We start from the raw sequence: 114,903 nt of genomic DNA, 5'->3' as shown, positions 1-114,903 counted from the left end.
GCTTCCCGAACCAGGCCACGCGCGGCTGCGCGCGGGACCACGGCATCAGAGATTGCCAGGACACGCGAATTCCTCCATGGCCTTGAGACGGAACGGGTTGAGCACACTGCCCGTGGTGACCTCGAAGCGCAGCTTGCGCCCGCCGATGTCGAACGCGGCGACGAAGCGCTCGGGCGTGCTGCCCGGCAGGATCTGGGCCTTGTCGAAGAAACGATGCACGGCCCAGGGCCCCTCGGTCACCAGGCCGGTGTTCTCGGCTCCGCCCCCGGTGAGCTGCAGGCGGACCTGCCCCGTGCCCCGGGTACCGGGCCAGGTCATCGACTTCGGGATCTGCGGGCCGTGCTGGTAGCGCAGCACCTCGCCGTCGATGTCCAGCACCATCTGGGAAATGGAGGCGTCCATCTCCAGGGGCTTGATGTCCATGCGGATGGACGGGACCTTGCCGCCCGCCCGGAAATACACGTCGCGGATGGTCGCGGCGCGCTGGAACGACGCCAGCGCGGCCGACCCGCCGACCGGCGTTCCATCGACGCCCTGGCGGAAGCGCCAGGGCGTGGCGGAGATGTCCACCATCGGCTGCAGGGTGTTGCGGAAGAACTCGTCCATCATGCCGCCCGGCGAGAACAGGCTGGCGAAGTCATCGCTCGTCACGTCGCTGGACGATCCCTTGGTGAAGGGATAGCGCCCGCCGATCGCGCGGCGGCAGAACGTACCGATGGTGGCATTGAGGTTGCTGCCCACGGTCGCGCGCACATCGCGGCCGACCAGCGCCGACGTGGACGATGCCAGGTCCTCGTACATGGTGTTGAGCGGCGGCGGCACGCGCTTGGCCTCCATGCGCACGCGCTCCAGGGCCGGCGACAGCGATGCGGGCACGGTGCCGCCGGCACTGATCTGCTGGCGCGCGGACGAAATGACCGCAGCCGCTTCGTTGAGCACCTGCAGGCTGGCGGTGATGGGCGCGGGGCCCGATCCATTGGAGGCGGCGAGGCGGCGGTATTCGCGGAAACGGAAATCCACCAGGTCGGCTTCCAGGTTGCTGCTGGTGGCCGCGAGCCCGCCGACGTTCACCCGCTTGCCGGTCAGGCGGCTGAGCTGCTCCTGCTCCTCCTTGATGCGGTTGATCTTCTCGCCCAGCCAGCTGCTGGTGCTGCTGCCCCCCGCACCGGGCTTCTGCCCCAGCGTGGTTTCCTTGGCCACGGCACGGATGAACTGCTCCAGGCTGGAATTGGCAGACGAATACAGCCGCGCCTGCTCGCCGGCCTGGTCGAGCGACGCCATCTGCACAGGCCGCACATCGGCGAGGAAGTCCTCCCAGACCTTGGCATATTCCATGAGGTAGAGGCGCTTGACCTCCAGCGCGAGCTGGCCGGTCATGACCTCGTTGGCCACGCTGCGCTGCCCCTGCGCCTTGCCCAGGACCCAGGTCTCCTCCTGCGCCAGCAGCGCGGTCACCTTCGGCAGTTCGTGCGAGAAAACACCGTAGTAGCCGTCATAGGTGAAGAGACCCGAGATCCCCTGCGTGAGCGGCTTGCCGCTGCGCCGGGTGAAGACCTGCGGGGCCTCGGGGCCGGCCGCGCGCACCAGCGTGAAATCCGGCGGTAGCGCGGTGCCCGTGGTCAGCAGCTGCTTGAGCCGGCTGTACGCCCGCTGCGCGGGCGACAGCTGCGCCAGCCGCTGGCGCACCTCGTCCACCAGCGGCTGGTCGATCGGGATCGGCGACACCAGGGCGCGGTCTTCCATGAGCCGGTCGAGGTGGTGGGCCAACTGGTCCAGCATGCCCGACTGCACCAGCGCCGGAGGCAGCGTGGATTCCCACTCGTTGAGCATCCAGGCCTTGACCACGCGGGGGTTGAAGCGCTCCGGATCGTAGAGCATCAGGTAGACCTTGAGCGCTTCGTAGCTGGCCTCGGGATTGGCCGTCGAAGCCTGCTGCAGCGAATTGCGCAGGTGCCGGGCCAGGCGGGGCAGCCAGGCATCCTCCAGCAGGCGCATGTAGGTCGCATCGGCCGCGGTCTGCACCTTGGGCACCTGCAGCAGCCCGTAGCGCCAGCTGAGCGGCGGCGAGTCGCCGGTGTAGCGCTGGCTCGTCGCCAGGGATTCGGCATGGTTGAGCAACGGCAGCAGTGCCACCATGTTCTCCGGGTCCGCGTCGCGCGACTCCTCCACGGCCTGCTTGAGCGTGGGCACCTTCGCGGCCACCTCGTCCAGGTACTTCTGGTTGTTGCCGTGGCTGATCGTCCAGGCGATGGTGGCGCCCGCCAGCCCTGCAGCGAGGGCGAAGAAGCCGGCGGCCTGCAGTAGCCGGAGCTGTCGTTCCTTCTTGGCATTGCGCCCCGTCAGCCCGGCCTCGTTGAAGATGACCCCCTTGAGCAGGGTCTCGATGAAGTAGCTCTTGCCCGCGCGCCCTTCCCCGGCCAGGTTGGCCGGAGGCGACACCGAAAAGCGCCGCGACAGGGCCGACAGCACCCGGTCGAATGGCATGCCTTCCTGGGTGCCGCTGGTGAAATAGACGCCGCGGAACAGCGGCTTCTCCTTGAACCGCGAAGAGGCGAAGATCGTCGAGAGCGTCTGCTGGACCACGTCCCGCAGCCCGACGAACTGCTGCGGCAGGCCGTAAATCTGGCCGCGCCGCGCCAGGTCGGGCTCGGCCAGCAGCCGCTGCGGCAGCAGCCGGTTGATCTGGTCGGCCAGGCCGTCGAATTCCTTGCGGAACTGCACTCCCGGATCTTCCTGCGCCTGCCCTTCCACGTAGGGATTGGTGAAGCCCCAGACCTGGGCCCGCTCCTCGCGGGTCATGTTCCCGAAGAACTCATTGAAGCCCGCCAGCAGGTCGGTCTTGGTGACCAGCACGTACACCGGGAACTTGATGGACAGGCCCTCGCACAGCTCCGCCAGGCGCAGGCCGATCAACCGGGCCAGGCGCTCGCGCTCCGCATCGCCGCCGCTCAGCAGCTCCTGCACGCTGAGCGTCACCAGCACGCCGTTGATGGGCTGGCGTCCGCGGAAGCGCCGCAGCAGGTTCAGGAAACCCGACCATGCGGCACTGTCCTGTGCCGCGTCGCTTTCCTGCGTGGTGTAGCGGCCGGCGGTGTCCAGCAGGACGGCCTGGTCGGTGAACCACCAGTCGCAGTTGCGCGTGCCGCCGACGCCACGGATCGACGCCTTGCCGAACTGGGCGGCCAGCGGAAAGTCGAGGCCCGAGTTGACCAGTGCCGTGGTCTTGCCCGAGCCCGGCGAGCCGATGATGAGGTACCAGGGCAACTGGTAGACATAGCGCCGCGACAGGCGCCCGAACCACCCCTGCTCCGCTTGTCCGAAACGCGTCTTGCCCAGGACATCGACCGCCTCCTTGAAGCGCTTCTCGAGTTCGGCCACCTCTTCCTTGCCGGGGCCGGCCTCGGGAGTGGAGGCATCCGACGCCCCGATGCGGGCCAGCTGGCCCAGCAGGCGTGCGTTCATCTCCTTGGCACGCCACCAACGGATGAACAGGCGCAGGAACCAGATGCCGAACAGCGCGGCGATGATCCAGCCGCGCACCGCCTCGCTTTCGAGGGGCTGATAGGGCTTGATATAGACCAGCGGACCGACGAACCAGACTAGCAGGCTGAGCAGCACCAGGCCGCACAGCACCAGCGTGATCCGGTTGAAGAAGAAAGAAAAGATCTTGCGCAGCATGTTTTAGTTCTTCGGTGTGCCGGGAGCGGGCGTGCCGGCGGCAGCCGGGCCGGGGGTCAGCTGCAGCTCGGCATCGCGGGCCTGGGGCGGAACCAGCAGCACGATCTCCACCCGCCGGTTCAGCGCCCGGCCCTCCGGCGTGCTGTTGGGGGCGATCGGGTCGCTCTCGGCACGGCCTTCGGCCTTCACCCGGGAGCCGTCGGTGATGGTCCTCTGCAGCATCGCCGCGACGGCCTGGGCGCGCTCCTGCGACAGGTGCCAGTTCGAAGGGAAGCGTGCCGTGCGGATCGGCTGGTTGTCGGAGTACCCGTTCACCACCACCTTGCCGGACACTTCATTGAGCGCGGACGCGACACGCTGGATCACCGCGACATAGCGCGGCTTGACCTCGGTGGAGGCCGGCTCGAACAGGCCGTCCCCGCGCAGGGTTACGGTGCTGCGGTCCGCCTGGTCGTTCACCTCGACCAGGCCTTCGCGGATCTCGGGCTCCAGGAACTGGCGCAGGCGGGGCTTCGGCGGCGCCACGGCCACCACGGAAGGCATCTTCGGCAAGCGGATCGCATTGATCGCGGCGAACAGCTCGTCCGAGCGCGATGCCAGCCGGTAGTTGAACCAGAGGAAGATCAGGAAGGCGATGAGCAGGGTCAGCGCGGCCGCCACCCAGAACGGCACCAGGCTCCAGGGCGGCACCGCCGCGCGCTGCACGCCGCGCCAGTGCAGGGACAGTGCGCCGCTGCGGTCCCCGCGGGTGCTCTCGATCACCTGCAGCAGCCGGGCCTTCAGGCTCTCCAGCTGGCTGCGCCCGTTGTCGATGACGTGATAGCGCCCCTCGAAACCGAGCGTCAGGCAGAAGTACATGAGCTCGATGAGGTCGATGTGCTGGTGGGGCGTCTGCACCAGCTTGGACAGCAACTGGAAGAACTTCTCCCCGCCCCAGGTCTCGTTGTGCAGTGCCACGAGCAGGCTGTACTGCGGCCACACGCCCGAGCCGCCCCACGGGGTCTGGGCCGCCGCCTCGTCGATCGCGGTGCAGATGCAGTAGCGCGCGCCGATGATGGTTTCCATCGGCACGCCAGCGCCGCCCGCCCGGCTCTCGAAATGCCGGATGCATTCGAGCAGGTAGTGCTGGAATGCCGCGGGATCGGGATTGGTCGCCATGCGGCGGATCTGCGGAATGAGGTTCAGCAGGGTATTGGCCGCGGCCACGAGCGGATTGCCGCCGCTCACGACATCGGGCAGGCCCGACGGCTTGGCGCCGGACTCGGCACCGGTGCCGCCGGGCGGCGCGGACGCGGGGACGGCCCCGGCGGGCTGGCCCGGATGGCCGGAGGCGAAAACGTTGACGGAGTTCTGCATGGACATGTCCGCTTTCAGCGCCGTATGGCCCACATTTCGAGCTGCAGCTCAGGAAAGCCGCCCGAGACGTGCAGCGCCAGGCCGCCCGAGTTCTGCAGCTGGCGCCACAGGTCGTGCCCGGTGTCCAGCTCGAAGTAGGAGTAGCCCGCGTGATAGGGAATCTCCCGCGGCGCGACGGGCAGCGAACGCAGCGGCACGCCGGGCAGGTGCAGGTTCACGAGGTCGCGGATGCGTTCCACCGGTCCCATCTTGATCTGCGTGGGGAAGTGCGCCCGCAGGAACTCCACGGCGGTCTGTGCGTGCACCGCCAGCACGAAGTCGCAGCTGGTGAGCAGTTCCGTGCTGGGGATGAGCGCCACGTGCACGCCGTACTGGCGTTCCTGCAGCTCGATCTGGATCGCGTTCTGCTCCAGCACCGAGGACAACCCCCGGCGCAACTCGAGCATCAGCGGCAGGAAACAGCTGCGCAGATCGTCGTGGTCATAGGTCGGCATCGCCGCGGGCCGGCGCTGTTCGCGGGTGAAGGTCGCCAGTTCGCCGGCCATCTTCAGCAGATCGTCGAACAGCCGCTCGGGATGAATGGCCCGCACGCGGACCCAGTGCTCCACCGCCGGCTCCCAGCGGTTCAGGAACTGGAGCATCAGGAAATCGCCGACCTCGCCCACGCCGCCCCGGCCGGGCTGGCTCAGCCGCTCCTCCAGCGCCGCGCCCCGCTGCCGAAGCAGGCCGAAAAGCTCGCGGCAGAACGTGGCCAGGCCTGACATCTCGGAGTTGTTGACCACGGTGGGAATGAAGGACGGATCCAGCAGCAGGGATCCATCCGCCCGGCGCTCCACCACCTGGGCCACGGGCAGGCTCACCCACCCGTCGGTGACATCCTGCGCGGCACGCAGCGACAGCTGGATGTTCCCGATCTGCACCTCGGCCGCCTGCGCGCCCATGTCGTTGGCATCCTGGACCTCCGCCACCTCGGCCGCATAGCGCACCGACGCGCCGCCGGGCGCGCCCAGCGTCACTTCCGCGCCCGCCCGGCGCCGCATCGGCAGGGCCAGGTGGATGACCGTGTCCTTGACATCCTTGCCGATCGCCAGCGCAGCGGGAGCCTGGTCATGGTGCGGAAAGCTGAACGGCGTGCCGTCCGGAAGCACGCCCTCTGCGGACAGCAGGCCCAGCTTGCCCAGTCCCAGGAGCTCCGTGTCGAGCGCCAGCTTGGAAAACCCCCAGAAGAAGAACTGCGCCGGCAATGTGCGGGACTGCACGAGGAAATCGGTGTAGCGGTCCTGTTGCTGGAAATGCTGCGGGCGAAGGAACATCCCTTCGGCCCAGACGACCTTGCGCTGCCAAACCATGGTGGATTACGGGCTTTCTTTGTGTTGTCGTTCGTCGATGCCTGGACTCAACGAGCGGGGGCGGGAGCAGGGGCGGTCTGGATCTTCACCGCGTCCTTGCCCACCGTGATGCTGTACTGCACGGGCTTGAGCCGCTCGGTCTCGCCCAGGCCCCACCAGCGGCGGCGCATCTCCACGGAATTGGGAGCGCCCGCGGTCGCGCGCCAGGTGCTGCGCTCCAGGTCGCGGTAGCCTGCGAACACCGCGAAGGTACGGACATCCGCACTGCCCTTGCGCTCGATCGTGCGCCGCTCGCCCGGCTGCAGCAGGATTTCCTCGCGCCGCACGAAATCGGCCCCCAGCTGGGCCTCGTCCTTGTCCTGCAGGTCCAGGTAGCTGGCCCGGTCGAAGGCCGCCGCCGCGCGCAGTTCGTAGATCCTCAGCAGGATGGGCTTGGGCGTGCCGTGGATATCGGGGTTGACGCCAGGGTCCGCGACGATCTCGAAGACGGCCGGCGGCACCGCCGTGGGCGCCTCCTGGGGGCGGTTCAGGTTGCTGATCATGCCGCAGCCGCCCAGCAGCCATGCCGCCACCGCAGCCGCGAGCCCCGCCCTGATGAATCCCTTCCGTGCCATCGTTTCCCGATGCATATCCGACTCCTTAGGTTCCGGTGAAAACGCCACATCCGCCCTGTCAGGCGCCATCCTCGCTGTCCGCCACCCAGACCGCGAGGGCGCTGAAATTGTCCTGGTAGGACTTGGCCTGGGCCCGCACGGCCGCCTCCATCTGCTCCAGCCACTCCTGCGGCGACTGGCTGTGGCGCAGGGCGCTCTCCATCTGCTCCTCGTGCAGGCCCTCCCAGAGCCCGTCCGAACACAGCAGGAACGCATCGCCGGCCGCCAGCTCGATCGGCCGCGGGAGCACCGTGGGCGGGATCTGCGACTCCGCGCCGATGGCGCCCGCCAGCACGCTGCGGTTCGGCAGGCGGCGCGGGTCCTGGTTGCGGTACACGCCCGCGTGCAGCAGCTGCTGCACCACGCTGTGGTCCTCCGTGATCTGCCGCACCTTCTGGTCCCGGAACCAGTACAGCCTGGAGTCCCCCCAGTGTGCCCAGAGCGCGCGCCCGGTCTTGCGGTCGATGCACAGCAGCACCACCGTGGCGCTCATGTGCTTGCGCGAGACCGAGAGCGGCTGTGCGCCGGCCACCGCATGCTCCGCCAGCGAAATGAGCGAGGCCAGGCCCGCGGGCGCGAACAGCGGGTTGTGCCCGAACCCTTCGAGCACCGCATTCACGGTGATTCGTGCCGCCAGCCCGCCGTGCCCGTGCCCGCCCGCACCGTCGGCCAGCACGCAGCACAGGCCGCGGTGGCCCATGTCCACCAGGCCCAGGAAATCCTCGTTCACATCCCGGCCGCCCTTTTCCGACAGCGAAGCCGCCATCACCCGGAACCGGAACTCCTCGCCTGCGATATGGAAGATCACGTCCTGGCCTTCGCTGCCGCCTCGGCGTTTTCATAGGCCTCCAGGAAGGCCTGGCCGGAGAAGGCCGCCAGGTCGTCCTCGGCGCCGCGCCGGATCTCGGCGAAATTGCGCTTGTACTCGTCCCACAGCGCCGCCTTGCGGCTCGTGGCCGACAGCTTGCCGAACACCCCTCCGGTCACGTCGGTGCGCTGCTCCAGGGCCGCAGGATCGAAGCGCTCCAGCGCCTCGGCATAGGCCGCACGCAGCCCGGCCATCAGGGCCACCTGGTGGACACGCAGGTCGTCGTAGGCCTCCTGCATGGCGGGAATGGGCTTCATGAATCCCGGGAAGTTCTGCCCGATCATCTGCATGACCACGCCCTCGGGCGTCGGAAGGAACTTCAGCGGATTGTTCGCGCCGGAGGAAATCACCGTCACGCCCGCACGGAATTCGCGCTTGATCTCGGAGCGGGCTGCCAGCAGGTCGATGGTGCCCTGCACGGCCACGCGGAAGGCCTCCCCGAAGGACCGCATGAACTCGGGGCTGAGCTTCTGCGGCTCGACCTTCTTCTGCAGCACTCCCGCGCCATCCAGGAAGGCGGCGATCAGCGACTGCAGCTCCGCAGGCGAAGCGGCTTCCAGTTCCGGCAGCACCGGAACCAGGGGCGACTTCGCGGAGCCCTCCTCCCTTGCCGGGCCATGGGGCGCGGCGGGGGCAGGAGCAGTTGCCTGGATTGGAGCGGGCGCCATGGTCGGAGCAGGCGCAGGGACGGGAGCCGGCACGGCACCTGCCGCGGCAGGAACATGCGCCAGCGGCACCTCCTCGATGGCTACCGCCCTCGCATCGCCGGCAGCCAGCCCCGAAGGCATGGCCTGCAGCAGCGCATCGGCAGCCACGGGCGCGGGCGCGGGTGCGGCTACGGGCCCGCTTTCCACCGGCGGCCAGCCCAGTGGATCGGCCGAAGTGGCCCCGGAGCCGAAGGCCCCCAGGTCAAGGCCCTCCACGCGCTGCAACCCATCCAGCGGAGGGGCCGACGGCGCGGCGGAAGCCATGCCCGGGCCGGTACCCGCCCCCTGGGCGATCGGCACGGGGCCTCCCGGCGCCGGTGCTGCGCCGGGCAGCCCCTGGCCCACCGGTGCCTGCACGCCCCGGGGAAGGCTGAAAGACTGCGACAGGTCGGACCCCGAACCGAGCGCCATCGCCGACCGTTCGGGCACGAGTGCCGGCGTTGCATCCGAGTCGCCCGTGAAGAGACGCAGCGGATCGAGTTCGTCGCGCGGGTCCAGTGCCTTGGGCAGGCCGGCATGGGCCGGATTGTCCATGTCGTGCGCGAATTTCGCGCCGCTGGCCGGCAGCGACTGCAGGAGCTCGTCGTGCCGCATGTTGGCGATCTCGCTCAGGCTCTTCGCCTGCAAGCCGCTCCCCCAGGCGTCCTTCTTTTCTTCGCTCTTGCGGGGGTCCGCCGCGAAAAGATCGAAGTCTTCCGGAATGACCAGGGCCCGGGGTGCCGCGGCGGGCCTGTCCTGCGGCACCGCCGGTGGCCAGGCATTGCCCTGCCCACCAGGACCGGCAGGCACCGGGGCGGGAGACGTGGCGAAGCCATGGGCCTCGTCCGGGACTGGAACAGGCGCGGACCCGGCTGGCGGCGCGGGTGTGGCGGTGGGAACGGAGCTGAACGCAGGGGCCGATGCAGGTGCAGGTACGGACGAAGCCGTGGGCGAGGCGACCGGCGCCTGGGACGGGGCCACGGCTGCGATGGCCGGCCCCTCCACGCGACCGAGCATCGCAAATGGGTTGTCGTCGTCCTCGGCGGAGGACGCAACCGCCGCCAGGCCGTCGCCCATGCCGGTCACGGGCATCGCCACAGGCTGCGACGGCGCGACAGGAAGCCCTTCGCCCTGTGGCACGTTCGCCACCGGAGCAGCCACGGACACGGGCTCGCTGGCGGCGGCAACCGGAGGCGACGGAATCGCTACCGGAGAGGGTGCAGATACAGGTGCGGGAGCGGGGACTGCAGCAGGAGCAGGAGCAGCCGCCACGGGAACGAAGGGCGAGCCCGGCACGACGGAATGCAGGACATAGGGGCCGATGCGAACCTCGTCCCCCACGGACAGGCGCACCTCTTCGCCCGAGCGCACTTCGGCACCCGCCACGAAAATCGAGCGGCGCTCGCAGAGATTGGCGATGAAGGCGGCCTCCGACTCGATGCGCACCATTGCATGCACGCGGGCGACGCCGGCATCGCCGTCGGACAGCACGAGCTTGTTCTGCCCCCCGCGGCCAATCGTTCCTCCCGCCACGCCGAATACCGCCGTCCATAGGCGGTCCACCGCTTCGTCCGCATGGCGGATGACCCTGAGTTCGACTTTATCCATGTCCGGTACGGCCCGTCGGGGTCAAGGTGTCTTCTTGGCCGGGACGGCGCGCTTCGCACGCGCAGCGACTGCCGCACGCGCGGTGTTGAACTCCTTGCCCCAGACCGGATGGCCTTTCTCGACATCGCTCAGCTGGAAGTTGGGATCCTGCTGCAGTGCGGTTTCGAAATTCTGCCGGCACTGGCGCAGACGCCCCAGGGCGCAGTGGCTGAACGCAATGAACTTGTAGGCCTTGACCTGGGATGCGGAGGACAGTTCGGGGGCGGTGCTCAGTGGCGTGAGGGCGGCGATCGCCTCGTCATAGCGGCCATCGGCATAGATGTCGAGGGCCTGGGCGAGCGCCTCTTCCTTCAAGGCGGCGGGGTCCTTCGGCTTCGCGGCCTCCTTGGCGTCCGTGCCCGCAGCGGCGCCTTCCGTCTGTGCGGGGTTGCCACCCGCGCCCGCCTGGCCCGCGGGGGGCGTCTGGCAGCCGCTCAGCAAGATGCCCACCAGACACATTCCACCAATGAGCTTCGTCTTAGATGCCATGCTTTCCTCGTCAAAATGGCAGATGCCCCGGCGCCTGCCGGCCGCCGGACACCCTTCTCGTATTTCCCCGCCCCGCCGGCAGGACGACCTGCCAGCGGGACGACATCATTCGAATTTGTGCGTGAGCACCACGGATTCGCCCCGCCGCACCTGCACCATCCGGGTCACGGTTTGGGATGCAGGGTTCGATATCTCGATGCGGTGGAAGCCCTCCGACAGGGTCAACTGGGTCAGCGGCGGCGTAGTGCCGGCGGGAATCCGGTCCACGGTGACATTGCCCCACGGCATGACGCGCAGGATCACCCTGCCGGTGTTTTCCGCCTCACGGCCGGAGGTCCGCTGGGACCGCGCGGGGTCTTCCGCCGCAGGCACCGAAGCTGCAGGCGCCGGGCCCGCATGCACCGCCGACGCCGGAGGAAGGGCCGCCACGACCGGGGCGCTGGCCCGCGCCGCGGGTTCCACCGGGGGCGGCACGGTGGACGCCGCCACAATCGGCGCAGAAGCCGGCGCCTGCTCCGCGGCAGGAACAGCCGTGGCCTGCAGCGAACGCGCCGTCAGCTGAGTGAGCGCCTCCTCGGCCTGCATCCGGTGGGCGCCGTTCGGGAACGCGCTCAGATAGGCCTGCACGGATTCCACGGTATTGATGCGGGATGCCAGCTCCCACTGGCTGGCCTCCTGCACCGCCATCCTCTCGCGCGCGGCCGCCTCGCTGGAGGCCTGCACCGTCCACCACACTCCGCCGACCAGCAGCAATGCAAGAAACGCCAGCAGCGGAACGAGCCAAGCCGGCCGCTGGCGCTTCGAAGGTGCGGGAATGGATGCCGCCACGGTAGGCGCAGCGGCGGCGGCGCCGGCCGCCGCACGGGGGGAAGTCCGTTCGACCCGGTTGCCAGCCTCCGGATGCGCCACCGGCACGGCAGCGGCGGGCGGCGGCTCCAGCCCTGCGGGACGGGTATGCCGCAAAGGCATCGGCTGGGTGGTCTGCAGGTAGGCCGGCTCCTCGGCCATGTGGTGCTCAGCATTGCCCGCCTGGGCGCCGGCAGCAGCGAGGTGCGAGGGAATGATGGAGGCCACGGCCTCCACGGGGCGCAGCGTCGGGGCGGCAGCGGACGCTTCGGGCAACGGCTCCGAGGCGCGAACCGCCACTTCCGCGCCGGCAGCCGCGGCGGACGCGTGCGGCCAGGAAATAGTCACCGTCTTGAGGCCCAGCAACTGCCGCAATTCGGCAATGCTCTGCGGCCGCTCCTGCGGCTTGACGGCGAGCGCGTTCTGCACACCGTGCAGGAACCGCGCACTGAACCCCGGGCAGTTCTCCGGCGTGAGCCGGGCCAGCGGGTCGTTGATCATCCGGGCGACCGAGGTCGCGGGCGGACGGCCGGTGATCGCCTGGTAGAGCACCGCGCCCAGTTGGTAGATGTCCGTCCAGGCCCCCTGCGGCATCGCACCATCGTCCACGTACTGCTCGATGGGAGCGAAGCCGGGCTTGAGCACCATGGTCAGCGCCTGGGTCATGTCGCCGATGATGCGGCGCGCAGCGCCGAAATCCAGCAGCACCGGCATGCCGGACTCCTGCAGGAAGATGTTGTCCGGGGCGATGTCGCGGTGATAGCAGTCCGCCGCGTGGAGCATCTCCAGCACGTCGAGAATGGGAACCAGCACCGCCGACAGCCATGCCTCGTCCACCGTGTGCTGCTGCGTCAGGAAGGAGCGGAAGGTCTGCCCCTCGTAGTACTGCATGACCATGTAGGCCGTGCCGTTGGCTTCGAAGAACCGGTAAACGTGCACCAGCGCCGGATGGGAGAACTTGGCGAGGAGCCTCGCTTCGTTGATGAAGCTGCGCAGGCCCGCATCGAACGCGCCGCGGTGCTGCGACCGCACATGCACCTCGTTGCCGTCCTTGCGGCCCGCCAGGGTGGCAGGCATGTACTCCTTGATCGCCACGATGCGGTCAAGGCTCAGGTCGCGCGCCTTGTAAACGATGCCGAACCCGCCTTCTCCCACGACATCGTTCAGCCGGTATTCACCGACCTGCACACCGGGACCTAGGCAGTTCGCCGAGCCACTGAATTCCTTGTCCATGAGTTCACGCTTCCAAGCACCGCTGCCGACGGCGCGAGCGTCGCCCGCCGCCGGGCACTGCCCTGCCGCGAAATCCCGTCTCCTGCACGTCGAGCACCAAAGTCAAGGCATCACTCCCAGGCGGCTGTGTTTCTAATCTGTATGGAGATGGCGGAAAAGCGGTTCGCCGACCGCCGTCCCGCTGGCTCCCGCCGGCCTGCTGCGCAAGCGGCTCAACGGGGACCGGCAAGTGTAACGGGAACATGTGACACAGCCCTGTCATCCCACATCCCGTCGAGAAAAAAGACAAATTGTTTCCTTTGTTTCTCGCGGCTGAACAATGTTGAAAATTGGAGTATTTCCAAATGCATTGCCCCTCCCTATGATCGGCGGCGCAACTAGGCATCCGGAGAAGCCTGCCTGAGTGCTTTCGCGCAGCCCCTGGGAGGGGGGACGTCTGAAGGCGATTATGGTCAGGGCATCTCCTGGCGAAAGGCCCCGTTCGTGAGGAGCAGGCCCCGCACAGCAAGAGCGGACCGGTTCCATTTCTATCTCTCAAAAGCGCATCTGCGCAGTCCACCAAAAAGGAAGCATTCCATGTCCGTCGATATGTTCATGAAGGTTGAAGGTGCCAGCGGCGAATCTCAAGACGCCAACCACAAGAGCTGGACCGACATCCGTTCCTTCACCTGGGGCGCGACGCAGCCCAACTCGATGGCCACGGGCAGCGGCGCCGGCGCCGGCAAGGTCACCTTCCACGACCTGAACGTGGTGGCAAAGATCGACAAGGCTTATCCGGCCGTCCTCAAGCACTGCGCGACCGGCAAGCACCTGGGTCAGGTGGAGATCTCGATGTGCAAGGCGGGCGGCACGCAGATCGAGTTCGGCAAGATCACCCTCACCGACGTCCTCGTCACGAGCGTGACGGTGAGCGGCACCGATGGCAGCGACGCCGTGCTGGTGAATTACGCCTTCCAGGCAGCCAAAATCAAGACCCAATACTGGGAACAGACGAACCAGGGCGGCAAGGGCGCCGAAAGCCAGGCTGGCTACGACATCAAGGGCAACAAGGAAATGTAATTTCCTGCGCCCCAGCGCAAGCCGGATGCCTCATGAGGCTCCGGCTTTTTTATTGCCCAAATGTGGCTGGAGAGTCAATCTCGTCTTTTGCATGGGTCGATGCGCAAAATGGAACATCGATTCCATCGCGCCTGGATTTTGAGCAGCGTCCGGCAGTCACCAAAGGTAAACCGGCTGGGCATCGGCATCGTGGGAATTCAAAAAATACGCAAATACGATCAAATCGGCATGTACAAAAGCATCCGCAAAACAAGAAATCGATTGCACATTTTTGGTTCTCCCGGGAGGGCGCCTCGGATAAAGTGCCCTGCCCCTCCGGAGAAAATCCAGTGAGGCGGTGGATTGGCGTGGTGGCCGCCGCCCTGGGCTCCGTGGCCGCGCATGCCGCGGACGGTGCCGCGCATATCGCCAATGCGGAACTGATGGCGGCACTGCAGAACCCCAAGGCGCCGCTCACGGCGGCGCGCACGCCGCTCGCATTCGACAACGGCGCCTCGGCGAAGAACTGCCTTGACTACTCGGAACTTCTGGGCAAGGCCCAGCCCGTCGAGACCACCCGCAATTTCCAGATCCGGAGCGAATACCTGCTCTGCGACAGCATCCGGCAGGTAGGCGGAAGGCCATTCGTGGCGGCAGAGGCTTCGGCAACTGCACGGCAGGCCAAAGCGCTCTACCAGAGACTGGATCTGCGCTCCTTCCCGTCGTCCTTGCGCAATCGGGCCGAAGCTGGCAAGCACTCGCTGAAGGCGTTGCTGCCCGGTGTGCCCCGCTTCGATGGCAACGCCGTCCAGGTGGATACCCCTGACCAGTTCTTCCGCCTGGAGGTCGTGGGCCTCATCGACGATGGCAAGGCCGGCAAGCAGGACCTGCTCGTCTGGGTGACCGACGAATCGAAGACCGGCACCTACCGTGGGTATGCCAGCATGGTCGTCCACCCGCCGCGCATGGCGACGGGCCTCTATACCGCGGCAGCTCCGGCCCGATGATCCCGCAGGAGCAGGCCCGGTGCATGCCTGGCCCGCCCCACACCTACATCGCCACGGCGCGCACCGCCATGCGCAGCCAGTCTCCAGCCCCCAGGACAGGACGTCTCCACAGGCTGTCACCGCGCATGGCCTCCACCTTGTCGAGGATGCGCAGCCCTCCCTGGACGACCAGGCGCAGCTCCCACCCCACCCGTCCGGGCAACTGATGCACGAGCCCGGCCCCTTCGACCATGAGCTCCCGTGCCCAGAGCGCACAGTCGGCCACCAGGGCCCGGGCCTGCGGGGAGAGCGGCCGCCGCTGCAGCAGCGCGCGGTCGATACCGAAGCGGGCCAGGTCGGCATCCGTGACGTAATGCCGCCCTCGCGGAAGGTCCACGCTCAGGTCCTGCCAGAAATTGACGAGCTGCAAGGCCGTGCAGATCGCATCGCTGCGGCGCAGTGCCAGCGGATCCGTGATTCCGTAGAGGTGCAGGAGCAGGCGCCCCACGGGATCGGCCGACCGCCGGCAGTAATCCAGCAACAGGGTCCGGTCCGCGTAGGTCAACCCCTCCGACGTCCGGAGAACGTCCTGCGTGAAGGCACTCAGCAGGTCCTCCAGCAACGCGACGGGAAGGGAATGGGTGCGGATGGCACCCTGCAGGGGCCCGAACACCTCCGCCCATCGCGCCTGCGGCGGTTCACCTGCGGCAACGCGGTGCAACTCTTTGGCGTACCCGTCCAGCGCTTCCAGGCGCTCGGCCGCGGTGGCATCGCCTTCGTCGGCCAGGTCGTCCGCCGTGCGGGCGAACGCATAGATGGCGGCAATGGGCTCCCGCAGAGAGGGAGGGCAGAGCCACGAGGCCACAGGAAAATTCTCGTAATGCGTCACCGGCCGGGCATGCAGGGCGGCAGGCAGCCCAGGGGATCCGGGAGCACCATCCAGGCCGGCCGGCATGGAAAGCGGGGGCGGATCCTGGCGTCCCGAAGGAAGGTCGCGGAACTCGGGTTGCATCGTCGGGGATGGGGGCTTGGACACCCCACGATTGTCGCTTGACAGCCGGCGAGGCTTTCACCTAGATTACTAACCAGTCAGTCATTAACAAACTTTGGGATCGCCATGCCGCCTCTCGCGCCGCCCCGCATGCACCGCCTGCCCCCTCCAGCCCAGCCCCTCCGTGGGGCTTTTTCGTGGAAGCAGCTTCATGCAGGCCGGAAGCGGGCTGCGCTGGCGGTTATGGCCGCCACCTTTGCGCTCTTGGGCTGCTCCAAGCCTGCGCCCGCCCCTGAACCGGAGCGCTCCGTCAAGCTGCTGACCGTGGGCACGGCCCCGCTGCAGACCCGGCTCGAATACGCCGGAGAAGTACGGGCACGGGTGGAATCGCGCCTGGGCTTCCGCGTGGCAGGCAAGATCGTGCAGCGCCAGGCAGAGCTCGGCCAGCGGGTGCAGGCGGGGCAATTGCTGGCGCAACTCGACCCGCGCGACTACCAGCTGTCCTTGGAAGCTGCGCGCGCACAGGTGGCGTCGGCGCAGACCCAGCGGGATCTGGCAGCCGCCGACTACCAGCGCTTTTCCGCACTGAAATCCCAGAACTTCATCAGTGGGGCGGAACTGGACCGCCGCGCAGCCACGCTGAAGGCCGCCGAAGCATCGCTGGAGCAGGCGCGGGCACAGTCGGCCTCCCAGGGCAACCAGGCGGGCTACACGCGCCTGCTGGCCGACGCGGCCGGCGTGGTCACAGGCATCGAAGCCGAGCCGGGCCAGGTCGTGGCGGCGGGCACGCCCGTCGTCCGCATCGCGCAGGACGGGCCCCGGGACGTCGTGTTCTCCGTTCCGGAGGACCGGTTCGCCGGTGTGCGGCCAGGCCAGTCCGTGTCCGTGCGGCTGTGGTCGGGCGGTCCTTCCGTGCAGGGCCGCATCCGGGAGGTCGCTGCCAGCGCAGACCCCGTCACCCGCACCTTCCTCGCCAAGGTCGCCCTGGCGTCGGACAACCCGCCGCCTCTGGGTGCCACGGCCTACGTCACGCCGGACCTGCCTAACCAGGATGGCGCGCAAGCCATCAAGCTGCCGACCAGCGCGCTGCGGCAGGAGGGCGCGCAAACCGCCGTCTGGGTCTATGAACCGTCGAGCGGCACCGTGCGCTCGCAGGTGATCCAGGTCGCGCGGGCCGACGGCAACGAAGTGGTGGTCGGTGCCGGGCTCACGCCGGGCATGCAGGTCGTCGCCACGGGCGTGCACGTTCTCTCGCCGGGCCAGAAGGTACAGATCTACCGCCCCCGCGTTCCCTCCGCCGACACTCCCGCGCCTGCCGCCCTGCCCGCCTCCGCGGCCGAATCCCCCCGCTGAGAACACCCCATGGAACAAGCGACACCGCAACCGCAGCCATCCGGGGGCTTCAACCTGTCCAAATGGGCCCTGGACCATCCCGCGCTCACGCGCTATCTCATGGTGGTGCTCATGGTGCTGGGCATCGCCGCCTACTTCCAGCTCGGCCAGGACGAGGATCCGCCCTTCACGTTCCGCGCCATGGTGGTGCGCACCTACTGGCCCGGCGCCACGGCGCAGCAGGTGGCGGAGCAGGTCACCGACAAGCTCGAGCGCACCCTGCAGGAGGTGCCCTATGCGGATCGCATGCGCAGCTACTCCAAGCCGGGGGAGTCGCAGATCATCTTCGAGATCAAGGACTCGTCCCCGCCCGGCGAGGTGGCCGGCGTCTGGTACACCGTGCGCAAGAAGATCGGCGACATGCGCGCCACCCTGCCGCAAGGCGTGCAGGGGCCGTTCTTCAACGATGAGTTCGGCGACGTCTATGGCGTGATCTACGCGATCGAGGCGGAAGGGTTCAGCCCGGCGGAACTCAAGACTTTCGCCGACGACATCCGCCAGCAGCTGCTGCGCGTCAAGGACGTCGCCAAGGTCGAGCAGTTCGGCATCCAGGACGAGAAGATCTACATCGAGATCTCGCAGAAGCGGCTCGCCCAGCTCGGCCTGGACATGAACCAGGTCCTGAACCAGCTCGGCCAGCAGAACGCCGTCGAGAGCGCGGGCACCGTCCAGACCCCGCAGGACCAGGTACAGGTCCGAGTGGCCGGACAGTTCGGAGCCGTCGAGGAACTGCGCGCGATGCCGATCCGGGGCGCCTCGGGCGCACAGCTGCGGCTGGGCGACATCGCCGAGGTCCGCCGCGGCTACATCGATCCGCCCTCCATCAAGGTGCACCACCAGGGCCGGGATGTCGTCGCGCTGGGCGTGTCGATGGCCAAGGGCGGCGACATCATCCGCCTCGGCGAAGCACTGCACGCCGCCGCGCGCCGCATCGAGCAGACCCTGCCGGCAGGCGTGCGCCTCGTGAACGTGCAGGACCAGCCCCGCGCGGTGTCGTCGTCCGTGAACGAGTTCGTGAAGGTGCTCATCGAGGCCGTCGTGATCGTGCTTGCCGTGAGTTTCCTGAGCCTCGGCCTGCACACGCGTCCCGGCCGCCAGCCGCTGTGGCGCCGCTGGACGCTGGACATCCGCCCCGGCCTGGTGGTGGGCATCACGATCCCGCTGGTGCTAGCCGTGACCTTCCTGGCCATGTGGTACTGGAAGATCGGGTTGCACAAGATCTCCCTCGGCTCGCTCATCATCGCGCTCGGGCTGCTGGTGGACGATGCCATCATTGCCGTCGAGATGATGGTGCGGAAGATGGAAGAAGGCTACGACAAGGTCCGCGCTGCCACTTTCGCCTACGAGATCACGGCCATGCCGATGCTCACCGGCACCCTGATCACTGCGGCGGGCTTCCTGCCCATCGGCATCGCCAAGTCGGTCACCGGCGAATACACCTTCGCGATCTTCGCGGTCACCGTCATCGCGCTCGTGCTGTCGTGGTTCGTCTCGGTGTACTTCGTGCCGTACCTGGGCACGCTGCTGCTCAAGGTGCCCGAACACCCGAAGGCGGAAGACCATCCGGCCGGAACCGCCCCGGGGGCTGCGCAAGGGCCGCACGAGGTGTTCGACAGCGCCTTCTACAACACCTTCCGCCGCGCCGTGGATGCATGCGTGGAGCACCGCTGGATCACCATCGGCGTCACGCTGCTGCTCTTCGCGCTGGGCATCGTGGGCATGGGGCGCGTCCAGCAGCAATTCTTCCCCGACTCCAGCCGCCCGGAAATCCTGATTGACGCGTGGTTCCCGGAAGGCACCTCGTTCTCCGCGAACGAAGCCGTGCTCAAGCGCATGGAAAAGCGCCTCATCGAGGAGCCTGGCGTGAACTCGGTCAGCACCTGGATCGGCTCGGGCGTGCCGCGGTTCTACCTGCCGCTGGACCAGGTCTTCCCGCAATCCAACGTGTCGCAGATCATCCTGCTGCCCCAGGACCTGGCGCAGCGTGAAGCACTGCGGCACGCCCTGCCGGCGATGCTGGCCCGGGAATTCCCCGAAGTGCGCGCCCGCGTGAAGCTGCTGCCCAACGGCCCGCCGGTGGCCTATCCGGTGCAGTTCCGCGTGATCGGCAACGATCCGGCGCGGCTGCGCCAGCATGCGGACGAAGTGCGCAAGATCCTGCGCGAACACCCGCAGATGCTTGGCGTGAACGACAACTGGAACGAATCCGTGAAGACCATGCGCCTGGAGATCGACCAGGACAAGGCGCGCGCGCTCGGCGTCACCAGCCAGTCCATCGCCCAGGCCGCACGCACCGTGTTCACCGGCACCACCGTGGGCCAGTACCGCGAGAGCGACCGGCTGATCGACATCGTGTTCCGACAGCCGCCGGACGAGCGCCAGGCCATCACCGACATCGCGAACGCCTACCTTCCCACCGCGTCGGGCAAGGCCATTCCCCTGACCCAGATCGCGCGTCCCGTGTTCGCCTGGGAGCCCGGCGTCATGTGGCGGCAGAACCGCGAGTACGCCATCACCGTGCAGGGCGACGTGATCGAAGGCCTGCAGGGCGCCACCGTCACAGAGGCGCTGCTGCCCGGCCTGCGCCAGCTGGAAGGCCAATGGCATGCCTCGGGAGATACCGGCTACCGGATCGAGGTCGCCGGCTCCGTGGAGGAAAGCTCCAAGGGTTCCGCCTCCATCGCGGCAGGCGTGCCCATCATGCTGTTCATCACCTTCACGCTGCTCATGCTCCAGTTGCACAGCTTCAGCCGCGCCCTGCTGGTGTTCCTCACGGGCCCGCTCGGCATCGCAGGGGTTGCGGGTGCGCTGCTGCTGCTCGGCCGGCCGTTTGGCTTCGTGGCGCTGCTGGGCGTGATTGCGCTCATGGGCATGATCCAGCGCAACTCCGTCATCCTGATCGACCAGATCGAGAGCGACCGCGCGCGCGGCGTGCCGGCATGGGATGCCATCGTGGAATCCGCCGTGCGCCGGCTACGCCCGATCGTGCTCACCGCCGCTGCCGCCGTGCTGGCGATGATTCCCCTGTCGCGCAGTGTCTTCTGGGGGCCGATGGCCGTCGCCATCATGGGCGGGCTCATCGTCGCGACGGTGCTCACGCTGCTGGCGCTGCCTGCGATGTACGCCGCATGGTTCCGCGTGCGGCGGCCCGAAACGCGGCCGCCGCAACCCGCCTGAACGGGGACGCTTCGCCGACAGGGTAAAATCGAAGGTTGACCAATTTCACACAGCGGCGGTCCCCCGGGTCCGCCGCTTTTTGTCGGTAGCCCGCTGGGAACAGCAGGCGGAAAGCCAAGTGGGAAAAGCGCGGGTGGCGAAATTGGTAGACGCACCAGGTTTAGGTCCTGACGCCAGCAATGGTGTGGGGGTTCGAGTCCCCCCCCGCGCACCACGAACAACACGGTGAGGCGGTCCCGGCACGGGACGGCCGTCACGGTCCCATTACATAGAGGAAGAGCCATGGCCGTTACTGTTGAAACCCTTGAAAAGCTCGAGCGCAAGATCACGCTGAGCCTGCCCCTGACCGCCATCCAGTCGGAAGTGGACTCGCGCCTCAAGCGCCTGGCCCGCACGGTGAAGATGGACGGCTTCCGTCCCGGCAAGGTGCCGATGAACGTCGTGGCCCAGCGCTACGGCTACTCCGTGCAGTACGAAGTGCTGAACGACAAGGTCGGCGAAGCCTTCGCCCAGGCCGCCAACGAGGCCAACCTGCGCGTCGCCGGCCAGCCCCGCATCACCGAGAAGGAAGGCGCCCCTGAAGGCCAGGTGACCTTCGACGCCGTGTTCGAGGTGTTCCCCGAAGTGAAGATCGGCGACCTGTCCACGGCCGAGGTCGAGAAGATCTCCGCCGACGTCACCGACGCCGCCATCGACAAGACCATCGACATCCTGCGCAAGCAGCGCCGCACCTTCGCCCAGCGCGCCCAGGGCACACCCGCCGAAGACGGCGACCGCGTGACCGTGGACTTCGAAGGCAAGATCGACGGCGAGACGTTCTCCGGCGGCAAGGCCGAGGACTTCCAGTTCTTGGTCGGCGAAGGCCAGATGCTCAAGGAATTCGAGGACGCCGTGCGCGGCATGAAGGCCGGCGAGAGCAAGACCTTCCCGCTGGCGTTCCCCGAGGACTACCACGGCAAGGACGTGGCCGGCAAGACCGCCGACTTCCTCGTCACCGTGAAGAAGATCGAAGCCGCCCACCTGCCCGAAGTCAACGAGCAACTGGCGAAGTCCCTGGGCATCGCCGACGGCACCGTGGAAGGCCTGCGCGCCGACATCAAGAAAAACCTCGAGCGCGAAGTCAAGTTCCGCCTGCTGGCCCGCAACAAGCAGGCCGTGATGGAAGCCCTGGTGTCCAAGGCCGAGCTGGACCTGCCCAACGCCAGCGTGCAGGCCGAGATCGCCCGCCTGCTGGAAGGCGCCCGCGCCGACCTCAAGCAGCGCGGCATCAAGGATGCCGACAAGGCCGAAATCCCCGAGGACGTGTTCCGCCCGCAGGCCGAGCGCCGCGTGCGCCTGGGCCTGGTCGTGGCCGAACTGGTGCGCGCCAACGACCTGCACGCCACCCCCGAGCAACTGAAGGCGCATGTGGACGAGCTCGCCGCCAGCTACGAGAAGCCCGAGGACGTGGTCCGCTGGTACTTCGGCGACCGCCAGCGCCTGGCCGAAGTCGAGGCCGTGGTCATCGAGAACAACGTCACGGCCTTCGTGCTGGACAAGGCCAAGGTCACCGACAAGGCCATCTCCTTCGACGAACTGATGGGCCAGGGCTGAAGCCGCGGCGCTGGCGCATGCATCCGCAGCGCGCCGGCTCCTGCCTGCCATCCGGGGCTTGTGCTGGCGAGCACAGGCCCCAATTCATTTCTCGGTACAGTATCTGCATGACTGGAGAAAACATGAGCGCACTGGAAACACAGGCCCTGGGCATGATCCCCATGGTGATCGAGCAGTCGGGACGCGGCGAGCGGTCCTACGACATCTATTCGCGCCTGCTCAAGGAGCGGATCGTCTTCCTGATCGGCGAGGTGAACGACCAGACCGCCAACCTGGTCGTGGCACAGCTGCTGTTCCTGGAGAGCGAGAACCCCGACAAGGACATCTCCTTCTACATCAACTCCCCCGGCGGCAGCGTGACGGCCGGCATGGCCATCTACGACACGATGCAGTTCATCAAGCCGGACGTGTCCACCATGTGCCTGGGCTTCGCGGCCAGCATGGGCGCCTTCCTGCTGGCGGCCGGCGCCAAGGGCAAGCGCTTCTCGCTGCCCAATTCGAAGATCATGATCCACCAGGTGCTCGGCGGTGCCCGCGGCCAGGCCACGGACATCGAGATCCATGCACGGGACATCCTGCGTACCAAGGACCAGATGAACCGCATCCTGGCCGAACGCACCGGACAGCCCCTGGAAAAGGTCAAGGCCGACACCGAACGCGACTATTTCCTCACGGCCGACGAGGCCAAGGAATACGGCCTGGTCGACCAGGTGGTGACCCAGCGTCCCTGACCGGCGGCGTTGCCTCCGGCGGCGCTTTTCTCCCCGGGAAAGCGTCCGCCGCCATTTCGTTATCATTCCGCCAACAGTTCCCGCAACACGAGGCAATGCCCCCATGGCCGAGAAAAAAGGCTCTTCCAGCGAAAAAACCCTTTATTGCTCCTTCTGCGGCAAGAGCCAGCACGAGGTGAAGAAACTCATCGCTGGCCCGTCGGTTTTCATTTGCGACGAGTGCATCGACCTGTGCAATGAGATCATCCGCGACGAGCTGCCGTCCACCGAAGGCGCACGGGATTCCCGCGGCGACCTGCCGACTCCGTCGGAGATCAAGGCCAACCTCGACAACTACGTGATCGGCCAGGAAATCGCCAAGCGCACCCTGGCCGTGGCCGTGTACAACCACTACAAGCGCCTGCGCCACAAGGACAAGGCCGGCAAGGACGAGGTCGAGCTCGCGAAAAGCAACATCCTGCTGATCGGGCCCACCGGCTCGGGCAAGACCCTGCTGGCCCAGACCCTCGCTCGCATGCTCGACGTGCCCTTCGTGATGGCCGACGCCACCACCCTGACCGAGGCCGGCTACGTCGGCGAGGACGTCGAGAACATCGTCCAGAAGCTGCTGCAGAGCTGCAATTACGAAGTGGAGCGGGCCCAGCGCGGCATCGTCTACATCGACGAGATCGACAAGATCTCCCGCAAGTCCGACAACCCTTCCATCACGCGCGACGTCTCCGGAGAAGGCGTGCAACAGGCGCTACTCAAGCTGATCGAGGGCACCATGGCCAGCGTCCCCCCCCAGGGCGGCCGCAAGCACCCCAACCAGGATTTCCTGCAGATCGACACGACCAACATCCTGTTCATCTGCGGCGGCGCGTTCGCCGGCCTGGAGAAGGTCATCGAGAACCGCACGGAGGCCTCGGGCATCGGTTTCGGCGCTGCCGTCAAGAGCAAGAAGCAGCGCTCGCTCACCGAGGTATTCACCGAGATCGAGCCGGAAGATCTCATCAAGTTCGGCCTCATCCCCGAACTGGTGGGCCGCATGCCTGTGGTCACGGCGCTGGCGGAACTCAGCGAGGACGCCCTGGTGCAGATCCTCACGGAGCCCAAGAATGCCCTGGTCAAGCAGTACAGCAAGCTGCTGGCCATGGAGGGGGTGGAGCTGGAGATCCGTCCTGCCGCCCTGAAGGCCATCGCCCGCAAGGCCCTGGCCCGCAAGACCGGCGCCCGCGGCCTGCGCTCCATCCTCGAGCAGTCCCTGATCGGGACCATGTTCGATCTTCCCAATACCAGCAACGTGGAGAAGGTCGTGGTGGACGAATCCACCATCGAGGAGAACAAGGCCCCGCTGCTCGTCTACCGGGAAGCGGCCAAGAAGGCCTGAGCCGCCCTCCCCTGCGGGGGAGGTGTGCGCCCGCGGCCGGACACCCCTGCCGCGGCCCCGGTCATCCAGGATGGTGCCGCGGGTTGAAAATACCGGCTGGTGGACCATATTCCACTCAGTTTCACAAGGATTCCCATGTCCGGACATACCCCCCTGCCAGCCACCCCCATCGACCTCCCATTGCTGCCCCTGCGCGATGTGGTGGTCTTCCCCCACATGGTGATTCCGCTGTTCGTGGGCCGGCCCAAGAGCATCAAGGCCCTCGAGCTGGCCATGGACGCCGACCGGCGCATCATGCTGGTGGCCCAGAAAACGGCGGCCAAGGACGAGCCGCTGGTTTCCGACATGTTCGACGTCGGCTGCGTTTCCACCATCCTGCAGATGCTCAAGCTGCCCGACGGCACCGTCAAGGTGCTGGTGGAAGGCCAGCAGCGCGCCCAGGTCGCCTCCATCGAGGACCATGAGAGCCATTTCACCTCCACCGTGACGCCGGTGCCCGCCAGCGACGGCGACCACAAGCCCAGCGAGATCGAAGCGCTGCGCCGCGCGGTGATGCAGCAGTTCGACCAGTACGTCAAGCTGAACAAGAAGATCCCGCCCGAGATCCTCACCTCCATCGCGAGCATCGACGATCCAGGCCGCCTGGCCGACACCATCGCAGCCCACCTGCCCCTCAAGCTGGAGAACAAGCAGGCCGTGCTGGACCTGGCCGACGTGAAGGAACGGCTCGAGAACCTGTTCGAGCAACTCGACCGCGAGGTGGACATCCTCAACGTGGACAAGCGCATCCGCGGCCGCGTCAAGCGCCAGATGGAGAAGAACCAGCGCGACTTCTACCTGAACGAGCAGGTCAAGGCCATCCAGAAGGAACTCGGCGAAGGCGAGGAAGGCGCGGACATCGAGGAGATAGAGAAGAAGATCAAGGCCGCGAAGATGCCCGCGGACGCGCGCAAGAAGGCCGAGAGCGAACTCAAGAAGCTCAAGCTGATGTCGCCCATGTCGGCGGAAGCCACGGTCGTGCGCAACTACATCGAGGTCCTGACCGGCCTGCCCTGGAGCAAGCGCACGAAGATCAAGCACGACCTCGCCAATGCGGAAGAAGTGCTCAACGAGGACCACTACGGCCTGGACAAGGTCAAGGACCGCATCCTCGAGTACCTCGCGGTGCAGCAGCGCGTGGACAAGGTCAAGGCCCCCATCCTCTGCCTGGTGGGCCCTCCCGGGGTCGGCAAGACCTCGCTCGGCCAGTCCATCGCCAAGGCGACGGGCCGCAAGTACGTGCGCATGGCGCTCGGTGGCATGCGCGACGAGGCGGAGATCCGCGGCCACCGCCGCACCTACATCGGCGCCATGCCCGGCAAGGTGCTGCAGAGCCTGAACAAGGTCGGCACGCGCAATCCGCTCTTCCTGCTCGACGAGATCGACAAGCTGGGCACGGACTTCCGCGGTGACCCGTCCAGCGCGCTGCTCGAGGTGCTGGACCCGGAGCAGAACCACAAGTTCGGAGACCACTACGTGGAGGTCGATTTCGACCTGAGCGACGTGATGTTCGTGGCCACGTCGAACTCCATGAACATCCCGCCCGCCCTGCTGGACCGGATGGAGGTCATCCGCCTCTCGGGCTACACGGAAGACGAGAAGGCGAACATCGCCATCAAGTACCTGCTGCCCAAGCAGATGGTGAACAACGGCGTCAAGGACGAGGAACTGCGGGTCGAGGAAAGCGCGGTGCGCGACGTCATCCGCTACTACACCCGCGAGGCGGGCGTGCGCTCGCTCGAGCGCGAACTCTCCAAGATCTGCCGCAAGGTGGTCAAGGGCCTGCAGCTCAAGAAGCTCGAGCCCCAGGTGGTGGTCACGGCGGACAACCTGGCCGACTACCTCGGCGTGCGCAAGCACACCTACGGCCGTGCCGAGCAGCAGAACCAGGTGGGCCAGGTGGTCGGCCTCGCGTGGACCGAGGTCGGAGGCGACCTGCTCACCATCGAAGCCGCGACCATGCCCGGCAAGGGAACCATCACGCGCACGGGTTCGCTCGGCGACGTGATGAAGGAATCCGTGGAAGCGGCCCGCACGGTGGTGCGCAGCCGCGCCCACCGCCTGGGCATCAAGGACGAGGTGTTCGAGAAGCGCGACATGCACATCCACGTGCCGGACGGTGCCACGCCCAAGGACGGCCCGAGTGCCGGTGCGGCCATGACCACGGCCTTCGTGTCCGCCCTCACGGGCATCCCCGTGCGCAGCGACGTCGCCATGACCGGCGAGATCACCCTGCGCGGCGAGGTCACGGCCATCGGGGGCCTGAAGGAAAAGCTGCTCGCGGCACTGCGCGGCGGCATCAAGACGGTGCTGATCCCCGAGGAAAACGTCAAGGACCTGCAGGAGATCCCGGACAACGTGAAGAGCGGTCTCGAGATCATTCCGGTCAAATGGATCGACAAGGTGCTGGAAGTCGCCCTCGAGCGCAAGCCGATCGCACTGACGGAAGAAGAGATCGCCGCGTCCATCACCGCCCGGGAAAACCGGCAGGCGCAGGGCTCGACGGACTCCGTGAAGCACTGAAAGCGAAATTTTTCCGGAACCACCCAAAAAGTGCGCTACAATTCACTTCATCGACGCCAAACATTGTAGAATGCAAGGCTTCGGTAAATGCGGGAATAGCTCAGTTGGTAGAGCGCAACCTTGCCAAGGTTGAGGTCGAGAGTTCGAGACTCTTTTCCCGCTCCAGACTCCAAAAAAGGGGAAGCCAAAGCTTCCCCTTTTTGCCAAGGGAAGCATCTTCGGCGCGGTAGCAAAGCGGTTATGCACCGGATTGCAAATCCGTGTAGGTCGGTTCGACTCCGGCCCGCGCCTCCAGATACGGACAGTGGCTTGTACATCGATCGGTGTCCAAGCCCACTTGGCAAGGCACTAGAAAATGGTGCTAAAATTCAAGGCTTGTTGACGAGGCAACGAATCAACAGCAAATGCGGGAATAGCTCAGTTGGTAGAGCGCAACCTTGCCAAGGTTGAGGTCGAGAGTTCGAGACTCTTTTCCCGCTCCATACATGGAACATGCGCAATGCGGGTGTCCAGCAAACAAGGCCCTTCGGGGCCTTTTTTGTTTTTCACCTGGCCGGTATGCCCCCTCTTCCGGCATCCGCGGTCCATGCCCCTTTCGGCGCACGGACGGTCTCGGGATGTCGTTTCTGCATGGGACAATCTTCCTTCATGACACCGGAACAGTACGTCCAACAAAAAGCCGCGGCGTCCGGCAGCAGCTTCTATTACGCATTCCTGTTCCTCCCGCCCGCCAGGCGGGCCGCCATCACCGCCTTCTATGCGTTCTGCCGTGAGGTGGATGACGTGGTGGACGAGGTGTCGGACGCCGGCGTCGCCCGGACCAAACTGGCCTGGTGGCAGGCCGAGGTCGCCCGCTCGTTCGCAGGCCAGCCTCCGACGCATCCCGTGATGCAGGCCTTGATGCCCCACACCGGCACCTACGGCATCGAAGAGCGCCACTTGCAGGCCGTGATCGAGGGCTGCCAGATGGACCTCGAGCAGACCCGTTACCTGGACTTCCAGGGCCTCTCGCGATATTGCCACCTGGTGGCCGGCATCGTCGGCGAGGTGGCGGCGCGCATCTTCGGCCCTTCCGACGAGCGCACCGTTGAATATGCCCATACGCTGGGCCTCGCTTTCCAGCTGACGAACATCATCCGGGACGTCGGGGAAGACGCGATGATGGGCCGCATCTACCTTCCCGTGGCAGAGTTGCAGCAGTTCGACGTCAAGGCCCACGAAATCCTGAAGCGGCAGTATTCCGACCGTTTCACGGCGCTGATGCGCTTCCAGGCCGACCGCGCCCATGGCCTCTATGACAAGGCCCTGTCCCTGCTCCCGGACGAACAGCGGCGGGCACAGAAACCCGGCTTGATGATGGCCAGCATCTACCGGACCCTGCTGCGGGAAATCGAGAGAGACCAGTTCCAGGTGCTGCACCAGCGGATCGCGCTCACGCCCCTGCGCAAGCTGTGGCTGGCGTGGAAGATGCAGGCGCTGGGCCGGATGTGATGGCGATGCGCCGTTCCTTCCGGGCACATCCGCTACTGGCTGCCTACCGTGGCAGCAGGGCGGCCCCCTGCCATCGCACTGTCGGCTGACGCCATGCAGGTGGCCATCATCGGTGCGGGCTGGGCGGGGCTGGCTGCGGCCATCGCTGCCGCGCAGGCAGGCCACGCCGTCTCCGTCTTCGAGGCGGCCCGCATGCTGGGAGGCCGGGCCCGCGCCCTGGCGCCTGCGGAAGGCGCGGACACACAGGCCTCTTGCCGCCTGGACAACGGCCAGCACATCCTGATCGGCGCCTACTCCGAATGCCTGCGGCTGATGCGGCTGGTGGGTATCGATCCCGAAGCCGCGCTGCTGCGCACCCCGCTCGCCCTCGTGTTCCCGGATGGCAACGGACTGCGCTTTCCCGATGCGGCGCCGCCCTGGGATGCGATCCGGGGCATCGCGGGCGCCCGCGGCTGGTCCCTGGCGGACCGCATGGCCCTGCTGCGCCGTGCAGTGCGCTGGCGGCTTTCCGGCTTTCGCTGCGCGCCACACGCCACCGTAGAGCAGCTCTGCCAGGGACTTCCAGAGCGGCTCCTGCGCGAATTCATCGATCCCCTGTGCGTTTCCGCGCTCAACACGCCGATCGGCGCCGCCAGCGGCACCGTGTTCCTGCGCGTGCTGCGCGACAGCCTGTTCAGTGGACGCGGTGGTTCCCACCTGCTGCTGCCGCGCCGGGACCTGAGCGCGCTGTGGCCCGAGGCCGCGGCTGCATGGCTGCGGAACCACGGGCATGCCGTGCATGCCGGCCGGCGCATCCCGTCCATCGAGACCGCCCACGACAGCGAGGGGCAGGCCTGGCGCGTGGATGGCATGCACTTCGACGCCGTCGTCATGGCCACCACGAGCACCGAGGCCGCCCGGCTGGTGGCAGCGGCCGCGGATACCGCCCCGCCCCGGCCCGCCGCAGCCATGCGGGCATGGGCGGCCACTGCATCGGCACTGCGCTTCACCGCCATCGCCACCGTGTACGCGAAGGCGCCCGGGCCTCTACCGACCGCGCTGACAGGAAGTGTCCCCATGCTGGCCCTGCACAGCGGCCCCGGGGCTCCGGCCCAGTTCGTGTTCGACCGCGGTGGCCTGGGCGGTGAGCCAGGGCTGCTCGCGTTCGTGGTCAGCGCCTTCGAAGGCGAGCGGGCGGTGCTCGAGCAGGCCGTCCTCCGGCAGGCGCGGGAGCAATTGGGCCTGGAGGGGCTGGCGGTGCTGCGAACGGTGATCGAGAAGCGCGCCACGTTCGCCTGCGTGCCTGCACTGGATCGCCCTCCGCAGGACATCATCGCCGGCCTGGTGGCCTGCGGCGACTATGTCGCGGGCCCTTATCCCGCCACCCTCGAAGGCGCCGTGCTGTCAGGCACAGCGGCCGGCCGCCGCCTCTGAGGGCGGTTCAGGATGGCGCAGAGGCGCCGGGCCGGGGAAGCACGTCGGCGAGCTTGAGCACGGCCATGCCGGTGTTGCCCCAGAAGCGCTCCAGGCTCTCTCCGCGCTCGATGAGCAGCCGCTGCACCAGCGGCTCCAGGAAAGTGGTGGCGGGTTCCGCCAGCAGCACATACCGCGGAGCCTCGTCGTCGGCCGCCCCATGGGCCGCCTCGTTGACCTGCACGATCCAGTCCAGCCCCGTCAGCGCTTCCAGCACGGGCTCGAGCTGCAGTACATCCACGCGCAGCGCCTGGGCCAGCCCGCCGGCATCCAGCCCGCGCTGTGGTGTGCTGCGGGCCGCATGCAACTGCTGCAGCACCTCGACCGCCAGATGGAAGCTCCACCCCTGCTCGGTGGCCGTTCGCTCAACCCCCGTCAGCAGGCTGGGCAGGTAGGCCGCCACCACCGCGCCGAGCAGCACGATCACCCACGCCACATAGATCCAGACCAGCAGGATGGGCAGGGTCGCGAAAGCGCCGTAGAGTACCGAATAGGTGGGCACGGACGCGATGTAGAGCCCCAGCACTTTCTTGGCCACCTCGATGCCCACCGACACGAACACCCCGCCGGACCAGGCATGCCGCCAGCGCACCTGCGTGTTGGGCACATAGCGGTACAGCGCCGCCGTGCCTCCGGCCAGCAGCAGGAATTCGATGGAGTCGAACAGCAGCCGGGCGCTGTCAGGCAGCGCACCTTCGAGGCCACGCGATGCGCTGGACGCGACCGACGTGGTCAGTGCCAGGCTCGCGGCGAGCACCAGCGGGCCGAGCGTGATGACGGCCCAGTAGATCAGCACCCGCTGTCCCAGCGGGCGCAGGCGGGGCACGCGCCAGATGTTGTTGAGTGTGCGGTCGATCGTGAGGATGAGCGCAAGGGCCGTGGCCAGCAGGATGGAGAAACCCGCCACCCCCAGTCCGCTCGCCTTGGCGGCGAACTGGGTCAGGTAACCGAGCACCTGCCGTGAAATGCTGTCCGGCACGAGGCTGTCCACCAGCCAGCGCTGCAACCCCGTCTGCAGCGTGCGGAAGATCGGGAAGGCCGTGAAGATGGCCAGCGCCACCGTGAAGAAAGGCACCAGGGCCAGCAGCGTGGTGAACGTCAGGCTGCTGGCCGTGAGGCCCAGGCGATCTTCCCGGAAGCGCTCGCGCAGTGTGTGCGCGGTCGTCCGCCAGGGAAAGCGCGACAGATCCGACAGCACGGCTTCGAAGCGCTGCGCGAGGTGGGCAAGGGACATGGCCGATATGATGCCATCCCGATGCCTGCATCCTCCGCGTCCATCCCCGCCCCATCGGTTCCCACCGTCGCATTCACCCGCTGGCTCGCCGTGGGCAGCCTGCTGGGCCTCATCGTGCTTTGCCTGGCCTGGGAGCTCTGGCTGGCTCCGCTGCGCCCTGGCGGCTCCTGGCTGGCGCTCAAAGCCCTGCCGCTCGCCCTGCCGCTGGCGGGCCTGCTCAAGCGCCGCATGTACACCTACCGCTGGGTCAGCCTGGTGGTGTGGCTGTACTTCACCGAAGGGGTGGTCCGCGCGTGGAGCGATGCTCCCCCGGGACGCTGGCTGGCGTGCGCGGAGATCGTGCTCTGCCTGGGCCTGTTCACGGCATGCGCCCTGCACGTGCGGCTCCGGCAGCGCCATGCAGGCGTCCGTACGGCGCGGCAGCGCCCTGCGACGCCTCCAGGCTGATCCCGGCCTGCTGCTGCTCCCTTCATTCCTGTTCCGTTTCGTTGCTGCGAGAAGACTTCCATGACCGCCTCCCTGATCGACACCCTGCGCCAGATCGTCGGCGCCCACCATGTCCTGGTCGATGGCGACCTCACGGCCTGGGAGCAGGACTGGCGCCGGCGCGCCCGTGGCAAGGCCCTGGCCGTGGTCCGCCCCGCCAGCACCGCCGAGGTGGCCGCCGTGGTGAAAGCCTGCGCCGCCCACGGCACCGCGCTGGTACCCCAGGGCGGCAATACCGGCCTGGCAGTGGGCTCCATTCCCGATGCATCGGGCAGGCAGGTGGTGCTGAGCCTCACGCGCATGAATGCGGTGCGCAGCGTCGATGCCGACAACCTCACCATGACGGTGGAGGCCGGCTGCATCCTGCAGAACCTGCAGGACACGGCCGAAAAGGCCGGCCTGCTCTTCCCGCTGAGCCTGGCGGCCGAAGGCAGTTGCACCATCGGAGGCAACCTCGCCACCAATGCCGGCGGAACGCAGGTGGTGCGCTACGGCAACACGCGCGACCTGTGCCTGGGGTTGGAAGTGGTCACGCCGCAGGGCGAGGTCTGGAGCGGGCTGAAGGGCCTGCGCAAAGACAACACAGGCTACGACCTGCGGGACCTGTTCATCGGCAGCGAGGGCACGCTGGGCATCATCACCGCCGCCACCATGAAGCTCTACCCGCGCCCGGCAGCCAGCCTCACGGCCTGGGCCGCGGTACCGTCCATGGCGCACGCGGTGCAGCTGCTCGCGCTGGCCCACGGCCACCTGGGTGCCTGCCTGACGGGCTTCGAGGTCATGGGCCGCTTCGCGCTCAGCCTCGTGAACAAACACATGCCGCAGTTGCGCGTGCCCTTCATCGACCAGGAGGAAGTGCCCTACGGCGTGCTGCTGGAAAACAGCGACAGTGAATCCGAGGAACATGCCCGCGCCCGCTTCGAGGCACTGCTGGAGACCGCCTTCGAGGCTGGCTGCGTGGTGGATGCCGTGGTGGCGGAGAATCTCGCCCAGGCGCACCAGCTGTGGCACATCCGCGAGAACATCCCGCTCGCACAGGCCGAGGAAGGGCTGAACATCAAGCACGACATCTCCGTGCCCATCTCGCGCATCCCTGCCTTCGTGGAGCATGCGGATGCACTGCTGCAGCGCGAGATCCCGGGCGTGCGCCTGGTCAATTTCGGCCACCTGGGCGACGGCAACCTGCACTACAACGTGCAGGCGCCGGCAGAGGGCGATGCCAAGGCCTTCCTGCGCGAACAGGAGGACCGCGTGAACCACCTCGTCTACGAGGCCGTGGCCGCGTTCGGCGGTTCGTTCTCCGCCGAGCACGGCGTGGGCGCCCTCAAGGTGGACAAGCTGCAGCAGTACCAGTCCCCCGTGGCGCTGGCGATGATGCGGGCCATCAAGGGGGCGCTCGACCCCCAGGGCCTGATGAACCCGCACTGCATGCTGCCAGTACGGGCAGACCAGGCAACCATCTGACGGCAGCGGCTCAGCGCCGCGCGTTCTCCATCATCGTGCGCACTTCGGCCGGCATCTGCACGCCGCGCCCATAGTCCTGCACGTCCCACTCCTCACCGTCCGTCTGCAGCCAGACGCGCATCGCATCGCGGGCGGGATCGAGCACCACCGCAGCGGACTCCGACCCACCCTGGTGCGGCCGGTTGCCGGTGATGTAGAGCAGATTTCCTTCCTTGCGCAGCGGGCCGCTGGTGCCCATGTTCTGCAGGAGCACGGGATAGTTCACAGGGCCCAGCAGGCCCTTCAGGCGTTCGGCCATGGGCCCGGTGCGCAGGAAATCCACACCGTCCGAGGGATAGCGCCCTACCAGTGCCTGCATGCCGGCCCAGCGGTCGGCCGCCGGAGGAGCGGCAGTAGCAGGAGCCGCCGCGGCGGGGGCGGGCGGTGGGGTGGTGGACGGCGGCGCCGGTGACAGAGGCACGTGGCTGGCGCAACCCGCCAGCGACAGCAGGGCAGCCAGCGACCATCTTGCAAGGGAAGGGAAGGAAAATCGCGATGATATATGGGGCATGTTGGCAAAGCCGGCCCGGCGGGCCTGGGGGAATGGTGCAACGCCAGAGCTTAGCGCCTTCACGGGCTCCAGGCCCGGCTCCGGCAGCCCGCCGGCCCACGCCCTAGAATCCACGGCTCCATAGTTGCGAAAGCGCCTGCGCCTGCTGCCCATGAATGCCCCCGCCCGCCCCGTGCGCTCCCAGTACGAAGACTTCATGCGCCACGTCTATACCCATGGCATTGCCAAGGGCGACCGCACTGGCACCGGCACCCGCAGCGTGTTCGGCCACCAGATGCGGTTCGACCTGAACGAGGGCTTTCCGCTGGTCACCACCAAGAAGGTCCATCTCAAGTCCATCATCACGGAACTGCTCTGGTTCCTCACCGGCTCCAGCAGCAACCACTGGCTGAAGGAGCGCGGCGTCACCATCTGGGACGAATGGGCCCGCGAGGATGGCGACCTGGGCCCGGTCTATGGCGTGCAGTGGCGCAGCTGGCCCACGCCGGACGGCGGCCATATCGACCAGATCAGCCAAGTGGTCGAAACGCTCAGGACCAACCCCGACTCGCGCCGCATCATCGTGAGCGCCTGGAACGTGGCCGACCTGGACAAGATGGCCCTCATGCCCTGCCACGCGTTCTTCCAGTTCTACGTGGCACCGCCGCAGGCCGCCGGAGAGCGGGGCCGGCTGAGCTGCCAGCTGTACCAGCGCAGCGCAGACATCTTCCTGGGCGTGCCCTTCAACATCGCCAGCTACGCGCTGCTGACCCACATGATGGCGCAGCAGTGCAACCTGGACGTGGGCGACTTCATCTGGACCGGCGGTGACTGCCACATCTACAGCAACCACTTCGAGCAGGTGGAACTGCAGCTCGCGCGCGCTCCCCACCCCTACCCCACGCTGCACATCCTGCGCCGCCCGGACAGCCTCTTCGACTACCGTTTCGAGGACTTCGAGGTGCGCGACTATGCGCACCACCCCGCCATCAAGGCGCCGGTCGCGGTCTGATCTCCCGTTTTTTCCAACGCTTCCAGCCCCGCCCTCATGTCCTCCCACGGCTTCCACGTCCATGGGCCGCACGACCACGCCGTCGAGCATGCCGCCCAGCACGCCCATCCCGATGCCGACCATGGCGCCATGACCAACCGCATCGCCATGGCGACGGCCATCATTGCCACGGTGGGCGCCATCTTCTCGTACATGGGCGGCGCCACGCAGGCCAATGCAGGCCTGATCAAGAACGATGCTGCCATCAAGAAGACCGAGGCAGCCAACCAGTGGGCCTACTACCAGTCCAAGAGCACCAAGCAGTCGGTCACCGAACTGGCACGCGACCTGGCGCCGGACAACCGCAAGCCCGAACTGCAGACCCGGCTGGATCGATACGAGCAGGAGAAAAACGACATCAAGCACAAGGCGGAGGCATTGGAAGCCCAGTCCATGGCGCTGGATGAGCAGAGCGAGCAGCAGATGCACCAGCACCACCGATGGGCCCAGGCCACCACGGTGCTGCAGGTGGCCATTGCGCTGGCCGCCATCGCCCTGCTCACGCGCCGCAAGTGGCTGCAGTGGGGCATGTACGGCGTCGCGGGCCTGGGCATAGCCATCGGCGCCCTCGCGGCCCTCCACCTTTGAATCGAGCCATGGCACTGCGACTCATCTACGCCCGGGCCGCAAATGGCGGTATAGGCCTGCACAACGCCATGCCCTGGCACCTGCCCGAAGACCTGGCGCATTTCAAGCAGCTCACGCTGGGTGCCACGGTGGTCATGGGGCGCAAGACCTGGGACTCCCTGCCGGCCCGCTTCCGCCCCCTGCCCGGCCGCACGAACATCGTGGTCACGCGCCAGGCCGGCTGGCACGCGGACGGAGCCCTGCCCGCCTCCAGTCTGGAGCAGGCGCTCGAACTGGCCCGGCCGCATGGCGATACGGTATGGGTGATGGGCGGTGCGCAGATCTACGCCCAGGCCCTTCCGATGGCGGACGGCGTGGAGGTCACCGAAATCCACCGGGATTTCGAAGCAGACGCCTTCGCGCCCGTGCTGGGCCCCGAATGGCAGGAAACCGCGCGCACCCCCGTGCAGACATCCGCGGGCAGTGCAGCCCTCCCCTTTTCCTTCGTCAGCTACCGGCGCCGCTGAAGCTGGACCTCACTCTCTTTGCCCATTCCCATGAAGCTGGCCACCTGGAACGTCAACTCCCTCTCCGTACGGCTGCCCCAGGTGCTGGCCTGGCTGGCCGACAACCCCGTGGATGCCATCGGCCTGCAGGAACTCAAGCTGGTGGACGAGAAATTCCCCCACGATGCTTTCGAGGCTGCCGGCTACCACGCGGTGACCTTCGGGCAGAAGACCTATAACGGCGTCGCCATCCTGAGCCGCGCACCCGTGCGCGACGTGGTGCGCAACATCCCCGGCCATGAAGACGCCCAGGCACGCGTGATCGCAGCGACGCTGGACACGCCCCAAGGCCCGCTCCGGTTCATCAACTGCTACTTCGTGAACGGCCAGGCCCCGGGCACGGAGAAGTTCGCATACAAGATGCTCTGGCTTGACGCGCTGCACCGATGGGTCAGGGAAGAACTGCTCGCCCACCCCCGGCTGGTGCTCGTGGGCGACTTCAACGTGGCGCCTGAAGACCGCGACTCCTTCGATCCAGTGGGCTTGAAAGACACCATCCACCACACCGTGGAAGAGCGCACCCACTTCCAGAGCCTCCTGCAACTGGGTCTCACCGATGCCTATCGCATGTTCGACCAGCCCGAGAAGAGCTTTTCGTGGTGGGACTACCGCATGCTGGGCTTCCAGAAAAACCGTGGCCTGCGCATCGACCACATCCTGGTGAGCGAAGCCCTGCGCGGCCAGGTCACCGCCTGCACGATCGACAGGCAGCCTCGGAAGAACCCGCAGCCCAGCGACCACGCACCCGTCGTTGCCACGCTCGGCTGACACGGCCCGCAGACACCGAGCGTGAAAACGCCTCAGCCCGCAGCAGGAATCCCGCTGCGGGCTGCCGCCTGTCGCGTGCCCGCAGGCAGGCGATGCGCATCAACAAAACTCAGGGCGCAGCCTTGTAACGGTCCCGCAGGTCGCGCACTTCGTCGTGGTTGCGCTGTGCACCCTCCGCCTGGCGTTCGACCAGGCTGCGCACGGAAGCGGGCAGCGAGGCCTTCAGCGCCTTGCGGTAGCGCGCAACGGCGGCGTCCTCACCCCGCTCGCATTCCTCCAGGACAGCCTTGTCGTCACGGGTGCTCAGGGCAGTCTTCACGGACACCCAGCCCCGGTGAAGCGCGCCGGACATGGAACCACCGCTCGACGGTTCGCCGCCATGGTTGCGGATCTCGCGCTCCAGCTCCGCAGCCGCTGAGGCGCACTCGCTGGCATGGCGCAGCAGGATGCCCTTGAGCTCCGGGGATTCGGCATGCTCGGCGGACGCGCGGAAACCGTACTCGCCATCGCGGCAGGATTCCAGCAGATCATCCAGCACGTCCACCACGTCGTCGTTGTCCACCAGCGCGGTATCACCCGTCGTGGATTGCGTCATGCCGCCCACGGCAGCACCTACGCCGGCTCCGCCCGCGGCGGCCCTGCCACTGCCGGCGCGCTCCCAGGCGGCGCGGGTGGCCGGACGGGCCTCGTCCCACTCCATGCCGCTGGTGCCCCGCGCCTGGCCCCAGTCACGCGCCAGATGGGGCTCCACCGTATCGAAGTCGCCTTCGTAGCGCCCAACGGAACTCCAGCCCAGTTCATAGGCAGGGCGGTACTCGTCGTACGTGCGACCGTTGCGGTAGTACGGCTCGCGCTGATAGCTTTCGCGCCAGTAGGCGTCTTCCACCGTGGGGTTCACGGACTCCGCAGCGGCCTTGCCTGCCAGGCCACCGACCACGGCGCCTGCGACGCCACCCACGGCCGCGCCGATCGGCCCGCCGAAGGAGCCCGCCGCCGCACCGGCCACCGCACCACCCGCGGCACCCACGCCGGTACCCACGGGATGGGCGCCAGGCTCATTGGTCAAAGGGTCGCGGTTTGCATCGTTGAAATCCGACATGAATTCGCTCCGGTTGGTTGAACAGTGCCTTCATTCTCGAAGGCGCCGCTTGCCCGGAGGGTCGGCGTGTGCGTGGCTGCGCTGTAGGATATACGCCAGCGCAACGGATGAGCAAACACCCGTGCAATCTCATCCTTTTGCTACAAAAATGAGAGCTTCGCTTTCATGGAGGAAACACCGTCGAATGTCAGCCCGCGGGGTCGTCGGAGGGGCCAAGCCCCAGTTCCTGGATCTTGCGGGTGATGGTGTTGCGGCCGATGCCCAGGCGCTGCGCGGCCTCCATGCGACGCCCATGGGTGGTGGACAACGCCGTGCGGATCAGGCGCGATTCGAACCGGCGCGTGAGCACGTCCCACACTTCCGGCTGCCCCGTGGCCAGCAGCTTCTGGGCTTCCGCCTCCAGCGCATGCTCCCACCCGGAGGGATCGCCCGCCGCGGCATGCGGCACCCGCGCCTGCACGACAGGGGCGGAGCCAGGCAGGGACACGCCCGCCCCCGTGGCGATTGAACCGCCCGCCAGGCCTGCGGGCCACCCGGCACTGCGGTCATCGCGCAGCGCCGTGCCTGACGGCATGCCGGGGCCGGACACATCGGCTATCCCCGCCGACTGCGCCGGTGCATCCGGACGCGCCGCCTCGGCCACCGGAAGCGACGCATCGGCAGACGCAGGACCGTCGAGCACCTCAGGAGGCAGGTCCTGCAGCGAAATGACCTGCGCTGGCGCCATCACGGTCAGCCAATGGCAGATGTTCTCCAGTTGCCGCACGTTGCCGGGGAACGAGAACTGCCCCAGCCGGGCCAGTGCGGCATCGGAAATGCGCTTCGGCTCCACGCCCAGCTGGCGCGCGCTCTGCTGCAGGAAGTGCCGCGTCAGCATCGGCACATCCTCGTGCCGCTCGCGCAATGCGGGCAACCGCAGCCGGATCACGTTGAGGCGGTGGAAAAGATCCTCGCGGAACACCCCGTCCTTGACGCGCATTTCCAGGTTCTGGTGCGTTGCGGCAATGACGCGGACATGCGCCTTGACTGCCGCATGCCCCCCCACCCGGTAGAACTGCCCGTCCGACAGCACCCGCAGCAGGCGCGTCTGCAGATCGAAAGGCATGTCACCGATTTCATCGAGGAACAGAGTCCCCCCTTCCGCCTGCTCGAACCGGCCGCGGCGCTGGGTCTGGGCACCGGTGAATGCGCCCCGCTCATGGCCGAACAGCTCGCTCTCCAGCAGGTCCTTGGGGATCGCTGCCGTGTTGATCGCAACGAAGGGCCCTTCGGCCACCGGCGAATGCTTGTGCAGCGCGCGGGCCACGAGCTCCTTGCCGGAGCCGGACTCACCGGTGATCAGCACCGTCACCTGGCTCTGGCTCAAGCGTCCGATCGCACGGAATACGTCCTGCATGGCGGGGGCCTGGCCCAGCATCTCGGGCGTGGCGGTCTGGCGCTCCTCCGTGACCTCCTCCCGCTGGCTTTCCTCCACCGCTCGCCGGATCAGCTCCACAGCCTTGGGCAGGTCGAACGGCTTGGGCAGGTACTCGAACGCGCCACGCTGGAATGCAGACACGGCGCTGTCGAGATCGGAATACGCGGTCATGATGATGACCGGCAGGCCAGGTTGCTGCTGCCGCACCTGTTCCAGCAACTGCAGGCCCGAGCCCCCCGGCATGCGGATGTCGCTGACCAGCACCTGCGGTCCCTGCCGTGCCGGGTCTCCAGCCGTTACGTCGGCCAGCGCATCGAGAACCTCGCGTGGGTGGGTGAAGCTGCGCGTCGGCAGGTTCTCTCGGGCCAGCGCCTTTTCCAGGACGAAGCGGATCGAGGGGTCGTCATCTACTATCCAGATCGGCTTCATGTGTGAGTTCTACCTTGTCTCGAAGTGAATGTCTCCGGACCTCAGGGCAAGGGAATGAGGATGCGGAAATCGGTGCGACCCGGAACGCTGTCGCATTCGATCAAGCCGTGGTGGCGCTGCACGAAAGTCTGTGCAAGCGTCAGCCCCAGCCCCGACCCTCCATCGCGCCCCGTCACCAGCGGATAGAAGATCCGCTCCTTGATCGCTTCGGGTACGCCCGGTCCGTTGTCGATGACATGCAATTCCAGTGCCAAGCGATACCGCTGTCGCCCGAAAGTCACCTGGCGGGCGACGCGCGTGCGCAGCGTGATCACGGCATCTCCGGTGGCTATGCGCTCCGTCAGGACCTGTGCCGCGTTCTGGACGATGTTCAACACCGCCTGGATGAGCTGTGCCCGGTCACCCCGGAATTCCGGGATCGAGGTGTCATAGTCGCGCTGCACGCGCAGGCCGTGGGGATACTCCACCAGGACCAGAGAGCGCACGCGCTCGCACACCTCATGGATATTCACGTCGCCCACGAGGTGCGGATGCCGGTGCGGCGCCAGCAGCCGGTCCACCAGGCTCTGCAGGCGGTCGGCCTCATGGATGATGACCTGGGTGTATTCGGTGAGCTCCGGATTGTCGAGTTCCATCTCGAGCAACTGGGCCGCGCCACGGATGCCCCCGAGCGGATTCTTGATCTCGTGCGCCAGGTTGCGGATCAGTTCCTTGTTGGCCAGAGCCTGCTCCCGAAGGCGTTCCTCCCGGTCCTGCCGCGCCTGGGCCTCCAGCGGCCACATCTCCACCAGGATCTCACCCGTCTGCTCTGCCACCGCCACGTTCACGTGGACGGGTATCTGCTCCTGAAGAGGCCCGCGCCGCAGCCCTGCCTCGAAACGCAATGCTGCGAAATCCTGCCCGCGGGCGCCGGCCAGGGCCGTCTGCAACAACGCCGGATCCGTGAAGAAGGAACAGAAGTCGGCGCTTTCCAGCGTGCGACGCGACAAGCCCAGCATGTTTTCCAGCGATGCGTTCGCGAACATCACGGAGCCGTCCTGATGCAGCACGGCCACCAGCGTGGACACGAGATCCAGGGCGACGTAGCGCGCGGCCGGGCGCGCAGAAGAGCTCGACACCACGCTCAGCGGCCTGCTGGCGCGGGCAGGCGTGCCAGCTCGCGCTTGATGCCGGCCACGTCGCTCTCCGCACGGGACACGGCAGCCTTGAGCTCGGCAGTCCGCTCGATATAGACCTGCGGGTTGCGCAGCTCCAGCGCCGTGCGCTGGGGTTCGCCGTTGTTGTACTCGCGGGACACATCCGCCAGCCGGGCCTCGGCCTTGCGCAGTTCCGCCTCCAGGATGGCCCGTGCGTCGGAATCGCGGGCGCGTTGGTCATTGGCATCCACGCGCGGGGCGTTGGAAGGCGATGCGGCGGCATTGCCGCCTGCCGGTGCTGAGGAATGCGCAGCACCACCGCCCCCTGAAGGCCGGGATCCCTGCACCACGGTCACATTGCCGCCCTCCACGAGCTTGCAGCCCTTTTCCCGGGCCTGGCTCACATTGTTGGTGTATTCGTTGCCGCAGCGGTAGATGCGGTCCTGCGACCAGGCGGCCGGTGCCAGGGCCGCCAGGGCCATGAGCGCAGAGACAATTTTTTTCATTCAAGTCCTCGCGATGCGTGCGAGCGGCACGCGGAAGCTGACCGGAAGTATCCCCCAATCATCCCCGTGCCGCCATGCATGGCCCTGCGGCGCAGGGTCTTGGGCAGCCCTGACACGCGATCGACACGGCCATGAAAAAAGGCGGCCGAAGCCGCCTTGCGTTCCTGGATCGGGGTCCCCGGCAACGCCGGAGACCGCACGATCACAGCGAATAGTACATGTCGTATTCCACGGGGTGCGGAGCCATGCGGAAACGCGTGACTTCCTGCATCTTCAGCTCGATGTAGGCGTCCAGCATCGAGTCCGTGAACACGCCCCCCTTGGTCAGGAAGGCACGGTCCTTGTCGAGATACTCCAGAGCCTGGTCGAGGCTGTGGCACACGGTCGGCACCAGCTTGTCCTCTTCCGGCGGCAGGTGGTAGAGGTCCTTCGTGGCGGCTTCGCCCGGATGGATCTTGTTTTCCACGCCGTCCAGGCCGGCCATCATCAGTGCCGAGAAGCACAGGTACGGGTTGGCCGAAGGATCGGGGAAGCGCGCTTCGATGCGGCGGCCCTTCGGGTTGGCCACGTAGGGGATGCGGATCGATGCCGAACGGTTGCGTGCGGAGTACGCCAGCTTCACCGGAGCCTCGAAGCCGGGCACCAGGCGCTTGTAGCTGTTGGTGCCGGGGTTCGTGATCGCGTTCAGCGCACGTGCGTGCTTGATCACGCCGCCGATGTAGTACAGCGCGAAATCGGACAGGCCGGCGTAGCCGTCGCCTGCGAACAGGTTCTTGCCATCCTTCCAGATGGACTGGTGCACGTGCATGCCGGAGCCGTTGTCGCCGGCATAGGGCTTGGGCATGAAGGTCGCCGTCTTGCCATAGGCATTGGCAACGTTCCACACCACATATTTGAGCACCTGGGTCCAGTCGGCGCGCTCGACCAGCGTGCTGAACTTGGTACCGATCTCGTTCTGGCCGGCGCCGGCCACTTCATGGTGGAACACCTCGACCGGAATGCCCAGGGATTCGAGGATCAGGGACATCTCGGCGCGCATGTCCTGCGTGCTGTCCACCGGAGGCACGGGGAAGTAGCCGCCCTTGACCGTGGGGCGGTGGCCGCGGTTGCCGCCTTCCAGCTTCGCGCCGGAGTTCCAGGGCGCTTCGTACTCTTCGATCTCGAACATGACCTTGCCGGGCTCGTTGCTCCAGCGCACACCATCGAAGATGAAGAATTCGGGTTCCGGACCGAAGAAGGCCGTGTCGCCCAGGCCGGAGGCCTTCAGGTAGGCTTCGGCGCGCTTGGCGATGGAGCGCGGATCGCGGTCATAGGCCTTGCCGTCGCCCGGCTCGATGACGTCGCACTGCAGGAACAGCGTGGTTTCCTCGAAGAACGGATCGATGTTGGCGGTGTTGGGGTCGGGCATGAGCTGCATGTCCGAAGCCTCGATGCCTTTCCAGCCCGCCACCGAAGAACCGTCGAAAGCGTGGCCCGACGAGAACTTGTCTTCATCGAAATGGGACACCGGCACGGTGACGTGCTGCTCCTTGCCGCGGGTGTCGGTGAAGCGGAAGTCAACAAACTTGACTTCGTTCTCCTTCACCATCTTCATCACGTCTGCAACGGTCTTTGCCATCAGGATCTCCAGGATTTAGCGTTTGTTGAAAAAAACACGGCCTACAAAAAGCAGATAACGTGCCAGCATGCACTAACGCGGAGCATGCACGTCTTCCGCAACAGCCCGCCGCCCGGCATGCACCAGAAACGGGCTTCACTCTCTCCAGGGCCTTGCGTCAGGTGCTGCGCACCAATTCAGGGCCAATGTTTGCACCAAAATCGTGCAGTCCCTGGAGCAAATCACTCCACGCCGGCGGAACCAGGGCCGAGTCGCCCTTGACCCCCAGTTCGATGTGCCGGCCATGGACCGGATGGTCCACGCTGGGAAGGCTGAACACCTTCACGCCGGCATGGCCCGTCTCAACTTTCTCCATCAGCGGCGTGAGCGCGGCCTCCATGGCTCCGTACACGACCACCGACCGTTCGGTCTGCGGCCGGCGGTTGAACCACTGCCGGCAGTGCTCGTCGAGCACCCACTCCATCATGGGCCAGGCCATCACCGGAAAACCCGGAAGGAAATGCACCGTACCACCCCCCTGACCATCGCACGAGAAGCCAGGAATCTTGTTGTAAGGGTTGGGGACGATCCGGGCGCCTCGGGGGAACACGCCCATGTTCAGCCGATGCACGTTGTCTGCACGGTCTGGCTCGTAAGGCACGCCCTGCTCCTGGGCGACATCCCGCATCCTCTCACGGATCAGCTCTGCAGCCTCGGGGTGCAGTTCCAGCTCCGTGCCGAGCGCGCTCGCGGCACACTGGCGGGTGTGGTCATCGGGCGTGGCACCGATGCCGCCGCAGGAGAAGACGACATCGCCGGACCCGAACGCCCTTCGCAGCGTGGCGGTTATGCGCGCGGGGTCGTCTCCGACATAGTCCGCATAGGCCAGCGGAATGCCGCGAGCCCCCAGCAATTCGATGGCTTTCGCCAGATGCTTGTCGGCACGCTTTCCGGAAAGGATCTCGTCGCCGACGATGATGAGACCGAACGATGGAACCATGGTCATGGCTGTTGCCCAGGAGGGGAAGTCGGAGAAACGACAGGTAGCGGCGAGCTGCCCGGCACACCCGGTGCAGCGGCTGCCACCCGGCCACTGGCGCCAGAGGTCCGCAATTGGTCCAGCGCGGCCAGGCAGTAGTGCGCGAACCACAGGGAAGAAAAGGCGAAAACCAGTGTGTAGATCCAGACGGCCACGGGGATCAGCACCACGAAAGCGGCAGCGAACACGACACTCGAGGCCCAGACGATACCGGGAGCGGCGCCCAGGTAGCCCGTGACCACGCCGATGCCGAGCAATTGCATCCGGTACTGCCGCATGATCAGCTCGCGCTCCGCCTTGTCGGCATGTTCTCCGAGTGCATCGAAAGCCATCACACGGTAGGTCAGCCACCCCCAGATCAGCGGCGGAAGCACCAGCACCAACGGCGGAATGAACCACAGCGGAATGGAAAGGGTCAGCGCCACCAGCGCTGCCACGGTCGAGCCCAGCGACCAGGCCGCGCTGGCCAGAAAAGAAGCGCTGCCCCGGCGTTCGAGCGACGGAAACCGGCGCTGCGCTACCAGGGACACCAGCGCGGGCGCCATCAGTATCGCCACCGCGAGCACCGACAGCACGACGATGGCGGGGGTGACCAAAACCACCAGCAGCACGGGCGCCAGCAACGCCGGCCCCTCCACCCCGAAAGCCTGCAGCCACCCCCAGAGGAACGACAGCCAACCGGAACCCGCAAGCAGGGCATTGATGGAAGCCACGGCGCCGTCCCACCACAGGTACCAGAACAACCCGGTCAGCAGGGCGATCACCAGCAGCGGCAGCAACGAGAGGGCGACCACCCTGGGAAGCAGGCAGTACCCCACGGCGCGCCAGAACGAATCGATGAGCAGCCTCATGGTTGCAAGCATAGCGCCGAAGGATGAAACCCCTTCAGTCCTTGCCGGCCAGCCTCATCAATCCACGCCACTGCTGCCGCCAGAAGCCTCTGCCATAGTCGCGCACGCGGCCTTCCGAGTCTGCCTCGACCTGGTCACGGATACCGGTGGGGTCGTACCGGAGTTCGAAGTTGGCGGTCCGGAACAGCATGTCCCACCAGGGCAGAAGCACACCGAAATTGTGCCCTCCCAGTACCGGCGTCCGTTCCCCTTTTCTGGCGGGCCCCTCATGGCCCAGGCCGATGGAATGGTGCAGGCGATGGAAGCGTGGACTCACCCACAGGCGTTCGCCCCACCGCCCGAACCACACCCGCAGATTGGCATGGTGGAAGTTCTCGCTCAACTGGGTCACCGCCACGATGGCGACGAACTGTCCTGGCGGCACCCCGATCAACTGCGCCACGATCACGACGATGGCATCCGTCAGCACGTCGTCCAGCAGGTGGTTGCGGTTGTCGCTCCACATGGTCATCTGCCTCTGCGAGTGGTGCAGCGCATGCAGCTTCCACCACCATTCGAAATGGTGCTGCCCCCGATGGATCCAGTAATTCAGGAAGTCGAAAACCACGAGGTAGATCAGCAGGCTGACCCAGGGCACATCGGTGACGCCAGGCCACACCTCATCCAGGTGGAAGGTGCTGAAGCCCTCGACCCGCAGGGTGCCGAACAGCGAATCCCACAGCGGATCCACGCTGAAAAACAGCGCGAGCCGGAAAAGCCCCAGCCGGTGGATCAGCGTGTAGAGCACATCGGTGCGGATGGACGCACGGTCGGTCACGGGCTCCACGGGCCTCCACCGCTGCAAAGGCGCTATGAGGCACAGCATGACGCCCAGTTGCAGGATGCCCACCAGCAACCAGCCGGTGGCCGCGTAGCCGTCCTCCAGCAGGTTCGCCATTCCAAGCGAAAACATCGCCGGCTGCACGATGGTCTCGAACAGCCATTGCTGCGCCATATCGAATACTTGACTGAGCCCGTCCATAGCCCTCGCTCCGATCCGCCCTGATCGCCCAGGTTCCCGTCACCGCACGGGATGAGCGGCAATCCAGCCTTGGTACTCCGGATGGTCACGGAGCGTGCGGAAGCAGAAACCGCGGGACTTGAGTCCCTCGATCAGAGGCTCGAGCACTGCGGGAGCCCACGGATCCTTGCGAGACCAGATGCCCAGGTGGGCCAGCAGGATGTCGCCCGGCCGGATGTGTTCCAGCGCCTGCTGGAGCAGCGCCGCGTTGCTGTAGCGCTCGCTTGGGAGCTCATCGCCCAGGAAGCCCGCGGGAGACCATCCCACATGGGCATAGCCACAGCGCTTCGCTGCTTGCAGCAGACGAGCGGATGTCTTGCCACCGGGAGCCCGGAACAACGGCAAAGGCGCCTGGCCCGTGATTTCCTTCAGGCGGGCTTCCGACAGGGCGATCTCCTCGCAGTACTGCTGTGCCGTGACAGTGAACTCCCTGCCCGTCTGCGGCCCGGCCGATGGGCGCACCCTGAAGCTCGGGGATTGCGCCGACCCGGCATCCGCACGCCAATAGACATGGTCGTAGGTATGGGATGCAAATGCATGGCCCTCGGCCGCGCGCGCCTTCCACCAGCCCGCCCAGAAATTGCCCAGGCTGCCATCGCCTTCCTGGGTCTTTTCATTGGCGGCAAAAAAAGTCACGAGCACATGCTGGCGCTTCAACACATCGGCGATGAGGGGCGCAACGCCCATGTGGCCCGTGTCCAGCGTCAGATAGACCGGCTTGTCACATGCCGCTCGCGCCGCACCGGCAGGCAGCACCAGGGACGCGGCCAACGTACAGATGAAGCCTGCGCGCAGCACTTGGGCTCCTCGCGGCCTCCAGGCCTTACCGGGGCGCATGCTGCAGCGTCCACACACCGTGCGGGGACTTGCCTACATTGATGCGCTGCACCACCTTGCGCTCCACAGTGTCGATGACCAGCATCTTCTTCGCCCAACGGGCGCTGACGTAGATCCACCGTCCATCCGGGGAGACATCCATGCAGTCCGGCCCGCCGGGAGCGGGGTACACATCCACCACCTTCTGGGTGTTCATGTCGATCTTGCTGATGGTGTTGGCCACGCGATTGCTGACGAAGATATGGCGCTTGTCGCCGGCCCCGCGGAACGCATGCGCTCCGCTGCCGGTCTTGATGCGCTGGACCAGCTTGGGCTCGGCACCCGAGACATCGAACACCTCGACGCCATCACCGCCGGTGAGCCCCACGAAGAGGAACTTGTCATCCGCGGATCCATAGATGTCCGCTGGCATGGGCCCCGTCTTGGTGCGCCAGCGGATCTTCTGCGTGGCGATATCGATGGCCACCAGTTCATCACTGTCCTGCATGGTCGAGTACACCATGCGGCTGCCACTGTCCACCCAGAGATGGCTCGGCGTGCGCCCCGTGGCCACACGCTGGACCAGGGTCAGGTCCTTGCCGTCCCAGCGATAGAAATCCACATGGTTCAGGCGGTTCGCCGCAGTGATCAGCCACTTCATGTCCGGCGTGAAGCGGAGGTGGTACGGATCGACGATGTTCCTTACCGTTCGCTGGACCTGTGCCGTGCGCGGATCGATGAAGGTCAGGCTGTCGGCCAGCGCATTCGCCACGACGAGCGATTTCTCGTCGGGCGTGAGATACATGTGGTGCGGCTCCTTGCCCGTGGGAATCCTCCGCACTTCCTGCCACGTGGCGGGGTCGATGATGCTGACATCGGCGTCGAGAGAGTTCAGCACGAACACCGGAGGGGGTGTGGTCGAGGCCACCGCGGCACCGGTCCAGAGGAGGCCGGAACAAACAATCGAGAAAAGCCACCGAGGGCACTTGCGCATATTCATATCCAACCCGTTACCATCGCCACTGTCTTCACCGCACGCCCAGGTACCACGCCCGGAGTTCAACCTTCAAAAATCCTGCGGACATCATCGTCACCGAGCCATCGCCAATCGCCGGCCTGCAGATCGTCGGGCAGATGCAAGCCACCGATGCGGATGCGGTGCAGCTGCTCCACACGGTTACCCACGGCAGCCACCATCCGCTTGATCTGGTGGTACTTGCCCTCCGTGACCGTGAGGTCGAAGACCGAACCCTCCTGCAGTACACAGTCCGCAGCGATCACTGGCTTCGGATCATCGTTCAAGACGACGCCTTTCAGCAGCTGATCCTTCTGCTGTTGAGAAAGATCATACTTGGCGTGCACTCTGTAAGTCTTTTGTATTTGTTTCTTCGGAGAGCTCACGCGGTGGATGAAACTGCCGTCATCGCTCAGCAACAACAGTCCCGTCGTATCCTGGTCCAGCCTGCCGATGGTCTGCACTCCGAGGATCTTTCCCGGCCCCGGCCGCTGCCGCAAAGGATCGGGCAACAAGGTATAGACGCTCGGATAGGTGGACGGCTTCTGCGAGCACTCCACGGCCGCTGGCTTGTTCATCATGACGTAGGCGCGCTCGTGCCATTGCCACACCTTGCCCTGGACATGGAACGTCAGCCCCTCAGGATCGATGTCCAGACTGGCATCCGTGCAAACCCACGCATCACCCGTATCGTTCTTCTTGCGCAGTTGCACATGTCCGTGCTGAATCAGGCCTGCGCACACCCTTCTGGTGCCAAACCCTTGGGAATACAGAATTTCTTGCAACTGCAATCTGGATCTCCAAAAAGCAAAACGCCCTCAGACCGATGAGGATCTGAGGGCGGCTTGGGCTGTAGGAGCCTGACGATGACCTACTTTCACACGGGAACCCGCACTATCATCGGCGCAAAGTCGTTTCACTGTCCTGTTCGGGATGGGAAGGAGTGGGACCAACTTGCTATGGTCATCAGGCATAAAGGGTTGCTGTCGAGCCTTTGTGGGGCTGGACGGCGAATTCATAGAGCAAATCAGCTTGTGTGTTTGATTGCGTCACTTGGCATAACAACCTTGACGGTGTTGTCAAAGTTATAGGGTCAAGCCGCACGAGCAATTAGTACTGGTTAGCTTAAGCGCTTGCACGCCTTCCACACCCAGCCTATCAACGTCCTGGTCTTGAACGACTCTTCAGGGGGCTCAAGGCCCCGGCAGATCTCATCTTGAAACGAGTTTCCCGCTTAGATGCTTTCAGCGGTTATCTCTTCCACACTTAGCTACTCGGCAATGCCACTGGCGTGACAACCGATACACCAGAGGTGTGTCCACTCCGGTCCTCTCGTACTAGGAGCAGGCTTCCTCAAATCTGCAGCGCCCACGGAAGATAGGGACCAAACTGTCTCACGACGTTTTAAACCCAGCTCACGTACCTCTTTAAATGGCGAACAGCCATACCCTTGGGACCGGCTACAGCCCCAGGATGAGATGAGCCGACATCGAGGTGCCAAACACCGCCGTCGATATGAACTCTTGGGCGGTATCAGCCTGTTATCCCCAGAGTACCTTTTATCCGTTGAGCGATGGCCCTTCCATACAGAACCACCGGATCACTATGTCCTGCTTTCGCATCTGCTCGACTTGTCAGTCTCGCAGTTAAGCACGCTTATGCCATTGCACTATTAGCACGATGTCCGACCGTACCTAGCGTACCTTCGAACTCCTCCGTTACGCTTTGGGAGGAGACCGCCCCAGTCAAACTGCCTACCATGCACCGTCCCCGATCCCGATAAGGGACCTAGGTTAGAACCTCAAACGCACCAGGGTGGTATTTCAACGTTGGCTCCATGAGAACTAGCGTCCTCACTTCAAAGCCTCCCACCTATCCTACACAGATCCGTTCAAAGTCCAATACAAAGCTACAGTAAAGGTTCATGGGGTCTTTCCGTCTTTCCGCGGGGAGATTGCATCATCACAAACATTTCAACTTCGCTGAGTCTCAGGAGGAGACAGTGTGGCCATCGTTACGCCATTCGTGCAGGTCGGAACTTACCCGACAAGGAATTTCGCTACCTTAGGACCGTTATAGTTACGGCCGCCGTTTACTGGGACTTCAATCAAGAGCTTGCACCCCATCATTTAATCTTCCAGCACCGGGCAGGCGTCACACCCTATACGTCCACTTTCGTGTTTGCAGAGTGCTGTGTTTTTATTAAACAGTCGCAGCCACCGATTTTTTGCAACCGCTTTGGGCTCCCTTTGTACAAGTTCACCTACTTGCGGCATACCTTCTCCCGAAGTTACGGTATCAATTTGCCGAGTTCCTTCTCCTGAGTTCTCTCAAGCGCCTTAGAATACTCATCTCGCGCACCAGTGTCGGTTTGCGGTACGGTCGTGTGTAGCTGAAGCTTAGTGGCTTTTCCTGGAAGCAGGGTATCACTCACTTCGTCTGCAAGCAGACTCGTTATCACCCCTCATCTAAGCCCGGCGGATTTGCCTACCAGGCACGACTACAGGCTTGAACCAACATATCCAACAGTTGGCTGAGCTAACCTTCTCCGTCCCCACATCGCACTACACATCGGTACAGGAATATTGACCTGTTTCCCATCAACTACGCATCTCTGCCTCGCCTTAGGGGCCGACTCACTCTACGCCGATGAACGTTGCGTAGAAAACCTTGCGCTTACGGCGAGGGGGCTTTTCACCCCCTTTAACGCTACTCATGTCAGCATTCGCACTTCTGATACCTCCAGCATCCGTTACCAGACACCTTCACAGGCTTACAGAACGCTCTCCTACCACGCACAGTAAACTGTGCATCCGCAGCTTCGGTAACTGGCTTAGCCCCGTTACATCTTCCGCGCAGGACGACTCGATCAGTGAGCTATTACGCTTTCTTTAAATGATGGCTGCTTCTAAGCCAACATCCTGACTGTTTTAGCCTTCCCACTTCGTTTCCCACTTAGCCAATTTTAGGGACCTTAGCTGGCGGTCTGGGTTGTTTCCCTCTTGAGTCCGGACGTTAGCACCCGGTGCTCTGTCTCCCAAGCTCTACTCTTCGGTATTCGGAGTTTGCCTTGGTTTGGTAAGTCGCCATGACCCCCTAGCCAAAACAGTGCTCTACCCCCGAAGGTAATACTTGAGGCACTACCTAAATAGTTTTCGGAGAGAACCAGCTATTTCCAAGTTTGTTTAGCCTTTCACCCCTATCCACAGCTCATCCGCTAGTTTTGCAACACTAGTCGGTTCGGACCTCCAGTACCTGTTACGGCACCTTCATCCTGGCCATGGATAGATCACTTGGTTTCGGGTCTACACCCAGCGACTGGACGCCCTATTCGGACTCGATTTCTCTACGGCTTCCCTATTCGGTTAACCTTGCCACTGAATGTAAGTCGCTGACCCATTATACAAAAGGTACGCAGTCACCCTTGCGGGCTCCTACTTTTTGTAAGCATGCGGTTTCAGGATCTATTTCACTCCCCTCCCGGGGTTCTTTTCGCCTTTCCCTCACGGTACTTGTTCACTATCGGTCGATGATGAGTATTTAGCCTTGGAGGATGGTCCCCCCATATTCAGACAGGGTTTCTCGTGCCCCGCCCTACTTTTCTCTAGCTCAGTACCACACGTCTGTTTTCACATACAGGGCTATCACCTACTATGGCCGGACTTTCCATTCCGTTTTGTTAACAGTCGTGCTATCACTAGAAGGCTCCTCCGATTTCGCTCGCCACTACTTTCGGAATCTCGGTTGATGTCTTTTCCTCGAGCTACTGAGATGTTTCAGTTCACCCGGTTCGCCTCGCATGACTATGTATTCATCATGCGATACCTCTTGCGAGGTGGGTTTCCCCATTCAGAAATCTCCGGATCAAAGCTTATTTGCCAGCTCCCCGAAGCTTATCGCAGGCTATCACGTCTTTCGTCGCCTATCATCGCCAAGGCATCCACCACATGCTCTTAGTCACTTGACCCTATAACTTTGACATCTCTTGCGAGACATCTCCGCTTTCTTTCAAGGACTTGCGAGGTCTTTCACCTCGCGCGTTATGCCGTAATGTGAATTCTTCTTCGGTATTGCTACCTAGAGAACAATTCGTCATTACTGAACTTCAATCAGCTTTCGCTCAATTGAATATTCGTTTTGACGCAATCAAATTTTTGTTGCCGACGGCACGGTGCAGTTTCCTGCTTTCCGCCGGCAACGCTGATTCGACTCTATGAATTTTTAAAGAACAGCCGATTGACCCGGTCTATACCGGACCAACAACAAAGAGGCCTCTTGCGAAGCCGCTTTGGTGTTAGTTTCTTTGCCCTACCGCAGGACATATTGGTTGGTGGAGGATGACGGGATCGAACCGACGACCCCCTGCTTGCAAAGCAGGTGCTCTCCCAGCTGAGCTAATCCCCCACTGATCCTCGCATCTTATGTTCGGAAGATTTGGTGGGTCTAGTTGGGCTCGAACCAACGACCCCCGCCTTATCAAGACGGTGCTCTAACCAGCTGAGCTACAGACCCATGTCGGTTAGCACCGACTTCTTCCAACAACCGATAAGTGTGGGCGTTCAATATTGAATGCTGTTTTCCAGAAAGGAGGTGATCCAGCCGCACCTTCCGATACGGCTACCTTGTTACGACTTCACCCCAGTCACGAACCCTGCCGTGGTAAGCGCCCCCCTTACGGTTAGGCTACCTACTTCTGGCAGAACCCGCTCCCATGGTGTGACGGGCGGTGTGTACAAGACCCGGGAACGTATTCACCGCGACATTCTGATCCGCGATTACTAGCGATTCCGACTTCACGCAGTCGAGTTGCAGACTGCGATCCGGACTACGACTGGCTTTATGGGATTAGCTCCCCCTCGCGGGTTGGCAACCCTCTGTACCAGCCATTGTATGACGTGTGTAGCCCCACCTATAAGGGCCATGAGGACTTGACGTCATCCCCACCTTCCTCCGGTTTGTCACCGGCAGTCCCATTAGAGTGCCCTTTCGTAGCAACTAATGGCAAGGGTTGCGCTCGTTGCGGGACTTAACCCAACATCTCACGACACGAGCTGACGACAGCCATGCAGCACCTGTGTTACGGTTCTCTTTCGAGCACTCCTCTATCTCTAAAGGATTCCGTACATGTCAAAGGTGGGTAAGGTTTTTCGCGTTGCATCGAATTAAACCACATCATCCACCGCTTGTGCGGGTCCCCGTCAATTCCTTTGAGTTTCAACCTTGCGGCCGTACTCCCCAGGCGGTCAACTTCACGCGTTAGCTTCGTTACTGAGTCAGTGAAGACCCAACAACCAGTTGACATCGTTTAGGGCGTGGACTACCAGGGTATCTAATCCTGTTTGCTCCCCACGCTTTCGTGCATGAGCGTCAGTACAGGCCCAGGGGATTGCCTTCGCCATCGGTGTTCCTCCGCATATCTACGCATTTCACTGCTACACGCGGAATTCCATCCCCCTCTGCCGTACTCCAGCGATGCAGTCACAAATGCAGTTCCCAGGTTGAGCCCGGGGATTTCACATCTGTCTTACATCACCGCCTGCGCACGCTTTACGCCCAGTAATTCCGATTAACGCTTGCACCCTACGTATTACCGCGGCTGCTGGCACGTAGTTAGCCGGTGCTTATTCTTACGGTACCGTCATGACCTCCCTTTATTAGAAGAAGGCTTTTCGTTCCGTACAAAAGCAGTTTACAACCCGAAGGCCTTCATCCTGCACGCGGCATGGCTGGATCAGGCTTGCGCCCATTGTCCAAAATTCCCCACTGCTGCCTCCCGTAGGAGTCTGGGCCGTGTCTCAGTCCCAGTGTGGCTGGTCGTCCTCTCAGACCAGCTACAGATCGTAGGCTTGGTAAGCCTTTACCCCACCAACTACCTAATCTGCCATCGGCCGCTCCGTTCGCGCAAGGCCTTGCGGTCCCCTGCTTTCATCCATAGATCTTATGCGGTATTAGCAAAGCTTTCGCCTCGTTATCCCCCACGATCGGGCACGTTCCGATGTATTACTCACCCGTTCGCCACTCGTCAGCATCCGAAGACCTGTTACCGTTCGACTTGCATGTGTAAGGCATGCCGCCAGCGTTCAATCTGAGCCAGGATCAAACTCTACAGTTCGATCTTGAAATTTAAAGTCTTTCGACTTCACTCATAAAAACGGAATTGAAGTGAACTTCACTTCTATTCTCATGAGCGTTTGTAGTGCTAAGCACTAGTTCCGAAGAACTTGGCACTCGCCATCAAACGCCCACGCTTATCGGCTGTATATTTTTAAGGAACCAGAAGATCAGATTTCTCTTTTCTTCTCAACTCGCTGTAATCAGCGAAGCCTTGAATTCTAACAGAGTTTTTAAAGTCCTGTCAAACCTTGTGGTTATTTGTCTTTCGACTTCCAACCACCCGCCAACCTCAACCACCACAATCTCTTGCAGCACCTCAGATCAGCGAAGCCTTGAATTCTACACCAGTTTTTATCACCAGCGCAACTCTCAGCAAAACTTTTCTCTTCTACCGCCTTCACCACCTACCATCACCACAACCCCCTCAGGAACCGCAGCAATCTCAGTAGCGAAGCCCGCTAGTGTACACAGGTTTTAGATCACAGCGTCCATTTTTCCATCAATTTTTCCGGAGTGAGGTGGTCATACCCCTCGAACGGCTGATGGATCCATGGATTCGTGGGCAGGAATTCCACGGAGTAGTCCGGGGAGAAGGTGGACATCGCCTTCGTCCAGATGACCGCGCTGCGCAACTCCGTGATCGGAGCGTAGTTGGACTTCAGGAGCGAGATGACGGCGTTCAGGGTATGGCCCGAGTCGGCCAGATCATCGACGAGAAGAACGCGGCCTGCAATTTCGCCCTTGGGCGTGGTGATGAACCGGGCGATGTCGAGATGCCCCTGCACCGTCCCGGCCTCTGCACGGTAGGAACTGGTGGACATGATGGCCAGCGGCTTGTCGAAGATGCGGCTCAGGATGTCCCCCGGTCGCAGGCCGCCACGGGCCAGGCACAGGATGGTGTCGAATTGCCATCCGGACTGGTGCACCTTCAGGGCCAGCTTTTCGATCAGGCCGTGGTATTCGTCGTAGCTTACGTAAAGGTGCTTGCCGTCTTCAGTCAACATGGGGGGCTCCGGATGGGCTCTTGCGGATAAAACAGGGGTGAACGCGTCGAACCGCGCTCACTGTGCGGCGTAAGGATGCTGCATCATGATCGTGTGGTCCCGGTCGGGACTGGTGGAGATCATGGCGATGGGGACACCGGTCACTTCGGCAATGCGCTCCAGGTAGCGGCGGGCATTGGCAGGAAGCGAGTCGTATTGGGTGACGCCGACGGTGGAATCGCTCCAGCCCGCCAGGGTTTCATACACGGGGATGCAGCGGGCGATTTCCTCTGCCCCCATGGGCAGGATGTCGATGCGCTCGCCATCGAGTTCGTAGCCAACGCAGAGCTTGAGCGCTTCCAGACCGTCCAGCACGTCCAGCTTGGTGATGCACAGGCCGGTCAGGCCATTCACCTGGGCGCTTCTCTTGAGCAGTGCGGCATCGAACCAGCCGCAGCGGCGGCTGCGGCCGGTGGTCACGCCCTTCTCGGCTCCGATGGTGCTCATGTGGTAGCCCGGGGTACCCGGCTTTTCCCATTCCAGCTCGGTCGGGAACGGCCCGCCGCCCACGCGGGTGCAATACGCTTTCGTGATGCCCAGCACGTAGTGCAGCAGGCCGGGCCCCACGCCGGATCCTGCCGCCGCGTTGCCGGCAACGCAGTTGCTGGAAGTCACATAGGGATAGGTGCCATGGTCCACGTCCAGCAGCGTGCCTTGCGCACCTTCGAACAGAAGGTTGGCACCCTCCTTGTGGACTTCGTTCAGTTCGCGGGATACGTCGGCGATCATGGGCTTGAGCAGCTCGGCATGGCGCATCGCTTCCTGATAGACCGCGTCGTACTGCACCTCGCCATCCTTCAGGTAGGGCTGCAGTGCACTGCCGAACTGGAAGGATTCGGAGTGCAGGAAGGATTTCAGCACATGGTTGTGGAGCGCCAGCAGTTCCTTGAGCTTCGCGGCAAAGCGCTCGGGATGCTTGAGATCCTGGACGCGGAGGGCACGCCGGGCCACCTTGTCTTCATAGGCTGGGCCGATGCCACGGCCGGTCGTGCCGATCTTCTCGCTGCCGCCGGTTTCGCGCGCCGCTTCGCGGGCGACATCCAGTGCGGCGTGGAACGGCAGGATCAACGGGCATGCCTCGCTGATGCGCAGGCGGGAACGCACTTCCACTCCGGCCTTTTCCAGGCCTTCGATCTCTTCGAACAGCTTGGCTGCCGAGAGGACGACGCCATTGCCGATGTAGCACTTGACCCCGGGCCGCATGATGCCGCTGGGGATCAGATGCAGGGCGGTCTTCACGCCGTTGATGACGAGGGTGTGGCCTGCGTTGTGGCCGCCCTGGAATCGCACCACGCCCTGGGCGCTTTCGGTGAGCCAGTCCACGAGCTTGCCCTTGCCTTCATCACCCCACTGGGTGCCCACCACGACGACGTTTCGCCCTTTGATCGCTGCTTGCATGTCAAACCTGCCTGGATTCAATGTTCATCAATATGGAAGAGGCCGCACCGCCCACTGGCCCTGCTCGAGCACCAGTTCACGGTCGCACTGGAATTCCTGCACTTCGCTTTCATGGCCCGGCAATACGCAGACCACGGTTTCGCCCGCGCTGCGGAGCTGCGCAATGAAGCGGTGGGCATCCGGCGTGGCAGCCCACGGGGCCTTGATCGCCGCCTTCAGCGTCCGCGGGGGAACGATGCCGACCAGTTGCTTGATATCGAGGCTGAAGCCCGCGGCAGGCCGGGTCCTGCCGAAGGCTGCACCCACCTCGTCGTAGCGTCCTCCCCGCACCACCGCATCCGTCGCGTTCCGGGCGTAGATGGTGAAGCGGGCGCCACTGTAATAGGAATAGCCGCGCAGGTCGGCGAGGTCGAACGACACCGGGCGGCCTTCCAGGTGGGCGGCGATGGATTTCAGGTTGGAGAGCACCTCATCGACGCCGGCCACGCCGCTGAGCGCGGTCCGGGCCTCGTCCAGGACGCGGGCATCGCCATAGAGCTCCAGCACCGCGGACAACGCACGCCGGGTATCGGGCGGCAGCCCGGCCGAAGCCTGCGACAGTTCGGAAGCATCCTTGGCTGCGAGTGCTCCGTAGATTCTCCGGACCGTGGCGGCATCAGCGGCAATCGGTTCGAGCAGGGTGCGGACGATGCGGGCATCGGACAGATCGACGCTGACGCCCTCGACGCCTGCGAGATGCAGGCAATCAAGTGCCAGCAACACGGATTCCAGGTCGGCCTCCATGCCGGAGTGGCCATAAATTTCCGCACCGAATTGCAGGGGTTCGCGGGTCGCGCGGGGGCGGTCCGGCCTGGTATGCAGCACGGGGCCGCAATAGCAAAGGCGCGTCACACCGGAGCGGTTCAGCAGGTGGGCATCGATCCGCGCGACCTGCTGGGTCATGTCGGCACGCAGGCCGATGGACCGGCCGGACAACTGGTCCACCAGCTTGAACGTCTGTAGGTCCAGCGCCTCCCCGGTTCCGGACAACAGGGATTCCAGGTGCTCCAACATCGGGGGCATGACCAGTTCATAGCCATAGCCCCGGGCGGTGTCGATGAGCCCTCGACGCAGTTCTTCGATGTGCCGGGCCTCCGAAGGCAGGACATCGGCAATGTGATCCGGCAGGACCCAAGCGGACATGGGAAGGGGGTGTCTGTTAAAAATGCAATTCTACCGGGCACTGCCGGTGGCGCCGTCTCGCAGCGGACGCGCGGAATGCGGCACAGGCGTGACAGGGCGATGGAATCGCCCTTTTTTTGTCAGCCCGGGCGGCTGGAGGCGCCGGCAGCAGCGGCCGGCCCTCCCGGTCGGAATGGACTCAGTTGCGGGGAGCGGGAGACGCCGCGTTTCCGCGGAAGTTCTTGAAGAACTCGGAGGACGACGGATCGACCACCACCACATCGCTCTTCTTGCTGAAGCTCGACTTGTAGGCTTCGAGGCTCCGGTAGAACTGGGCGAACTGGGCATCGCGACCGAACGCATCCGCATAGATGCGCGCTGCCTCGGCATCGCCCTCCCCCTTCAGCTTCTGGGCATCACGGTACGCGTTGGCGATGGTGATCTCGCGCTGCCGGTCGGCGTCGGCGCGGATCTTCTCGCCTTCGGCGGCACCGGTGGAGCGGAGTTCGTTCGCCACGCGCTTGCGCTCGGCTTCCATGCGGCGATAGACCGACTCGGTAATGGCCTCGACGTAATCGACGCGGGTGATGCGGACATCGACGACATCCACGCCCCAGGGCTTGCTGCCCTTGACGACCTCCAGGACTTCCTTCTTCACGTCCGACATGAGCGCGTCGCGCTTGGCGGACAGCAGCTCCTTGACCGTGCGGCGGTTGATCTCTTCCTGGAAGGCATTGCGGACGACCCGGTTCAGCTGCAGGGCGCCGGCGTTCTCGTCGAGGCCGACGTTGCGGATGTACTCCGAAGGGTCGGAGATGCGCCAGCGCACGTACCAGTCGATCACCACGCGCTGCTTTTCAGCGGTCAGCATGGACTCCGTGTCGGTGCTGTCCAGCGTGAGCAGGCGCTTGTCGATGTAGCGCACGTTCTGGAACGGCGGGGGCAGCTTGAAGTTGAGGCCCGGCTCGGTGATGACTTCCTTGATCTGCCCCAACTGGTACACCACGCCGAACTGGCGCTGGTCCACGACGAACAACGTGGAGCTGAGCAGGGCGAGCACCACCAGCAGGGAGGAAACGATGAATCCGACTCTGTTCACGACTGTCTCTCCCTCGGGCTAGCGGGCTTCACGGTCCCGGGTGCGGCTGGTGTCGCGCGCGCGGGGATCGATGGGAAATGCCTGGGTGGTACTGGAAGGTATGGACGACGACGACGATGCCGGAGGAGCTTCCGGGGCGGTTGCCGCCGCAGCGCCGCCCTGCGAGACGTTCTGCATGATCTTGTCCAGCGGGAGGTAGAGCAGGTTCGAACCCTGGCGCGAATCCACCAGCACCTTGGTGACGTTCGAGTAGATCTGCTGCATGGCCTCGAGGTACATGCGGTCACGGGTGACCTGCGGCGCCTTCTGGTACTCGGTGAGCACGGAGCTGAAGCGCTGGGCATCGCCCTGCGCCTGGGCGACGATCCGCGCCTTGTAGGCAGCGGCTTCCTCGGTGAGCCGGGAAGCGGAACCGACCGCACGGGGAATCACGTCGTTGGCATAGGCCTGGGCTTCGTTCTTCGCGCGCTCGCGCTCCTGACCGGCCTTCAGCACGTCGTCGAACGCGGCCTGTACCTGCTCGGGCGGGCGCACGCCACCCTGCTGCAGGTTGATGCCGACCACTTCGACGCCGATCTTGTAGCGGTCCAGGATGGTCTGCATGAGGGTGCGGACGCGGGGGGCGATCTGGTCGCGCTCCTCGGCCAGTGCGGTATCCATGCGCATCTTGCCGACGATCTCGCGCACGGCCGTCTCGGCCACCTGGATCACGGCTTCACCGGGGTTGCGGCTTTCGAACAGCCAGGCCCGGGCATCGTTCAGGCGGTACTGGACGGCGAACTTGATCTCGACGATGTTCTCGTCCTCGGTGAGCATGGCGGACTCGCGCAGGCCGGTACTCTTGATGATGCTGTCACGGCCGACGTCGGCGGAGCGGATTTGGGTGACGAACACCAGTTCGTGCCGCTGGATGGGGTACGGCAGGCGCCAATTGAAGCCGGCGTTGACCGTGGTCTTGTACTTGCCGAACTGGGTGATGACGGCCTGCTGCCCTTCCTGGACGATGAAGAAGCCGGAGCCCAGCCAGATCAGCACGGCCACCGCGGCGATCAGGCCGACGCCCACGCCGGTGTTCTTCATGTCGGGCTGGAATCCACCGCCCGATCCATTGCCGGGACCACGGCCGCCGCCGTTGCGCCCGCCGAAGAGGCCTCCGAGCTTGCGGTTGAGGTCACGCCACAGTTCATCCAGGTCGGGCGGCTGGCCCTGGGGATCGCGGCCGCGGTTACCCCCGGGAGGCGGGTTCGGACGATCGGAATCCGGGCGGTTCGCACCATCAGCCTTGTCATCGCCGCGGCCCCAGCGGGGATCATTCAGATTGAACATGCCCCGGATCCGCCCGGGCAGCGATGCCGGACGCCAGGCTCTGAAAGGATGATTCATGCGATAGATCTCTAGTTTTCGAGAAGATGGGTCTCGCGGCATTGTGCCCAACTGGCCTCAAGGCGCTGGAAATTCAGCATCGGCGCCTGGGGTCATGGGGCTTTCGCGGGCGGCCAGTGCCGCAGCGGTCAACTGGCTGCGCAGCTCAGGCAACCCCTGTCCGTTGCGGGCACTGACGAAGAGTTTCGGCAACTGGCGCCCGTCCCACTCGTACGTGTCCTGCATGGCCAGCGGCTGCTGGTCGGCGGGCACGGCGTCCAGCTTGTTGAAGACCAGGACCTGGGGGATCTCGCCGGCGCCGATCTCGCCGAGCACCTTCTCGACCTCGGCGATCTGCTCGGGGAAATCGGGATTGGACGCGTCCACGACGTGCAGGAGCAGGTCGGCATCGACGGCTTCCTGCAGGGTGGCCTGGAAGGCGTCGATGAGGCCGTGGGGCAGGTCGCGAATGAATCCCACCGTATCGGACAGGGATACGGTGCCGCCCAGTTCGGCCAGGTACAACTGGCGGGTGGTCGTGTCCAGGGTGGCGAACAGCTGGTCGGCCGCATAGGCCCTTGCCTTCACGAGCGCGTTGAAGAGCGTGGACTTGCCCGCGTTGGTGTATCCGACCAGGGAGATGTTGAAGGTATCCCGGCGGGCACGCTGGCGCCGCTGGGTGGCGCGCTGGCGCTTGACCTTCTGCAGGCGCTCGCGGGTGCGCTTGATCGCGTCGTCGATCATGCGGCGGTCGAGCTCGATCTGGGTTTCGCCGGGGCCGCCGCGCGCGCCGATGCCGCCGCGCTGGCGCTCCAGGTGGGACCAGCGGCGCACGAGGCGGGTGCTGAGGTATTGCAGCCGGGCGAGTTCGACCTGGAGCTTGCCCTCGTGGCTCCGCGCGCGTTGCGCGAAGATCTCGAGGATGAGCAGGGTGCGGTCGGTGACCGGCAGTTCGAGATGTCTCTCGAGGTTGCGCTGCTGGGCCGGGCTGAGGGCCTGGTCGAACAGCACTTCCACCGCGCCGTGCATTTGCGCGAGCATGCGGATTTCATCGGCCTTGCCGCTGCCGACGAACAGCGCGGCATCGGGCGCCTTGCGCTTGCAGGTCAGCCGGGCCACGGGAGCGAGGCCCGCGGTCTGCGCCAGCAGGCCCAGCTCTTCCAGCTCGGCGTCGAAATGGGGAAGGCCGAAATCCACCCCCACCAGAATGACGGGAGTGGATTGCAGTTCAGGGGATGAGGAAGAACTCAAGACAGCAGCCTGGACGGGGCATGCGCCCTGTCCAGGGTGTACCTACACGGGCGCAGGAATGTCAATTGCCGGATTCGGCATCCGCGGGTTCGGCCGTCGAGAAGTTGACGGCGCGCCCCGGAACGATGGTGGAGATGGCGTGCTTGTAGACCATCTGGGTGACCGTGTTGCGCAGCAGCACGACATATTGGTCGAAAGATTCGATCTGCCCCTGCAGCTTGATACCGTTGACCAGGTAGATGGAAACAGGCACGTGCTCGCGGCGCAGTGCGTTCAGGAAGGGGTCTTGAAGAAGTTGACCTTTGTTGCTCACGATATTCTCCGTGTTCAGGAATATTGTTGTAAAGCTGCACCTTACCACAGCCTTCCGTCGCCCCGAACAAAGTCAGGGCATTGACGGGATGTGCGCCTACGAGTCGCCGTCGTCTGCGAACGGGTTGTGCGAAGTCTTCATTTCGATGCGCAGGGGCGTGCCCACCAAGTTGAATTCCTTGCGGAACCGTCCTTCGAGGAAACGCTTGTAGGCATCGGTGACGTGCTCGAGCGAATTGCCGTGGATCACGATCACGGGAGGGTTCATGCCACCCTGGTGGGCGTACCGCATCTTGGGGCGGAACATGCCCGAGCGCTTGGGGGTCTGGAACTGCACCGCCTCCAGCAGCAGCCGGGTCAGCACCGGGGTGGGCATCTTGCACGTGGCGGATTTGTGCGCCTGCGCGATCGACGTCCACAGCGGGCCCAGGCCCTGGCGCTTCTTCGCGGAGATGAAGTGCAGCGAGGCGAACTTCAGGAACGACAGGCGCGTTTCGATGGAGCGCTCGAGCATCTGCCGGCCGTAATCGTCCACGGCATCCCATTTGTTCACCGCGAGGACCACCGCACGCCCGCTTTCGAGGATGTAGCCGGCGATGTGCGCGTCCTGGTCGGTCACCCCCTGGGTGGCGTCCAGCAGCAGCAGCACGACATTGGCGGACTCGATGGCCTGCAGGGTCTTGACCACCGAGAATTTCTCGATGGCCTCGAACACCTTGCCCTTGCGCCGCAAGCCTGCGGTGTCGATGAGCTCGAACTGCTGCCCGTTGCGCTCGAAGGGCACGGAGATCGCGTCCCGCGTCGTGCCGGGCATGTCGAAGGCGACGAGGCGTTCCTCGCCGAGCCAGGTGTTGATGAGCGTGGACTTGCCCACATTGGGCCGGCCGGCGACGGCCAGGCGGATGGGCTTGTCCTCGCCGTCTTCCGGCTCGTCCTCGGGCTCGGGGAGCTGCAGCGTCTCAAGGGCCGTCTCGAGCAGGCTGCGGACACCCTGCCCGTGGGCTGCGGAGACGGGCAGGACCTCGCCCAGACCCAGCTCGTAGAACTCGGCCAGTTGCGCGCCCTCGCGCATGCCCTCGGCCTTGTTGCCCACGAGCAGGCAGGGTTTGCCGAGGCGCCGCAGGTAGTTGGCGATGTCGTGGTCCTGGGCCGACAGGCCCGCGCGTGCATCCACGACGAAGATGACGACGTCCGCTTCCGCGACGGCCTGCTGGGTCTGCTTGGCCATCTCGCGGTAGATGCCCGACGAGGCATCGGGCTCGAAGCCTCCGGTATCGATGACGATGTATTCGTGCTTGCCCAGCTTGCCGTTGCCGTAGTGCCGATCACGCGTGAGGCCCGCGAAATCGGCGACGATGGCGTCGCGCGATTTCGTGAGCCGGTTGAACAGGGTGGACTTGCCCACGTTGGGGCGGCCCACCAGGGCGATGACTGGCTTCATCCGGACACTTTCCTCGTTGGCATGGGACCGGTCATTCGGGACGGAAACCGTAGATGCCGCCGTTGCGGGTGACCACCACCAGCGTGTCTCCGGCGGCCACGGGCGGGGCGGCCACGCCCGAGCCGTCGGTCGTGAGGCGGTTCAGGAAGGAGCCGTCCTCGCGGGACAGCAGGTGCACGAGGCCGGAATCGTCGCCCACCACCACCGAACGCCCCAGCAGCAGGGGCGCGCTCAGCTTGCGGTAGCGCAGTTTGTCGAGCGACCAGGCCTGGGCGCCGTCGGCGCGCTTCCAGGCCACCACCGTGCCATTGCTCTCGGTGCCGAACAGCATGGTCGCGTCGCCATGGATGCCTTCAGAGCCGCTGGCGGGATGGGTCCATGCCACCGTGCCGCGGGAGGTGTCCACGCAGCCCACCGTGGCCTGGTAGGCCCGGGCGCAAACGCTGTCGCCTTCGCGGCTCACGCGGCCGAGCAGTTCCACCAGCCGCTCGACGTCGTTGGTGCCGCGCGGGCTGGCCAGCGGGGCTTCCCAACGCACCGTGCCGTTGTCGGGATTGAACCCCACCATCCGGCCCGACAGCCCGGCGACCAGGGTGTCGCCGACAGCGGTGACGAGGCCATCCTGGCGCAGCACCAGGGGTTCCCCGGGACGCTGCTGGTTCCAGAGCTTGGCGCCGCCTGCCGCGTCGTAGGCGGACAGCGAGCGGTCCGCCGCCAGGACGAAGACGCGGTTGCCGGCCACCAGCGGCGCCGTATAGACCTGCGCCGCGAGCGGCTTGCGCCACAGTTCGCGGCCGCCGGACAGGACTACCAGGTGGTTGGAGCTGGTGACGACCGCGGTCCATTTGCCGTCGCTGCCCACACCCGCGGACAGAGGCTCGCCGACCGTGGCGCGCCAGATGTCCCCACCGGTGCGGGCATCGATGGCGGCGACGGTGCCTTCGGCGGACGCGACGGTGACCTGGGTACCGTTGACGTGGACGGACAGAGGCAGGCGGCCGATCTCTCCGATCTTGGTTGTCCACGCCTGCCGCACGCCGATCACGGGAACCACGGGCCCCAGTTCGGCGGGCTTGGGTTTGGAGGATCCGCCCCATAGAGAGCAGCCGGACGCCAGCGTGGCGGCGGCCACGAGGAGGGCCAGGCCCGCGCGGCGGGCGCCGCGCTCGAAGTTGTGCTGCTGTGTCACTTTGCGGCCTCTCCGTCTGCACGCGCCTGGACGCCCAGGCTGCCCAGCTTCACCTCGACGACGCGGCGGTATTCGGTCCCGTCCTCGAGGCCCTTGTATGCCTTCTGGTACTCGGCGATCGCCTCGGCCTTCTTGCCTTGCAGCGCCAGCACATCGCCCTTGCGGTCCGCGATCATCGGATCGAATTGGGGCGGGAACTTGCCGGAAAGGCGCGCCAGGGCCTGGTCATAGGCCTTCTGGTCGATGAGCAGACCCGCCAGCCGCAGCGAGGCGATGGCCTTGTAGCCCTCGTCGGATGCGTTGTCGGCCAGCCATTGCAGGATGGGCTTGGCCCCGTCCGGGTTGCCGCTGTCCACCATGGCTTTCGCAGCCAGCAGGCCCGCCTGTGCGGCCTGGACGGTGCCGCCGTAGCGGGACTTGAGGTCGTCGAAGGCCTGCGTGGCCCGGGCTGCGTCACCGCCCTGCACCGCGACTTGTACGGCATCCGACAGCGCGGCGGCCTGCCCCGACTGCCGGTTCTGCCAGTACTGGTAGCCGTTCCAGGCGGCCACACCGCCAAAGATCACGACCATCACCCCGCTGATGAGGGTGCCCCAGGCATTCCAGAAATGCTTGAGCTGGTCGATCTGTTCTTGTTCTTCGAGGTCGAGGTGTTTTGCCATGAATAAGGGTTCGCGACAGGATTAGCGGGAGGATTGTAGGGTGGCGGCCCAGGCGGGGATTTCGTCGAGGCGCCGCTCGACCTGCTCTGCGCCCTGCTCCCGCAGCGGCTTGACGGTGACGGTGCCCCGGGCCAGCTCGTCCGCGCCGAACACCAGGGCGAATGCCGCACCGCTCGCGTCCGCGCGCTTGAACTGGGACTTGAAGCTGCCCTGCCCTTCGGCGCTGGCGGCGTGCATCTGCACGCTGAGTCCCGCCTCGCGCAATTGCCGCAGGGTGCGCAGCACGACCGGGGCGGCAGACGCGTCGGGCACGACGGCATAGACGTCAGGGCGGGCCTCGGGAATGGCAGCGCCTTGCTCCCGGAGCAGTTCCAGCACGCGCTCGACGCCGATGGCCCAGCCGACGGCCGGTGCGGGCTTGCCGCCCACCTGGACGATGAGATCGTCGTAGCGCCCGCCGGCACAGACCGTGCCCTGGGAGCCGAGGCGATCGGTGATGAATTCGAACACCGTGAGGTTGTAGTAGTCCAGGCCGCGCACCAGGCGCGGGTTGATGGTGTAGGCGATGCCGTTGGCGTCCAGGATGGCGCGCAGGCCATCGAAGTGGGCGAGCGACTCCTCGCCGAGGAAATCCATCAGCCGGGGGGCCGACTCCACCACGGGCTTCATCGCGGGATTCTTGGTGTCCAGGATGCGCAGCGGGTTGGTGTGCAGGCGGCGCTTGCCGTCCTCGTCGAGCAGGTCCGCATGGCGCTCGAAGTGGGCGATGAGCTGCTCGCGGTGGCGTGCGCGCTCCGCGGGCTGGCCGAGGCTGTTGAGTTCGAGCCGCACATCGGTGAGCCCGATAGACTTCCAGAGCGCATCCGCCAGGAGGATCAGTTCCGCATCGACGTCGGGACCGGCGAAGCCCAGTGCCTCGGCGCCGATCTGGTGGAACTGCCGGAAGCGTCCGCGCTGCGGCTTCTCGCGGCGGAACATGGGACCGGTGTACCAGAGGCGCTTGGGACCGTCGTAGAGCATGTTGTGCTCGATGGCCGCGCGCACCACACCGGCAGTGTTCTCCGGCCGCAGGCTGAGGTGGTCGTTGTCGCCGTACTTGTCGGAACGGTCGTGGAAGGAGTACATCTCCTTCTCGACGATGTCGGTGACTTCGCCGATGCCGCGGACGAACAGCGCGGTGTGCTCCAGGATGGGCGTGCGGACGTTCCGGTAGGCGAACTGCCCCATGAGGCCGCGCACCTTGTCCTCCAGCCATTCCCAGCGGGACGACTCGGGCGGCAGGATGTCGTTCATGCCTTTGACGGCGGCGAGCTTGGCGGGCCTGGAGGCCTGGGACGGGTTGGAGGGATTGCTTGCGGACATACGTCGGAAGATAGGGCGTGGGCCCCGGTGCGGGCATGGCCGGCATCCACGGGAGGATGCGGCGCAGCAGCCCTGAACGGATCAGAGAACTTCGGCGGTGCTGCCGAAGCGGCGGGAAATATAGTCTTCGACCACCTGCTGGAAGTCGCGGGCGATGTGCTCTCCGCGCAGGGTCATCGCTTTCTCTCCATCGATGAAGACCGGCGCGGACGGTGCCTCGCCCGTTCCGGGCAGGCTGATGCCGATGTCGGCGTGCTTGCTTTCGCCCGGGCCGTTCACGATGCAGCCCATCACGGCCACCTTGATCTTCTCGACGCCAGGATAGCGGGTGCGCCAGACGGGCATCTGCGAGCGCAGGAAATCGTCGATCTGCTTGGCCAGTTCCTGGAAGGTCGTGCTGGTGGTGCGCCCGCAGCCGGGGCAGGCGGTGACGCTGGGCACGAAGACGCGCAGTCCCAGGGCCTGCAGGATCTCGGAAGCCACGACGACCTCCTGGGTGCGGGCCTCGCCGGGCTGGGGCGTGAGCGACACCCGGATGGTGTCTCCGATGCCTTCCTGCAGCAGCACCGACAACGCCGCCGCGGAGGCGACCGTTCCCTTGGTGCCCATGCCCGCCTCGGTCAGGCCCAGGTGCAGGGCGTAGTCGCAGCGGCGGGCGAGTTCGCGATAGACGGCAATGAGATCCTGCACGCCGCTGACCTTGCAGGACAGGATGATCTGGTTGCCATCGAGCCCCATGGCCTCGGCACGCTGCGCCGATTCGATGGCGGAGGTGATCAGGGCCTCGTACATGACCTGGCGGGCATCCCAGGGCACCGCGCGCCGGCTGTTCGCATCCATCAGGCCGGCGAGCAGTTCCTGGTCGAGGCTGCCCCAGTTCACGCCGATGCGCACGGCCTTGTTCCAGCGCATGGCCGCTTCGATCATCTGGCCGAACTGCCGGTCGCGCTTGTCGCCCTTGCCCACGTTGCCGGGGTTGATGCGGTACTTTGAGAGCGCCTGGGCGCAATCCGGGTATTCGGTGAGCAGGCGGTGTCCGTTGTAGTGGAAATCGCCCACCAGCGGCACGGTCTCGCCCATGCGATCGAGCTGCTCGCGGATGTACGGCACGGCGGCTGCCGCCTCGGGCGTGTTGACGGTGATGCGCACGAACTCGGAACCGGCCTGCGCCAGCTCCTTGACCTGGATGGCCGTGCCGATCGCATCCACGGTGTCGGTGTTGGTCATGGACTGCACGCGCACGGGCGCGTCGCCACCGACCGTCACCACCCGGTCGCCCCAGGCGATGCGGGCCTGGCGCGAACGCCGCGGCAGCGGCGATGCCATGGCGATGGGGGATTCGGCGTTGGGAGTGTGGATCACTTATTTCACCTCGAACCGGGCAACGTTCTCGCGCGCGACGGGCGCCAGGTCCATGGGCTGGCCACGCACCAGAACCTCGGTGGCGTCGGCCTTGCCGACCACGACCGACCATGGGGGAGCGCCGGGCACCGCCACCGTTTCCCCGGCGCGCACCAGCTTCTGCAGGACGGTGGCACCCGTCGCCGCACGCACCTGGACCCAGGAGTCGCCGCGGGCACGGATGACGAGCGCGCTCTGCGCGGCCTCGGCGCTGGCGGGTGCCGATGCGGCGGCAGCGACGACCGGTGCCGCGGCGGGCGCGCTGGACGCAGCCACGGCCGACGACGCCACGGGAGCGGGCGGCAACGGTGCGCCGCCCACCAAAGTTTCCTGGCGCAGCAGCACCGGCTCGGACACCGTTCCGGCCGCAGGGGCAGAGGGCGCGCCACCGGCCTGTGCAGTCTCCTGGGCACCCGACGGCTCGCTGGTCGCGACCGACGGTGCGCCCTGCAGGCGGTCGAACCATTCCCGGGGAACGAAGACCAGGGCGACGGCAGCCACCAGCAGGAAGGCGACGGCGAATGCGACCTTGCGCGAGCCGGGTGCAGCGGAGGAGGATGCGAGCTTGGCGGATCCCGGCTTGAACGATGCGTTGATGCCCTCGTGCGAGGACAGCCGGGGTGCCTGGTTCTGCGGCAGCAGCGCCAGCACGGGCGCCGCATCGATCTTGAGGGTGCGGCAGATGCTGGACACCAGCGCACGGACGAAGACGGCATCCGGGAACACGCCGAGGTTGCCGGCCTCCAGGGCCTCGAGCTTGTGTACCGGCACCTTGAGCGACACGGCCAGCGCGGCGACATGCATGCCCGCCTGCTCGCGCGCCTGCCGCAGCATCGCGCCCGCCGCGGCGGCATCCGCCAATGCCCGTTCCACTTCCGCGCTGGAAATCTGCGTGTCCTGCGCCACCGGCTCACTCATTGAATGCTCCCCGATCGAATGCCAACACTTCCTTGGAATCAGGGAAACGCTTGTGCAATTGTTCACCCAACTGGCGCATCTCCAGGGCATTGCCCAGGGCGCGCTCGATCTTGATACCCAGCCAGAGCGATTCCGCGTTGGCCAGTTCACTGTTGTTCAGGCGGCGGCTGTAGAACTGCGCCCGCTTCGCGTCGCCGCGGCGGAACGCCATCGACGCCAGGTTGTAACCCACCACCGGATTGCCGGCATCGAGCTCGTAGGCCTTGGCCAGCGTCTTCTCGGCCTCGGCCACCTGCCCTGCGCGCTCCTGGCAGAGCCCCTGCGTCATGAGCGTCTTCGCGCGGGCGGTGTAGGAAGGCACGGCCAGCGCGCGGTCGAAGAAGCGTTCGGCTTCCGCATAGTTCTTCTGCTGGCAGCGCAGCCAGCCGTAGTTGTGCAGCAGGTAAGGCTCCTGCGGATTGATGTCGAGCGCGCGGCGGAAGCTGTCGTCGGCCGAGGGCCAGTCGCCCAGGCGCATGAACACCAGGCCACGCAGGTTGTAGCCGTCACCGAACGAGGGGTCGGTGGAGATGGCCTGCTGCACTTCTTCCAGCGCGACCTGGGTCTGGCCCATTTCCAGGTAGTTGGCGGCGAGTTCCAGCCGGATGCGTGCACGGCGGCGCAGCTCCGCCGCCTCGGACGACGGGTTGGCCTCGGGCGCCAGGGCGGCGGCCGTGCTGGCGCCGGCGTCGGGCCGGGCAGCGCATCCGCCCAGGACCAGTGCCAGGCACACGGCTGCGCCGGCCGCAAGGACGTGGCGGGACGCATGCCGCAGGAACGATCGGGGTTCCACCATCTCAAGCCTCCAGAACGGGGCGGCCTTCATGCCACCGGTTTGAGAACGATCGTGCGCTGCCTGGCCATGCGTTCGGCCGCCCGGGTGCGGTCCTTCACATCGCCGGCGAGCTGCCCGCAGGCCGCGTCGATGTCATCGCCGCGTGTCTTGCGCACGGTCGTAACGATACCCGCATCGCTGAGCAACTTCGCGAAAGCCGCCACCTGCCCAGGGTTGGAACGGTGCAGTCCGGACGCGGGGAACGGGTTGAAGGGAATCAGGTTGAACTTGCAGCGCACGCCCTCCGCGCCGCGCGGGCGCACGAGGTCGATGAGCTGGCGCGCATGCTCGGGCTGGTCGTTGACGCCATCGAGCATGCAGTATTCGAAGGTGATGAAATCCCTCGGCGCATGCTCCAGGTAACGCGTGCAGGCGTCGAGCAGTTCGCGCAGGGGGTATTTGCGGTTCAGGGGGACCAGCTGGTCGCGCAGGGCATCGTTCGGCGCATGCAGCGACACGGCCATCGCCACGGCGCAGTCCTGGGACAGGCGGTCCATCATGGGCACGACACCGGAGGTGGACACCGTGAGGCGCCGCCGCGACAGGCCATAGCCATGGTCGTCGAGCATGGTGCGCAGCGCCGGCACCAGTGCGGTGTAGTTCTGCAAGGGCTCGCCCATGCCCATCATGACCACGTTGGAGATGACGCGCTCCTGGGTTCCCAGGCGCGCGCGCAGGGCGTGCTCGGCGAACCACAGCTGGGCGACGATCTCGCCGCTGGTAAGGTTGCGGCTGAAACCCTGGTGCCCCGTGGAGCAGAAGCGGCAGCCCACAGCGCAGCCGGCCTGCGAGGAAATGCACAGCGTGCCGCGGTCATCCTCGGGGATGAACACGGACTCGACCGCATTGCCGTCGCCGACGTCGAAGAGCCACTTGACGGTGCCATCCGCGGACACGTGCTCGCTGATGACCGGCAGGGCCGCGACGTGTGCGCAGCCCGAGAGCTTCTCGCGCAGCGACTTCGCCAGGTCGCTCATCCGGGCGAAATCGCTGGCGCCGCGCTGGTGGATCCAGCGGAAAAGCTGGACCGCGCGGAAACGCTTCTCCCCGAGCTGCTCGCAGAAGGCGGCGAGCCCGTCCAGGTCGAAGTCGAGAAGGTTCTTGGTCATCGTCGGGGAGCCGTTCCGGCAGGCAGGGCCCGGGGCATGGCGCGCACGCCGCACCGGGCCGCCAGCGGGATCAGCGTGCGTAGATGTTCAGGCCGGGGAAGAAGAAGGACACTTCCACCTGGGCCGTTTCGGCGGCGTCCGAACCGTGCACGGCGTTGGCGTCGATGCTGTCGGCGAAGTCGGCGCGGATGGTGCCGGGGGCTGCCTTCTTCGGATCCGTGGCGCCCATCAGTTCACGGTTCTTCAGGATGGCGTTCTCGCCTTCGAGCACCTGGATCATCACGGGGCCGGAGATCATGAAATCCACCAGGTCCTTGAAGAAGGGACGCTCCTTGTGGACGGCGTAGAACTGCTCGGCTTCCTGGCGCGACAGGTGGGCCATGCGTGCGGCGGCGATCTTCAGGCCGGCGGCTTCGAAGCGGGCGTAGATCTGGCCGATCACGTTCTTGGCGACTGCGTCGGGCTTGATGATGGAGAGGGTGCGTTCGATAGCCATGGTTTTTCCTTGGATGGTGAGAAAGACTTTTGCCCTGCGGACAAAGCCCTCGATTCTAATCGGCAGGACTTGTCCGCAATGTGGCAGGGCACTCAGCGCCCGCCGCGCTTCTGGAAGGCCTTGCGCTTTTGCTTCTGGTCCTGGCGGTGCCGCGCGAGGCTGTCGCTGCCGATGTAGCCCACCGAGGTCTTCATCGGATCGGGCTGGCTGGAGGGCGGCGCGGCACGCTGGCCCCGGCCGCCTGCGGGCGGATTGAAATAGTCGCCGCGAGGTGCCGGGCCACCGGGGCCACCCTGGCCACGCCCACCGCCCTTGCGCGGGCCGCCCCCCTTGCGGTCGCCCGCGGCGGCACCCGGCCCGGCGGGGCGCGGCATGTCGGCGCCGGCGGCCTGCATCAGTGCGCGGATGTCGCGCTCGTCCAGCTCGAGCCAGGCGCCGCGCTTGAGGCCGCGCGGCAGCATCATGGAGCCGTAGCGGATGCGGATGAGGCGGCTGACGGCATGCCCCACCGACTCGAGCATGCGACGCACCTCGCGGTTGCGGCCTTCGGAGATGGTGACGCGGTACCAGCAATTCGAGCCTTCGCCCCCACCATCCTCGATGGAGCCGAAGGCCGCCATGCCGTCCTCGAGCTGGACGCCGTCGAGCAGGCGCTGCTTTTCCTCGTTGCTCAGGGCGCCAAGCACCCGCACCGCGTATTCACGCTCCAGGCCGAAGCGGGGGTGCATGAGCTTGTTGGCCAGCTCACCCGCGCTGGTGAAGAGCAGCAGGCCTTCGGTGTTCAGGTCCAGGCGCCCCACGGACTGCCATTTGCCATGGGCCAGCCGCGGCAGCTTGCGGAACACGGTGGGCCGGTTCTGGGGATCGTCGTGGGTGACGACTTCGCCGACGGGCTTGTGGTAGGCGATCACCCGGGGTGCGGGCGGGTCGATGCGGTAGCGGATGGGCCGGCCGTTGACCTTGACCTGGTCGCCGTACTGGACGCGCTGCCCGATGTGGGCCGGCTCGTTGTTGACGGAGATGCGGCCTTCGAGGATGAGCTGCTCCATCTCCAGCCGGGAGCCCAGCCCGGCCTGGGCCAGCACCTTGTGCAGCTTGGGCATTTCCACCTGGGGCGGCAGCACGCGCTTGGCCGGAGCCACATCGGCGCGGTCTTCATCCGCGTCGAGCTGGCCCGAGACCACGTCGTCGAACCGGTAGCCCTCCGGCGCAGCAGGGTTCGGACGGCCACGCGGCCCACGCGGTGCCGGCTCCCTGCGCTCGCGTGGTGGCCGCGAGGCAGGTGAGGCCGGGCGCACTCCGGCTGCAGCGGTGCCGGCTTCGTCCGGGACGGCTTCTGGCGGAGCGGGTTCGGTCGGGGCCTGGACGATGGCGTCGCCCTCGGCGGGCACGCCGGACACAGGATCGGACGCCGCGGCGGAATCGGCAGCAGGGGCCGCGGCCCGCTTGCGCGGCACGCGGCGGGCGGGCTTCTGGGCCGCGGAGGCGTCGCCGGCTGCGGGTTGCGAGGCAGCGGCGGCCCCGTCGTGATCGGGCTCGGATGGATTCATGGCGTGCTTTCGGGAGGGACCGGAGGTTCGGGGCGCCGGGGCTCCGAATCGTCCTCGGCGGTCGTCGGTGATTCTGTGGATGCGGCGTCTTCCGGGACGGTGGAGACGGCATCGATGGAGGCGGCACCGCTGCCGGCGGGCTCCGCGGGAACGGGATGGGGCCCGGGATCGGGGCCGTCCGAAGCATCGGCGGAGTCGGGCTCCGCTGGCGAGGCGGGCTCAGCGGGCGAGGCGGAAGGGGCCTCGGCGGCCTCCTCCGGCCCGTCGTCTCCTGGTTCCGACGCACCGCGTTCCAGGGCTTCCAGGACGCTGGACTGGACGGCGGGATTTTCAAGCATGGGCAGCTCGTCCAGGGATTTCAGCCCCAGGTCGTCGAGGAACTGTCGGGTGGTCGCGAACAGGGCGGGACGGCCGACGGTCTCGCGGTGCCCGATCACTTCCACCCACCCCCGGTCCTCGAGCTGCTTGAGGATCAGGCTGTTGACGGTCACGCCCCGGATCTCCTCGATATCGCCGCGGGTGACAGGCTGCCGGTAAGCGATGATGGCCAATGTCTCGAGGGCAGCGCGGGTATAGCGCGGAGGCTTCTCGGGATGGAGCCGGTCCAGGTACTCGCGCATCTCGGGCCGGCTCTGGAACCGCCAGCCCGACGCCACCTGCACGAGTTCGACGCCGCGCTGGGCCCACTCCTGCTGCAGTTCCACCAGCAATTGCTTGATGGTGTCGGCGCCCAGGGCGTCCTGGAAGAGCGTGCGCAGCTCCCGCAGCGTCGCGGGCTGCGGCGCACAGATCAGCGCGGTTTCGAGGACCCGTTTGGCATCCACCGTATTCATGGTTCAGCGATGGCGGTTGGCGGTGCCGCTGGCCGCGGGGCACCGCACGAGGTTGGGAGGTTCCAGCGGCTGGCAGAACTCTGCTGGCCCGCCAATGCAGGCCCGTGCCGGACTGGGGCACGGCCCGCGGGGGTGCGGACGGGAAGGCAGCGATACAGTTTTGTCAGCCGCTCTGGTGGCAGGCGTGGGCCGCGGGAGCGGCGGGGCATTCGATCGGGACGGCACGGCGCGCGGCGGGGCCCGATGAGGCCGGGCGGCCGGAAGGCCGCGTTCAGGCCGGATTGTAGCGTAGGCCCCAGGCCTGGAGCGCGCCGGCCATGTCGCCGGGCAGCGGTGCATGGAAAAGCAGGGGCTGTCCGGTGACGGGGTGGGCGAATGCCAGGCGGTAGGCATGCAGCGCCTGCCGGGACATGCCCGCCGCCGGCTCTCCGCCATAGAGCGTATCGGCCAGGAGCGGATGCCGCAGCCACGCCATGTGGACGCGGATCTGGTGGGTGCGCCCGGTGTGGAGCGTGCAGTGCACCAGGCAGCCGTCTTCGCAGGTGTCGAGCACGGCAAGGTCGGTGCGGGCCGGCTTGCCGGCATGCACGGCCAGGTCCACCGCCGCCATGCGCAGCCGGTTGCGCGGATCGCGCCCGATGGCCTCTTCCACCACGCGGGTCTGCGAACCCTGCCAGGCACGGTGGCCCAGGGCCAGGTACTGGCGGCTGACTTCGCGCGCGGCGATCATCCGCACGAGCGCGTCCATCACGGAGCGCTCGCGCGCGACGACCATGAGGCCGCTGGTGTCCTTGTCGAGCCGGTGGACGATGCCGGCACGCGGCACGTTGCCGGCCCGTGGATCCAGCGAGAGCAGGCCGTTGAGCAGCGTGCCGCTCCAGTTGCCGGGGGCGGGATGCACGACCAGCCCGGCCGGCTTGTTGACGATGCGCAGGTGCTCGTCCTCGTACACGGTGTCCAGCGCCATGGCTTCCGGGCGGAATGCCTGGCTCTGGGGCGTGGGCCGCAACTCGACCGAGAGCACGTCGCCGGCCTGCACGCGGGCCGACGGCTTGGCCGCCGCGCGGCCGTTGACCAGCACCCCGCCCTCGCCCAGCAACTGCTGGAGATAGCTGCGGGAGAACTCGGGCACGAGTTCGGCCAGCGCCTTGTCGAGCCGGGCACCGTGCTGCGCGGGCGATGCCTGCACGACCCGGGTTTCCGCGCCGTCGGAGCCGTCTTCCGCCTCGGCCGGATCGTCCGCCAGGCCCTCGGGGAGGCCGCTGGCGGATGGAGGCGCGACGGGACTCAACGCGCGGGCAGGTAGCGCGCCGGGTCCACGGGCTTGCCCTGGCGGCGGATCTCGAAATGCAGCTTCACGCGGTCGGTGTCGGAGCTGCCCATCTCGGCGATCTTCTGGCCGCGCCGCACCGACTGGTCTTCCTTGACCAGCAGCGTCTGGTTGTGGGCGTACGCCGTCAGGTAGGTGTTGTTGTGCTTGAGGATCACCAGGTTGCCGTAGCCGCGCAGGCCCGCGCCGGCATACACCACGCGGCCGTCGGCGGCGGCCAGCACCGGGTCGCCCGCCTTGCCGGCGATGTCGTAGCCCTTGTTGCGGGCCTCGTCGAAGCCGGCCACCAGCGAGCCGGATGCCGGCCAGATGAAGGCCATGTCGTCATCGCCACCGCCGGCGGCCGGGGCCGGAGCGGGTGCAGGAGCCGGGGCCGCCGCCACGGCGGATGCACCGCTGCGCGGCGCGCTCGCCCCGGATGCCGCAGGGGCAGGCAGGATGGCCGTGGAGGTCACCGGGCGCGTGACCACGCCGGTGTCGGATGCGACCTGCGCGGGCGGCGTGGTGCCGGGCGGCACGACGCGCAGCACCTGGCCGACCTCGATGAGGTTGGGGTTGTCCAGGTTGTTCCAGCGGGCGATGTCCTTCCAGCTCTGGCCGGATTCGAGCCCGATGCGGATGAGGGTGTCGCCGGGCTTCACGCTGTAGTAGCCGGGCTTGCCGGCGTTCTCCGCCCCCGGGAGGGGTTTCGGCGGCGTGCCGACGACGACGCCGGACTGCGGCGATGTGGACGAGGAGGATACGGCGGTGCCGCGGTCTTCCACCGGAGCCCTGTTGACGCGGGTTCCGCAGCCGGCCAGCACCACGACCGCCAACGCCACCGAACTCCAAGTCACAAGACCACGCGATACCAGCATAAGCAATTCCTTCAGGCAATCCCCGATTTTAGGGGGACAAAATGTACGGCCTCCAACGTGCTCTGCTGAAGCCCGTGGGGAGTCCTGTCGATCACGACGAGGACCTGCCGCCCGCCCGCCGCGGCCATAGGGGCGACGAGGCGCCCTCCCACGGCGAGCTGTTGGACCCAGGCGTCAGGAATGGTTTCACCGCCCGCGGCAGCGATGATGGCGGCATAGGGCGCACCCTTGGCGTAGCCGGCCATGCCGTCGCCCAGGATCAGGTGCGCATTGGTCAGCCGCCAGGGCCGCAGATTGTCGCGGGCCTTCTCATGCAACGCGCGCAGCCGCTCGATGGTGTACACCTCGCGCGCCACCCGGGCGAGCACCGCGGCCTGGTAGCCGCAGCCGGTGCCGATCTCCAGCACGCGCCCCAGGCCGCCTGCGCGGGCGCCCTCGGCGCCCAGCAGCAGTTCGGTCATGCGGGCCACGATGCTGGGCTTGGAGATCGTCTGCCCGAGCCCGATGGGCAGGCTGGTGTCCTCGTAGGCCTGGTTGACGAGCGCGGTGTCCACGAAACGGTGCCGCTCCACCGTGCCCATGGCCTGGAGCACGGCGGGCGACGTGATCCCGCCGGCGGCGAGGCGCTGCACCATGCGGGCGCGCACGGCGGCCGAATCCAGGCCCAGGCCGTGCGGCACCGGTACGGCCGCCGGCGCGCCGGCAGGCAGCGGGGGTCGCGCGGGCGCCGGCGCGCGTGGCGCACCGGGTGCCGACGGCGTGTCGAGCCGGGCGGGAAAACCGGGCCGCCGGTGCATTACAGCGCTCCGGCGGCCACGGCCGATGGCTGGGCGAGGCGCCCCGCCGTGTCGGACCAGTACGCCAGGCCTTCGTGGTCGGTCAGGTCCACCTTCAGCGGGGTGAGCGCCACGTGGCCGAGCGCGGTGGCGTGGAAATCCGTGCCCTCGGAGTCGTCCTTGGCCGGGCCCGCGCCGCCGATCCAGTACATGCGCTCACCGCGCGGGCTCTCCTGCTCGATCACCCGCTCGGCCGCATGGCGCCGGCCCAGGCGGCAGACCTTCACCGGGCGGAGTTGATCGAACGGGAGATTGGGAATGTTGACGTTCAGCAGCCAGGGCACTTCCCCGACCAGGTGCTGCGCGTGCATCTGCTCGACCATTTCGCGGGCCTTGCGCGCGGCCGCCTCGATCTCGCCCCACCCCTTGTCCACCTGGGAAAACGCGATGGCCGGCACGCCGAACAGGTAGCCCTCCATGGCCGCGCCCACGGTGCCGGAATAGATGGTGTCGTCTCCCATGTTGGCGCCATTGTTGATGCCGGAGACGACCAGGTCGGGCCGGAAGCCCAGCAGCCCGGTGAGCGCGATGTGCACGCAGTCGGCAGGGGTGCCGTTCACGTAGCGGAAGCCGTTGGCCGCCTGGTGGACGTACAGGGGCGAATGCAGCGTGAGCGCGTTGGACTTGGCACTGTTGTTGTGCTCGGGAGCCACCACGTCGACATCGACGCCGGGGATCTCGCGCAGTGCGGCATGGAGCGCCACGATGCCCGGCGCCTGGTAGCCGTCATCGTTGGAAAGAAGGATCTTCATGGGGTCGCTGAGGGCGGAGTGCGCGAAGATTGTAGGGCCCGTCCCACGGGCGGCCGCTGGCGGGGGGCCGTCGCTCCAGGGACATCGGCCCTGCGCGCCGGGCGCCTATGATGCCCGCGCAACCACCGAAGGAGACCCCGCATGCATGCATGGCTTTGCACCCAGCCCACGGGCGTGGACAACCTCGCCTGGACCGAGCTGCCGACGCCCGTCCCGAAGCGTGGCGAGGTGCTGATCGAGATCCGCGCCGCGAGCCTGAACTTTCCCGACCTGCTGATCGTGCAGAACAAGTACCAGATGAAGCCCGATCCGCCGTTCGTGCCGGGCTCGGAGTACGCCGGCGTGGTCCAGGCCGTGGGCGAAGGCGTGGAGCACCTGCGCGTGGGCCAGAACGTGGCCTGCCTGACGGGTACCGGCGGCTTCGCGACCCATGCCATCGCGCCCGCGGCGCTGTGCATGCCGCTGCCGGACGGCTTCCCGCACGTGGACGCCGCGGCCTTCATCATGATCTATGCCACGTCGCACCACGCGCTGGTGGACCGGGCGCAGTTGCGGGCCGGCGAGATGGTGCTGGTGCTGGGCGCGGCCGGCGGCGTGGGCACCGCGGCCATCCAGATCGCCAAGAAGATGGGCGCGCGCGTGATCGCGGCGGCCTCCTCGGACGAGAAATGCGCGCTGTGCCTTTCTACCGGTGCCGACGCAGTGATCAATTACAGCGCGGAAAACCTGCGCGAGGCGATCAAGGGCCTGACGGACGGCAAGGGCCCGGACGTGATCTACGACCCCGTGGGCGGCGACTTCACCGAGCCGGCCTTCCGCTCCATCACCTGGCGCGGGCGCTACCTGGTGGTGGGCTTCGCGGCCGGCCCGATCCCCTCGCTGCCCCTGAACCTGGCGCTGCTCAAGGGGGCATCGATCGTGGGCGTGTTCTGGGGCGAGTTCTCCCGGCGCGAGCCGAAGGCGAACGCGGCCATGATGGCGGAGCTGGCGCGCTGGTATGGCGAAGGCGCGGTCAAGCCGGTGATCGACCGCACCATGCCCATGGCGCAACTGCATGCGGCCTACGAACGGATGGCTTCCCGGGCCGTGCAGGGCAAGCTGGTGCTGGTGAACTGACCTGCCGGCGGCGGCCGGCCATGGCGCCGCGTGCCGCCCCGCGGAACCGCCGCGCCGGCCCGCGGGGCCGCTGCGGCCGCGCTGTTCAAGGCGTCCGCCGTCTGTCACACTCGGGGCCCCCTCCTCTGCCGTGCATGCCCGATGGCCGACCGCCCCCCTTCAGAGATCGCGCGAGAAACCCTCAAACAGCTGGCGGCCCGCCGCCTCGCGCCCACCCCGGACAACTACCAGGCGCTGTACGAGGAGATCGCCGGCACGCGCACGGCCCCGGCTTTTCCCGATGCGCAACTGCGCCACATCCTGCGGGTGCTCCCCGGCCAGACGCCTGCCCAGAAGCGGCTGCTCGGCCAGTTCGAGGCGGCCATCGAGCAGGGGGACTGGTCACAGCTCCAGGGCGTGCTGGTGGGCTATGCCAACCTGGGCCTGCATGCCGGCGGCGCCACTCCGGTGGAGACAGCCCCGGCACCGCTGACGGGCGCCCCGGCAGGCGCCGCCACGGTGCTGCCCGAAGACATGGCGGAGCAACTGGCCCGGCTGGTCGACAACACGCTGCCGGCGCTGGGCGAGGACGATGCGCGCGTCCATGAGCTGGCGGCGCAACTCACGCAGTTCCTGCGCCAGCCCGCACCGCCGGTGTCCACGCTGGCGCTGATGCTCAACAACTTCAGCTACCGGCTCTCCTTCGCCACCGAGGACCAGGCAGCGATCCGCTCCGGCCTTCTGGCCCTGCTGCACATGGTGTTCGAGAACATCTCGGTGCTGAGCCAGGACGACCAATGGCTGCAGGGGCAGGCCGAGGCCCTCAAGGCGGCCTCCACGCCACCGCTCACGCTGCGGCGGCTGGACGACGTGCAGCGCCGGCTCAAGGACGTGATCTTCAAGCAGAACGAGGCGCGCGAGCGCTCCGTGCAGGCACAGCAGCAGATGAAGGAGCTGCTGGCCACGTTCATCGAGCGGCTCGCGCAGATCACCGCGTCCAGCAGCACTTACCACGAGAAGATGGAGCGCTGCGCCGAGCAGATCGGGCAGGCCACGAGCCTGGACCAGATCACGCCGCTGCTCGAGGAGGTGATGGGCGCGACCCGCGCCATGGCGCTCGACACGCGCCTGACGCGCGACGAACTGCAGGAGCTGCGCGAGCGCTCCGAGGCCAGGCATGCCGAGATCGCCAAGCTGCAGGAGGAACTGGACCGGGCCAGCGCCCAGGCGCGGCACGATCCGCTGACCGGCTCGCTGAACCGCAAGGGCCTGGACGAGGCGCTGGACCGCGAAGTGGCACGCGCGCTGCGCAACGACGCGCCGCTGTGCGTCGCGCTGCTGGACCTGGACAATTTCAAGGCCATCAACGACCGGCTGGGGCATACGGGCGGGGATGAGGCACTCAAGCACCTCGCGGGCGTGACGCGCGAGGTGATGCGCCCGCAGGACCAGCTCGCCCGCTACGGGGGCGAGGAGTTCGTGATCATCCTGCCGGACACCTCCCTGGCCCAGGGCGTGGAGGCCATGGCCCGCCTGCAGCGTGAACTGACCACGCGCTACTTCCTCAAGGACCAGGAAAAGGTGCTCATCACCTTCAGCGCCGGCGTGGCGCAGCTTGCGCCGCAGGAGACGACGGTGGAAGCGATCCGGCGGGCGGACCAGGGCATGTACCTCGCCAAGCGCTCGGGCAAGAACCGTGTCATGGCGGCCTGACCCGCCCCGGCAGGCCATCGACCGCCGCACGCTGATGCGGCTCGCTGCCGCGCTGGCGGTGCCCGGCGCCCTGCCCCGCCGGGCATGGTCCTCGCCCGGCTGGGGAAACGACCCCTTCGCGCTCGGCGTGGCGAGCGGAGACCCGGCACCCGACGGCTTCGTGCTCTGGACCCGGCTGATGCCACCGGAGCCCGGCGGCGCGGCCGGCCCGGCGACGGTGCGCTGGGAGCTGGCGCACGACGACCGGTTCCGCCGCATCGTGCGCCAGGGCACGGCCACGGCCCTGCCGGAGCTGGCGCACAGCGTGCATGTGGAACTGCGCGGGCTGGAGCCGGGGCGCTGGTATTTCTACCGCTTCCTGCACGGCGACGCCGCGAGCCCCACCGGCCGCACGCGCACCGCGCCGTCCCTCGCAGACCCGCAGCCGCACCTGCGCCTGGCATTCGCCTCGTGCCAGCGCTGGGAGCACGGGTGTTACGCCGCCTGGAACGACGTGTGCCGACATGCGCCCGACCTCGTGCTGTTCCTGGGCGACTACATCTACGAATACGCGAGCCCCGCCGACCCCTCTGGCCTGGCCCGCGTGCATGCGCTTCGCCACGCGCGGACGCTGGCCGACTTCCGCGACCGCTACGCGCTGCACCGCAGCGACCCGGCCCTGCAGGCGGCCCACGCCGCAGCCCCCTGGGCCGTGACCTGGGACGACCACGAGGTGGAGAACGACTACGCTGGGCTGTCCGGGCGGGAGCCGGAGGCCGCCTTCGCCGACCTGCGGGCCGCGGCCTACCAGGCGTTCTACGAGCACATGCCGCTGCGCGCGGCGGCGCTCCAGGCCGGCGGCAGCTTCGGCGGCCTGCAGCTGTACCGGCGCCTCGCCTGGGGGCGGCTGGCACACCTGCACCTGCTCGACGCGCGCCAGTTCCGCAGCCGCCAGGCTTGCCGCCCGCCGGGCGCAGGCGATGCGGGAGCGGTACGGCCTGCCCACTGCCCCGAGCTCGGGGACCCGGCGCGCAGCTTTCTCGGCGTGGGCCAGGAGCGCTGGCTGGATGCGGGGCTGGCGGAGGATGCCGCGCCAGCCGGCGATGGGAGCACCCCGCGCTGGAGCGTGATCGCGCAGCAGACACTTTTCTCACCGCGCCGCACGCCCTCCGGACGGCAGGGCACCGACAGCTGGGACGGCTATCCCGCGGCGCGCGAACGGCTGCTCGCCTCCCTCGCGGGCCGGGCGCCGCGCAATACCGTGTTCCTCGGCGGAGACATCCACCAGAACTACGTCTGCGAAGTACGCGGCCCCGCGCCGGACGGCCCCATCCTGGCCAGCGAGTTCTGCGGCACCTCCATCAGCTCGCGGGCAGGCACCACGCAGGAACGGGTGGACGCCATCGTGCGGCTCAATCCCCACGTGCTGCTGGCACGCAGCGACCTGCGTGGCTGGGGCCTGGCCGACGTCACGCCGCAGCGCTGGACCACGGTGCTGCGGACGGTGGACGACCCGCTGCGGCCCGACAGCGCCTGCGCCACCCTGGCGCGCTTCGTGGTGGAAGACCGCCGCCCGGGCCCGGTACAGGACTGACGTACCCGCTTGTAACAAAGCCGCCATAGGCCGGGGCGGGCCGATAGGATGCCCTGCGTTATCCCCGAGATCATTCCATTGCACGACGAAGGAGGCGTACCCGCATGAAGTTCCCGTCCACCCGCCGCACCGCCCTGGCGCTGGCTGCCGCCACGGCCCTGCTGGCCGCCTGCTCCACCGCCCCGCAACTCGCCTATTCGGTGCCGGACCAGCCGGAAGGGTCTTCGGGGTACACGGAGAAACCCGGCTGGGCCACGCGCCAGTTCGCGGTCGCCGCGGCCAATCCGCTGGCCACCGATGCGGGCTACCAGGTGCTCAAGGCCGGCGGCTCGGCCATCGATGCGGCCATCGCGGTGCAGATGGTGCTCACGCTGGTCGAACCCCAGTCCAGCGGCATCGGCGGCGGCGCCTTCCTGCTGCACGCCGCGGGCAGCAAGGTGGAAGCGTACGACGGGCGCGAGACCGCCCCTGCCGCCGCCAGCGAGAACCTGTTCCTCGGCCGGGACGGCAAGCCCATGCCGTTCTACGACGGCGTGGTCGGCGGCCGCTCGGTCGGCGTGCCCGGCGCCGTGCGCATGCTCGAGATGGCGCACCGCGAGCACGGGGTGTTGCCGTGGGCACAGCTGTTCGAGCCTGCCATCCGACTGGCCGAGGGCGGCTTCAAGGTGAGCGCCCGGCTCAACAGCCTGCTCGCCAACGAGAAATACCTGGCGCAGGACCCGGCCGCGCGGGCCTACTTCTTCGATCCCGCGGGCAAGCCCTGGCCCGCGGGGCACGTGCTGCGCAATCCGGAGCTCGCGGCCGTGCTGCGGGCCATCGCGCAGAACGGCTCCAGGGCACTGCTGGAGGGCGAGGTCGCCCAGGCCATCGTGGCCAAGGTGCAGGGCCATCCGACGAATCCCGGCCAGCTGAGCCTGGCGGACCTGGCGGGCTACCAGCCGAAGAAGCGCGAAGCCCTGTGCAGCGACTACACCGTGGCGGCCCATGCCTACCGCATGTGCGGATTCCCGCCTCCCGGCTCCGGGGCGATCGCCGTGGCGCAGATCCTCGGCATCCTGCAGCAGACGCCCGCGGCCGGCATGCCGCTGCAGGCCGGCCCGAACGGCCCGCAGGACCTGCAGCCCGGCGCAGACTGGCTCTACTACTACAACGAGGCCGCGCGCCTGGCCTTCGCCGACCGCGGGCTCTACGTGGCGGACCCCGACTTCGTGCAGCCGCCGGCGGGCAACTGGTCGAGCCTGCTCGATCCCGCCTACCTGGCCCAGCGCGCCCGCCTCATCGGCCCGCAGAGCCTGAAGGTGGCCCAGCCCGGCACGCCGGGAGCCGTGAAGACGGCGCTGGCGCCGATGCCCGACCAGATCGAGCACGGCACCAGCCACATCAGCGTGGTGGACGCCCGCGGCAATGCCGTGGCGATGACGACGACCATCGAGGACCAGTTCGGCTCCCGCCAGATGGTCAAGGGCTTCCTGCTGAACAACGAACTGACCGACTTCAGCTTCGCGCCCCGCGACGCGGCCGGCCGGCCCATCGCCAACCGCGTGGAGCCCGGCAAGCGCCCCCGCTCCTCCATGGCCCCGACCCTGGTCTTCGACAAGGCCACCGGCCAGCTCGCGATGAGCGGCGGCAGCCCGGGCGGCGCGCTCATCATCCACTACACCGCCAAGACGCTGCATGGCATCTTCAACTGGGGGCTGACGCCGCAGCAGGCCATCAACCTGCCGAACTTCGGCAACCTCAACGGCCCCACCATGCTGGAGGAAACGCGTTTCCTGCCCGCCACCGTGGAGCAGCTGCGCACGCGCGGCGCCGAGGTGCGCGAGATAAACATGACCAGCGGGCTGCAGGCCATCACCCGCGCCAACGTGCACGGCCAGCCGATGTGGCTGGGCGGCGCCGATCCGCGCCGCGAGGGCATCGTGATGGGCGACTGACCGGCCACGCCGCCCGGCGGCCACGGCCGAGCTAGCACATCGCATGTGCAGTGCCAAGCCCCGCTCGGCGGGGCTGTGGTTTTGGCGGCGCGTGCCCGCCTGAAAATCGCTTGCTCCCACGGAAGAGTCGCCCGGAGAATGCTGGGCGATGGCGACACGGCGGCTGCCTGCGCAGCCGGCCTCCGCCACGGACCAATTTCCGCGAGGACGGGGAGAACACATGGGCAAGCGTTTCTGGGCAGCTTTCGCCACCGTGCTGGCGTTCTGGGCAGGGCCCGCCACCAGCCAGACCACCGCGCCGCTGCGGGCCTGGAACATCCATCCCGACGGCTATCCCGTCACCGAGGCGATGAAGAGCTTCGCCGCCGAGGTGCAGGCCGGCACCCAGGGCCGCTACCGGATCCAGCTCTTCTCCGATGCCGTCCTGGGCGACCAGGCCAAGGCGGTGCAGATGCTCAAGGCCGGCGAAATCGACGCCGCGGAATTCAACATGGGCCCGCTCGCGGAAGCGGTGCCGGCGCTGCAGGCGTTCAACCTGCCCTTCCTGTTCAGCAACGCCGCGCACATGTTCCGCTACCTGGACGGCCCGATGGGCGACCGGCTCGCGGAGAAGCTCAAGGCGTCCGGCTACGTCGTGCTGGGCTGGTACAACGGCGGCGCCCGCTCGTTCTATTGCGCCGACAAGCCCATCAGCCGCCGGGAGGACCTGGCGGGCCTGCGCATCCGGGTACAACAGGTCGAATCGCACATCGAGATGGTGAAGCTGCTGGGCGCCACCCCGGTGGTCGTACCCTACAAGGACGTGCCCGAGAGCTTCCGCACCGGCAAGATCGACTGCGCGGAAGGCAACATCGTCTCGTACGAGTCCACCGGCCAGTACAAGCTGGCGAAATACATGCTGCTGGACCAGCACATGATCGCGCCCGAGGCCCTGGTGGTTTCCACCCAGCTGTGGAAGCGGCTGAGCGAAGAGGACCGCAAGGTCTTCCTGAAGGCCGGCAAGGACTCGGCGCTGCTGATGCGCAGCCTCTGGGAAAAGCGTGAACTCGCGGCCCGCACCGCCCTGGCCAAGGAGGGCGTGCAGTTCGCCCCCGTGGCCGACTTCTCGCCCTACGTGCGCCGCATGGCGCCGCTCTACAAGAAGTACACCGACAACCCCGAGGTGCGGGGCGACCTGCTCACCATCATCTCCAACCAGTGACCGGGCGCTCAGCCGAGCCCGAACCCCAGCGCCATGCCCGCGCCGCCGCGTGACCGCGCATCGGTCATGGCGCGTTGCGCCGCCGGAGGCACGCCGGCACCCACCGCATCGCCAACCTGCACATCCGCCGCATTGCCGAAGCTGCCCCCGAAGCCGGCGCCCTGGGGCCATTGCACGGCCGGCAGCGCCTCCAGCGCGGGACGCGCGAAGAGGTAGCCCTGGTACAGGTGGACGCCCATGGCCCGCAGCGGGCGGAGCTCGTCCTCGGTTTCCACGCCCTCGGCGATCACGGCGATGCCCAGCGACTCGCCCATCGAGACCACGCCGCGGGCGATGGCCTGGCGCACCGGGTCGGTGCCGATGCCGCGCACCAGCGCCATGTCGATCTTCAACATGTCGGGCTGGAAGTCCGCCAGCAGGCCCAGCCCCGCATAGCCGGCGCCGAAATCGTCGATGGCCGTGCGCAGGCCCTGGCGCCGGTAGGCGCGCAGGATGCGGTTGAGGTGCTCGCGGTCGTGGGCGTTCTCGTGCTCCGCCACCTCGAAGATGATGCGCTCGACCGGAAAGCCATTGCGCCGCGCGGCCTGCAGGGTGACCTGGATGCAGGACTCGGGCTGGTACACCGCATTGGGCAGGAAGTTGATGCTCAGCCGGCAGTCGATGCCCAGCCGGGCCGCCAGCTCCACCGCGCGCACCCGGCAGGCCTGGTCGAACGCATAGCGGTTGCCGTCGTTCACGCGGGCCAGCACCGACGCGGCCGAACTGCCGTCGGCGCCGCGCACCAGCGCTTCGTACGCGAACACGCTTCCGCCGTGGCGCAGGTCCACGATGGGCTGGAAAGCCATGGTGAAGTCGAAATCCAGCTCTGCGGTACCGTTGCGGCACGCGGAGCAGGCGCGGGCGGAAGGAGCGTGCGCGTGCATGGAAGTCAGGGGAGCATTCCCGGAAGTGGCCCAGGCAGCTTAGTGCAGACGCGCGCCCGCGCGGGGGACCCGGCCACAGCAAGCGGTGGCGTCCTACGCCGGCGCCCACGGGGCACGGCCTGGCGCGTGCGGCACCTTCGGGTATCGGTTCCTGCCCGGGAGCAGCCCCGGCGCCCCGCGATGCTATTGATTCAATAGCACGCCGATATACCGGGGCCGGCCGGCGGCATTCCGGCGAAAATCCCCGGCGTGTCCATCCCCCAGTCCTTCATCCAGGAATTGCTTTCGCGCGTCGATGTGGTCGATGTGGTCGGCCGCTACGTGCAGCTCAAGAAGGGCGGGGCCAATTTCATGGGGCTGTGCCCCTTCCACGGCGAGAAGTCGCCCTCGTTCAGCGTCAGCCCGTCCAAGCAGTTCTACCACTGCTTCGGCTGCGGCAAGAACGGCAATGCGATCAGCTTCCTGATGGAGCATGCCGGCATGGGCTTCGTGGAGGCCGTGCAGGACCTGGCCCAGCAGGTGGGCCTGCAGGTGCCGCAGGACGACGTCTCCCCGCAGGAACGCGAGCGCGCGGCAGCGCAGCGCCAGAAGCAGGCCACCCTGACCGACGTGCTGGAGAAGGCGGGCGAGGCCTACCGCCGCCACCTGCGCGAATCGCAACGCGCCATCGCGTACTTCAAGGGGCGCGGCGTGTCGGGGGCGGTCGCCAAGCGCTACGGCCTGGGCTACGCGCCCGAGGGGTGGCGCACGCTGGCCAGCGTGTTCCCCGAGTACGACAACCCGCTGCTGCACGAGAGCGGGCTGGTCATCGTGAACGAGGAAGACGGCAAGCGCTACGACCGCTTCCGCGACCGGGTGATGTTCCCGATCCGCAACGTGAAGGGCGAATGCATCGGCTTCGGGGGGCGGGTGCTGGGCGATGACAAGCCCAAGTACCTCAATTCGCCCGAAACCCCCGTCTTCCACAAGGGGCGCGAGCTCTACGGCCTGTTCGAGGCGCGCACCGCCATCCGCGAGCATGGCTATGCGCTCGTCACCGAGGGCTACATGGACGTGGTCGCGCTCGCGCAGCTGGGCTTTCCGAACGCCGTCGCCACGCTGGGCACGGCCTGCACGCCGGAGCACGTCCACAAGCTCTTCCGCTTCACCGACACGGTGGTATTCAGCTTCGACGGCGACGCGGCGGGCCGGCGCGCGGCGCGCAAGGCGCTCGACGGCGCCCTGCCCTACGCCACGGACACGCGCAGCGTGAAGTTCCTGTTCCTGCCCGCCGAGCACGACCCCGACAGCTTCGTGCGCGCCCATGGCACCGACGCGTTCGCACGGCACGTGCAGGGCGCCATGCCGCTGAGCCGCTTCCTGGTGGAAGCCGCCAGCGAGGGCTGCGACCTGGGGCTGGCCGAAGGCCGCGCCCGCATGGCGGCGAACGCCCGGCCGCTGTGGACCGCACTGCCCGACGGCGCGCTCAAGCGCCAGCTGCTGGGCGAACTGGCGGAGCTCGCCCAGCTCACGTCGGCCGATCTTTCGGACCTCTGGAACCAGGCTGCCGCACAGGACGCCGGGCGGCACGGCGGCGGCGGCGCCCGCCCGCAGAGCGCCGCAGCGCAGGGGGCGCCGGCCGCCGATGATGCGCCTCCCTGGGGCGGGCCACCGGACGGCGGCGGCTGGGCGCCCGCGCGGGACGATGGCTACGGACACGGCCAGGGCGGCAGCATGGGCACGGGAAGCCCCAGGCCCTGGCGCAAGGACGGCGGCGACTGGAAGGGCAAGGGCAAGTGGCGCGGCCGCGGCGAGGACCAGCGCCCGCCGCAGCCGCCCCTGCCCTCCACGCCCGCCGCAGGACGGGACGACCACGCGGCGCGGCTGCTGCTGTCGCACACGGAGTTCCTGGAAGACCTCTCGCACGAGGACCACGCCACGCTGTGCGCCCTGCCCGCGCCCCACGGCGCCCTCTTCACCTGGCTGGAGGCGCAGTGGCACGAGCATGGCCCGCAGGCCTGGGCCGTGCTGCGCGAGAGCCTGCGCGGGCACGACGCGGAGGCGCTGGCGGTGCGGGTGATGACCGGCTCGCATGCCCAGACCGAGGGCGACGCGGCCGAGCTGCGGACCGAGCTGCGCGACCTGCTCGACCGCATGCTGATGGAAGACATCAAGCGCCAGGAGAAGGAACTCATCCTGCAGGCGGCGACCGATCCGTCCGCGCTGGAGAAGTACCGCGCGCTGCAGCAGCGGCGGCAGGCCCTGCTGGGCATCGCGCCCGCGAACTTGAAAAAAGCGGGCGGGCTATAATATAGGGTTCATCGGCAAGAGCGACAGCAGCACCTCCGGGCCGGGCAACCGTGACACACACGCACACCGCCCCCCACACCGCAAGGACTGCACACCAAATGATCGCCCACACATCTTGCCCACGGGGGCCCGCCCCTCGAACCGCGGAGGCACCGCCTTCGCCCTGCCACCCGCGCCGGTAGCCGACGCGCTTGCGTTTTCTTTGTGTGTCCGTTTTTGAATCTGAGGTCGTCCATGCCCGCTCAAAAGTCCGCGAAGTCGCCCAAGTCCGTCCCCGATACCGCTGCGAAGGCCGCCTCCTCCTCGAAAACCCAGGCCGCTCCTGCCGCAAAGAAAGCTCCATCCGTGCCCGTGAACAAGTCCGCCGACAAGCCCGAAGCCTCCGAAGAAACCACCGCCAAGAAGGCGAGCCGCGCGAAGGCCGCGGCCCCTGCGGCGGCCGATGACGACGAAACGCCCAAGAAGCGCCCCGGCCGCCCGGCCAAGGCCGCCACCACCGCCGCCGCCGGCAAGGCCCCCGCCAAGCGCGGCCGCAAGCCCAAGGCCGCCGAGGAAGGTGCCGTGGGCGACGACGCCGACCTGTCGGACATCGAATCCGAACTCGAGGGAGAGGTCGAGGCCGAGCCGGCCGAGGCGGCGCCCACCGCCGAGAAGGTCAAGCCCCTGCGCATGAAGATCAGCAAGGCGAAGGAACGCGCCTTGATGAAGGAATTCGGCCTGGACGACACCGTCCTGTCCGAGGAAGACCTGGCCAAGCGCCGCTCGCGCCTGAAGGCCCTGATCACGCTGGGCAAGACCCGCGGCTACCTGACCCAGGTCGAGATCTCCGACCACCTGCCCGACAAGCTGGTCGATGCCGAGACCATGGAAGTCGTGGTCACCATGCTCAACGACATGGGCGTGGCCGTGTACGAGCAGACGCCCGATGCCGAGACGCTGTTCCAGAACAACGTCACGCCCACCGCCACCACCGTCGAGGAAGCCGAGGAAGAAGCCGAGGCGGCCCTCTCCACCGTGGACAGCGAATTCGGCCGCACCACCGACCCGGTCCGCATGTACATGCGCGAGATGGGCACCGTGGAACTGCTCACCCGCGAGGGCGAGATCGAGATCGCCAAGCGCATCGAAGGCGGCCTGCAGGCCATGATGGAAGCCATCAGCGCATCGCCCGCCACCATCGCCGAGATCCTGGCGATGGGCGAGGAGATCCGCGAGGGCAAGGTCGTCATCTCCACCATCGTGGACGGCTTCTCCAACCCCAACGAGGCCGACGACTACGTGGCCGAGGAAGACTTCGACGAGTTCGACGAAGAGGATGACGACGACGGCAAGGGCGGCTCCAAGGCCCTGACCAAGAAGCTGGAAGAGCTCAAGAACGAAGCGCTGCGCCGGTTCGACAACCTGCGCGGGCTCTTCGAGAAGATGCACAAGATCTACGACAAGGAAGGCTATGGCACGCCGGCCTACATGAAGGCCCAGCACGCCATCTCGGCCGAGCTGATGACCATCCGCTTCACGGCCAAGACCATCGAGAAGCTGTGCGACATGGTCCGCGCCCAGGTGGACGACGTGCGCAAGAAGGAGCGCGAGCTGCGCCGCATCATCGTGGACAAGTGCGGCATGCCGCAGGAGACCTTCATCAAGGACTTCCCGCCCAACCTGCTGAACCTGCAGTGGGTCGAGAAGCAGGCCGCCGCCGGCAAGCCCTGGAGCGCCGTGCTCGCGCGCAACATCCCGCCGGTGCAGGAACTGCAGCAGCGCCTGATGGACCTGCAGTCCCGCGTGGTGGTGCCGCTGTCCGAGCTCAAGGACATCAACAAGCGCATGAACGAGGGCGAGTCCGCCTCGCGCGACGCGAAGAAGGAAATGATCGAGGCCAACCTGCGCCTCGTGATCTCCATCGCCAAGAAGTACACCAACCGCGGCCTGCAGTTCCTCGACCTGATCCAGGAAGGCAACATCGGCCTGATGAAGGCGGTGGACAAGTTCGAATACCGCCGCGGCTACAAGTTCTCGACCTACGCCACGTGGTGGATCCGCCAGGCCATCACGCGCTCGATCGCCGACCAGGCGCGCACCATCCGCATCCCGGTGCACATGATCGAGACGATCAACAAGATGAACCGCATCAGCCGCCAGCACCTGCAGGAGTTCGGCTTCGAGCCCGATGCGTCCATCCTGGCCGCGAAGATGGAGATCCCCGAGGACAAGATCCGCAAGATCATGAAGATCGCCAAGGAGCCGATCTCCATGGAAACGCCGATCGGCGACGACGACGACAGCCACCTGGGCGACTTCATCGAGGACGGTGCCAACACCGCCCCGATCGACGCCGCCATGCAGGCCGGCCTGCGCGACGTGGTCAAGGACATCCTGGACGGCCTCACGCCGCGCGAAGCCAAGGTGCTGCGCATGCGCTTCGGCATCGAGATGTCCACCGACCACACGCTGGAAGAAGTCGGCAAGCAGTTCGACGTGACCCGCGAGCGCATCCGCCAGATCGAGGCCAAGGCGCTGCGCAAGCTCAAGCACCCGAGCCGCAGCGACAAGCTGCGCAGCTTCATCGACTCGCTCTGAGCCGCGCCGCGCAGGCCGTCCTTCCCGGCGGCCCTGCCACCCAAAGCCCCGTGCCCACCGGCCGGGGCTTTTTTCATGGGGCCGACCCTGCCTACAGCAGAGTTACACCTCTTGCGGGAAAATACCATTGACGTTCATCAATAAGGAATTCCAATGACCGCAAAACTCGATCCGGCGCGGCCCGGGCGTGCGCGCTGGGCCGGCAGGCTCGTGGGCGCCCTGGCCGTGCTGTTCGGCCTCGCCTTCCTCGCGGGCGGCATCACCCTGGCCACCCTGGGCGGCAGCCTGTACTTCGCGCCGGCCGGCCTGGCGATGCTGGTGGCCGGCGTCCTGCTGTGGCGCGGGCGCACGGCCGGTGCCTGGCTCTATGCCGTGACGCTGGCCGCCAGCGTGGCGTGGGCCCTCGCCGATGCGGGCTGGTCGTTCTGGCCGCTCTTCTCGCGCCTCTTCGCCCTCGGCGTGCTCGGCCTGCTGGTGGCGCTCGCCTATCCCGGCCTGGCCGCACCGCGTGGCCGCGGGGCCTATGGCGTGGCGGCCGTGCTGGCCGTGGCGCTGGCCGCGGCTTTCGGCGGCATGTTCGTGCCACACCCCACGGTGGCGGCCAACGGCAACGGCCCGGGCCTGACGCCCGTCGATCCGGCCCTGGCCCAGAAAAACTGGGAGCATTACGGCAACACCAACGGCGGCAGCCGCTTCGCCGCGCTGGACCAGATCAACCGCGGCAACGTCGGCCAGCTCGAGGTGGCCTGGACGTACCGCACGGGCGACATCGCCGAGAGCAACGGCAACGGCGCGGAAGACCAGACCACGCCGCTGCAGATCGGCGAGCGCCTGTACCTCTGCACGCCGCACAACAACCTGATCGCGCTGGAGGCCGGCACCGGCCGCGAGCTCTGGAAGCGCGAGATCAACGCGCAGTCGTCCGTGTGGCAGCGCTGCCGGGGCCTGGCCTACTTCGACGCGGCCGCACCGCTGCCGGCCGTGACTGCCGCGGGCGCCACGCCCGTGCAGCCGGTGGCCCTGCCGGCCGGCGCCAACTGCCAGCGCCGCATCCTCACCAACACCATCGACGCGCGCCTGATCGCGGTCGATGCCGACACGGGCGAGTTCTGCCGGGGCTTCGGCACCAACGGCCAGGTGGACCTGAAGGCCGGCCTGGGCGCATCGCCCGACCCGTTCTACCAGCTCACCTCCCCGCCGCTGATGGCGGGCACCACCGTGGTGGTGGGCGGCCGCGTGGCCGACAACGTGCAGGCCGACATGCCCGGTGGCGTGATCCGCGGCTTCGATGTGGTGACCGGCCAGATGCGCTGGGCCTTCGACCCGGGCAATCCGGAAGACAAGAAGGCGCCCGCCGAAGGCAAGACCTACGTGCGCAGCACGCCCAACTCCTGGGCGCCGATGTCGTACGACGCGGCGATGAACACCGTCTTCCTGCCCATGGGCAGCCCTTCGACCGACCTGTACGGCGCCGAGCGCACGGCACTGAACCACAGGTACGGCGCCTCCGTGCTCGCGGTGGATGCCACCACGGGTGCCGAGAAGTGGGTGTACCAGACCGTGCACAACGACCTCTGGGACTTCGACCTGCCGATGCAGCCGAGCTTTATCGACTTTCCCGTGGACGGCGGCCGCACCGTGCCGGCGCTGGCCATCGGCACCAAGGCCGGCCAGATCTACGTGCTGGACCGCGCCACCGGCAAGCCGCTGACCGACGTGCAGGAGCAGCCGGTGAAGAAGGCCGACATCCCGAACGAGCCGTATTCGGCCACGCAGCCGCGCTCGGTGGGCATGCCGCAGATCGGCGCACAGACCCTGACCGAATCCGACATGTGGGGCGCCACGCCCTTCGACCAGATGCTGTGCCGCATCGCCTTCAAGAAGATGCGCTACGAGGGCCTCTACACCGCGCCGGGCACGGATGTGTCGCTGAGCTTTCCCGGGTCGCTGGGGGGCATGAACTGGGGCGGCCTGTCGGTGGATCCGGTCCACGGCTTCCTGTTCGCCAACGACATGCGTCTGGGCCTGTGGGTGCAGATGATTCCCTCGGCCAACCGCGGTGCCGCTTCCGGCGGCGGCGAGGCCGTGAACACCGGCATGGGCGCCGTGCCGCTCAAGGGCACGCCCTACGCGGTGAACAAGAACCGCTTCCTGTCCGTGGCCGGCATTCCCTGCCAGGCACCGCCCTACGGCACGCTCACGGCCATCGACCTGAAAACCCGCCAGGTGGCCTGGCAGGTGCCCGTGGGCACGGTGCAGGACACCGGCCCGATGGGCATCAAGATGCGCATGCCCATTCCCATCGGCATGCCCACGCTCGGCGGCACGCTGGCCACCCAGGGCGGCCTGGTGTTCATCGCCGGCACGCAGGACTACTACCTGCGCGCTTTCGACAGCAGCAACGGCAAGGAAGCCTGGAAGGCCCGCCTGCCCGTGGGCAGCCAGGGCGGCCCGATGACCTACCAGTCGGCGAAGACCGGCAGGCAGTACGTGGTCATCACCGCGGGCGGCGCGCGCCAGTCGCCCGACCGGGGGGATTACGTCATCGCCTACGCGCTGCCCGCGCAGCGTTGAACCGGAGCCGGGCCGGCGGATCCCCTCCGCCCCCTGGCATCACTGAAAGCCCCGCGCCCACCGGCCGGGGCTTTTTTCATGGCCCGGTGCCGGATCTGCCCGGTAGTGCGTATCTGCCACAAAAATGTGTCAATTCCATTGAATTTGCAAATAAATAATTTCAAAAGTTTCAATAAGAAAATAAGATCCCAGCCAGGTGCTCGACCATGGGACGGTCAAAAGGCGGTCTCCCGGCACTGTGACGCGGGAGGCGCCGCAGGTGCCCGCCCGTTCCTGCCAGCCCCACCGTGACCTCCCACCATGAGCGAAAAAATCTCCTCCTTCGGCAACCTGCGGATCAGCCACCGCATCGGCCTGGCCTTCCTCGCCGTGATCGCCGTGCTGGCGCTGCTGGCCGGCCTGTCGCTCGGGGCGCTGGGCGACGTGAACCGTGCCCTCACCAAGGTCACGCGCGACGCCTACCCGAAGGTCAAGCTGCTGACGCAGATCACCAACGAGACGGAAGCCCAGTCGCGCTACACGCGCAACATGCTGATCTTCGACAGCGCGGACAGCCGCGCGAAGGAAATCCGCCGCATCCAGGAAAGCCGCGAGGCCGTCAACAAGCTGTTCTCGCAGCTGTCGCAGCTGGTGCGCTCCCCCTCGGGCGTCGAAATGCTCCAGGCCTGCCAGGCAACACGCGCGAACTACGTCGCCGAAGTGGACCGGATGCTGCAGCTGATGCGCGAAGACCACTCGGCGGATGCCCGGGACCTGCTGGACACCAGACTGCGCCCCACTCAGCAGAAATACCTGGATGCCATCAACCGCCTGTCCGAGCACCAGCAGAAGGTGATGGCCGAGGACAGCGACCGGGCGGACGCGCAGGTGAGCACCGGCCGCGTCACCGTCATCGCCATCGGCGCGGTGGCCGCCGTGCTGGCCGTGGCGCTGTGCTGGCTCATCGCCCGCTCCATCACCCGCCCGCTGCATACCGCCGTGCAGGTGGCCGAGGCCGTGGCCGGCGGCGACCTGACCTCGCACATCCCCACGGGTCGGCGCGACGAGGTGGGCCAGTTGCTCTCGGCCCTGGCGCGCATGAACGACAGCCTGGTGCGCATCGTGGGCAGCGTGCGCGCGGGCTCCGACTCCATCGCCACCGGCACCGTGCAGATCGCCAACGGCAATGCCGACCTGAGCCAGCGCACGGAAGAACAGGCCAGCAACCTGGAGGAAACCGCCGCCTCGATGGAGGAGCTGACCTCCACCGTGCAGCAGAACGCCGACTCGGCCCGCCGGGCCCACCAGCTGGTGTCGGGCGCCTCGTCCGTCGCGGCCCGGGGCGGCGCCGTGGTGCAGGACGTGGTGCGCACCATGGACTCGATCCGCCAGGGCTCGGACCGCATGGCCGACATCATCGGCACCATCAACGGCATCGCCTTCCAGACCAACATCCTCGCGCTGAACGCGGCCGTGGAAGCCGCCCGCGCAGGCGAACAGGGCCGCGGCTTCGCCGTGGTGGCGGCCGAGGTGCGCAGCCTCGCGCAGCGCAGCGCGCAGGCCGCCGCGGAGATCAAGGGCCTGATCGAAAACAGCGTGTCGCGCGTGAACGCCGGCAGCGAACTCGTGGCCCAGGCCGGCCGCACGATGGAAGACATCGTGACCCAGGTGGCCGAGGTGTCCACCCTGGTCGCGGAAATCAGCGCCGCCAGCGCGGAGCAATCCAGCGGCATCGGCCAGGTGGGCGACGCCGTGCAGCAGCTGGACCAGGTCACGCAGCAGAACGCCGCGCTGGTGGAAGAAAGCGCCGCGGCCGCCGACAGCCTGAAGTTCCAGGCGGAAACGCTCGCGCGCACCGTGGCGCAGTTCCGGCTGCCGGCGGGTGCGGACGGGACGGGCGCCACTGCAGCCCCGGCACGGCGTGGCCCTGCGGGCGGGCCGGACGGCCTGCTGCTGGCTGCGGCCTGAGTGAGCGGATCCGGCGGCGGTCCCTTCCGGGGCCGCTCAGTGCCTCATGGAGGCGATCGGCGGACTTGCTCGTTCACCCACTCCGGGCTCTTGCCCTTCACGCACAACGCAGGATCGCGAACCCAGTCCGTGAACCACCGCGTGGGCTGGCCCTGCAGGGCGTGGCACGGGGTGTAGCCGATGCTGGGCATGTAGTAGTGCTGGGCGATGGAGACCACGGGAACCAGCAGCAGCGCGATGGTGCTGACCGCGACCGATAGATTGGCCGCGAGCTCGAATTGCTTGATGAGGCTGGGGCGGCAAGGGATCGCCCGCATCACCATCACGATGATTGCCAGCGAGCCGAAAGCGACGAGGAACGGCATCAGGTGCATGCCCGGCGTGATCCGCACCACGGGCGCTTTCAACACGATGTCCTGCACCATCGGCACCAAGGCATGGCGGGTCATCAGCGCCGCTCCTGCCACGAGCCCGAGATACAGCGGAATGCCCCACCGGACAAGCTTTCGGATGTGGTGTATGTCGTGCATGGATGACCGGGGGATCGAGGGCACGGCGCCACGGCTCATGGAGTTGCGGGCGACCTGGACAACCGCGCCTGCTCGTTGACCCAATCCAGGCTCTTGCCCTTCACACACCACGCAGGATCGCGAACCCAGTCCGTGAACCAGAGGGTCGGGTTGCCCTGCAGTTCGTAGCACGCCGTGTAGCCAAGGCTCGGCATGTACAGGCGCTGGATGAACGAGGTCACAGGGATCAGCAGCATCACCAAGCCGCTGGCGAGCACGGCGATGGTGAACGCGCGCTCGAACTTCGCAATCGCGGCTTCACGGCACAGCGCGACGCGCATGGCGCCGAGCACGATGGCCATGATGCAGACGCCGGCGACGAACGGTGCCAGCTGGGCAGCGGGCGCAATCCGGACGACGGGAGCCCTTGCCGCGATACCCTGGAACACGGGCACGACGCCGTGCAAGGTGGTCCACATGCAGGCGGCCACGATACCGATAAAGAGCGGCGTGCTCCACAGCATCGTTTTACGCAGCGTGGGAATGTCATGCATTTCAGATGCACATCCAGGGTTCCAGGCCAGCCCGTCCCTTGCTCCGCTACGCGATTCAGGGAGCCCCATGCGGCACGGGCGCCCTCGCCTGCCCGTTGACCCAATCCAGGCTCTTGCCCTTCACGCACAACGCCGGATCGCGAACCCAGTCCGTGAACCACAACGTGGGCTGGCCCTGCAGGACATGGCATTGGGTATAGCCGATGCTCGGCATGTAGAAGCGCTGGGCGATGGAGGTTACGGGAACCAGCAGAAACGCGATGGCACTGGCTGCGACCGTGATGTTGAAGGCACGCTCGGTCCGCCGGATCAGCCCATCGCTGAAAGGTACTGCCCGCATGATCCCGACAACGATGCCGAGGATGCACAGAACAACGACGAAGGGTGCCAATTGCGCTGCAGGAGCGATCCGGACGCCCGCTGCTCCAGAGGCGATCTGCTGGATCGTTTGCATCACGGCTTCAAGGAAGAGCCACACACACCCCGCACCGACGAGCGCGCTGAGAGGTATGCCCCAAAGCAATGATTTACGGATTTGCTGGATGTCGTGCATGGGGCCTTGGACCTAAAAGCGCAAACAATGGATACGGCAAAGCCAGTCCCTCGTTGCCTCGTCGATGGTCCGGCCTAGTTCAACCTTCTTTTGCGCCATGCTGTCCCGCAAATCGTCATGCCAGGACTGCGCCTTGGTATCGATGCGATATATGCCATTGGCAAGATTTTCGGGAGCCATCCTGAGGGCTGCGATCACTTTGCCCTTGATCCCGTACTTGGCATCCGCAACATTCAGGACAATTCCCGCCGCCACAGCCACCAAGGCCATGACGAATGTTGGGACGATCGCGATGGTAGTCGCGATTCCGCCGATGTAAGTCGCAAAGCCGTAGGCCACCAACGCTCCCAACCCACCTTTCACCGCCTCCACCCCGATCCCACCCACGAGGTCATACATCGTCTTCTCGTTGTTGAACATGAAGTCCATCAACTCGATGCCGCTGGAGACGACCACGCCCAGCATGAACCCGCCCTTGGCGATGCCCTGCAGGCTCTTCATGCCCAGGCCCAGCTGGATCATCTTCGGATTCGTGGCGAGGTAGCGCGTGCCCTGCAGCGCGGAGCTGCGGCGGGCCGAGTAGCCCTTGATGATGATGTAGGTGCCGGTCGCGGTCGTCTTCACATAGCTGGTGATGCCCGACATGCCGATCGCATTCAGCGTGCGGGTGATGGCGATCGCATCGTTGGCGCCTTGTGCCGCCGGCCCCACCCACGGCTCGCTGGCGTTGGGGCTGAAGGTGTGCTGCCAGTACTGGCCGAACGTTGAACTGGCGAGGATCTTGCGCAGGTTGAATTCCAGCGCCGGGTTGTTCCGGGCCTTGTCCTGCAGGGTGCTCATGTACTGGCCCTGGGTGAGCACCAGCACATCCACCCGGTTCTGCTCCATGGACTGCGCCACGGACTGGGCATAGCCCATATTGAAAAATGTCGCTGCGAGCTCAGCGCTCATGGTTCCTCCCCTGCTGTCGCGTTTTCGATGGGGGCGAATGCTAGGTTCACCCACTCCGCTCGCTTGCAACAATGCGTTAACCCAACGACGTTTTCCAGGAATCGTTCCGCCTGGAAGAACGCTCAGTACAACTGCCCCTTTTCGCCTTGACAAGGACATCGGCTGACGAATATCGGCTGCGAATGGGCGGCAACGACACATCCGCCCTCCCTATCGTGCAAACCCCTGGAGGCAGCAGCCCCAGCCGGGCGTACCATGCTCGACAGAGAAGATAGAGAGAGAGAAAACCGCATGACTGCATCCCCATCGGCAGCCCCCGCCGGAGGCCTGCCTGTGTCGCCGCCCGATCCAGCCGCCCCACCCCTGCGCATCGCCGTGATGGGCGCCGGTGCCGTCGGCTGCTACTTCGGCGCCTTGCTCGCGCGCGCCGGCCATGCGGTCACGCTGATCGGCCGGCCCGCGCACGTCGAGGCGATCCGCGCGAACGGCCTGCGCCTGCAGACCGCCACGCTCGACGAACAGGTGCCCATGGTGGCCGACACCGATCCCGCCGCGGTGCGCGGCGCGGACGTAGTGATGTTCTGCGTGAAATCCACCGACACCGAAGACGCTGCCCGGCAGATTCAGCCGCACCTCGCGCCCGACGCGCTGGTGCTCACGCTGCAGAACGGCGTGGACAACGACGAGCGCGTGCGCGGCGTGCTGGGTGATGCCCATCCCGTCGCTGCCGCCGTGGTCTATGTCGCCACAGAAATGGCCGGCCCCGGCCACGTACGCCACCACGGGCGCGGCGAACTGGTGATCGCGCCCTCGCCCCACAGCGCCACGGTGGCGCAGCAGTTCAGCGCCGCCGGTATCGCCACGGAGATTTCAGACAACGTGCGCGGCGCGCTCTGGGCCAAGCTGGTGCTCAACTGCGCATACAACGCGATCTCCGCGCTCGCACAGCAGCCCTACGGCCGACTGGTGCAGACACCCGGCGTGGCGGACGTGATCGCCGACGTGGTGGCCGAATGCCTGGCCGTGGCCGAAGCGGACGGCATCCAGATTCCGGGCGACGTGGGTGCGGCGGTGAGCCGCATCGCGGCCACGATGCCGGGGCAGATGTCGTCCACCGCGCAGGATCTGGCGCGGGGCAAGCCGAGCGAGATCGATCACCTCAATGGGTATGTGGTGGCGCGGGGGAAGGCGGTGGGGGTGGCGACGCCGGTGAATCGGGCGTTGTGGGTGTTGGTGAAGGTGGTGGAGGCGCAGGGAGACTGAATGACGAATGTCGGCTGCAATGCTGCAAGCGAGCTAACGACGCCAGCTGCGTGCCGGTCAGGAGCCCAGCACCCCGTACCGACAAGAAGCATAGCACTTTAAAAAGATCATGATCGTATTGCCATGAAAATTACTGAACTGACTCGCCGGGACATCATCGACTCCATTAGCTCGGAAACGACCAGTTGGTCGGGGCGTCTTGAAGAGCCCGAGTTTCTGGGGAGGCTATTCGATCTTCAAAAGCTGCCATCGACGGATAGCCGCTTTCCGGATGCGGCAGGCGACATCTGGAAGCACCGCGTCAACAACTCGGACTGGGATGCTGATTGGGTATTCCACGACAGTCGCTTCAACTTGGCCCATGGGGACGACGACGCATTTCTCCGGTTCCTCTGCGAGATGCTTCATCCTGTCGTCCGGCCCGACGCTACCGAGGTCGAGAGACTGCGACAGATGTTCAACCAGTTTCTTCGTGGTGATGGATTTGAACTGGCGGAGCGTACACGCATCTCCGGCCGTCCCGTCTATGTTGGCCGCTTTATCGGTATTGGACATACGCCAGGTTTGGCAGCGGCCCGCGAGACGCTCGCAGGAACCGACCCTGGATATGTGAGTCAGCAAATCACGCGTATGGAATCCGCCGTTCGCAACGATCCCGGTTTGGCCATCGGTACTGCCAAAGAACTGATCGAAACCTGCTGCAAGACAATCTTGACCGCGCGGGCTGTCGAATTTTCAAAGAAGGCGGACATACCTGACCTAGTAAAGCTGACCGCCAAAGAATTGGATCTCACGCCTGCCGACATTCCGGAGCAGGCCAAAGCCAGTGAAACCATAAGGCGCCTACTTAGCAACCTAGCAAGCATCACCCAAGGCATCACAGAGTTGCGAAACCACTACGGAACAGGACACGGCAAGGCTGCTGGTGCCAAGGGCCTGCAGTCTCGCCACGCCAAGCTCGCGGTGGGTGCTGCCTCAACACTGGCAGTCTTTTTGGCGGAGACGCACAACGAACGCGTGAGCTGATGGCACCGGGCCTGAATGGACGCGGAGCCACTTGAATATCATTAAGCTCTATGGCCATCGATCTTCGAATCCTAGGCTCCAAACTTGCCAGATACCGAGGACAACTCAAAGAGTCCATCGTTGATGTCGCGTCTTCGACAGGTATAGACGCTGCTCGCTTGGCGGTCATTGAAGCCGGCCAGACCGAGCCTACTGGTGACGAGGTTCTGATCCTGGCTGATCACTACCGCTGCGATTTCAAATTCTTCATTTCCAATGAGCAGGTCGCGCCCTTTGAGCAAACCGAGACGCTCTATCGCGCGCATGGAAGTGACTTCACCAAGGGGGATCGCCGCGCGGTCCAAGACTTCCTTTACCTGTGTGAGACTGAAGACTTCCTGATGCGAGAGCTCGGACGCACGCCAAAGAGCTTTTCGTTTGCCCCGAGAGGCAATTTCTTCAAGGGGCACGGAGAGACTGCCGCCGCTAGTCTCCGCGCGGCCCTCGGATATTCTGATCGGGAAGTTCCCCGTGATGTCTACGCAGAGTTTCGCAGCGTTGGCGTCCATGTGTTCCGGCGCAAGCTCGGAAACTCCAACATTTCCGGCCTGTTCATCATGCATCCGGTCGCGGGCAAATGCGCATTGATCAACCATAGCGAGGACATCTATCGCCAGCGATTCAGCGCGGCACACGAAATGGCCCACGCGATATTTGATTTCACCCAAGGAGCTAGTGTCAGCTTTGAAGGCTCCAGCGGATCAGACATGGTGGAGCTGCGAGCCAACCGCTTCGCCTCGTGCTTTCTCATGCCACCGGCTTTCTTGGCACGGCTTCCAGACCCGTCCCGATGGACGGATGCCGAAGCACAGCGATGGTCCAACGAATTGCGTGTGAGTTGCGTCGCGCTCGCCATCGCATTAAAGGAGTCGAAGCTGATCGATGCATCGACCTACAACCGCATTCGCAATCTGCGTGTGCCGCGCGAGGCGAAGATCGATCCCGAATTGCCCGAGAGCCTCAGCGCCACGCAGCGCGAACGCAAAGCACGGCTGTTGGAGTTAGGGCTCTCCAACCATTACGTCGGTCTATGCTTCGAAGGATTCAGTGCTGGCATCATCAGTATCGGCCGTCTGGCCGAAGCGCTGCTGTGCAGCCACGGCGAACTCGCCGAACTCGCAGCTCTATACGGCAGGACACTCCATGGCCATTGACCCGTCAAAGTTCCAACTGATTAATGTCGCCGACACCTGCTCGGTATGGAATGTGCTGTCGTCCTCCACCCTGCACGCGGCAGCAAAGGAGGCCCGCTGCGAGTTTTGCATCACCAGCTTCGTGCGCTACGAATGCCTGTACAAACCCCGCAAGGAGACGCCGACGGCCTCGGAAGCTGAACTCATGCGGCGATTGGCCCATGAACAGAACCGCGGCGGCTTTGCAGCTCATTCCTGCGATATCGATGACTTGCAGGCGATCAAATTGTTGGAGAGTCGCAAGCGCCTAGGCAAAGGAGAACTTTCATCCATCGCATTTGCCATGAAGATAGGACAAGCCGTCATCACCGACGACATGAAGGCCCGCAAGCTTGCAGAGGAATCTGGGCACGCCCACATTCAAACTACGCCGCACCTGTTCTCATGGTTGATCTTTAAAGGGCGGCTTGGCGACTCCGACAAGGGCACGGTGATTGCACAGCACCAAGCCATGGACCGGCCGCTGGCCCCTCATTTCGAGACAGCTTACGAAATGGCTTTGCAATGCAGGCTAAACGCGATGCCGTAGAGGGTGGTTCTGACGAGGCGCCGCATCTCAGGCAGTGCGAGTGATGCGGCAAGAGTCGGCCAGTCGTGTTAGCTACTCAGACTCCTCAATTGTCAGTGCACTGGCACACTCCTCACCCCGCCAACGCCCGCATCTCTGCAATCAGGTCTGCTTTCCCCTCAAACCCAATCCCCGGCAACGCCGGCAGCGTCACATACCCGTTCTCCACCTTCACCCCGTCCGGGAACCCACCGTACGGCTGGAACAAATCCGGGTAGCTCTCGTTCCCGCCCAGGCCCAGGCCGGCGGCGATGGCGAGGGACATCTGGTGGCCGCCGTGGGGGATGCAGCGGCTGGGGGACCAGCTGTTCTCTTTCAGCATGTCGAGCGTGCGCAGGTATTCGACCAGGCCGTAGCTGAGGGCGCAGTCAAACTGCAGCCAGTCGCGGTCGGGGCGCATGCCGCCGTGGCGGATGAGGTTGCGGGCGTCCTGCATGGAGAACAGGTTTTCGCCCGTGGCCATGGGGCCCTGGTACACCTCGCCGAGCTTGGCCTGCAGTTCGTAGTCGAGCGGGTCGCCGGCTTCCTCGTACCAGAACAGGGGGTATTGCGAGAGTGCCTTGCCGTAGTCGATGGCGGTTTGCAGGTCGAAGCGGCCGTTGGCGTCCACGGCGAGTTGCTGGCCGGGGCCGAGGATTTTCAGGACGGATTCGATGCGCTCGCAGTCGTCGGCCAGCGTGGCGCCGCCGATCTTCATCTTGACGACGGAGTAGCCGCGCGCGAGGTAGCTCTCCATCTCTTTCTTCAGGCCGTCCAGGCCCTTGCCGGGGTAGTAGTAGCCGCCGGCCGCATAGACGAACACGCGCGGGTTGGCGGGCGTGCCGTTGCCGTAGCGCTCGGCGAGCAGCTGGTAGAGGGGCTTGCCGGCTATTTTTGCCACTGCGTCCCACACGGCCATGTCGATGGTGCCGACGGCGACGGAGCGCTCGCCGTGGCCGCCGGGTTTTTCGTTGGTCATCATGCGCGCCCAGATCTTGTGGGGGCACAGGTTGTCGCCGGTGTCATCGACCAGGGAGGCGGGGTCGGCCTCCAGCACGCGCGGAATGAAGCGGTCGCGCATGAGCGCGCCCTGGCCGTAGCGGCCGTTGGAGTTGAAGCCGTAGCCGATCACGGGCTTGCCGTCGCGGATCACGTCGGTGACGACGGCGACGAGGCTCAGCGTCATCTTCGAGAAGTCGATGTAGGCGTTGCGGATGTCGGACTTGATGGGGCGCGTGGATTCGAGGATGTCAACGATTCGCATGGTGGTGAAAGGCGCGGGCCGTGAGGGATGGAAGGGAGTGGAATGCGAAGAAAGCGGTTCAGCGGGCGAGCGAGGAGCCGCCGCAGATGGCGATGTCCTGCCCGGTGATGGCGGCGGCCGCGGGCGAGAGCAGATAGTCCGTGAGCGCGGCGATTTCCGCGGGTTCGATGAGGCGGCCGATGGGCGGCAGGCGCGGCGCGCTGCCGGCGCGGGCCGGGTCGGCGAGCATGCCGGTGGCGGTGGCGGCGGGCGAGACGACGTTCACGGTGACGCCCTGCCCCGCCACTTCTGCCGCCCAGCTGCGCGCGAGGGCGATGAGCGCGGCCTTGGTGGCGGCGTACTGGCCGCGCCCGGGCATGCCCTGGGCCACGCGGCTGCCGATGAAGACGACGCGGCCCCGCCCGCGCGCGGCCATGGCGGGCACGAGGGCATCGGCGAGGCGCGTGGCAGCATCGACGTGCAGGCGCCACATGAGTTCGCCGCCGGCATGGTCCAGCTGGCCGAGCGGGCCGACGCGCAGTACGCCTGCGGCGTGCACCAAGGCATCGGGAACGCCGGACACCGGGGGTGCGGGCGTGGGGTTCGGCGCGTGGGCACTGGCGTGGCGGGCCGGGCCGTTCAGCGCCGGGGTTTGGTGTGCCGGCACCTCCAGCAGCGCCGCTGCGGCGCGCGCGATGGCCTCGCCGTCGGCCAGGTCCACCGGCAGGTGCGCGAAGGCCGGGTGCGCGACGGCGGGCGGTGCGACGTCGAGCCCCGTCACGCGCCAGCCGGTGGCGAGCAGCGATTCGGCGATCGCGCGGCCGATGCCGCTGCTGCTGCCGGTGACGACGGCATGCGGCGCGGGGCCCCCGGCGTTCGCCACCGGCGCAGGCACGGCCCCGGACGGCACGGTGGCGTCACTCGGCACGGATATGGCCCTCGGTCACGATCTTCTGGGAGCGCTCCATGTCAGCGCGCTGGAACTTCGCGAAATCTTCCGCGCTGCCGGGCGTGACGAGCAGGCCCTGCTCCTTGAGCTTGGGGCCGATCTCGGCCAGGGCCTTGTTCACTTCGGCGTTGAGGCGCTGCACGAGCGCGGGCGGGGTCTTGGCCGGGGCCCAGAGGCCGTACCAGCTGTAGAACTCGTAGCCGGGAATGGTTTCTGCCACGGTGGGCACGTCGGGCAGGCTGGGCACGCGCTGGGCCGAGGTGACGGCCACCACGCGCAGCATGCCGCTCTTGTGGTACTGGAGCGAGCCGAGGATGGGGTCGATGAAGCCGTCGATCTGCCCGCCGATCAGGTCCTGGAAGGCCGGCGCCGTGCCCTTGTACGGCACGATCAGGTAGTCGATCTTGCCGGCGCGCTTGAGCAGTTCGGTGGAGAGGTGGCCGGCGGAGCCGATGGAGCCGACGGCGAAGGTCATTTTGCCGGGGCGGGCCTGGGCGTAGGCGATCAGGCTCTTGATGTCGGTGATGGGCAGGTCCTTGTTGATCGCGACCGAGAGCGGCGCCTTCGCGACCAGGGCCACGGGGATGAAATCCTGCGTGACGTTGTAGGGCACGGACTTGAGCGTCATCGGCGCCGTGGTGTGCGTGGAGGCGCTGAACAGCAGGGTGTAGCCGTCGGCCGCCGCCTTGGCGACGGTGTCGCCGCCGATCACGCCGCTGCCGCCGGGCTTGTTGTCCACGACGAAGGACTGGCCCATCTGCTCGCCGAGCTTCTGCGCGAGCATGCGGCCGACGGCGTCGAGCGTGCCGCCCGGCGGGAAGGGAATGACCATCCGCACGGGCTTGGCGGGATAGGTCTGCGTCTGCGCCACGGCGCCGGCCGCCGCCGCGAGGGCCGCGGCGGCCAGGGCGGCGCGCAGGAAATGGTTGCGTTGCATGGTGTCTTGTCTCCGTCGTTGTTTCTTGTGAGGCCACCTGGGCGCAGGGGACTCAAAATCCCCCGCCTTTTTTTCTGGTGCTGGAAGTGCGGCCGCTCAGCGCTGGAGCAGGCCGGCCTGCTTGACGGCAGCGCGCAGGGCGTCCATTTCCTTCGCGCTCGGCGCTTCGGTGGGCGGGCGCACGGTGGCATCGTCGATCACGCCGGCCAGGTACATGCCGCCCTTCATGCGGGCATGGGCCTCGCCCGTAGGTTCGCCGCCGCCATAGACGGCGTCTTTCAGCGGGGTGATGACGGCCTGCACTTCCATGGCCTTCCTGAGGTCGCCCGCCTTGACGGCGTTCCACAGGTCGATGATGAGCTGCGGGATGAAGGTGGCGAAGCCGACCAGGGCGCCATCGACGCCCTGCACCATGGAGGCGAGCAGGTATTCGTCGTGGCAGGTGAGGATGGCTTTGGAGGCATCGGCCTCGCGGATGGCCTGGATGTCGCGGGCGTATTTGTTCATGTCGCGCTGGCCCACCTTGAAGGCCTGCAGGTAAGGCAGCTTCGCGAGGTCGGCAAGCAGTTGCGACGAGTAGGAGGCGCGCGTCCAGGCGGGATAAACGTGGCAGACGAGGTCGGCTTCCGGCGCCGCTTCGTGGATCGCCTCGAAGTACTGCAGCGCATGGCCGGAGGTGAAGCCGAAGCGCAGCCAGTGGTGCGGGGGCATCACGTCCAGCGCGACGGCGCCGGCCGCCACGGCGGCGCGGGCATGGTCGGCGGCGTCCTTCAGGCCCTCGCAGACGATGGAGGAGATGACCGGCACAGGACGAGGAAGGCCCTTCAGTTCGTCAGCGACGATGCGGGTGACTTCGGCGCGCTCGGCGGGCGTGAGCGAGAACACCTCGCCCGTGTGGCCGTTGGTCATGATGGCGACCACGCCGTCGTGGCCGGCCAGCCAGGAGGCGAGCTTGCGCAGGGCGGGCTCGTCGATGCGGTGGTCCGGCGTGAAAGGGCACGAAATGGCGGGGATGATGCCGCGATAATTCGCGATGGAAGGCATGTGGGCTGTCTCCGTGGTTCCGGGATGGTCCCGTGTTGGATCGTTGGATGGAAGGAAGGGGAACGCAGCGGATGATTCCCGCCCCGCCCGCGGCCGTCCAATACCCGAATCGCATACAACTATCCGCGCGTGCCGCCACGCGCCAGGAGACCCATGGGCCCCGGCAACCGACCGCTGGATCTGGAGTGGCTGGAGGATTTCCTCGCCCTCGCCGAGAGCGGCAACTTCTCGCGCGCGGCCGAGGCCCGCGCCATCGCGCAGCCCGCGTTCAGCCGCCACATCCGCGCGCTGGAGGACTGGGTGGGCGCCGAGCTGTTCGACCGCAGCGCGCACCCGGCCACCCTCACGGCGGCGGGGCAGCGCTTCCACCCGCTGCTGGAAGACGTGCTCGCGCGGCTGGAGGCGGCGCGGATCAAGGCCTGCGCGGCGCAGGCCCAGGCGGCGGCGAGCCTGCGCTTCGCGGCGACGCACGTGCTGTCGCTCACGTTCTTTCCGCGCTGGCTCGGGGGACTGGAGTCGCAGTTGCGGCTGGGGCCGATCCAGACGATTTCCGACAGCTACCAGGCCTGCGAGGACCTGGCCCTGCAGCGGCGCGTGCAGTTCGTGCTGTGCCACGGCCATGCCGCCGTGCCGGGTCGGCTGGACGAGGCGGGCTACCCGGCGGCGCGCCTGGCGGACGACGTGCTGCAGCCCGTGTCGGCGCCGCAGGGGGACGGCACGCCGCTGCATGCGATACCGGGCCCGGAAGCGCAGGGCGGCGCGCGGCCGCCGCTGCCGGTGCTGGCGTACAGCGATGCCTCGGGCCTGGGGCGGATCATGCGTGCGCTGCGCAAGGGGGTGTTCGACGCGGGGGGCGTGGCCGGCATGCCGGGCGAGGTGGAGGTGGTGTTCACCGCCCACCACGCGGCGCTGCTCAAGGCGATGGCGCTCGAAGGCCGCGGCATGGCCTGGCTGCCGCGCAGCCTGATCGCGGAGGAACTGCAATCAGGCGCGCTGGTGGCCGCCGGGCCGGCCGGCTGGGACGTGCCGGTGGAGATCCGGCTGTACCGGCAGCGCACGGAGATGTCGGACGCGGCGGAGACGCTCTGGCGCCTCGCCGCCGGTGGGCAGGCCGGGCAAGCCGGGCAGACCGCAGGCACCGCCCCGCCCTGACGCGCGCCGCCGGGCGGCGGCGGGTGGTCAGTCCTTGTGGAAGCGCGCGCCCTGGCCGATGGTGCAGCGGTAGGCCACGGACGGCGTGCGCAGGTCGTAGCCCGGCAGGTTGAACATCCAGGTGGTGAAGTCCACGGACTGGTCCGGGCGCACCTGGTAGCGCATGAACTGGACGATGGGCTGGCCGTCGCCCGCCACGGTGAAATGCGAATCGCTGAAGGAGACGGTGCCGTCCTGCACGATGCGGTAGGCATCGATGCGGCGGCCGCCGCGCGTCTGCGAGGGAGCGGCAGCGCCCTGGGGCACGCATTGCGAGAGGTCGATGGCGACGGAGACGCTATCGCCCTGGTCCAGCGCCTGCTGGATGGCGGCATGGGTGGGCAGGACATCGCCGGCATGGGCGGCGGCCATCCAGAGGGCGGGCGCGAGCAGCAGGCAGTAGGTGCGGTAGGGCAGCAGTCGGACCATGGGTGCGAACCTTTCGATGCAAGGGTTGGAGGCAAAAGCGCGCCCATGGTAGGCAACTGTCGCATCCGTGACACCCCCGCACTGGACGGTGGCCAGGATGCGCTCGTGCGGGCCCGGCGGCGGTGGCGACGAGCCCTTTGCAAGGGGAGACCCTTGCCCCACAAGGCCTGCGCGCCGGTCGGCGCCGGCCGGGCGGCCTCGCCGGAGGGTCCGGCATTGAGGAACTTCATCCACTGCATTAGCTTTCAGCGGGATGCCAGCCGGGCGCTTCGATAATCCGGTGATGGAAAAAAGACACCGCGCCACCGGCATCGGGCTGGTCGCCATCGTTCTGTGGGCCTCGATCGTGGGCCTGATCCGCGGCGTGAGCGAGGGCCTGGGCGCGGTGGGCGGCGCGGCGATGATCTACAGCACCGCCGCCGCGCTGCTGTGGGCGACGGTGGGTTTCACGCCGCTGCGCGCGTTCCCGCGGCGCTACCTGGCCTGGGGCAGCGTGCTGTTCGTGGGCTACGAGCTGTGCCTGTCGCTGTCCATCGGCCATGCGCGCAGCCGCCAGCAGGCGATCGAGGTGGGCATGGTGAACTACCTGTGGCCGACCTTCACCATGCTGGCCGCGATCGCCTTCAACGGCCAGCGCGCCAGCTGGCTGGTGGTGCCGGGGCTGGCCGTGTCGCTGGCGGGCATCTGCACGGTGCTGGGCGGCGGCAACGGCGTGAGCCTGCCCGGCATGGCCGCCAACATCCAGGACAACCCGCTGAGCTACGGCCTGGCCTTCACCGGGGCCGTGGTCTGGGCCGCGTACTGCACGGTGACGGCGCGCCTGGCCCGCGGCACGAACGGGATCACGCTGTTCTTCCTGCTCACTGCGCTGGTGCTGTGGGCCCAGTACCTGGCCGGTGGCGCGCCCGCGATGCACTGGAGCGTGCCCACGGCGGTGCAGCTGGCGTTCGCGGCGGCGGCGATGGGCTTCGGCTACGCAGCGTGGAACGTCGGCATCCTGCACGGCCATGTCACGGTGCTGGCCGGGGCGTCGTATTTCACGCCGGTGCTGTCGGCGGCGCTGGCCGCGCTGCTGCTGCGCGTGCCGCTGTCGGCGGCCTTCTGGGCGGGGGCGTGCATGGTGTGCGGCGGCGCGGTGCTGTGCTGGCTCGCCACCCGCGGCCGGCCGCGGGCGCCCGGCCCCGAGGCTTGCTGACGGCCGGCGCGTGGGTCGGAGGGCGGATCGATCAATCCATGGTCAGGTGCGCGTTCTTCACCACCTGCGCCATGCGCGCTGCCTCGCTGCGGAAGAAGGCCGCGGCCTGCCCGGGCGGGGTGAGCTTGATCTCGTAGCCCTGAGCGACGAGCGCGTCGCGCGCCGCGGGCATGTCCATCGCGGCCTGGAAGCCGCCGTAGAGGCGGGCGATCTCCGCCTTCGGCAGGCCGGCCGGCCCCACGGGCGCGATCCAGCCGTCGAGCTCGAAACCCGGCAGGCCCTGCTCCGCGATGGTGGGCACGCCCGGCAGCGTGGGCACGCGCGCCGCGGTGGTCACGCCCAGCGCCCGCAGCGCGCCCGACTGGATGTGGGGCGCGGCGGGAGCGGCCGCCACCACGGCGAGCTGCACCTGGCCGCCGATCACGTCGTTCATCAGCGGCCCCATGCCCTTGTACGGGATGTGCTTGATGTCCAGCCCGGCCCGGTCCACGAACATGGCCGCGCCCAGGTGCAGGATGGTGCCGTTGCCGGAGGAGCCGTAGTTCAGCACGCCGGGCCGCGCCTTCGCGTAGGCGATCAGTTCGCGCACGTTGGCGGCCGGCACGGCCGGATGGGCGACGAGCACGAAGGGGGTCGCGCCCAGGATGGTGATGGGCGTGATGTCGGCCAGCGAGTCGAACGGGATGTTCCGGTACACGCTGGGGTTCACCACGTGGTTGTTGGAGACCACGCCGATGACCGATCCGTCTTTCGGCGCGCGCACGATCTGCGCGGTGCCGGTGATGCCGCCCGCGCCGGGCAGGTTCTCGATCACCACCGGCTGGCCGAGCGCCTTCGCGAGGCTGGCGCTGATGGCGCGGATGGCGCCGTCGGCCCCGGAGCCGGCCGAGAGCGGCAGGATGACGCGCAGCGGCCGGTCCGGGTGGCCTTGCGCGCGCGCGGGCCGCAGGCCGGTCCAGGCGGCGGCCAGGGCAGCGGCGCCCCAGGCAGCCGCCGTGCGGCGGGTCACGGCGCCGGCGGGGCCGGCAGGTACCGCGGGCGCGGCGTCTGGGTGGCAGCGGCCGGGGGCCGCCTTCGGAGGATGAGGGTTCGGCATGCGCATGTCTCCATCGTTGTGGCGGGGCCGCGCGGACTGGTGCCGCGCTCGTCAAGGCCCCTGGGGGAACTCGGTCGGCCGTTCAGGCCACGGCGAGGGCCTCGTGCAGCGCATCGATGGCGCCGGGTGCGTAGCCCAGGCCTTCGAGCAGTTCGCGCGTGTGCTCGCCCAGGCGCGGCGGGTCGGTGCGCACGGGCAGGCGTTCGCCGTCCATGCGCAGCGGCATGAGCGTGACGCGCGCGCGCTCGCCGGCGCACTCGCCGTCAGGCAGCGTGATCTCGGCCAGGCCGCCGGTGGCGTTCAGGTGGGGATCGTCGAAGAGCTGCTCCGGCCGCAGGATGGGGGCGAACGGCAGGCCGTGGCGCTCGAAGATGGCGGCGAGCGCGTCGGCCGTGTGCTCCGCGAGGCGCCGCCGCAGCTCCGGCAGCAGCGTGCCCCGGGCCCGCACGCGGTCGTTGTTGGTGGCCAGGGCCGGGTCGGCCTTCAGGTCGGCGTAACCCATGGCATCGCAGAAGGTCTGCCACTGCGCATCGCTCACCGCCGCCAGGAAGATCTGGCCGCCGTCCTTGACGCTGAACACGTCGTACACGGCCCAGGAGGAGATGCGGTCCGGCATGGGCGCGGCGGGCTGGCCGGTGACGGCGTACTGCATCATGTGCTGGCCCACGAGGAAGACGTTGTTCTCGAACAGCGCGGAGTCCACTTCCTGGCCGCGGCCGGTGCGCGCGCGCTGCATCAGCGCCGCCATGGCCCCGATGGCGCCGAACATGCCGCCCATGATGTCGTTCACGCTGCTGCCGGCGCGCAATGGGTCGCCGGGGCGGCCCGTCATGTAGGCCAGGCCCCCCATCATCTGCACCACCTCGTCGAGCGCCGTGCGGTGCTCGTAGGGCCCCGGCAGGAAGCCGGTGTGGTTCACGTACACCAGCCCTTCGTTCAGGCGCGAGAGCGCGGCGTAGTCCAGGCCGTACCTGGCCATCACGCCGGGCTTGAAGTTCTGCGCCACCACGTCCGCGGAGGACGCGAGGCGGATCGCCACCTCCAGGCCCCGGGGGCTGCGCAGGTCGATGGCGATGCTCTTCTTGTTGCGGTTGAACATGGGGAAGAAGCCCGCGCCCGCGCCCAGCAGGTGGCGCGTGCGGTCGCCGTCCACGGGCTCGACCTTGATGACCTCGGCGCCGAGGTCGGCCAGCACCATGCCGCAGGTCGGCCCCATGACCATGTGGGTGAACTCCACCACGCGCAGGCCCGCCAGTGGCAGGGGGGATTGCGGGGACGGGGCCGGGGAAGCAGTCAGGGAAGTCATGGACAGCGGAAATGAAGGATCGGACGGAAGAAAGGACCAGTGGCAGGCAACGGTGCTCCGTGCGAAGGCGCGGCCAGGCACGCAGCAGGTGCGTGCCGGCCCGCTTCAGGCGGGCACCGGCTCGGGCCGCGCCACGAGGCCGCCCCGCGGCAGGCCGGCGCGCCAGAGTGTCCCATGCAGGGTCTCGCCCGCCAGCCACTCCGGCACGCGCCCGCGCAGGGCCAGCAGGGCCGGCAGGTCCAGGCCGGTGGCGATGCCCATGCGCTCCAGCATGAAGGCGAGGTCTTCCGTGGCCACGTTGCCGCTGGCGCCGGGCGCGTGCGGGCAGCCGCCGATGCCGGCCAGGCTCGCGTCGAACCGCGTGACGCCCGCCTGCCAGGCCGCGCAGGCATTGGCCAGGCCCATGCCGCGGGTGTCGTGGAAATGCGCGCAGGCGAGGCGGTCGCCCACCCGGTCGCGGGCCTTGCCGAAGAGCCTGGCGACCGAAGCCGGATCCGCATAGCCCACGGTGTCGGCCAGGCTCACGCGGTCGGCCCCGGCGTCCAGCAGCGCCTGCAGGAGGCGCAGCACCTCGGCTTCGTCCACGTCGCCCTGCAGCGTGCAGCCGAAGGCCGTGCCCACGCCGCCCTCGATGAGGGTGCGGCTGCCGGAGGCATCGCGCGCCGCGCGGATGCGCGCCACCTCGGCCACGACCTCGTCGGGGGTCTTGCGCAGGTTGGCCAGGCTGTGGGCATGGCTGGCGGAGAGCGGCACGACCATCAGGTGGGCGCCGCACTCCAGTGCGCGCTCGGCGCCCTTCAGGTTGGGCACCAGCACGGACGCCACGAGCCCCGGCAGCGTCCGGGCGAACGCCAGCACCTCGGCCGTGTCCGCCAGTTGCGGCAGCAGGCGCGCCGGCACGAAGGAGCCCACCTCGATTTCCCGCTGCCCGGCAGCGTGGGCCGCGGCGACCCAGGCGATCTTGCGCTCCGTGGGGAGGATGGCGGCGATGCTCTGCAGGCCGTCGCGCAGGCCGACCTCGCGCACCTGCGCGCGCGGCGCGGGGCCGCGTGCCGTGGCGGATGCGTCGGTGGATGGGGTCATGGATGTCTCCTCGTTCCCGGCCGTCGGCGGCCGTGTGCCCCATTCTAGAAATTCCCGCACACTCCATGATCTCAATTTGGGAAGCCCAGAATTTCCTGAAAGGAATATCTCGACCATGCGCTCCCTCGATCTCCAGACCCTGCGGCTGTTCGTGGCCGTCTGCGAACAACGCAATATCGCGCGCGCGGCGGAACGCGAGTCCATCGTGGGCTCAGCGGTCAGCAAGCGCCTGGCGCAGCTGGAGGACACCCTGGGCACCCGGCTGCTGGTGCGCAGGCGCCATGGCGTGGCCCCGACGCCCGCCGGGGAGACGCTGCTGGAGCACGCGCGCGAGATGCTGGCCACCGCAGGCCGCATCGAGCGTGACATGGCCGGCTTTGCCACGGGCGTGCGCGGCCACGTGCGCATGCTGGTCACGGCCTCGGTCATGGCCGAATCGCTGGCCGACGACGTGGCCGCCTTCCTGCAGGAGCCCGCGCACCGCGACATCCAGGTGAGCATGGAAGAGCGCGTGAGTCCGGAAGTGGTGCGCGGCGTGCGCGAGGGCAGCGCGTCGCTGGGCATCTGCTGGGACGCGGCCGACCTGCAGGGGCTGCACACGCGGGCCTACCGCAGCGACCACCTCGCCATCGCGGCCCACCCGTCCCATCCCGTGGCGGCCCTGGAGACCGTGCGCTTCGCCGACGTGCTGGGCTACGAGTTCGTCAGCATGCCCGCCCTGAGCGCGGTGCAGGTGCTGCTCGCGCGCGCAGCCGCGCTGGAGGGGCGCAGCCTGCTGCACCGGGTGTTCGTGTCGAACTTCGACGCCGCGCTGCGCGTGGTGCGCGCCAACCTGGCCATCAGCGTCGTGCCGCGGGAGGTGGCGGAGCCGTTCGCCGCCGCCAGCGGCGTGCGCGTGGTGCCGCTGGCCGATCCCTGGGCCCGCCGGCGCTTCGCCCTGTGCGCCCGGGCGGGCGACGGCCTGCCCGCCGCCGCCGCGCTGCTGGCCGATTACCTGGCCCGCCGCGGGGGCGACGGGGAGGCAGCGCGAGTGCAACAGGCGGGTAACACCTGAGTTATTTGGGTGAGGTGCCTGCCAGACATGAATTTTGAGCTATTAAACTTGTAGCAAACGGATTTCCAGGCTATATTTTCGCGGTGCCCGGGTGCCCATCCGTCCCGCCAGCCGCGCCTGCCCATGCGCAAGGAGAACCCGCCATGAGTTCCAAGGAAAACGCCGCCATCAACCAGCTTTTCGAGAAGCTCGAATGCCGTTATGCGCTGCGCGTGCTCTGGGCCCTGCGCGACGGCCATCCGCAAACGTTCCGGTTGCTGCAGGACAGCGTGGGCGGCATCACGCCCAACACCCTCAACACGCGCATCAAGGAATTGCGCGAGGCCGGCCTGCTGGACCACGGCAGCGACGGCTACACGGTCACGCCCTCGGGCGTGGACCTGCTCAAGCGCCTGAGCGACGTGCAGGCCTTCGCCACCCGCTGGGTCGCCGCCCGCGCCGCCAGGGCCGCCGCTGCGGCGCCCTCTGCCCCCCGGAACTGACCGGCGAGCAGCGGCCCCTCCCCTTTACCCATCACCAGGAGTTTTTCCCCCATGGCATTCACCACCACCCCGTCCGGCCTGCAGTACGAAGACACCACCGTCGGCGAAGGCACCGAGGCCACTAGCGGCCAGCCGGTGCGCGTGCACTACACCGGCTGGCTCTACAACGACGGCCAGCAGGGCGCGAAGTTCGACTCCAGCCGCGACCGCAATGCCCCGTTCGAGTTCCACCTCGGCGCCGGCATGGTGATCAAGGGCTGGGACGAAGGCGTGCAGGGCATGAAGATCGGCGGCCAGCGCACGCTCATCATCCCCGCGGCCCTGGGCTACGGCGCGCGCGGCGCGGGCGGCGTGATCCCCCCGAACGCCACGCTGAAGTTCGACGTGGAGCTGCTCGGCGTCGGTCGCTGAGCCCTTTTCCGGGTCTTTTCCCGGGCCGGCCGCTGCGCCGGCCTGCGGCCGCCGTGCCGCAGATTCCGCAGCACGGCAACCTTTCTCCGGCCCACGGGTACCCACAACGCGCAGAACATCCTGCCGCAACCCGTGGAGTCTTGTCCCGTGAAAATTTCCCGCCACCTGCTGGCCCTCGCGCCCGCAGCCGCCCTCTTCCTGGCCGCCTGCGGAGGCGGCGGCAGCCCGACGCCGTCCGTCGCCACCGCGTTCACCGCGCGCACCGTGGTGTCCGACGGCAGCGTTCCGTCCACGCAGACGGACCCCAACCTCAAGAACGGCTGGGGCATCGCCTTCAACCCGCAGGGCTTCGTGTGGGTGACGGCCACCGCCACCCAGAAATCCACGCTCTACGACGGCAACGGCGTGCCGCAGTCGCTGGTGGTCACGGTGCCGCCCGCGGGCACGGCGCCGGCCAACCCGACTGGCATCGTGTTCAGCGGCGGCAGCGACTTCCAGGTCACCAAGGGCGGCGTGACCGGCCCGAGCCGCTTCATCTTCTCCAGCGAAGACGGCAGCATCTCCGGCTGGAGCCCCGCCGCCGACCTGAACAATGCCATCGTCACCTACAGCGACGGCGCGGGCGGCGCGGTGTACAAGGGCCTGGCGATCGCCGCCAACGGCAATGCCAACTTCCTCTACGCCACCGACTTCCGCAACCGCAAGGTGGATGTGTTCGACGGCAGCTTCCGCAAGGTCCGGCTCGCCAGCGACTTCTCCGACCCGCAGTTGCCCGCCGACTACGCCCCCTACGGCATCCAGGCGATCGGCTCGCGCATCGTGGTGACCTATGCACGCCAGGACGCCAGCGGCCGCAACGCCGTGCACGGCAGCGCCACGGGCGCGGTAAACCTGTTCAATACCGACGGCACGCTGGCCCAGCGCCTGCTGCAGCCCGGCGCCCCGCTGAACGCGCCCTGGGGCGTGGCCCTGGCGCCCGCGAACTTCGGCGGTGCCTCCGGCCAGCTGCTGATCGCCAATGAAGGCGACGGCACCATCGGCGCCTTCGACATGGCCACCGGCGTGACCAAGGGCGTGCTGGCCCAGGCCGACGGCACCGTGTTGCGCGTGGACGGACTGCGCGGCATCGCGTTCGGCAACGGGCTGAACCAGCAACCGCTCAACACCCTGTTCTACATCGCCGGGCCGAACCAGGGCGCCAACGGCGCCTACGGCCGGGTGGACCCGCAGAACTGATTTCAGCCGAACAGCGCGTCCTGCAGGCGGCGGTACTTCTCATCGCCGACCAGCTCGCGGATCTTCGGGGCCAGCGCGGCAAGCTCCTCGACGTTGCGTGCGCCCTCCACCGCCAGGTTCAGGCGGAAGCCGCGCAGGCCGGCACCGGAGGTGAGTTCGGTGGCGACGCGGTAGGCCCCCTGGTAGCGGTCCGCCATCGCGGTGGCTGCCGGTGCGGGC

The 114,903-nt window shown here is 66.9% G+C and carries 94 protein-coding genes, 6 tRNA genes and 3 rRNA genes (2 of these 103 running past the window's edge); 39 read left to right on the top strand and 64 right to left on the bottom strand.

The annotated features are described in order from the left end of the window. From tagF to ACAV_RS07415, 9 genes are all read right to left on the bottom strand, one after another. A protein-coding gene (gene tagF / locus ACAV_RS07455) for a type VI secretion system-associated protein TagF (RefSeq protein ID WP_041828636.1) crosses the window boundary here: on the bottom strand, nt 1-64 show its start. The gene continues 650 nt to the left of window position 1, outside the view; only the first 64 of its 714 coding nucleotides appear in the window; its start codon is at nt 62-64; its stop codon lies beyond the left edge, outside the window. Continuing rightward, entirely contained in the window at nt 46-3,678 is a 3,633-nt protein-coding gene (gene tssM / locus ACAV_RS07450) for a type VI secretion system membrane subunit TssM (protein ID WP_013593956.1), read from the bottom strand. The genes tagF and tssM overlap by 19 nt, the downstream gene beginning before the upstream one ends. A 3-nt stretch (nt 3,679-3,681) precedes the next feature. After that, nucleotides 3,682-5,034, bottom strand: a complete 1,353-nt coding sequence (locus ACAV_RS07445; RefSeq protein WP_013593955.1) for a DotU family type VI secretion system protein — start codon at nt 5,032-5,034, stop codon at nt 3,682-3,684. 14 nt (nt 5,035-5,048) lie between these two features. Then, nucleotides 5,049-6,383 (bottom strand): type VI secretion system baseplate subunit TssK, encoded by a 1,335-nt coding sequence (gene tssK / locus ACAV_RS07440; RefSeq protein WP_013593954.1) that lies wholly within the window; start codon nt 6,381-6,383, stop codon nt 5,049-5,051. A 47-nt stretch (nt 6,384-6,430) separates the two neighbouring features. Beyond that, nucleotides 6,431-6,997, bottom strand: coding sequence for a type VI secretion system lipoprotein TssJ (gene tssJ / locus ACAV_RS07435; protein ID WP_225977264.1), 567 nt, complete (start codon nt 6,995-6,997; stop codon nt 6,431-6,433). 58 nt (nt 6,998-7,055) lie between these two features. Beyond that, nucleotides 7,056-7,844 (bottom strand): PP2C family protein-serine/threonine phosphatase, encoded by a 789-nt coding sequence (locus ACAV_RS07430; RefSeq protein WP_013593952.1) that lies wholly within the window; start codon nt 7,842-7,844, stop codon nt 7,056-7,058. Beyond that, entirely contained in the window at nt 7,841-10,198 is a 2,358-nt protein-coding gene (gene tagH, locus ACAV_RS07425) for a type VI secretion system-associated FHA domain protein TagH (RefSeq protein ID WP_013593951.1), read from the bottom strand. The genes ACAV_RS07430 and tagH overlap by 4 nt, the downstream gene beginning before the upstream one ends. 21 nt (nt 10,199-10,219) lie before the next feature. Further along, complete coding sequence (locus ACAV_RS07420; protein ID WP_013593950.1) at nt 10,220-10,726, bottom strand: TssQ family T6SS-associated lipoprotein; 507 nt, start codon at nt 10,724-10,726, stop codon at nt 10,220-10,222. Between the two features lie 105 nt (nt 10,727-10,831). Further along, nucleotides 10,832-12,805, bottom strand: a complete 1,974-nt coding sequence (locus ACAV_RS07415; RefSeq protein WP_013593949.1) for a serine/threonine-protein kinase — start codon at nt 12,803-12,805, stop codon at nt 10,832-10,834. A gap of 576 nt (nt 12,806-13,381) precedes the next feature. Here ACAV_RS07415 and ACAV_RS07410 point away from each other — a divergent pair. Next, nucleotides 13,382-13,864, top strand: coding sequence for an Hcp family type VI secretion system effector (locus ACAV_RS07410; RefSeq protein WP_013593948.1), 483 nt, complete (start codon nt 13,382-13,384; stop codon nt 13,862-13,864). 350 nt (nt 13,865-14,214) lie between these two features. Continuing rightward, nucleotides 14,215-14,850: a hypothetical protein gene (locus tag ACAV_RS07405; protein ID WP_244875527.1), complete on the top strand. Its 636-nt coding sequence runs from the start codon at nt 14,215-14,217 to the stop codon at nt 14,848-14,850. Nucleotides 14,851-14,893: 43 nt separating this feature from the next. Here ACAV_RS07405 and hpnC read toward each other — a convergent pair whose 3' ends face one another. Then, nucleotides 14,894-15,784, bottom strand: coding sequence for a squalene synthase HpnC (gene hpnC, locus ACAV_RS07400; RefSeq protein ID WP_013593946.1), 891 nt, complete (start codon nt 15,782-15,784; stop codon nt 14,894-14,896). A 162-nt stretch (nt 15,785-15,946) separates the two neighbouring features. On the opposite strand from hpnC, the gene ACAV_RS07395 reads away from it, so the two are divergent. The 12 genes from ACAV_RS07395 (at nt 15,947) to hpnE (ending at nt 29,548) form a co-directional block, all read left to right on the top strand. Then, nucleotides 15,947-17,173 carry an efflux RND transporter periplasmic adaptor subunit gene (locus ACAV_RS07395; RefSeq protein ID WP_013593945.1) on the top strand — a complete coding sequence of 409 codons (1,227 nt, stop codon included), beginning with the start codon at nt 15,947-15,949 and terminating at the stop codon, nt 17,171-17,173. 9 nt (nt 17,174-17,182) lie between these two features. Further along, a complete protein-coding gene (locus ACAV_RS07390; protein WP_013593944.1) occupies nt 17,183-20,389 on the top strand; it encodes an efflux RND transporter permease subunit in 3,207 nt (1,068 codons plus the stop codon). A 127-nt stretch (nt 20,390-20,516) separates the two neighbouring features. Beyond that, nucleotides 20,517-20,603 (top strand) — tRNA-Leu (locus ACAV_RS07385). Between the two features lie 68 nt (nt 20,604-20,671). Next, nucleotides 20,672-21,982 carry a trigger factor gene (gene tig / locus ACAV_RS07380; protein ID WP_013593943.1) on the top strand — a complete coding sequence of 437 codons (1,311 nt, stop codon included), beginning with the start codon at nt 20,672-20,674 and terminating at the stop codon, nt 21,980-21,982. A gap of 122 nt (nt 21,983-22,104) precedes the next feature. Continuing rightward, nucleotides 22,105-22,713, top strand: a complete 609-nt coding sequence (clpP, locus tag ACAV_RS07375; protein WP_011794600.1) for an ATP-dependent Clp endopeptidase proteolytic subunit ClpP — start codon at nt 22,105-22,107, stop codon at nt 22,711-22,713. 103 nt (nt 22,714-22,816) lie between these two features. After that, on the top strand, nt 22,817-24,082 hold the full coding sequence (gene clpX, locus ACAV_RS07370; RefSeq protein ID WP_011794599.1) for an ATP-dependent Clp protease ATP-binding subunit ClpX: 1,266 nt from the start codon (nt 22,817-22,819) through the stop codon (nt 24,080-24,082). 135 nt (nt 24,083-24,217) lie between these two features. After that, nucleotides 24,218-26,644 carry an endopeptidase La gene (gene lon / locus ACAV_RS07365; protein WP_013593942.1) on the top strand — a complete coding sequence of 809 codons (2,427 nt, stop codon included), beginning with the start codon at nt 24,218-24,220 and terminating at the stop codon, nt 26,642-26,644. An 89-nt stretch (nt 26,645-26,733) separates the two neighbouring features. Next, a tRNA-Gly gene (locus ACAV_RS07360) sits at nt 26,734-26,809 on the top strand. A 55-nt stretch (nt 26,810-26,864) separates the two neighbouring features. Continuing rightward, nucleotides 26,865-26,938, top strand: a tRNA-Cys gene (locus ACAV_RS07355). A gap of 112 nt (nt 26,939-27,050) precedes the next feature. Then, nucleotides 27,051-27,126: transfer RNA gene (locus tag ACAV_RS07350), tRNA-Gly, on the top strand. 166 nt (nt 27,127-27,292) lie between these two features. Next, nucleotides 27,293-28,135 (top strand): presqualene diphosphate synthase HpnD, encoded by an 843-nt coding sequence (hpnD, locus tag ACAV_RS07345; RefSeq protein ID WP_013593941.1) that lies wholly within the window; start codon nt 27,293-27,295, stop codon nt 28,133-28,135. A 93-nt stretch (nt 28,136-28,228) separates the two neighbouring features. Beyond that, nucleotides 28,229-29,548, top strand: coding sequence for a hydroxysqualene dehydroxylase HpnE (gene hpnE, locus ACAV_RS07340; RefSeq protein ID WP_013593940.1), 1,320 nt, complete (start codon nt 28,229-28,231; stop codon nt 29,546-29,548). 7 nt (nt 29,549-29,555) lie between these two features. On the opposite strand, the gene ACAV_RS07335 is transcribed toward hpnE, so the two are convergent. Next, entirely contained in the window at nt 29,556-30,821 is a 1,266-nt protein-coding gene (locus ACAV_RS07335) for a YihY family inner membrane protein (RefSeq protein WP_013593939.1), read from the bottom strand. 21 nt (nt 30,822-30,842) lie between these two features. Here ACAV_RS07335 and ACAV_RS07330 point away from each other — a divergent pair, with 21 nt between their 5' ends. Then, nucleotides 30,843-31,268, top strand: a complete 426-nt coding sequence (locus tag ACAV_RS07330; RefSeq protein ID WP_013593938.1) for a DUF2069 domain-containing protein — start codon at nt 30,843-30,845, stop codon at nt 31,266-31,268. Between the two features lie 60 nt (nt 31,269-31,328). Beyond that, nucleotides 31,329-32,771, top strand: a complete 1,443-nt coding sequence (locus tag ACAV_RS07325; RefSeq protein ID WP_013593937.1) for an FAD-binding oxidoreductase — start codon at nt 31,329-31,331, stop codon at nt 32,769-32,771. A gap of 10 nt (nt 32,772-32,781) precedes the next feature. Here the strand turns inward: ACAV_RS07325 and ACAV_RS25045 are convergent, their stop codons facing one another. Continuing rightward, nucleotides 32,782-33,129 (bottom strand): Ivy family c-type lysozyme inhibitor, encoded by a 348-nt coding sequence (locus ACAV_RS25045; RefSeq protein ID WP_225981554.1) that lies wholly within the window; start codon nt 33,127-33,129, stop codon nt 32,782-32,784. A gap of 343 nt (nt 33,130-33,472) precedes the next feature. Here ACAV_RS25045 and ACAV_RS07315 point away from each other — a divergent pair, with 343 nt between their 5' ends. Genes ACAV_RS07315 through xth form a run of 4 tightly spaced genes read left to right on the top strand, consistent with a single transcriptional unit; the run spans nt 33,473 to nt 36,252 of the window. Beyond that, a complete protein-coding gene (locus ACAV_RS07315; protein WP_013593935.1) occupies nt 33,473-34,312 on the top strand; it encodes a thymidylate synthase in 840 nt (279 codons plus the stop codon). A gap of 36 nt (nt 34,313-34,348) precedes the next feature. Next, the gene (locus tag ACAV_RS07310) at nt 34,349-34,939 is read left to right on the top strand and encodes a DUF4337 domain-containing protein (RefSeq protein WP_013593934.1); all 591 of its coding nucleotides are present in this window, start codon (nt 34,349-34,351) and stop codon (nt 34,937-34,939) included. An 8-nt stretch (nt 34,940-34,947) separates the two neighbouring features. Beyond that, complete coding sequence (locus ACAV_RS07305; protein ID WP_013593933.1) at nt 34,948-35,445, top strand: dihydrofolate reductase; 498 nt, start codon at nt 34,948-34,950, stop codon at nt 35,443-35,445. 30 nt (nt 35,446-35,475) lie between these two features. Next, the gene (gene xth / locus ACAV_RS07300; protein ID WP_013593932.1) at nt 35,476-36,252 is read left to right on the top strand and encodes an exodeoxyribonuclease III; all 777 of its coding nucleotides are present in this window, start codon (nt 35,476-35,478) and stop codon (nt 36,250-36,252) included. 109 nt (nt 36,253-36,361) lie between these two features. Here xth and ACAV_RS07295 read toward each other — a convergent pair whose 3' ends face one another. From ACAV_RS07295 to surE, 38 genes are all read right to left on the bottom strand, one after another. Continuing rightward, the gene (locus tag ACAV_RS07295; RefSeq protein WP_013593931.1) at nt 36,362-37,351 is read right to left on the bottom strand and encodes a ferritin-like domain-containing protein; all 990 of its coding nucleotides are present in this window, start codon (nt 37,349-37,351) and stop codon (nt 36,362-36,364) included. Nucleotides 37,352-37,538: 187 nt separating this feature from the next. Further along, nucleotides 37,539-39,197 (bottom strand): nitrogen regulation protein NR(I), encoded by a 1,659-nt coding sequence (ntrC, locus tag ACAV_RS07290; RefSeq protein ID WP_013593930.1) that lies wholly within the window; start codon nt 39,195-39,197, stop codon nt 37,539-37,541. A gap of 41 nt (nt 39,198-39,238) precedes the next feature. Further along, nucleotides 39,239-40,264, bottom strand: a complete 1,026-nt coding sequence (gene glnL / locus ACAV_RS07285) for a nitrogen regulation protein NR(II) (protein ID WP_041829039.1) — start codon at nt 40,262-40,264, stop codon at nt 39,239-39,241. A 56-nt stretch (nt 40,265-40,320) separates the two neighbouring features. Further along, nucleotides 40,321-40,839 (bottom strand): hypothetical protein, encoded by a 519-nt coding sequence (locus ACAV_RS07280; RefSeq protein WP_013593928.1) that lies wholly within the window; start codon nt 40,837-40,839, stop codon nt 40,321-40,323. Nucleotides 40,840-41,041: 202 nt separating this feature from the next. Beyond that, nucleotides 41,042-42,457, bottom strand: a complete 1,416-nt coding sequence (gene glnA / locus ACAV_RS07275) for a type I glutamate--ammonia ligase (protein ID WP_013593927.1) — start codon at nt 42,455-42,457, stop codon at nt 41,042-41,044. Between the two features lie 157 nt (nt 42,458-42,614). Next, nucleotides 42,615-43,436 carry a competence/damage-inducible protein A gene (locus ACAV_RS07270; RefSeq protein ID WP_041829037.1) on the bottom strand — a complete coding sequence of 274 codons (822 nt, stop codon included), beginning with the start codon at nt 43,434-43,436 and terminating at the stop codon, nt 42,615-42,617. A 2-nt stretch (nt 43,437-43,438) separates the two neighbouring features. Next, nucleotides 43,439-44,326, bottom strand: coding sequence for an EI24 domain-containing protein (locus tag ACAV_RS07265; RefSeq protein ID WP_013593925.1), 888 nt, complete (start codon nt 44,324-44,326; stop codon nt 43,439-43,441). A gap of 34 nt (nt 44,327-44,360) precedes the next feature. Beyond that, nucleotides 44,361-45,347, bottom strand: a complete 987-nt coding sequence (locus ACAV_RS07260) for a sterol desaturase family protein (RefSeq protein ID WP_013593924.1) — start codon at nt 45,345-45,347, stop codon at nt 44,361-44,363. Nucleotides 45,348-45,386: 39 nt separating this feature from the next. Then, a complete protein-coding gene (locus ACAV_RS07255) occupies nt 45,387-46,223 on the bottom strand; it encodes a polysaccharide deacetylase family protein (RefSeq protein ID WP_041828633.1) in 837 nt (278 codons plus the stop codon). Continuing rightward, a complete protein-coding gene (locus ACAV_RS07250; RefSeq protein ID WP_013593922.1) occupies nt 46,210-47,196 on the bottom strand; it encodes a YncE family protein in 987 nt (328 codons plus the stop codon). The genes ACAV_RS07255 and ACAV_RS07250 overlap by 14 nt, the downstream gene beginning before the upstream one ends. Nucleotides 47,197-47,261: 65 nt before the next feature. Further along, nucleotides 47,262-48,008: a pseudouridine synthase gene (locus ACAV_RS07245; RefSeq protein ID WP_013593921.1), complete on the bottom strand. Its 747-nt coding sequence runs from the start codon at nt 48,006-48,008 to the stop codon at nt 47,262-47,264. 67 nt (nt 48,009-48,075) lie between these two features. Next, nucleotides 48,076-48,188 (bottom strand): 5S ribosomal RNA (rrf, locus tag ACAV_RS07240). 118 nt (nt 48,189-48,306) lie between these two features. Beyond that, nucleotides 48,307-51,184 (bottom strand): 23S ribosomal RNA (locus tag ACAV_RS07235). Between the two features lie 361 nt (nt 51,185-51,545). Then, nucleotides 51,546-51,621 (bottom strand) — tRNA-Ala (locus ACAV_RS07230). Between the two features lie 31 nt (nt 51,622-51,652). Further along, nucleotides 51,653-51,729 (bottom strand) — tRNA-Ile (locus ACAV_RS07225). Between the two features lie 71 nt (nt 51,730-51,800). Then, nucleotides 51,801-53,329: ribosomal RNA gene (locus tag ACAV_RS07220) — 16S ribosomal RNA — on the bottom strand. Together the 16S, 23S and 5S rRNA genes with 2 tRNA genes alongside form the textbook arrangement of a ribosomal RNA operon. A gap of 481 nt (nt 53,330-53,810) precedes the next feature. Further along, nucleotides 53,811-54,335 carry a phosphoribosyltransferase gene (locus ACAV_RS07215; protein WP_013593920.1) on the bottom strand — a complete coding sequence of 175 codons (525 nt, stop codon included), beginning with the start codon at nt 54,333-54,335 and terminating at the stop codon, nt 53,811-53,813. 57 nt (nt 54,336-54,392) lie between these two features. Next, the gene (locus tag ACAV_RS07210) at nt 54,393-55,772 is read right to left on the bottom strand and encodes an adenylosuccinate synthase (RefSeq protein ID WP_013593919.1); all 1,380 of its coding nucleotides are present in this window, start codon (nt 55,770-55,772) and stop codon (nt 54,393-54,395) included. Nucleotides 55,773-55,799: 27 nt separating this feature from the next. After that, nucleotides 55,800-56,954 carry an ATP phosphoribosyltransferase regulatory subunit gene (locus ACAV_RS07205; RefSeq protein WP_013593918.1) on the bottom strand — a complete coding sequence of 385 codons (1,155 nt, stop codon included), beginning with the start codon at nt 56,952-56,954 and terminating at the stop codon, nt 55,800-55,802. A 178-nt stretch (nt 56,955-57,132) separates the two neighbouring features. Further along, nucleotides 57,133-58,032, bottom strand: coding sequence for a protease modulator HflC (gene hflC, locus ACAV_RS07200; RefSeq protein WP_013593917.1), 900 nt, complete (start codon nt 58,030-58,032; stop codon nt 57,133-57,135). Nucleotides 58,033-58,050: 18 nt separating this feature from the next. Further along, nucleotides 58,051-59,415 (bottom strand): FtsH protease activity modulator HflK, encoded by a 1,365-nt coding sequence (gene hflK, locus ACAV_RS07195; protein ID WP_013593916.1) that lies wholly within the window; start codon nt 59,413-59,415, stop codon nt 58,051-58,053. Nucleotides 59,416-59,472: 57 nt separating this feature from the next. Then, nucleotides 59,473-60,645 carry a GTPase HflX gene (gene hflX, locus ACAV_RS07190; RefSeq protein ID WP_041828631.1) on the bottom strand — a complete coding sequence of 391 codons (1,173 nt, stop codon included), beginning with the start codon at nt 60,643-60,645 and terminating at the stop codon, nt 59,473-59,475. 61 nt (nt 60,646-60,706) lie between these two features. Beyond that, nucleotides 60,707-60,958 carry an RNA chaperone Hfq gene (gene hfq / locus ACAV_RS07185; protein ID WP_011794570.1) on the bottom strand — a complete coding sequence of 84 codons (252 nt, stop codon included), beginning with the start codon at nt 60,956-60,958 and terminating at the stop codon, nt 60,707-60,709. A 96-nt stretch (nt 60,959-61,054) separates the two neighbouring features. Continuing rightward, entirely contained in the window at nt 61,055-62,398 is a 1,344-nt protein-coding gene (gene der, locus ACAV_RS07180; protein WP_013593914.1) for a ribosome biogenesis GTPase Der, read from the bottom strand. Between the two features lie 31 nt (nt 62,399-62,429). Continuing rightward, nucleotides 62,430-63,587, bottom strand: a complete 1,158-nt coding sequence (bamB, locus tag ACAV_RS07175; RefSeq protein ID WP_013593913.1) for an outer membrane protein assembly factor BamB — start codon at nt 63,585-63,587, stop codon at nt 62,430-62,432. After that, nucleotides 63,584-64,249, bottom strand: a complete 666-nt coding sequence (locus tag ACAV_RS07170) for a YfgM family protein (RefSeq protein WP_013593912.1) — start codon at nt 64,247-64,249, stop codon at nt 63,584-63,586. Before ACAV_RS07170 ends, bamB begins: the two co-directional genes overlap by 4 nt. 21 nt (nt 64,250-64,270) lie before the next feature. After that, the gene (hisS, locus tag ACAV_RS07165; RefSeq protein WP_013593911.1) at nt 64,271-65,611 is read right to left on the bottom strand and encodes a histidine--tRNA ligase; all 1,341 of its coding nucleotides are present in this window, start codon (nt 65,609-65,611) and stop codon (nt 64,271-64,273) included. Between the two features lie 81 nt (nt 65,612-65,692). Next, on the bottom strand, nt 65,693-66,937 hold the full coding sequence (gene ispG / locus ACAV_RS07160; RefSeq protein WP_174270293.1) for a flavodoxin-dependent (E)-4-hydroxy-3-methylbut-2-enyl-diphosphate synthase: 1,245 nt from the start codon (nt 66,935-66,937) through the stop codon (nt 65,693-65,695). Between the two features lie 36 nt (nt 66,938-66,973). Further along, nucleotides 66,974-67,930: a helix-turn-helix domain-containing protein gene (locus ACAV_RS07155; protein WP_013593909.1), complete on the bottom strand. Its 957-nt coding sequence runs from the start codon at nt 67,928-67,930 to the stop codon at nt 66,974-66,976. After that, entirely contained in the window at nt 67,923-68,765 is an 843-nt protein-coding gene (gene pilW, locus ACAV_RS07150) for a type IV pilus biogenesis/stability protein PilW (protein WP_013593908.1), read from the bottom strand. The genes ACAV_RS07155 and pilW overlap by 8 nt, the downstream gene beginning before the upstream one ends. Before the next feature lie 26 nt (nt 68,766-68,791). Continuing rightward, nucleotides 68,792-69,913, bottom strand: coding sequence for a dual-specificity RNA methyltransferase RlmN (rlmN, locus tag ACAV_RS07145; protein ID WP_013593907.1), 1,122 nt, complete (start codon nt 69,911-69,913; stop codon nt 68,792-68,794). Nucleotides 69,914-69,983: 70 nt separating this feature from the next. After that, a complete protein-coding gene (gene ndk / locus ACAV_RS07140; RefSeq protein ID WP_011794561.1) occupies nt 69,984-70,409 on the bottom strand; it encodes a nucleoside-diphosphate kinase in 426 nt (141 codons plus the stop codon). 92 nt (nt 70,410-70,501) lie between these two features. Beyond that, the gene (locus ACAV_RS07135) at nt 70,502-71,959 is read right to left on the bottom strand and encodes a pseudouridine synthase (protein WP_013593906.1); all 1,458 of its coding nucleotides are present in this window, start codon (nt 71,957-71,959) and stop codon (nt 70,502-70,504) included. Continuing rightward, nucleotides 71,956-72,792, bottom strand: a complete 837-nt coding sequence (scpB, locus tag ACAV_RS07130) for an SMC-Scp complex subunit ScpB (protein WP_013593905.1) — start codon at nt 72,790-72,792, stop codon at nt 71,956-71,958. The genes ACAV_RS07135 and scpB overlap by 4 nt, the downstream gene beginning before the upstream one ends. A gap of 271 nt (nt 72,793-73,063) precedes the next feature. Continuing rightward, nucleotides 73,064-74,083, bottom strand: coding sequence for an RluA family pseudouridine synthase (locus ACAV_RS07125; RefSeq protein ID WP_013593904.1), 1,020 nt, complete (start codon nt 74,081-74,083; stop codon nt 73,064-73,066). Further along, nucleotides 74,080-74,979, bottom strand: a complete 900-nt coding sequence (locus ACAV_RS07120) for a peptidoglycan DD-metalloendopeptidase family protein (protein WP_013593903.1) — start codon at nt 74,977-74,979, stop codon at nt 74,080-74,082. Before ACAV_RS07120 ends, ACAV_RS07125 begins: the two co-directional genes overlap by 4 nt. Nucleotides 74,980-74,990: 11 nt before the next feature. Further along, complete coding sequence (locus tag ACAV_RS07115) at nt 74,991-75,776, bottom strand: protein-L-isoaspartate(D-aspartate) O-methyltransferase (protein WP_013593902.1); 786 nt, start codon at nt 75,774-75,776, stop codon at nt 74,991-74,993. Continuing rightward, a complete protein-coding gene (surE, locus tag ACAV_RS07110) occupies nt 75,776-76,567 on the bottom strand; it encodes a 5'/3'-nucleotidase SurE (RefSeq protein ID WP_013593901.1) in 792 nt (263 codons plus the stop codon). The genes ACAV_RS07115 and surE overlap by 1 nt, the downstream gene beginning before the upstream one ends. A 141-nt stretch (nt 76,568-76,708) precedes the next feature. Between surE and ACAV_RS07105 the strand changes: the two genes are divergently transcribed. The 5 genes from ACAV_RS07105 (at nt 76,709) to ACAV_RS07085 (ending at nt 84,083) form a co-directional block, all read left to right on the top strand. Further along, entirely contained in the window at nt 76,709-77,683 is a 975-nt protein-coding gene (locus ACAV_RS07105; RefSeq protein ID WP_013593900.1) for an NADPH:quinone oxidoreductase family protein, read from the top strand. Between the two features lie 141 nt (nt 77,684-77,824). Continuing rightward, nucleotides 77,825-79,375: a GGDEF domain-containing protein gene (locus tag ACAV_RS07100; protein ID WP_013593899.1), complete on the top strand. Its 1,551-nt coding sequence runs from the start codon at nt 77,825-77,827 to the stop codon at nt 79,373-79,375. A gap of 34 nt (nt 79,376-79,409) precedes the next feature. Continuing rightward, entirely contained in the window at nt 79,410-80,948 is a 1,539-nt protein-coding gene (locus ACAV_RS07095; protein WP_013593898.1) for an alkaline phosphatase D family protein, read from the top strand. A 104-nt stretch (nt 80,949-81,052) separates the two neighbouring features. After that, on the top strand, nt 81,053-82,882 hold the full coding sequence (locus tag ACAV_RS07090; protein ID WP_013593897.1) for a gamma-glutamyltransferase family protein: 1,830 nt from the start codon (nt 81,053-81,055) through the stop codon (nt 82,880-82,882). A gap of 220 nt (nt 82,883-83,102) precedes the next feature. Next, nucleotides 83,103-84,083 (top strand): TRAP transporter substrate-binding protein, encoded by a 981-nt coding sequence (locus tag ACAV_RS07085; RefSeq protein WP_013593896.1) that lies wholly within the window; start codon nt 83,103-83,105, stop codon nt 84,081-84,083. 8 nt (nt 84,084-84,091) lie between these two features. Here ACAV_RS07085 and ACAV_RS07080 read toward each other — a convergent pair whose 3' ends face one another. Beyond that, entirely contained in the window at nt 84,092-85,006 is a 915-nt protein-coding gene (locus tag ACAV_RS07080; RefSeq protein ID WP_013593895.1) for an EAL domain-containing protein, read from the bottom strand. A gap of 249 nt (nt 85,007-85,255) precedes the next feature. Between ACAV_RS07080 and dnaG the strand changes: the two genes are divergently transcribed. From dnaG to ACAV_RS07060, 4 genes are all read left to right on the top strand, one after another. Then, the gene (dnaG, locus tag ACAV_RS07075; RefSeq protein WP_013593894.1) at nt 85,256-87,295 is read left to right on the top strand and encodes a DNA primase; all 2,040 of its coding nucleotides are present in this window, start codon (nt 85,256-85,258) and stop codon (nt 87,293-87,295) included. Between the two features lie 234 nt (nt 87,296-87,529). Next, a complete protein-coding gene (gene rpoD / locus ACAV_RS07070; protein ID WP_013593893.1) occupies nt 87,530-89,872 on the top strand; it encodes an RNA polymerase sigma factor RpoD in 2,343 nt (780 codons plus the stop codon). A gap of 153 nt (nt 89,873-90,025) precedes the next feature. Next, on the top strand, nt 90,026-92,446 hold the full coding sequence (locus ACAV_RS07065; protein WP_013593892.1) for a glucose/quinate/shikimate family membrane-bound PQQ-dependent dehydrogenase: 2,421 nt from the start codon (nt 90,026-90,028) through the stop codon (nt 92,444-92,446). A gap of 300 nt (nt 92,447-92,746) precedes the next feature. After that, nucleotides 92,747-94,393, top strand: a complete 1,647-nt coding sequence (locus tag ACAV_RS07060) for a methyl-accepting chemotaxis protein (protein ID WP_013593891.1) — start codon at nt 92,747-92,749, stop codon at nt 94,391-94,393. A 44-nt stretch (nt 94,394-94,437) separates the two neighbouring features. Here the strand turns inward: ACAV_RS07060 and ACAV_RS07055 are convergent, their stop codons facing one another. The 4 genes from ACAV_RS07055 to ACAV_RS07040 are packed head-to-tail and all read right to left on the bottom strand — an operon-like array spanning nt 94,438 to nt 96,960. After that, the gene (locus tag ACAV_RS07055; protein ID WP_041828627.1) at nt 94,438-94,923 is read right to left on the bottom strand and encodes a DUF1240 domain-containing protein; all 486 of its coding nucleotides are present in this window, start codon (nt 94,921-94,923) and stop codon (nt 94,438-94,440) included. A gap of 35 nt (nt 94,924-94,958) precedes the next feature. Next, on the bottom strand, nt 94,959-95,456 hold the full coding sequence (locus ACAV_RS07050) for a hypothetical protein (protein WP_041828625.1): 498 nt from the start codon (nt 95,454-95,456) through the stop codon (nt 94,959-94,961). Nucleotides 95,457-95,511: 55 nt separating this feature from the next. After that, nucleotides 95,512-96,009, bottom strand: a complete 498-nt coding sequence (locus ACAV_RS07045; RefSeq protein ID WP_013593888.1) for a DUF1240 domain-containing protein — start codon at nt 96,007-96,009, stop codon at nt 95,512-95,514. 12 nt (nt 96,010-96,021) lie between these two features. Continuing rightward, on the bottom strand, nt 96,022-96,960 hold the full coding sequence (locus ACAV_RS07040; protein ID WP_013593887.1) for a hypothetical protein: 939 nt from the start codon (nt 96,958-96,960) through the stop codon (nt 96,022-96,024). A gap of 291 nt (nt 96,961-97,251) precedes the next feature. Here ACAV_RS07040 and ACAV_RS07035 point away from each other — a divergent pair, with 291 nt between their 5' ends. The 4 genes from ACAV_RS07035 to ACAV_RS07025 all read left to right on the top strand — a co-directional run bounded on the left by ACAV_RS07035 (nt 97,252) and on the right by ACAV_RS07025 (nt 101,010). Beyond that, the gene (locus ACAV_RS07035; RefSeq protein ID WP_013593886.1) at nt 97,252-98,223 is read left to right on the top strand and encodes a ketopantoate reductase family protein; all 972 of its coding nucleotides are present in this window, start codon (nt 97,252-97,254) and stop codon (nt 98,221-98,223) included. A gap of 123 nt (nt 98,224-98,346) precedes the next feature. Continuing rightward, nucleotides 98,347-99,249: an abortive infection family protein gene (locus tag ACAV_RS24030; protein WP_013593885.1), complete on the top strand. Its 903-nt coding sequence runs from the start codon at nt 98,347-98,349 to the stop codon at nt 99,247-99,249. Between the two features lie 50 nt (nt 99,250-99,299). Beyond that, entirely contained in the window at nt 99,300-100,442 is a 1,143-nt protein-coding gene (locus ACAV_RS07030; RefSeq protein ID WP_081463117.1) for a helix-turn-helix domain-containing protein, read from the top strand. After that, nucleotides 100,432-101,010, top strand: coding sequence for a PIN domain-containing protein (locus ACAV_RS07025; protein WP_013593883.1), 579 nt, complete (start codon nt 100,432-100,434; stop codon nt 101,008-101,010). Before ACAV_RS07030 ends, ACAV_RS07025 begins: the two co-directional genes overlap by 11 nt. Nucleotides 101,011-101,122: 112 nt before the next feature. Here the strand turns inward: ACAV_RS07025 and ACAV_RS07020 are convergent, their stop codons facing one another. The 4 genes from ACAV_RS07020 to ACAV_RS07005 all read right to left on the bottom strand — a co-directional run bounded on the left by ACAV_RS07020 (nt 101,123) and on the right by ACAV_RS07005 (nt 105,201). Beyond that, complete coding sequence (locus tag ACAV_RS07020) at nt 101,123-102,292, bottom strand: mandelate racemase/muconate lactonizing enzyme family protein (RefSeq protein WP_013593882.1); 1,170 nt, start codon at nt 102,290-102,292, stop codon at nt 101,123-101,125. A gap of 58 nt (nt 102,293-102,350) precedes the next feature. Continuing rightward, nucleotides 102,351-103,154 (bottom strand): SDR family NAD(P)-dependent oxidoreductase, encoded by an 804-nt coding sequence (locus ACAV_RS07015; RefSeq protein WP_041829029.1) that lies wholly within the window; start codon nt 103,152-103,154, stop codon nt 102,351-102,353. A gap of 34 nt (nt 103,155-103,188) precedes the next feature. Then, nucleotides 103,189-104,157: a Bug family tripartite tricarboxylate transporter substrate binding protein gene (locus ACAV_RS07010; protein ID WP_013593880.1), complete on the bottom strand. Its 969-nt coding sequence runs from the start codon at nt 104,155-104,157 to the stop codon at nt 103,189-103,191. A 96-nt stretch (nt 104,158-104,253) separates the two neighbouring features. Continuing rightward, nucleotides 104,254-105,201, bottom strand: coding sequence for a dihydrodipicolinate synthase family protein (locus tag ACAV_RS07005; protein WP_013593879.1), 948 nt, complete (start codon nt 105,199-105,201; stop codon nt 104,254-104,256). 153 nt (nt 105,202-105,354) lie between these two features. Here ACAV_RS07005 and ACAV_RS07000 point away from each other — a divergent pair, with 153 nt between their 5' ends. Further along, nucleotides 105,355-106,353: a LysR family transcriptional regulator gene (locus ACAV_RS07000; RefSeq protein WP_013593878.1), complete on the top strand. Its 999-nt coding sequence runs from the start codon at nt 105,355-105,357 to the stop codon at nt 106,351-106,353. Nucleotides 106,354-106,380: 27 nt separating this feature from the next. Here ACAV_RS07000 and ACAV_RS06995 read toward each other — a convergent pair whose 3' ends face one another. Then, nucleotides 106,381-106,821, bottom strand: coding sequence for a VirK family protein (locus ACAV_RS06995; RefSeq protein WP_013593877.1), 441 nt, complete (start codon nt 106,819-106,821; stop codon nt 106,381-106,383). Nucleotides 106,822-107,104: 283 nt separating this feature from the next. On the opposite strand from ACAV_RS06995, the gene yddG reads away from it, so the two are divergent. Continuing rightward, nucleotides 107,105-108,016: an aromatic amino acid DMT transporter YddG gene (gene yddG, locus ACAV_RS06990; RefSeq protein ID WP_152969487.1), complete on the top strand. Its 912-nt coding sequence runs from the start codon at nt 107,105-107,107 to the stop codon at nt 108,014-108,016. Between the two features lie 31 nt (nt 108,017-108,047). Here the strand turns inward: yddG and ACAV_RS06985 are convergent, their stop codons facing one another. The 3 genes from ACAV_RS06985 to ACAV_RS06975 form a co-directional block, all read right to left on the bottom strand. Then, nucleotides 108,048-109,112 (bottom strand): tripartite tricarboxylate transporter substrate binding protein, encoded by a 1,065-nt coding sequence (locus ACAV_RS06985; protein WP_013593875.1) that lies wholly within the window; start codon nt 109,110-109,112, stop codon nt 108,048-108,050. A gap of 82 nt (nt 109,113-109,194) precedes the next feature. Further along, nucleotides 109,195-110,418 (bottom strand): CaiB/BaiF CoA transferase family protein, encoded by a 1,224-nt coding sequence (locus tag ACAV_RS06980; protein ID WP_013593874.1) that lies wholly within the window; start codon nt 110,416-110,418, stop codon nt 109,195-109,197. Between the two features lie 105 nt (nt 110,419-110,523). Next, on the bottom strand, nt 110,524-111,501 hold the full coding sequence (locus ACAV_RS06975) for a hydroxymethylglutaryl-CoA lyase (protein WP_013593873.1): 978 nt from the start codon (nt 111,499-111,501) through the stop codon (nt 110,524-110,526). A 115-nt stretch (nt 111,502-111,616) separates the two neighbouring features. On the opposite strand from ACAV_RS06975, the gene ACAV_RS06970 reads away from it, so the two are divergent. The 4 genes from ACAV_RS06970 to ACAV_RS06955 all read left to right on the top strand — a co-directional run bounded on the left by ACAV_RS06970 (nt 111,617) and on the right by ACAV_RS06955 (nt 114,684). After that, entirely contained in the window at nt 111,617-112,555 is a 939-nt protein-coding gene (locus ACAV_RS06970; protein ID WP_013593872.1) for a LysR family transcriptional regulator, read from the top strand. Nucleotides 112,556-112,698: 143 nt separating this feature from the next. Continuing rightward, nucleotides 112,699-113,037: a winged helix-turn-helix transcriptional regulator gene (locus tag ACAV_RS06965; RefSeq protein ID WP_013593871.1), complete on the top strand. Its 339-nt coding sequence runs from the start codon at nt 112,699-112,701 to the stop codon at nt 113,035-113,037. Nucleotides 113,038-113,088: 51 nt separating this feature from the next. Then, complete coding sequence (locus tag ACAV_RS06960) at nt 113,089-113,448, top strand: FKBP-type peptidyl-prolyl cis-trans isomerase (RefSeq protein WP_013593870.1); 360 nt, start codon at nt 113,089-113,091, stop codon at nt 113,446-113,448. Between the two features lie 147 nt (nt 113,449-113,595). After that, on the top strand, nt 113,596-114,684 hold the full coding sequence (locus ACAV_RS06955; protein WP_013593869.1) for a TIGR03118 family protein: 1,089 nt from the start codon (nt 113,596-113,598) through the stop codon (nt 114,682-114,684). 2 nt (nt 114,685-114,686) lie between these two features. On the opposite strand, the gene ACAV_RS06950 is transcribed toward ACAV_RS06955, so the two are convergent. Further along, on the bottom strand, nt 114,687-114,903 hold the 3' end of the coding sequence (locus ACAV_RS06950) for a hypothetical protein (RefSeq protein ID WP_013593868.1). It continues 329 nt past the right edge of the window; the window shows 217 of its 546 coding nt (coding positions 330-546); its start codon lies off the right edge, out of view; the stop codon is at nt 114,687-114,689.

This window comes from Paracidovorax avenae ATCC 19860, assembly GCF_000176855.2.
Lineage (GTDB): Bacteria > Pseudomonadota > Gammaproteobacteria > Burkholderiales > Burkholderiaceae_C > Paracidovorax > Paracidovorax avenae.
Note: the sequence above shows the minus strand (reverse complement) of the source record. Positions and strands in the feature narration are given on the sequence as shown.

What these genes read in the sequence shown, in the direction of transcription:
- pilW (WP_013593908.1), bottom strand. Translation starts at nt 68,765, where the DNA reads ATGGTGGAACCCCGATCGTTCCTGCGGCATGCGTCCCGCCACGTCCTT.
- ACAV_RS07085 (WP_013593896.1), top strand. Translation starts at nt 83,103, where the DNA reads ATGGGCAAGCGTTTCTGGGCAGCTTTCGCCACCGTGCTGGCGTTCTGG.
- hpnE (WP_013593940.1), top strand. Translation starts at nt 28,229, where the DNA reads ATGCAGGTGGCCATCATCGGTGCGGGCTGGGCGGGGCTGGCTGCGGCC.
- ACAV_RS07000 (WP_013593878.1), top strand. Translation starts at nt 105,355, where the DNA reads ATGGGCCCCGGCAACCGACCGCTGGATCTGGAGTGGCTGGAGGATTTC.
- ACAV_RS07335 (WP_013593939.1), bottom strand. Translation starts at nt 30,821, where the DNA reads ATGTCCCTTGCCCACCTCGCGCAGCGCTTCGAAGCCGTGCTGTCGGAT.
- hpnD (WP_013593941.1), top strand. Translation starts at nt 27,293, where the DNA reads ATGACACCGGAACAGTACGTCCAACAAAAAGCCGCGGCGTCCGGCAGC.
- ACAV_RS24030 (WP_013593885.1), top strand. Translation starts at nt 98,347, where the DNA reads ATGAAAATTACTGAACTGACTCGCCGGGACATCATCGACTCCATTAGC.
- ACAV_RS07040 (WP_013593887.1), bottom strand. Translation starts at nt 96,960, where the DNA reads ATGAGCGCTGAGCTCGCAGCGACATTTTTCAATATGGGCTATGCCCAG.
- ACAV_RS07035 (WP_013593886.1), top strand. Translation starts at nt 97,252, where the DNA reads ATGACTGCATCCCCATCGGCAGCCCCCGCCGGAGGCCTGCCTGTGTCG.
- ACAV_RS07310 (WP_013593934.1), top strand. Translation starts at nt 34,349, where the DNA reads ATGTCCTCCCACGGCTTCCACGTCCATGGGCCGCACGACCACGCCGTC.
- clpX (WP_011794599.1), top strand. Translation starts at nt 22,817, where the DNA reads ATGGCCGAGAAAAAAGGCTCTTCCAGCGAAAAAACCCTTTATTGCTCC.
- ACAV_RS06980 (WP_013593874.1), bottom strand. Translation starts at nt 110,418, where the DNA reads ATGACTTCCCTGACTGCTTCCCCGGCCCCGTCCCCGCAATCCCCCCTG.
- ACAV_RS07090 (WP_013593897.1), top strand. Translation starts at nt 81,053, where the DNA reads ATGAAGTTCCCGTCCACCCGCCGCACCGCCCTGGCGCTGGCTGCCGCC.
- ACAV_RS07270 (WP_041829037.1), bottom strand. Translation starts at nt 43,436, where the DNA reads ATGGTTCCATCGTTCGGTCTCATCATCGTCGGCGACGAGATCCTTTCC.
- ACAV_RS07215 (WP_013593920.1), bottom strand. Translation starts at nt 54,335, where the DNA reads ATGTTGACTGAAGACGGCAAGCACCTTTACGTAAGCTACGACGAATAC.
- ACAV_RS06985 (WP_013593875.1), bottom strand. Translation starts at nt 109,112, where the DNA reads ATGCCGAACCCTCATCCTCCGAAGGCGGCCCCCGGCCGCTGCCACCCA.
- ACAV_RS07115 (WP_013593902.1), bottom strand. Translation starts at nt 75,776, where the DNA reads ATGCACCGGCGGCCCGGTTTTCCCGCCCGGCTCGACACGCCGTCGGCA.
- ACAV_RS07095 (WP_013593898.1), top strand. Translation starts at nt 79,410, where the DNA reads ATGCGGCTCGCTGCCGCGCTGGCGGTGCCCGGCGCCCTGCCCCGCCGG.
- ACAV_RS07210 (WP_013593919.1), bottom strand. Translation starts at nt 55,772, where the DNA reads ATGCAAGCAGCGATCAAAGGGCGAAACGTCGTCGTGGTGGGCACCCAG.
- ACAV_RS07065 (WP_013593892.1), top strand. Translation starts at nt 90,026, where the DNA reads ATGACCGCAAAACTCGATCCGGCGCGGCCCGGGCGTGCGCGCTGGGCC.
- tssK (WP_013593954.1), bottom strand. Translation starts at nt 6,383, where the DNA reads ATGGTTTGGCAGCGCAAGGTCGTCTGGGCCGAAGGGATGTTCCTTCGC.
- scpB (WP_013593905.1), bottom strand. Translation starts at nt 72,792, where the DNA reads ATGAATACGGTGGATGCCAAACGGGTCCTCGAAACCGCGCTGATCTGT.
- ACAV_RS07265 (WP_013593925.1), bottom strand. Translation starts at nt 44,326, where the DNA reads ATGAGGCTGCTCATCGATTCGTTCTGGCGCGCCGTGGGGTACTGCCTG.
- ACAV_RS07395 (WP_013593945.1), top strand. Translation starts at nt 15,947, where the DNA reads ATGCCGCCTCTCGCGCCGCCCCGCATGCACCGCCTGCCCCCTCCAGCC.
- ACAV_RS07060 (WP_013593891.1), top strand. Translation starts at nt 92,747, where the DNA reads ATGAGCGAAAAAATCTCCTCCTTCGGCAACCTGCGGATCAGCCACCGC.
- ACAV_RS07445 (WP_013593955.1), bottom strand. Translation starts at nt 5,034, where the DNA reads ATGCAGAACTCCGTCAACGTTTTCGCCTCCGGCCATCCGGGCCAGCCC.
- ACAV_RS07050 (WP_041828625.1), bottom strand. Translation starts at nt 95,456, where the DNA reads ATGCATGACATTCCCACGCTGCGTAAAACGATGCTGTGGAGCACGCCG.
- ACAV_RS07205 (WP_013593918.1), bottom strand. Translation starts at nt 56,954, where the DNA reads ATGTCCGCTTGGGTCCTGCCGGATCACATTGCCGATGTCCTGCCTTCG.
- hisS (WP_013593911.1), bottom strand. Translation starts at nt 65,611, where the DNA reads ATGTCCGCAAGCAATCCCTCCAACCCGTCCCAGGCCTCCAGGCCCGCC.
- der (WP_013593914.1), bottom strand. Translation starts at nt 62,398, where the DNA reads ATGAAGCCAGTCATCGCCCTGGTGGGCCGCCCCAACGTGGGCAAGTCC.
- ACAV_RS07255 (WP_041828633.1), bottom strand. Translation starts at nt 46,223, where the DNA reads ATGCGCCCCGGTAAGGCCTGGAGGCCGCGAGGAGCCCAAGTGCTGCGC.
- ispG (WP_174270293.1), bottom strand. Translation starts at nt 66,937, where the DNA reads ATGGCATCGCCGCTGCCGCGGCGTTCGCGCCAGGCCCGCATCGCCTGG.
- ntrC (WP_013593930.1), bottom strand. Translation starts at nt 39,197, where the DNA reads ATGAAGCCGATCTGGATAGTAGATGACGACCCCTCGATCCGCTTCGTC.
- surE (WP_013593901.1), bottom strand. Translation starts at nt 76,567, where the DNA reads ATGAAGATCCTTCTTTCCAACGATGACGGCTACCAGGCGCCGGGCATC.
- ACAV_RS07170 (WP_013593912.1), bottom strand. Translation starts at nt 64,249, where the DNA reads ATGGCAAAACACCTCGACCTCGAAGAACAAGAACAGATCGACCAGCTC.
- ACAV_RS06995 (WP_013593877.1), bottom strand. Translation starts at nt 106,821, where the DNA reads ATGGTCCGACTGCTGCCCTACCGCACCTACTGCCTGCTGCTCGCGCCC.
- tig (WP_013593943.1), top strand. Translation starts at nt 20,672, where the DNA reads ATGGCCGTTACTGTTGAAACCCTTGAAAAGCTCGAGCGCAAGATCACG.
- ACAV_RS07055 (WP_041828627.1), bottom strand. Translation starts at nt 94,923, where the DNA reads ATGCACGACATACACCACATCCGAAAGCTTGTCCGGTGGGGCATTCCG.
- ACAV_RS06960 (WP_013593870.1), top strand. Translation starts at nt 113,089, where the DNA reads ATGGCATTCACCACCACCCCGTCCGGCCTGCAGTACGAAGACACCACC.
- ACAV_RS06965 (WP_013593871.1), top strand. Translation starts at nt 112,699, where the DNA reads ATGAGTTCCAAGGAAAACGCCGCCATCAACCAGCTTTTCGAGAAGCTC.
- ndk (WP_011794561.1), bottom strand. Translation starts at nt 70,409, where the DNA reads ATGGCTATCGAACGCACCCTCTCCATCATCAAGCCCGACGCAGTCGCC.
- ACAV_RS07030 (WP_081463117.1), top strand. Translation starts at nt 99,300, where the DNA reads ATGGCCATCGATCTTCGAATCCTAGGCTCCAAACTTGCCAGATACCGA.
- ACAV_RS07250 (WP_013593922.1), bottom strand. Translation starts at nt 47,196, where the DNA reads ATGCGCAAGTGCCCTCGGTGGCTTTTCTCGATTGTTTGTTCCGGCCTC.
- tssM (WP_013593956.1), bottom strand. Translation starts at nt 3,678, where the DNA reads ATGCTGCGCAAGATCTTTTCTTTCTTCTTCAACCGGATCACGCTGGTG.
- rpoD (WP_013593893.1), top strand. Translation starts at nt 87,530, where the DNA reads ATGCCCGCTCAAAAGTCCGCGAAGTCGCCCAAGTCCGTCCCCGATACC.
- xth (WP_013593932.1), top strand. Translation starts at nt 35,476, where the DNA reads ATGAAGCTGGCCACCTGGAACGTCAACTCCCTCTCCGTACGGCTGCCC.
- ACAV_RS07305 (WP_013593933.1), top strand. Translation starts at nt 34,948, where the DNA reads ATGGCACTGCGACTCATCTACGCCCGGGCCGCAAATGGCGGTATAGGC.
- ACAV_RS07005 (WP_013593879.1), bottom strand. Translation starts at nt 105,201, where the DNA reads ATGCCTTCCATCGCGAATTATCGCGGCATCATCCCCGCCATTTCGTGC.
- tagH (WP_013593951.1), bottom strand. Translation starts at nt 10,198, where the DNA reads ATGGATAAAGTCGAACTCAGGGTCATCCGCCATGCGGACGAAGCGGTG.
- ACAV_RS06970 (WP_013593872.1), top strand. Translation starts at nt 111,617, where the DNA reads ATGCGCTCCCTCGATCTCCAGACCCTGCGGCTGTTCGTGGCCGTCTGC.
- ACAV_RS06975 (WP_013593873.1), bottom strand. Translation starts at nt 111,501, where the DNA reads ATGACCCCATCCACCGACGCATCCGCCACGGCACGCGGCCCCGCGCCG.
- ACAV_RS07155 (WP_013593909.1), bottom strand. Translation starts at nt 67,930, where the DNA reads ATGAGTGAGCCGGTGGCGCAGGACACGCAGATTTCCAGCGCGGAAGTG.
- ACAV_RS07080 (WP_013593895.1), bottom strand. Translation starts at nt 85,006, where the DNA reads ATGCACGCGCACGCTCCTTCCGCCCGCGCCTGCTCCGCGTGCCGCAAC.
- ACAV_RS07325 (WP_013593937.1), top strand. Translation starts at nt 31,329, where the DNA reads ATGACCGCCTCCCTGATCGACACCCTGCGCCAGATCGTCGGCGCCCAC.
- ACAV_RS07020 (WP_013593882.1), bottom strand. Translation starts at nt 102,292, where the DNA reads ATGCGAATCGTTGACATCCTCGAATCCACGCGCCCCATCAAGTCCGAC.
- rlmN (WP_013593907.1), bottom strand. Translation starts at nt 69,913, where the DNA reads ATGACCAAGAACCTTCTCGACTTCGACCTGGACGGGCTCGCCGCCTTC.
- ACAV_RS07105 (WP_013593900.1), top strand. Translation starts at nt 76,709, where the DNA reads ATGCATGCATGGCTTTGCACCCAGCCCACGGGCGTGGACAACCTCGCC.
- ACAV_RS07135 (WP_013593906.1), bottom strand. Translation starts at nt 71,959, where the DNA reads ATGAATCCATCCGAGCCCGATCACGACGGGGCCGCCGCTGCCTCGCAA.
- ACAV_RS07420 (WP_013593950.1), bottom strand. Translation starts at nt 10,726, where the DNA reads ATGGCATCTAAGACGAAGCTCATTGGTGGAATGTGTCTGGTGGGCATC.
- lon (WP_013593942.1), top strand. Translation starts at nt 24,218, where the DNA reads ATGTCCGGACATACCCCCCTGCCAGCCACCCCCATCGACCTCCCATTG.
- tssJ (WP_225977264.1), bottom strand. Translation starts at nt 6,997, where the DNA reads ATGGCACGGAAGGGATTCATCAGGGCGGGGCTCGCGGCTGCGGTGGCG.
- yddG (WP_152969487.1), top strand. Translation starts at nt 107,105, where the DNA reads ATGGAAAAAAGACACCGCGCCACCGGCATCGGGCTGGTCGCCATCGTT.
- ACAV_RS07295 (WP_013593931.1), bottom strand. Translation starts at nt 37,351, where the DNA reads ATGTCGGATTTCAACGATGCAAACCGCGACCCTTTGACCAATGAGCCT.
- ACAV_RS07280 (WP_013593928.1), bottom strand. Translation starts at nt 40,839, where the DNA reads ATGAAAAAAATTGTCTCTGCGCTCATGGCCCTGGCGGCCCTGGCACCG.
- hflK (WP_013593916.1), bottom strand. Translation starts at nt 59,415, where the DNA reads ATGAATCATCCTTTCAGAGCCTGGCGTCCGGCATCGCTGCCCGGGCGG.
- ACAV_RS07025 (WP_013593883.1), top strand. Translation starts at nt 100,432, where the DNA reads ATGGCCATTGACCCGTCAAAGTTCCAACTGATTAATGTCGCCGACACC.
- ACAV_RS07120 (WP_013593903.1), bottom strand. Translation starts at nt 74,979, where the DNA reads ATGCTGGTATCGCGTGGTCTTGTGACTTGGAGTTCGGTGGCGTTGGCG.
- ACAV_RS07010 (WP_013593880.1), bottom strand. Translation starts at nt 104,157, where the DNA reads ATGCAACGCAACCATTTCCTGCGCGCCGCCCTGGCCGCCGCGGCCCTC.
- glnA (WP_013593927.1), bottom strand. Translation starts at nt 42,457, where the DNA reads ATGGCAAAGACCGTTGCAGACGTGATGAAGATGGTGAAGGAGAACGAA.
- clpP (WP_011794600.1), top strand. Translation starts at nt 22,105, where the DNA reads ATGAGCGCACTGGAAACACAGGCCCTGGGCATGATCCCCATGGTGATC.
- ACAV_RS25045 (WP_225981554.1), bottom strand. Translation starts at nt 33,129, where the DNA reads ATGCAGGCACTGGTAGGGCGCTATCCCTCGGACGGTGTGGATTTCCTG.
- ACAV_RS07330 (WP_013593938.1), top strand. Translation starts at nt 30,843, where the DNA reads ATGCCTGCATCCTCCGCGTCCATCCCCGCCCCATCGGTTCCCACCGTC.
- ACAV_RS07315 (WP_013593935.1), top strand. Translation starts at nt 33,473, where the DNA reads ATGAATGCCCCCGCCCGCCCCGTGCGCTCCCAGTACGAAGACTTCATG.
- ACAV_RS07415 (WP_013593949.1), bottom strand. Translation starts at nt 12,805, where the DNA reads ATGGACAAGGAATTCAGTGGCTCGGCGAACTGCCTAGGTCCCGGTGTG.
- ACAV_RS07390 (WP_013593944.1), top strand. Translation starts at nt 17,183, where the DNA reads ATGGAACAAGCGACACCGCAACCGCAGCCATCCGGGGGCTTCAACCTG.
- ACAV_RS07410 (WP_013593948.1), top strand. Translation starts at nt 13,382, where the DNA reads ATGTCCGTCGATATGTTCATGAAGGTTGAAGGTGCCAGCGGCGAATCT.
- hpnC (WP_013593946.1), bottom strand. Translation starts at nt 15,784, where the DNA reads ATGCCGGCCGGCCTGGATGGTGCTCCCGGATCCCCTGGGCTGCCTGCC.
- ACAV_RS07045 (WP_013593888.1), bottom strand. Translation starts at nt 96,009, where the DNA reads ATGCACGACATCCAGCAAATCCGTAAATCATTGCTTTGGGGCATACCT.
- ACAV_RS07100 (WP_013593899.1), top strand. Translation starts at nt 77,825, where the DNA reads ATGGCCGACCGCCCCCCTTCAGAGATCGCGCGAGAAACCCTCAAACAG.
- ACAV_RS07260 (WP_013593924.1), bottom strand. Translation starts at nt 45,347, where the DNA reads ATGGACGGGCTCAGTCAAGTATTCGATATGGCGCAGCAATGGCTGTTC.